This window comes from Nonomuraea composti, from assembly GCF_012034275.1.
Taxonomy (GTDB): domain Bacteria; phylum Actinomycetota; class Actinomycetes; order Streptosporangiales; family Streptosporangiaceae; genus Nonomuraea; species Nonomuraea composti.
Genome location: NZ_JAATEP010000018.1, coordinates 56,920 through 172,262, shown reverse-complemented (window position 1 = coordinate 172,262; position 115,343 = coordinate 56,920). Strand labels below are relative to the sequence as shown.

General features: G+C 71.6%; 104 protein-coding genes (1 of these 104 running past the window's edge). 62 read left to right on the top strand and 42 right to left on the bottom strand.

The features are described from left to right. The 6 genes from HCN51_RS25535 to HCN51_RS25510 form a co-directional block, all read right to left on the bottom strand. Positions 1-268 carry the 5' portion of an ATP-binding protein gene (locus tag HCN51_RS25535; protein WP_206067758.1) on the bottom strand. The gene continues 1,049 nt to the left of window position 1, outside the view, so 268 of the gene's 1,317 nt are visible here — the first part of the coding sequence; its start codon is at positions 266-268; the stop codon falls past the left edge of the window. Further along, positions 265-954, bottom strand: coding sequence for a response regulator (locus HCN51_RS25530; protein ID WP_206067756.1), 690 nt, complete (start codon positions 952-954; stop codon positions 265-267). Before HCN51_RS25530 ends, HCN51_RS25535 begins: the two co-directional genes overlap by 4 nt. 83 nt (positions 955-1,037) lie before the next feature. Beyond that, positions 1,038-2,369, bottom strand: a complete 1,332-nt coding sequence (locus HCN51_RS25525) for a cation:proton antiporter (protein ID WP_168012259.1) — start codon at positions 2,367-2,369, stop codon at positions 1,038-1,040. Next, a complete protein-coding gene (locus HCN51_RS25520; protein WP_168012257.1) occupies positions 2,338-3,708 on the bottom strand; it encodes a cytochrome P450 in 1,371 nt (456 codons plus the stop codon). Before HCN51_RS25520 ends, HCN51_RS25525 begins: the two co-directional genes overlap by 32 nt. Before the next feature lie 25 nt (positions 3,709-3,733). Then, a complete protein-coding gene (locus tag HCN51_RS25515; protein ID WP_168012255.1) occupies positions 3,734-5,293 on the bottom strand; it encodes an NAD(P)-binding domain-containing protein in 1,560 nt (519 codons plus the stop codon). Between the two features lie 72 nt (positions 5,294-5,365). Further along, positions 5,366-6,853 carry a class I adenylate-forming enzyme family protein gene (locus HCN51_RS25510; protein WP_168012253.1) on the bottom strand — a complete coding sequence of 496 codons (1,488 nt, stop codon included), beginning with the start codon at positions 6,851-6,853 and terminating at the stop codon, positions 5,366-5,368. Between the two features lie 149 nt (positions 6,854-7,002). On the opposite strand from HCN51_RS25510, the gene HCN51_RS25505 reads away from it, so the two are divergent. After that, positions 7,003-7,692, top strand: coding sequence for a sulfotransferase (locus HCN51_RS25505; RefSeq protein WP_168012251.1), 690 nt, complete (start codon positions 7,003-7,005; stop codon positions 7,690-7,692). Positions 7,693-7,695: 3 nt separating this feature from the next. Here the strand turns inward: HCN51_RS25505 and HCN51_RS25500 are convergent, their stop codons facing one another. Then, positions 7,696-8,682, bottom strand: a complete 987-nt coding sequence (locus tag HCN51_RS25500; RefSeq protein WP_168012249.1) for a DUF4352 domain-containing protein — start codon at positions 8,680-8,682, stop codon at positions 7,696-7,698. 288 nt (positions 8,683-8,970) lie between these two features. On the opposite strand from HCN51_RS25500, the gene HCN51_RS25495 reads away from it, so the two are divergent. Then, positions 8,971-9,717: an SDR family NAD(P)-dependent oxidoreductase gene (locus HCN51_RS25495; protein ID WP_168012247.1), complete on the top strand. Its 747-nt coding sequence runs from the start codon at positions 8,971-8,973 to the stop codon at positions 9,715-9,717. 71 nt (positions 9,718-9,788) lie between these two features. Then, positions 9,789-10,658, top strand: coding sequence for a hypothetical protein (locus HCN51_RS25490; protein ID WP_168012245.1), 870 nt, complete (start codon positions 9,789-9,791; stop codon positions 10,656-10,658). Between the two features lie 6 nt (positions 10,659-10,664). On the opposite strand, the gene HCN51_RS25485 is transcribed toward HCN51_RS25490, so the two are convergent. The 5 genes from HCN51_RS25485 to HCN51_RS25465 form a co-directional block, all read right to left on the bottom strand. Continuing rightward, on the bottom strand, positions 10,665-11,483 hold the full coding sequence (locus HCN51_RS25485) for a DUF4352 domain-containing protein (protein WP_168012243.1): 819 nt from the start codon (positions 11,481-11,483) through the stop codon (positions 10,665-10,667). A 98-nt stretch (positions 11,484-11,581) separates the two neighbouring features. Next, positions 11,582-13,384: a glycoside hydrolase family 15 protein gene (locus HCN51_RS25480; protein WP_168012241.1), complete on the bottom strand. Its 1,803-nt coding sequence runs from the start codon at positions 13,382-13,384 to the stop codon at positions 11,582-11,584. 72 nt (positions 13,385-13,456) lie between these two features. Continuing rightward, positions 13,457-16,687 (bottom strand): AAA family ATPase, encoded by a 3,231-nt coding sequence (locus HCN51_RS25475; protein ID WP_168012239.1) that lies wholly within the window; start codon positions 16,685-16,687, stop codon positions 13,457-13,459. After that, positions 16,687-17,970 carry an oxygenase MpaB family protein gene (locus tag HCN51_RS25470; RefSeq protein ID WP_168012237.1) on the bottom strand — a complete coding sequence of 428 codons (1,284 nt, stop codon included), beginning with the start codon at positions 17,968-17,970 and terminating at the stop codon, positions 16,687-16,689. The genes HCN51_RS25475 and HCN51_RS25470 overlap by 1 nt, the downstream gene beginning before the upstream one ends. Before the next feature lie 22 nt (positions 17,971-17,992). Then, a complete protein-coding gene (locus HCN51_RS25465; RefSeq protein WP_168012235.1) occupies positions 17,993-18,703 on the bottom strand; it encodes a Crp/Fnr family transcriptional regulator in 711 nt (236 codons plus the stop codon). Between the two features lie 179 nt (positions 18,704-18,882). On the opposite strand from HCN51_RS25465, the gene HCN51_RS25460 reads away from it, so the two are divergent. Next, positions 18,883-19,461, top strand: coding sequence for an RNA polymerase sigma factor (locus HCN51_RS25460; RefSeq protein ID WP_080036909.1), 579 nt, complete (start codon positions 18,883-18,885; stop codon positions 19,459-19,461). 4 nt (positions 19,462-19,465) lie between these two features. On the opposite strand, the gene HCN51_RS25455 is transcribed toward HCN51_RS25460, so the two are convergent. The 6 genes from HCN51_RS25455 to HCN51_RS25430 form a co-directional block, all read right to left on the bottom strand. Beyond that, complete coding sequence (locus HCN51_RS25455) at positions 19,466-20,710, bottom strand: hypothetical protein (RefSeq protein ID WP_168012233.1); 1,245 nt, start codon at positions 20,708-20,710, stop codon at positions 19,466-19,468. A gap of 165 nt (positions 20,711-20,875) precedes the next feature. Further along, on the bottom strand, positions 20,876-21,295 hold the full coding sequence (locus HCN51_RS25450; protein WP_168012230.1) for a hypothetical protein: 420 nt from the start codon (positions 21,293-21,295) through the stop codon (positions 20,876-20,878). A 102-nt stretch (positions 21,296-21,397) separates the two neighbouring features. Further along, positions 21,398-23,359, bottom strand: coding sequence for a beta-galactosidase (locus HCN51_RS25445; RefSeq protein ID WP_168012228.1), 1,962 nt, complete (start codon positions 23,357-23,359; stop codon positions 21,398-21,400). Positions 23,360-23,369: 10 nt separating this feature from the next. After that, positions 23,370-24,203 carry an ABC transporter permease subunit gene (locus tag HCN51_RS61475; protein WP_168012226.1) on the bottom strand — a complete coding sequence of 278 codons (834 nt, stop codon included), beginning with the start codon at positions 24,201-24,203 and terminating at the stop codon, positions 23,370-23,372. Then, positions 24,200-25,135: an ABC transporter permease subunit gene (locus tag HCN51_RS62370; protein WP_168012224.1), complete on the bottom strand. Its 936-nt coding sequence runs from the start codon at positions 25,133-25,135 to the stop codon at positions 24,200-24,202. The genes HCN51_RS61475 and HCN51_RS62370 overlap by 4 nt, the downstream gene beginning before the upstream one ends. Before the next feature lie 25 nt (positions 25,136-25,160). Continuing rightward, positions 25,161-26,372 carry an ABC transporter substrate-binding protein gene (locus HCN51_RS25430; RefSeq protein ID WP_168012222.1) on the bottom strand — a complete coding sequence of 404 codons (1,212 nt, stop codon included), beginning with the start codon at positions 26,370-26,372 and terminating at the stop codon, positions 25,161-25,163. A 144-nt stretch (positions 26,373-26,516) separates the two neighbouring features. On the opposite strand from HCN51_RS25430, the gene HCN51_RS25425 reads away from it, so the two are divergent. Together HCN51_RS25425 and HCN51_RS25420 are read left to right on the top strand one after the other, a co-directional pair. Continuing rightward, entirely contained in the window at positions 26,517-27,701 is a 1,185-nt protein-coding gene (locus tag HCN51_RS25425) for an ROK family protein (RefSeq protein ID WP_168012220.1), read from the top strand. A gap of 95 nt (positions 27,702-27,796) precedes the next feature. Next, the gene (locus HCN51_RS25420; protein ID WP_346433790.1) at positions 27,797-29,935 is read left to right on the top strand and encodes a discoidin domain-containing protein; all 2,139 of its coding nucleotides are present in this window, start codon (positions 27,797-27,799) and stop codon (positions 29,933-29,935) included. Here the strand turns inward: HCN51_RS25420 and HCN51_RS25415 are convergent. Continuing rightward, positions 29,922-31,091, bottom strand: coding sequence for an alpha-hydroxy acid oxidase (locus HCN51_RS25415; protein ID WP_346433789.1), 1,170 nt, complete (start codon positions 31,089-31,091; stop codon positions 29,922-29,924). The genes HCN51_RS25420 and HCN51_RS25415 overlap by 14 nt on opposite strands. Positions 31,092-31,196: 105 nt before the next feature. Between HCN51_RS25415 and HCN51_RS25410 the strand changes: the two genes are divergently transcribed. Continuing rightward, positions 31,197-32,165, top strand: a complete 969-nt coding sequence (locus HCN51_RS25410; RefSeq protein WP_346433788.1) for an HD domain-containing protein — start codon at positions 31,197-31,199, stop codon at positions 32,163-32,165. Here HCN51_RS25410 and HCN51_RS25405 read toward each other — a convergent pair. The 5 genes from HCN51_RS25405 to HCN51_RS25385 all read right to left on the bottom strand — a co-directional run bounded on the left by HCN51_RS25405 (position 32,106) and on the right by HCN51_RS25385 (position 35,320). Then, positions 32,106-32,381, bottom strand: a complete 276-nt coding sequence (locus HCN51_RS25405) for a DUF4031 domain-containing protein (RefSeq protein ID WP_168012218.1) — start codon at positions 32,379-32,381, stop codon at positions 32,106-32,108. The two genes, HCN51_RS25410 and HCN51_RS25405, sit on opposite strands and share 60 nt — an antisense overlap. Then, positions 32,378-33,157 carry an HAD family hydrolase gene (locus tag HCN51_RS25400; protein WP_168012216.1) on the bottom strand — a complete coding sequence of 260 codons (780 nt, stop codon included), beginning with the start codon at positions 33,155-33,157 and terminating at the stop codon, positions 32,378-32,380. Before HCN51_RS25400 ends, HCN51_RS25405 begins: the two co-directional genes overlap by 4 nt. 18 nt (positions 33,158-33,175) lie before the next feature. Further along, positions 33,176-34,360, bottom strand: a complete 1,185-nt coding sequence (locus HCN51_RS25395; RefSeq protein WP_168012214.1) for a cytochrome P450 — start codon at positions 34,358-34,360, stop codon at positions 33,176-33,178. A 144-nt stretch (positions 34,361-34,504) separates the two neighbouring features. After that, positions 34,505-34,780, bottom strand: a complete 276-nt coding sequence (locus tag HCN51_RS25390) for a hypothetical protein (protein ID WP_168012212.1) — start codon at positions 34,778-34,780, stop codon at positions 34,505-34,507. Between the two features lie 138 nt (positions 34,781-34,918). Then, entirely contained in the window at positions 34,919-35,320 is a 402-nt protein-coding gene (locus tag HCN51_RS25385) for a hypothetical protein (protein ID WP_168012210.1), read from the bottom strand. Positions 35,321-35,521: 201 nt separating this feature from the next. On the opposite strand from HCN51_RS25385, the gene HCN51_RS25380 reads away from it, so the two are divergent. Further along, positions 35,522-36,763, top strand: a complete 1,242-nt coding sequence (locus HCN51_RS25380; protein ID WP_168012208.1) for a hypothetical protein — start codon at positions 35,522-35,524, stop codon at positions 36,761-36,763. Between the two features lie 41 nt (positions 36,764-36,804). Next, on the top strand, positions 36,805-37,494 hold the full coding sequence (locus tag HCN51_RS25375) for a DUF2786 domain-containing protein (RefSeq protein ID WP_168012206.1): 690 nt from the start codon (positions 36,805-36,807) through the stop codon (positions 37,492-37,494). A 120-nt stretch (positions 37,495-37,614) separates the two neighbouring features. Here the strand turns inward: HCN51_RS25375 and pgm are convergent, their stop codons facing one another. Beyond that, entirely contained in the window at positions 37,615-39,252 is a 1,638-nt protein-coding gene (pgm, locus tag HCN51_RS25370) for a phosphoglucomutase (alpha-D-glucose-1,6-bisphosphate-dependent) (protein WP_168012204.1), read from the bottom strand. Between the two features lie 98 nt (positions 39,253-39,350). Between pgm and HCN51_RS25365 the strand changes: the two genes are divergently transcribed. The 3 genes from HCN51_RS25365 (at position 39,351) to thrS (ending at position 42,916) form a co-directional block, all read left to right on the top strand. Next, on the top strand, positions 39,351-40,250 hold the full coding sequence (locus HCN51_RS25365; RefSeq protein ID WP_168012202.1) for a TIGR03564 family F420-dependent LLM class oxidoreductase: 900 nt from the start codon (positions 39,351-39,353) through the stop codon (positions 40,248-40,250). Positions 40,251-40,289: 39 nt separating this feature from the next. Continuing rightward, positions 40,290-40,886 (top strand): GH25 family lysozyme, encoded by a 597-nt coding sequence (locus HCN51_RS25360; RefSeq protein ID WP_168012200.1) that lies wholly within the window; start codon positions 40,290-40,292, stop codon positions 40,884-40,886. Positions 40,887-40,951: 65 nt separating this feature from the next. Beyond that, positions 40,952-42,916: a threonine--tRNA ligase gene (gene thrS, locus HCN51_RS25355; protein ID WP_428981549.1), complete on the top strand. Its 1,965-nt coding sequence runs from the start codon at positions 40,952-40,954 to the stop codon at positions 42,914-42,916. Between the two features lie 61 nt (positions 42,917-42,977). Here the strand turns inward: thrS and HCN51_RS25350 are convergent, their stop codons facing one another. Both HCN51_RS25350 and HCN51_RS25345 read right to left on the bottom strand, forming a co-directional pair. Beyond that, a complete protein-coding gene (locus HCN51_RS25350; protein ID WP_168012198.1) occupies positions 42,978-43,181 on the bottom strand; it encodes a TM2 domain-containing protein in 204 nt (67 codons plus the stop codon). Between the two features lie 190 nt (positions 43,182-43,371). Beyond that, positions 43,372-44,097, bottom strand: coding sequence for a PIG-L deacetylase family protein (locus HCN51_RS25345; RefSeq protein WP_168012196.1), 726 nt, complete (start codon positions 44,095-44,097; stop codon positions 43,372-43,374). A 252-nt stretch (positions 44,098-44,349) separates the two neighbouring features. Between HCN51_RS25345 and HCN51_RS25340 the strand changes: the two genes are divergently transcribed. The 3 genes from HCN51_RS25340 to HCN51_RS25330 all read left to right on the top strand — a co-directional run bounded on the left by HCN51_RS25340 (position 44,350) and on the right by HCN51_RS25330 (position 46,474). After that, entirely contained in the window at positions 44,350-45,357 is a 1,008-nt protein-coding gene (locus HCN51_RS25340; protein ID WP_346433787.1) for an RNA polymerase subunit sigma-70, read from the top strand. An 87-nt stretch (positions 45,358-45,444) separates the two neighbouring features. Beyond that, positions 45,445-45,870, top strand: a complete 426-nt coding sequence (locus tag HCN51_RS25335; RefSeq protein ID WP_168012194.1) for a hypothetical protein — start codon at positions 45,445-45,447, stop codon at positions 45,868-45,870. Between the two features lie 73 nt (positions 45,871-45,943). Beyond that, complete coding sequence (locus HCN51_RS25330) at positions 45,944-46,474, top strand: HIT family protein (RefSeq protein WP_240973227.1); 531 nt, start codon at positions 45,944-45,946, stop codon at positions 46,472-46,474. Here the strand turns inward: HCN51_RS25330 and HCN51_RS25325 are convergent. Next, positions 46,430-48,544, bottom strand: coding sequence for a hypothetical protein (locus HCN51_RS25325; protein ID WP_346433786.1), 2,115 nt, complete (start codon positions 48,542-48,544; stop codon positions 46,430-46,432). The two genes, HCN51_RS25330 and HCN51_RS25325, sit on opposite strands and share 45 nt — an antisense overlap. Positions 48,545-48,687: 143 nt before the next feature. Beyond that, a complete protein-coding gene (locus HCN51_RS25320) occupies positions 48,688-49,590 on the bottom strand; it encodes a branched-chain amino acid transaminase (protein WP_346433785.1) in 903 nt (300 codons plus the stop codon). A gap of 89 nt (positions 49,591-49,679) precedes the next feature. Here HCN51_RS25320 and HCN51_RS25315 point away from each other — a divergent pair, with 89 nt between their 5' ends. Then, a complete protein-coding gene (locus HCN51_RS25315) occupies positions 49,680-51,011 on the top strand; it encodes an aminotransferase-like domain-containing protein (RefSeq protein WP_168012187.1) in 1,332 nt (443 codons plus the stop codon). A gap of 34 nt (positions 51,012-51,045) precedes the next feature. Here HCN51_RS25315 and HCN51_RS25310 read toward each other — a convergent pair whose 3' ends face one another. The 3 genes from HCN51_RS25310 to HCN51_RS25300 all read right to left on the bottom strand — a co-directional run bounded on the left by HCN51_RS25310 (position 51,046) and on the right by HCN51_RS25300 (position 56,085). Further along, positions 51,046-52,212 (bottom strand): outer membrane protein assembly factor BamB family protein, encoded by a 1,167-nt coding sequence (locus HCN51_RS25310; protein WP_168012185.1) that lies wholly within the window; start codon positions 52,210-52,212, stop codon positions 51,046-51,048. A gap of 54 nt (positions 52,213-52,266) precedes the next feature. Next, positions 52,267-53,814 (bottom strand): glycoside hydrolase family 10-like protein, encoded by a 1,548-nt coding sequence (locus tag HCN51_RS25305; protein ID WP_168012183.1) that lies wholly within the window; start codon positions 53,812-53,814, stop codon positions 52,267-52,269. A gap of 132 nt (positions 53,815-53,946) precedes the next feature. Next, complete coding sequence (locus HCN51_RS25300) at positions 53,947-56,085, bottom strand: elongation factor G-like protein EF-G2 (protein WP_080036938.1); 2,139 nt, start codon at positions 56,083-56,085, stop codon at positions 53,947-53,949. Positions 56,086-56,230: 145 nt separating this feature from the next. Here HCN51_RS25300 and pgsA point away from each other — a divergent pair, with 145 nt between their 5' ends. The 23 genes from pgsA to HCN51_RS25190 all read left to right on the top strand — a co-directional run bounded on the left by pgsA (position 56,231) and on the right by HCN51_RS25190 (position 80,541). Beyond that, the gene (pgsA, locus tag HCN51_RS25295; RefSeq protein WP_080036939.1) at positions 56,231-56,860 is read left to right on the top strand and encodes a phosphatidylinositol phosphate synthase; all 630 of its coding nucleotides are present in this window, start codon (positions 56,231-56,233) and stop codon (positions 56,858-56,860) included. Continuing rightward, a complete protein-coding gene (locus HCN51_RS25290) occupies positions 56,857-57,768 on the top strand; it encodes a phosphatidylinositol mannoside acyltransferase (protein ID WP_168012181.1) in 912 nt (303 codons plus the stop codon). Before pgsA ends, HCN51_RS25290 begins: the two co-directional genes overlap by 4 nt. Then, on the top strand, positions 57,765-58,895 hold the full coding sequence (locus HCN51_RS25285; protein ID WP_168012179.1) for a glycosyltransferase family 4 protein: 1,131 nt from the start codon (positions 57,765-57,767) through the stop codon (positions 58,893-58,895). Before HCN51_RS25290 ends, HCN51_RS25285 begins: the two co-directional genes overlap by 4 nt. A 101-nt stretch (positions 58,896-58,996) precedes the next feature. Next, positions 58,997-59,539, top strand: coding sequence for a hypothetical protein (locus HCN51_RS25280; RefSeq protein ID WP_168012177.1), 543 nt, complete (start codon positions 58,997-58,999; stop codon positions 59,537-59,539). Positions 59,540-59,602: 63 nt separating this feature from the next. Further along, positions 59,603-60,619 (top strand): DUF3048 domain-containing protein, encoded by a 1,017-nt coding sequence (locus HCN51_RS25275; protein WP_230465996.1) that lies wholly within the window; start codon positions 59,603-59,605, stop codon positions 60,617-60,619. Positions 60,620-60,724: 105 nt separating this feature from the next. Further along, positions 60,725-61,639 carry a pyridoxal 5'-phosphate synthase lyase subunit PdxS gene (gene pdxS, locus HCN51_RS25270; protein WP_080036944.1) on the top strand — a complete coding sequence of 305 codons (915 nt, stop codon included), beginning with the start codon at positions 60,725-60,727 and terminating at the stop codon, positions 61,637-61,639. 241 nt (positions 61,640-61,880) lie between these two features. Further along, a complete protein-coding gene (locus tag HCN51_RS25265; protein WP_168012175.1) occupies positions 61,881-63,560 on the top strand; it encodes an alkaline phosphatase D family protein in 1,680 nt (559 codons plus the stop codon). 374 nt (positions 63,561-63,934) lie between these two features. Further along, positions 63,935-64,429, top strand: coding sequence for a MarR family winged helix-turn-helix transcriptional regulator (locus HCN51_RS25260; RefSeq protein WP_168012173.1), 495 nt, complete (start codon positions 63,935-63,937; stop codon positions 64,427-64,429). A 26-nt stretch (positions 64,430-64,455) separates the two neighbouring features. After that, on the top strand, positions 64,456-65,265 hold the full coding sequence (locus HCN51_RS25255; protein WP_240973226.1) for an MFS transporter: 810 nt from the start codon (positions 64,456-64,458) through the stop codon (positions 65,263-65,265). Further along, the gene (locus HCN51_RS59720; RefSeq protein ID WP_240973225.1) at positions 65,262-65,666 is read left to right on the top strand and encodes an MFS transporter; all 405 of its coding nucleotides are present in this window, start codon (positions 65,262-65,264) and stop codon (positions 65,664-65,666) included. The genes HCN51_RS25255 and HCN51_RS59720 overlap by 4 nt, the downstream gene beginning before the upstream one ends. Positions 65,667-65,680: 14 nt before the next feature. Next, a complete protein-coding gene (locus tag HCN51_RS25250; protein WP_168012171.1) occupies positions 65,681-66,550 on the top strand; it encodes an endonuclease/exonuclease/phosphatase family protein in 870 nt (289 codons plus the stop codon). Between the two features lie 105 nt (positions 66,551-66,655). Continuing rightward, positions 66,656-67,234: a pyridoxal 5'-phosphate synthase glutaminase subunit PdxT gene (gene pdxT, locus HCN51_RS25245; RefSeq protein WP_168012169.1), complete on the top strand. Its 579-nt coding sequence runs from the start codon at positions 66,656-66,658 to the stop codon at positions 67,232-67,234. A gap of 3 nt (positions 67,235-67,237) precedes the next feature. After that, entirely contained in the window at positions 67,238-67,990 is a 753-nt protein-coding gene (locus tag HCN51_RS25240) for a YebC/PmpR family DNA-binding transcriptional regulator (protein WP_080036950.1), read from the top strand. A gap of 305 nt (positions 67,991-68,295) precedes the next feature. After that, on the top strand, positions 68,296-69,924 hold the full coding sequence (locus HCN51_RS25235; RefSeq protein ID WP_168012168.1) for a carbohydrate ABC transporter permease: 1,629 nt from the start codon (positions 68,296-68,298) through the stop codon (positions 69,922-69,924). An 11-nt stretch (positions 69,925-69,935) separates the two neighbouring features. Further along, positions 69,936-71,078: a GNAT family N-acetyltransferase gene (locus HCN51_RS25230; RefSeq protein WP_346433784.1), complete on the top strand. Its 1,143-nt coding sequence runs from the start codon at positions 69,936-69,938 to the stop codon at positions 71,076-71,078. Between the two features lie 104 nt (positions 71,079-71,182). Continuing rightward, the gene (gene ruvC, locus HCN51_RS25225) at positions 71,183-71,713 is read left to right on the top strand and encodes a crossover junction endodeoxyribonuclease RuvC (RefSeq protein ID WP_168012303.1); all 531 of its coding nucleotides are present in this window, start codon (positions 71,183-71,185) and stop codon (positions 71,711-71,713) included. 183 nt (positions 71,714-71,896) lie between these two features. Next, positions 71,897-72,517 (top strand): Holliday junction branch migration protein RuvA, encoded by a 621-nt coding sequence (gene ruvA, locus HCN51_RS25220; RefSeq protein ID WP_168012166.1) that lies wholly within the window; start codon positions 71,897-71,899, stop codon positions 72,515-72,517. 309 nt (positions 72,518-72,826) lie between these two features. Beyond that, a complete protein-coding gene (gene ruvB / locus HCN51_RS25215; RefSeq protein ID WP_080036954.1) occupies positions 72,827-73,861 on the top strand; it encodes a Holliday junction branch migration DNA helicase RuvB in 1,035 nt (344 codons plus the stop codon). Between the two features lie 212 nt (positions 73,862-74,073). Next, positions 74,074-74,466 (top strand): preprotein translocase subunit YajC, encoded by a 393-nt coding sequence (gene yajC, locus HCN51_RS25210; RefSeq protein ID WP_080036955.1) that lies wholly within the window; start codon positions 74,074-74,076, stop codon positions 74,464-74,466. A 91-nt stretch (positions 74,467-74,557) separates the two neighbouring features. Beyond that, the gene (secD, locus tag HCN51_RS25205) at positions 74,558-76,417 is read left to right on the top strand and encodes a protein translocase subunit SecD (RefSeq protein ID WP_168012164.1); all 1,860 of its coding nucleotides are present in this window, start codon (positions 74,558-74,560) and stop codon (positions 76,415-76,417) included. Between the two features lies 1 nt (position 76,418). Next, positions 76,419-77,426, top strand: a complete 1,008-nt coding sequence (secF, locus tag HCN51_RS25200) for a protein translocase subunit SecF (protein WP_168012162.1) — start codon at positions 76,419-76,421, stop codon at positions 77,424-77,426. Positions 77,427-77,625: 199 nt separating this feature from the next. After that, complete coding sequence (locus HCN51_RS25195) at positions 77,626-78,144, top strand: adenine phosphoribosyltransferase (RefSeq protein WP_168012160.1); 519 nt, start codon at positions 77,626-77,628, stop codon at positions 78,142-78,144. A 204-nt stretch (positions 78,145-78,348) separates the two neighbouring features. Beyond that, the gene (locus HCN51_RS25190) at positions 78,349-80,541 is read left to right on the top strand and encodes a RelA/SpoT family protein (protein ID WP_168012158.1); all 2,193 of its coding nucleotides are present in this window, start codon (positions 78,349-78,351) and stop codon (positions 80,539-80,541) included. A 32-nt stretch (positions 80,542-80,573) separates the two neighbouring features. Here HCN51_RS25190 and HCN51_RS59715 read toward each other — a convergent pair whose 3' ends face one another. From HCN51_RS59715 to HCN51_RS25170, 3 genes are all read right to left on the bottom strand, one after another. Next, entirely contained in the window at positions 80,574-81,665 is a 1,092-nt protein-coding gene (locus HCN51_RS59715) for a cupin domain-containing protein (protein ID WP_240973224.1), read from the bottom strand. Positions 81,666-81,772: 107 nt separating this feature from the next. Next, entirely contained in the window at positions 81,773-83,002 is a 1,230-nt protein-coding gene (locus HCN51_RS25175; protein ID WP_080046504.1) for a DUF349 domain-containing protein, read from the bottom strand. Positions 83,003-83,064: 62 nt separating this feature from the next. Next, positions 83,065-83,946, bottom strand: a complete 882-nt coding sequence (locus HCN51_RS25170; RefSeq protein WP_346433783.1) for a peptidylprolyl isomerase — start codon at positions 83,944-83,946, stop codon at positions 83,065-83,067. Between the two features lie 138 nt (positions 83,947-84,084). Between HCN51_RS25170 and HCN51_RS25165 the strand changes: the two genes are divergently transcribed. From HCN51_RS25165 to aspS, 3 genes are read left to right on the top strand one after another with little or no spacing between them, the layout of a single operon-like run. After that, the gene (locus HCN51_RS25165) at positions 84,085-84,765 is read left to right on the top strand and encodes an MBL fold metallo-hydrolase (protein ID WP_080036962.1); all 681 of its coding nucleotides are present in this window, start codon (positions 84,085-84,087) and stop codon (positions 84,763-84,765) included. Beyond that, positions 84,765-86,027 carry a histidine--tRNA ligase gene (hisS, locus tag HCN51_RS25160; protein ID WP_168012154.1) on the top strand — a complete coding sequence of 421 codons (1,263 nt, stop codon included), beginning with the start codon at positions 84,765-84,767 and terminating at the stop codon, positions 86,025-86,027. The genes HCN51_RS25165 and hisS overlap by 1 nt, the downstream gene beginning before the upstream one ends. A 43-nt stretch (positions 86,028-86,070) precedes the next feature. Then, positions 86,071-87,807 (top strand): aspartate--tRNA ligase, encoded by a 1,737-nt coding sequence (gene aspS / locus HCN51_RS25155; RefSeq protein WP_168012152.1) that lies wholly within the window; start codon positions 86,071-86,073, stop codon positions 87,805-87,807. Positions 87,808-87,865: 58 nt separating this feature from the next. On the opposite strand, the gene HCN51_RS25150 is transcribed toward aspS, so the two are convergent. After that, complete coding sequence (locus tag HCN51_RS25150; protein ID WP_168012150.1) at positions 87,866-88,786, bottom strand: peptidylprolyl isomerase; 921 nt, start codon at positions 88,784-88,786, stop codon at positions 87,866-87,868. A 168-nt stretch (positions 88,787-88,954) separates the two neighbouring features. On the opposite strand from HCN51_RS25150, the gene HCN51_RS25145 reads away from it, so the two are divergent. The 10 genes from HCN51_RS25145 to HCN51_RS25100 all read left to right on the top strand — a co-directional run bounded on the left by HCN51_RS25145 (position 88,955) and on the right by HCN51_RS25100 (position 99,720). Beyond that, positions 88,955-89,434, top strand: a complete 480-nt coding sequence (locus tag HCN51_RS25145) for a DUF2231 domain-containing protein (RefSeq protein WP_168012148.1) — start codon at positions 88,955-88,957, stop codon at positions 89,432-89,434. A 156-nt stretch (positions 89,435-89,590) separates the two neighbouring features. Beyond that, a complete protein-coding gene (locus tag HCN51_RS25140; RefSeq protein WP_240973235.1) occupies positions 89,591-90,832 on the top strand; it encodes a replication-associated recombination protein A in 1,242 nt (413 codons plus the stop codon). 277 nt (positions 90,833-91,109) lie between these two features. Then, entirely contained in the window at positions 91,110-91,913 is an 804-nt protein-coding gene (locus HCN51_RS25135) for an oxygenase MpaB family protein (protein ID WP_346433782.1), read from the top strand. An 85-nt stretch (positions 91,914-91,998) separates the two neighbouring features. Beyond that, on the top strand, positions 91,999-92,400 hold the full coding sequence (locus HCN51_RS25130) for a DUF948 domain-containing protein (RefSeq protein ID WP_168012144.1): 402 nt from the start codon (positions 91,999-92,001) through the stop codon (positions 92,398-92,400). Then, positions 92,397-92,630, top strand: coding sequence for a hypothetical protein (locus HCN51_RS25125; protein ID WP_080036971.1), 234 nt, complete (start codon positions 92,397-92,399; stop codon positions 92,628-92,630). Before HCN51_RS25130 ends, HCN51_RS25125 begins: the two co-directional genes overlap by 4 nt. Before the next feature lie 163 nt (positions 92,631-92,793). Continuing rightward, positions 92,794-95,466, top strand: a complete 2,673-nt coding sequence (alaS, locus tag HCN51_RS25120) for an alanine--tRNA ligase (protein WP_080036972.1) — start codon at positions 92,794-92,796, stop codon at positions 95,464-95,466. 1 nt (position 95,467) lies between these two features. Beyond that, positions 95,468-95,947 carry a Holliday junction resolvase RuvX gene (gene ruvX, locus HCN51_RS25115; protein ID WP_168012142.1) on the top strand — a complete coding sequence of 160 codons (480 nt, stop codon included), beginning with the start codon at positions 95,468-95,470 and terminating at the stop codon, positions 95,945-95,947. An 85-nt stretch (positions 95,948-96,032) separates the two neighbouring features. Next, on the top strand, positions 96,033-97,415 hold the full coding sequence (mltG, locus tag HCN51_RS25110; RefSeq protein WP_346433781.1) for an endolytic transglycosylase MltG: 1,383 nt from the start codon (positions 96,033-96,035) through the stop codon (positions 97,413-97,415). A gap of 211 nt (positions 97,416-97,626) precedes the next feature. Beyond that, on the top strand, positions 97,627-98,778 hold the full coding sequence (mltG, locus tag HCN51_RS25105; RefSeq protein ID WP_168012140.1) for an endolytic transglycosylase MltG: 1,152 nt from the start codon (positions 97,627-97,629) through the stop codon (positions 98,776-98,778). An 87-nt stretch (positions 98,779-98,865) separates the two neighbouring features. Further along, the gene (locus HCN51_RS25100; RefSeq protein WP_168012138.1) at positions 98,866-99,720 is read left to right on the top strand and encodes a shikimate dehydrogenase; all 855 of its coding nucleotides are present in this window, start codon (positions 98,866-98,868) and stop codon (positions 99,718-99,720) included. Here HCN51_RS25100 and HCN51_RS25095 read toward each other — a convergent pair. Further along, the gene (locus tag HCN51_RS25095) at positions 99,695-100,117 is read right to left on the bottom strand and encodes a type II toxin-antitoxin system VapC family toxin (RefSeq protein WP_168012136.1); all 423 of its coding nucleotides are present in this window, start codon (positions 100,115-100,117) and stop codon (positions 99,695-99,697) included. The two genes, HCN51_RS25100 and HCN51_RS25095, sit on opposite strands and share 26 nt — an antisense overlap. Further along, positions 100,117-100,392, bottom strand: a complete 276-nt coding sequence (locus HCN51_RS25090; RefSeq protein WP_168012134.1) for a type II toxin-antitoxin system Phd/YefM family antitoxin — start codon at positions 100,390-100,392, stop codon at positions 100,117-100,119. Before HCN51_RS25090 ends, HCN51_RS25095 begins: the two co-directional genes overlap by 1 nt. Positions 100,393-100,673: 281 nt before the next feature. Between HCN51_RS25090 and infC the strand changes: the two genes are divergently transcribed. The 9 genes from infC (at position 100,674) to HCN51_RS25045 (ending at position 109,141) form a co-directional block, all read left to right on the top strand. After that, positions 100,674-101,318 carry a translation initiation factor IF-3 gene (gene infC, locus HCN51_RS25085; RefSeq protein WP_080036978.1) on the top strand — a complete coding sequence of 215 codons (645 nt, stop codon included), beginning with the start codon at positions 100,674-100,676 and terminating at the stop codon, positions 101,316-101,318. Between the two features lie 121 nt (positions 101,319-101,439). After that, on the top strand, positions 101,440-101,634 hold the full coding sequence (gene rpmI, locus HCN51_RS25080) for a 50S ribosomal protein L35 (protein ID WP_043622108.1): 195 nt from the start codon (positions 101,440-101,442) through the stop codon (positions 101,632-101,634). A gap of 27 nt (positions 101,635-101,661) precedes the next feature. After that, a complete protein-coding gene (rplT, locus tag HCN51_RS25075) occupies positions 101,662-102,045 on the top strand; it encodes a 50S ribosomal protein L20 (RefSeq protein WP_043622113.1) in 384 nt (127 codons plus the stop codon). Positions 102,046-102,122: 77 nt separating this feature from the next. Continuing rightward, positions 102,123-102,926, top strand: coding sequence for a TrmH family RNA methyltransferase (locus HCN51_RS25070; protein WP_168012132.1), 804 nt, complete (start codon positions 102,123-102,125; stop codon positions 102,924-102,926). Between the two features lie 50 nt (positions 102,927-102,976). Next, entirely contained in the window at positions 102,977-104,068 is a 1,092-nt protein-coding gene (locus HCN51_RS25065; RefSeq protein WP_080036980.1) for a sensor histidine kinase, read from the top strand. A 131-nt stretch (positions 104,069-104,199) separates the two neighbouring features. Next, positions 104,200-105,240, top strand: coding sequence for a phenylalanine--tRNA ligase subunit alpha (gene pheS, locus HCN51_RS25060; protein WP_240973233.1), 1,041 nt, complete (start codon positions 104,200-104,202; stop codon positions 105,238-105,240). Continuing rightward, positions 105,240-107,792 carry a phenylalanine--tRNA ligase subunit beta gene (locus HCN51_RS25055; RefSeq protein ID WP_168012128.1) on the top strand — a complete coding sequence of 851 codons (2,553 nt, stop codon included), beginning with the start codon at positions 105,240-105,242 and terminating at the stop codon, positions 107,790-107,792. The genes pheS and HCN51_RS25055 overlap by 1 nt, the downstream gene beginning before the upstream one ends. A gap of 248 nt (positions 107,793-108,040) precedes the next feature. Further along, positions 108,041-108,277 (top strand): hypothetical protein, encoded by a 237-nt coding sequence (locus HCN51_RS25050; RefSeq protein WP_206067750.1) that lies wholly within the window; start codon positions 108,041-108,043, stop codon positions 108,275-108,277. 120 nt (positions 108,278-108,397) lie between these two features. Next, a complete protein-coding gene (locus HCN51_RS25045) occupies positions 108,398-109,141 on the top strand; it encodes a metallophosphoesterase family protein (RefSeq protein ID WP_168012126.1) in 744 nt (247 codons plus the stop codon). Between the two features lie 98 nt (positions 109,142-109,239). On the opposite strand, the gene HCN51_RS25040 is transcribed toward HCN51_RS25045, so the two are convergent. The 4 genes from HCN51_RS25040 to HCN51_RS25025 all read right to left on the bottom strand — a co-directional run bounded on the left by HCN51_RS25040 (position 109,240) and on the right by HCN51_RS25025 (position 113,345). Further along, on the bottom strand, positions 109,240-110,529 hold the full coding sequence (locus HCN51_RS25040) for an MFS transporter (RefSeq protein ID WP_346433780.1): 1,290 nt from the start codon (positions 110,527-110,529) through the stop codon (positions 109,240-109,242). Positions 110,530-110,654: 125 nt separating this feature from the next. Beyond that, complete coding sequence (locus HCN51_RS25035) at positions 110,655-111,008, bottom strand: nuclear transport factor 2 family protein (RefSeq protein ID WP_168012122.1); 354 nt, start codon at positions 111,006-111,008, stop codon at positions 110,655-110,657. A gap of 36 nt (positions 111,009-111,044) precedes the next feature. Next, the gene (locus tag HCN51_RS25030; RefSeq protein ID WP_168012120.1) at positions 111,045-111,452 is read right to left on the bottom strand and encodes a hypothetical protein; all 408 of its coding nucleotides are present in this window, start codon (positions 111,450-111,452) and stop codon (positions 111,045-111,047) included. 231 nt (positions 111,453-111,683) lie between these two features. After that, positions 111,684-113,345: a class I adenylate-forming enzyme family protein gene (locus HCN51_RS25025; RefSeq protein ID WP_168012118.1), complete on the bottom strand. Its 1,662-nt coding sequence runs from the start codon at positions 113,343-113,345 to the stop codon at positions 111,684-111,686. 306 nt (positions 113,346-113,651) lie between these two features. Here HCN51_RS25025 and HCN51_RS25020 point away from each other — a divergent pair, with 306 nt between their 5' ends. Further along, positions 113,652-115,265 (top strand): endo-1,4-beta-xylanase, encoded by a 1,614-nt coding sequence (locus HCN51_RS25020; protein WP_240973223.1) that lies wholly within the window; start codon positions 113,652-113,654, stop codon positions 115,263-115,265. Positions 115,266-115,343: the final 78 nt, after the last annotated feature.

Sequence of the window (115,343 nt, the reverse complement as noted above, 5' to 3'; positions counted from 1 at the left end):
ACAGCCACACGCAGGGCGGCGGGTAGGCGAGGGGCGAGCGCTGCGCGGCGACGCCCAGGTCGCGCTCGGCCGCCGTGCCCTGGCCGTGCCCCATGGCGCACCAGACCAGCACGCCGACGAGCGCGAGCACCACGGAGATCGCGCCCGCGACCTGCACGGTGATGCGCCGCCGGGCGCGGACGAGCAGCCGCCGGTCGGGGTCGGGCAGCCGCTCCCGGGCCGGCCGGGGCCCGCCGGCGAGCCGGCGGCCGAACGGCGTGACGCTCACAGCGCACCGAGACGGTAGCCCACGCCCCGCACGGTGCGCACGACGCCGGAGCCCAGCTTGGCGCGCAGGTAGTACACGTACGTGTCCACGATCGACTCCTTGTTGGCACCGTCGAAGACCCGCTGCCGCAGCGACCTGCGGGTGTGCACCTGCCGGGGCCGGGCGGCCAGCGCGCTGAGCAGCCGGCACTCCTGCCCCGACAGCGTCACCTGCTCCCCGCCCGGCAGGCGCACCACGCGGGCCTCGGTGTCGAGCCAGCCCGCGCCGAGCGGCAGCAGGCCGGCCTGGTCGAGGTTGCGCCGGTGCAGGGCGCGCACCCGGGCCAGCAGCTCGTCGATCTCGAACGGCTTGACCAGGTAGTCCTCGGCGCCCGCGTCCAGCCCGGTCACCCGGTCGGCGACCGAGCCGAAGGCGGTGAGCACGAGGACCGGCACGGTGACGCCCTGCCGGCGCAGCCGCCGCACGAGGTCGATCCCGTCGAGGGCGGGCAGGCCGCGGTCGACGATGAGCACGTCGTACCGGCGGGACAGCCCCAGGTGCAGGCCGCGCTGCCCCTCTGGCGCGTGCTCGACGGTGTAGCCCTGTTCGGTGAACAGGCCGACCAGCATGGTGCTCAGCTCGCGGTCGTCCTCGACGAGCAGCAGCCGGCGTGAGGCGGGGCCGGAACTGCTTGATGTCTCAACCACCAGTCCACGTTTGCACCACTGCGGCCGATTTACCAGATCCACTCGGCCATTGGCCCACCGGACCACGCTTCCGCGTGAAACGTTCACGTGGAAGGGGCGCGGGCTTCCACCGGACGGTCCTCGGGCCGCTCCCCGGCCAGGGCGCCGGCCTCCAGCCGGTCGGGCAGGGCCAGCTTGTACAGGGGCAGGGCGCCGGCGGTGGTGATCACCGCCACGAGCACGAGCATGGCGAACAGCTCTGACGTGATCATGCCCTGGGCCAGGCCGATGTTGATGAAGATGAGGATCATCAGGCCGCGCGCGTTCATGAGCGCCCCCACCGCGTACGACTCCCGCCGGCCGAACCCGATGCCCCGCATCGCCCACGAGCACCCGAAGTACTTCCCGGCGAACCCGGCCAGCAGGATCAGCCCGAACGCCCCCAGCATGGCGCCGCCCGCGATGCCGCCGAGCTGGGTGTTCAGCCCCGAGAAGGTGAAGAAGGTGGGCAGCAGCAGCGTCGAGACGACGTCCATCATGCGGCCGTGCAGCGCCCGCCGGAACACGGGGTCGCGCGGCATCGCCAGGCCCGCGAAGAAGCCGCCGAACACCGAGTACACGCCGATCCAGTCCGTCACCCAGCCGGCGGCGAGCGGCACGAGGACGACCACGTACATGGCGGTCGGGCCGAGCTGTCCGGTGCGCGCGACGGACCTGCCCAGCGGGCGTAGCAGCGGGGCCACGACCTTCAGCATCACGACCGCGAACACCGCGGTCAGCACGATCGTGGGCAGCGCGCCGCCGGGGCCGGTGCCCAGGTGCATGGCCGACAGCACGGCCAGCAGGCACCAGGCCAGGGCGTCGTCGATGGAGGCGGCCAGCAGGGTGAGCCGGCCGACGGGCGTGTGCTCCAGGCCCCGCTCGTACAGGATCCTGGCCAGCATGGGGAAGGCGGTCAGCGACAGCGCGCCCCCGAGGAACAGGGCGAACTGCAGCGGCGGCACGTCGGGGCGGGAGAGCAGGTCGTACAGCAGGAAACCGGCGCCGGCGCCCAGCAGCAGCGACGGGGCGATCCCCGACGCGGCCAGCACGCCGGCCTTGCGGACCTCGCCGGGCGTGCTCGCAGAGCCGTGCTCGATGCCGGCGCCGACGAGGAACATGTAGAGGGTCAGGCCGACGGTGCTCAGCACGTACAGGACGGGCCGCACCTCCGGCGGGAACAGCGCCGCCTGCGCCTCGGGGAACAGCCAGCCGAACAGGGTGGGGCCGAGCAGCACGCCGGCGACCATCTCGCCGAGCACGCGCGGCTGCAGCACGAGCTGGGCCAGCCGCCCGCAGACCGCCGCGGCGACGAGCAGCACGACGAGGGCGGGCAGGACCTTCAGCACCAGGGCGAGGTTGGCGTCAGGGGCGGTGACCAGTGCGGTGACGTGCATGGGATCCCTCCGGCTCAGGACCGAACGTTTCAGAGGAGGAGAAATGGCGCTCGCACAGCCGTAGCCGGCGCGCGTCCCAGACCATGTAGGTGCCGAGGACGAGCTGCGCGAGGCTGCGCCAGACGTCCTCACAGCGGTCGCGCACCCGCAGGTACGCCAGCGCCGGCCCGGGCCGGTGCGGCGCGCCGCGCGGGGTGAGCAGGCACGGCCCCCGGTGCGGCATCGCCCTGGTGTGCGAGACGGAGGAGTCGAGGAGGTAGCGGCCCAGCACCTCTCGCGTCACCACCCGCATCACGATCGGCGCCAGCCGCCAGGCGGGGCACGGCCGGTTGGCCGCGACGCCGAACGGGATGTGGTGGAGCCGTTTCGCGCCGGGCCCCGCGAAGCGGTCAGGGTCGAAGCGGTCGGGGTCGGCGCAGCCGGCGTGGTGGAAGGCGGGGTAGTTGAAGCAGAGCACCGAGCCGGCCGGGATCGTGGCGCGCCCGTCGAGCGCGATGTCGCCGGTCGTGACGCGGTGGGCGATGCCGAAGAGCGGGTAGAGCCGCAGCGTCTCGGCCATCACCTGGTCGAGGTAGGCGTCGTCGCCGGTGCGGGCCCGCTCCTGCACCTCCGGATGGCGGGCGAGCACCAGCAGCAGGTGGGCCATGGCCTCCGAGAGCTGCACGACGGCGGTGGTGCAGAAGGCGCCGTGCAGGTAGTACGCCTGCTGGCGCGGCGTCAGCCCCTCGGGCAGCGGCACGCGCACCCGGTGCAGGTTGCGCATCAGGTAGGCGGTCAGGCGGTCGCGGCGGCCCATGTGCCGCAGCCGCGTGCACTGGAGCGCGCCGGCGACGTCCTCGGCGTTCGCGGCGATGAGGTCGCGGGCCTCGCGCGGGCACGGCTCGCCGAACACCAGCTCGTAGGAGAACTCCGCCCACATCGGGATCATCAGGTCCCGCAGCCGCACCAGGCCGCGCACGTCACGCAACGCCCGGCCGGCGCAGCGGCGGGCCAGCTCCTCGGCCTCCGTGCGGCGCACGGCGAGCAGACGGCGCGTGGTACGGGCCACCGCGTCGTACGTGTCACCCGCCTCCAGATGCTCCTGGTGCATCTCGGGGCCGGGCGAGAGCCAGTACCAGAACAGGTCCGACAGCGCCGCCCCCTTGCTGCGGCCGCCGGCGGCCGGGTGCGCGTACACCTCCTCGAACTGCTCGACGCCGACGAGGTCGCCGGGCACCGGGATGCCCTCGTCCCCGTTGATCCGCTCGAACACGCGCACCCGCAGCGCCACGACCCTGGCCGGCAGCCACCACGGCAGGCTGACCAGCCCGGCCAGCCCGACGAGCGCGATGATCAGCATGCCCGTCCCTTCCTCACCCGGGCGCTCATGCCGGGACGGACGCCGTCCGCGCGGCGAGGAAGGCTCGCAGCGGCTCCACGTGCACCTCAGGGGAGTCCCACTCGTTCTCCAGGTTCTCCGTGAGGTGGTGGGCGGCGACGGGCTCGCCCGGCCGGTGGTGCCGCACGACGGGGTGCAGGTAGTGGCCCTCGTGGGCGCGCGCCGAGTCGCTCTGGGCGATCCGCGCCACCTCGATGTCGAACGGGTCCACCTGGTCGTGGCCGGGGCCGTACTCCAAGGTGATCGCGAAGTGGCCGCGGTCGCCGATCGGCGGGCCCTCCATGTCGTACGGCACCTCCTCCAGGTACCGGGCGCCGCCGTCGTCGTCCAGCACGATCACGTCGGCCAGCAGGCCGAACTGCTGCCACAGCGCCGAGGTACGGTTGACCCGCTCGATCACGGCCGCCGCGAGCGCGGCCGGGTCCGCGGGCAGCCTCCTGCCCGGCCACGGCACGCCGTGGTGGCGCGACTCCAGGACGCGGTGCAGGGCGCGCACGCCGTACCGGAAGCCGTGGATGAAGCCGCTGGTGCCCTGCTTGAAGTCACGTGACTGGGTGATGGTGCCGGCGAAGTACAGGTCGGGGACGTTGACCGACTCGTACGCGGGCGTCAGCGCCGGGAACCGGCCGTCGATCACCAGCTCCGGGCGGCAGTCGCCGGCGAAGATCGAGGCGTCGAAGCGGAAGCCGGTGCAGACGATCACCCGGTCGTACGGGATGTCCTTGGTGACCTCGTTGACCCGGGCGAAGGCCACCGTGACCAGGTACGTGCCGTCCGGCTGCCGCTCGATGCGCCGCACGTCGCCGTCGAGCAGCGCGTTCTGCGACTTGAGCTGGTAGGTGTCGAGGAAGCCGTTGTTGATCGCGCGCAGGTGGCCGACGTAGTGGGTGCGCCACGCCATGCGGACGGAGTGCGGGCCCGCCACGTGGATGACCGCCGCCGTCTCCATGAGGTTGTCGGCCGTCTCGAAGGCCGAGTTGCCCTTGCCGAGGATGAGCACCCGTCGCCCCAGGTAGTCGGCCGGGTCGACGGAGGCGGTCTCGTACAGGTCGGCCGTCTCGATGCCCGGGATGGGCGGGACGTTCGGCCGGGAGACGCCGGTCGCCACGACGACCCGCCGCGCCCGGTACGCCCGGCCGTCCTCCAGCGTCACCAGGAACGGGCCCGGCCGCTCCACCCGGGCCACCCGGGCGCCGCAGGCGATCCGCAGCCCGCACGCCCGGGCGTAGTCGCCCAGGTAGCGGACCATGTCGTCGGCCTGCGGGAAGTAGCGGTCGCTGTAGCGGGTGAACAGCAGGTCGGGGTCGTCCGACAGCAGCGAGTTCCAGTCCATCCGCAGGTTCAGCTCGGGATCGTCCCAGCCGGTGTTCTTCTTGTTGATCGAGATGAGCGTGCGGTGGCGCGGGAACGTGCGGAAGAACTGGCCCGGCGCGGGCCCGGCCTCGAGGATCAGGTAGTCGCGGCCCGCCCGGTGCAGATGATGGCCGAGCTGGAGGCCCGCGGGCCCGGCGCCGATCACCAGGTAGTCGAGGGTATTGTCCGGCACTGACAGCCTCCGTCACTGCAAAGTGGTTGAAGCGGTGAACATCAGTGTTGGCGGGCAATTCTCAGAGATTGCTCAGAACAGGTGCGTGAGCAGCGCTCTCTTGTCGGGCTTGCCGCTGGTGGCCACCGGGACGCCCGGCACCACCGTGATCGTCTTGGGCACGCTGTCGGCGCCCAGCTCCGCCCGGACGCGGGCGGCCAGCGCCGCCTGGTCCGGCACCCGGCCCGGCGCCGGCACCACGAACGCGTGCACCGCCTCGCCCGTGCCCTCGTCCGGCGCCCCCACGACGTACGCCTCGTCCACGTCGGGATGGCCGGTCAGCACCCGCTCGATCGGCCCCGCGTACACGACCACCGCGTTGACCATGACCACGTCGCGGGAGCGGCCCTCCAGGTGCAGGAAGCCGGCGGCGTCCACGTGGCCCAGGTCGCGGGTGCGCAGCCAGCCGTCCCGCAGCGTGTCGCGGGTCTCCGCCTCGTCGCCCCAGTACCCGGCCATGATGTACGGGCTGCGCACGAAGATCTCGCCCGTCCGCCCCGGCGGCAGCTCGGCGCCGTCGTCGTCGCGCACGCTCAGCTCGACCCCGGGATGCGGCAGGCCCACCGGGGTCACGACGCCGGCCGCGATGTGCTCGGGGGTGAGCATCGCGACGTTGCCCGCCTCGGTCTGCCCGTACCCCTGGTAGACGACGGGGCCCAGCCGGGCGGCGGCCGCCCGCAGCCGGCGCGGGGCGATCGGCGAGCCCGACACCATCAGCGCCCGCAGGCTCGACACGTCCGCCGAGTCCAGCAGCTCCAGCATCCGGTACAGCCGCGGCACCGTGATGATCGACCCCGTGATGCGGTGACGCTCGATCGCGTACGGGAACAGCGGCCGCCCGTCGTCCTCCGGGATCACCGCCGTGCCGCCGCCGAGCAGGCACGGCGCCAGGAACTCCAGCACCACCATGCTCGCCAGCGTCCCGAACAGCAGGTACCGCTCGAACCCGCGCGCGAACGCCGCCGCCACCGGCGACCACCGGCGCGGCTGCCACGCCCAGTGCTCGCTCAGCGCCCGGTACGTGATCGCGCACCCCTTCGGGCGGCCGGTGCTGCCGCTGGTGAACGTCAGGGCGGCCACGTCGTCCGGCCGGGCGCTCACCTCCAGCGGCCCTTCGTCGCCCGGGTGGGCCAGCAGGTCCGTCGCGCCGGGCACGGGGCCCAGCGAGAGCGTCCGGCCGGTCATGAGCTGCGGCGCGGCCGTGGCCGGGTCCACGAGGACGGCGTCGATGTCCAGGCCGAGCACGTGCGCGAGCTGGGCCGGCGGGTAGCCGGGGCGGACGCCGACGACGCGGCAGCCCAGCGCGTGCGCGGCCATGTGCGCGGCGAACGCCTCGGGCGTCAGCTCCGTGCGGACGGCGACCGCCCGGCCGGGGCCGAGGCCCGCCGCGCGCAGCGCGCCCGCCAGCCGGCGGATCAGCTCCAGGAGCTCGGCCCGGGTGACGGTCCTGCCGGCGTGCTCGAAGGCCGGGGTCGCGGGGGCCCGGCGCAGCGCCTCGATCAGGGGGTGCGGGAAGAGCATGATCGGCTCCTCTGTGCGTTGGCGAACTCCGTCAGGTGGCGGGCTCCGTGCGCAGGCTTCGTCCGTTCCCGGATGCCTGATGCCGTCATATAACGGGATTTGTCGCGACGTTAGGCGGCGCACATCAGAGACGGATCAGAGGTGCGCGGGTGAAAGTGATCGGCGCGGGCTTCGGCCGCACGGGGACCAGGTCCTTACAGGCGGCGCTCGAACGGCTCGGCTTCGGGCCCTGCTACCACATGTCCACCGTAATCGCCGAGCCGTACCGGGTACGGCAGTGGCTCGACGTCGGCGAAGGCCGCTCCCGCGACTGGGACACGCTGTTCGCCGGGTTCGGGTCGGCGGTCGACTGGCCCGCCTCCGCGTACTGGCGGGAGCTGGCCGCGCACTACCCCGACGCCAAGGTCGTGCTCACCGTCCGCGACCCCGCGCGCTGGTACGACAGCGTCAGCGCCACCATCTTCCGCGGCGTGACCGAGCGGAGCGGGCCACTGCCCCTGCGGCGGCGCATGATCCAGTGGCTGGTGGCGCGGCGGGCGCCCGACTTCGCCCTGTTCCCCCAGATGACCAGGGCGACCTTCGTCGACCCGGTCTTCGGAGGCCGCGTCGACGACCGCGACCACGTCATCGAGGTCTTCCAGCGGCACATCACCGAGGTCAAGGCCGAGATCCCGGCCGAGCGGCTGCTCGTGTTCGAGGCGGCGGACGGGTGGGAGCCGCTGTGCGCGTTCCTCGGGGTGCCCGTGCCCGGCGAGCCGTACCCGCGGGCCAACGAGCGGAACGAGTTCCGGCGCAAGCGGCCCCGGCGGCTGGCCCGGCTCATCGTGCGCGGGCGCTGACCGTCAGGACAGCGTCCACTCGCCCTTCTGGCTGGCGAACCCGCTGTTCAGCGCGAACTGGAACTTTGCGGGCTGCGCCGACTGCGGGATCTCGAACACGATCACGCCCTTACGCGAGTCGCCCGCGTTCGCCGTCACGCTGCCGCCGAAGCCCTGCCCCTCGCTGACGTTGGCGATCGCCGAGTTGTACTGCTGGTTCTGCGCGTCGATGAGGACGGCGCCGTTCGTGGGGGAGTCGCTGTAGACGGCCTGGCCCGCGTTGGTGAGCGTGACCTCCACCGCGACGTACTTCTTGCCGGTCTGCGGCTTGAAGAAGTCGGAGGCCGGGGTGGCCGGGTTCACGACCCGGTTCACCGTCACGCTCACCTTGAGGCTCGGATCGGTGCCCTGGAGGGTGAGCGCGCCGCCCACCCTGGCCGTGGTGGGCTGCTGGCCCTGACCCTGGGCTTGCTGGTCCGCCGGATTCGCCAGGTTAGCCGGGTTTGTCGGATCGGCCGGGTTTGTCGGCTGAAGCTGGCCCAGCGTGTCCGCCGACGGCAGGCCCGCAGGATCACCCACGGCGTCACCCGCCGCGTCACCGGCTGCATCATCGGCCGCCGGAGGGTCGCTCGCCAGCGGATCCTGCGTAGGCATGACCATGTTCGGCCCGCCGGTGCCGGTGAGCACCGCCGACTTGCCGGTGTCCGTCAGCACCATCACCACGGCCGCGCACGCGCCCAGGAGCAGCAGCGGGACGCCGATCGCGAGCAGCACGACCAGCGCCCGGTTGTCGCGCGGCGACGGCGGCGGCACGGGCTCCAGGTAGCCGGGATCGGGCCGCGGCGGGTAGGACGGCTGCGCGTATGGAGGCTGCGCGTATGGAGGCTGCGCGTATGGAGGCTGCGCGTATGGAGGCTGCGCGTATGGCGGTTGGGGCCGCGGGCCGTACGTCGGCTGCTGGTACGGAGGCTGAGGTCCGTACGGGCCGGACGGCAGGGGCGGGTATCCCATGGCGCGACTCCTGATAGGGGACGGGACTTATGGGACGTTCCAATCGCGCGGGTGGTTGTCCCGCACCCGTAACAGCTTGATCGGCTTTTCGCCGTCCCGCTAGAGTCGGCGCTCCGAATCCCCGGGAGTGCCTCGTGCGTCGCCGAAGGTGAGCGGCAGGGCGGCCAGCGGCTCCTCATCATGGCCCTCCCCGGGAAGGGCGGCAAGGCCGTCACGTACCGGAAGGCGAAGCGGCAGTGGTGACCCCCGGCTGCGGCCGGGACCGTCCGATCCCCTAATGTGCGGGGGATGAGCGGACGTGCAGTGCTGATCACCGGAGCGTCGAGAGGGATCGGGCGGGCGGTCGCGGCGGCCTTCGCCGCGCAGGGGGACCGGGTCGCGATCCACCACCGCGACTCCGCGAAGGAGGCCGAGAGCCTGCTCGGCGAGCTGCCCGGGCAGGGGCACGCCGTCGTGCGGGCCGACCTGGCCGACCCCGAGGGCGTCAGGAGCATGGTGGACGCCGCGGCGCGGAAGCTGGGCGGCGGGATCGACGTGCTCGTCAACAACGCGGGCGTGTTCCTGCACCACCCCGCCACCGGCACCTCCTACGAGGAGTGGCAGGACGCCTGGCGGCGCACCCTCGACGTGAACCTGCTCGGCGCGGCCAACGTCGTCTGGTGCGCGTTGCGGCACATGTCCGCCGGCGCCCGGATCATCAACGTCTCCTCGCGCGGCGCCTTCCGCGGCGAGCCCGACGCCCCCGCCTACGGTGCCAGCAAGGCGGGCCTGAACGCGCTGAGCCAGTCGCTGGCCATCGCCCTGGCGCCGCACGGCATCGCGGTGGCCGCCGTCGCGCCCGGCTTCGTCGAGACCGACATGACCAACGAGCACCTGAAGGCGCCGCGCGGCGACGCGATCCGGGCGCAGAGCCCGTTCGGCCGGGTGGCGCGGCCCGAGGAGATCGCCGCGGCCGTCCTCTACCTGGCCTCCCCGGACGCCGAGTGGGCCAGCGGCGCGGTGCTCGACCTCAACGGGGCCTCGTACCTGCGCTGACGATCTTCCGAGTGCCCGGGGTTATCGTGACTCTCTAGGGCACTTCGCGAACTCGCGCAGAGGGGGACGGCGTGGCCAAGGGCTGCCTGTACGCGCTGTTATCGGTCGCGTCCACCGCGGCCATCCTGGTGACCTGCCTGGCCGCGTACCTGGTCACCGGGTCGGCCGGCGCGGTGCTCGCCCTCATGGTCGGACTGCTGGGCCTGTGCGCGTTCCTCGTCGCCCGCGACACGGCGCGCCGCCGGGCGTTGACCGCCGAGGAGGCCCGGCGGCTGGCCCGGGAGCGTGACCACGTCAGGCGCACGGTCGACTTCGTCGCCGACCCCGGCCTGACCGAGGAGCAGCGCCTGACGATCATCGACTCGTTCGTCCCGGGGCGGGGCGCCTCGCGGGCCCCGTACCGCGACCGGCTGGTCCTCGTCCCCGAGCTCTCACCGCCCGCCCGCGCCCTGCTGGAGCGGGCCAGGGCGGCCGTGATGTCCGTCTACACCTCGCAGGTCATGCGCCGCCGCCTGCTGGACGGCCTGGCCAACGAGGTGCTGCTGCCCCGCCAGATCTGGGAGATCGCGACGCTGCTGCGGCTCCAGACGAGCCTGCACGAGGAGCAGGAGCGCGCGATGCGCGGCGTCGTCACCCCCGAGCTGATGGCCGTGCTGGAGCCGCAGCAGGAGGCGCTGCGCCGCTCCGTGGCGTCCGTGACGGCCAGGGTGGAGCGGCTCGAACGCTACGCCCGCCGCGTCCAGGAGGCCGACGCCGCCCTGCGCGCCCGCGAGGCCCTGGACAACAACGACAAGTATCGCGACCTGCTCGCCCGCACCGACGACGCCGAGGGCCTGCGCGACCTGGAGGCGCGCGGCGCCGCCCTGGAGGAGACGCTGGCCGAGAGCGTACGCGTGGCCATCGACGCGGGCCGCACCCTCAGCCTCGACCGCCCCTCCTGAAGCCGATCAGCTCAGCGTCCACTCGCCGCGCTGCCGGGCGTACCCGCTGTTGAGCGAGAACTGGAACTTCACCATCTTGGCCGCCTGCGGCACCTCGAACACGACGAGGCCCTTCCGGCTGTCGCCCGGGTTGATCGAGGTGGCCCAGTGGAACTGCTGGCCCTGCTCGACCCGGCTGATCGAGAACTGGTACTCCTGGGAGTCCGCGTCGATCAGCACCGCGCCGTTCATGGGGGCGTCCTTGTAGACCACGCTGCCCTTGTTCGCCAGCGTCAGCTTGACCGCGCAGAGCCGGTAGCCGGGCTTCGGCTGGAGGCTGTCGAGCGTCGGCTGGGCGTCGGCGTAGACCTGGTCGAGCGTCACGGCCACCTTCGAGCCGGCCTCCAGGCCGGTGAGCGTCACCGTGCCGCCGACCTTGCTCGTGAGCCCGCCTCCGCCGTTGTCCTCTTCCTCCTGGGGTGCGGGCTCCTCCTCCGACGCCTGGGCGGCCGGCTCCGACTCCTCCTGGGAGGACGGGAGCGCTTCGGCGGGGGAGGCGGAGGCCGAGGTGACGGTGTCGCGGGCGGGCGCGGCCAGCACGAACCAGGCCGTCGCGAAGCCCCCGAGCAGCAGCAGCGGCAGGCCGATGGACAGGCTCAGGACCAGGGCCAGATTACGGCGCGGCGCGGGCGGGCCCGGCGGCCCGTACCCGTACGGCGGGCCGCCGGGATGGCCGGGACCGGCGGTGTACTGGGGGCCGGAGCCGTACGGCTGCGGCCCCGACCCGTACGGCTGCGGCCCGGATCCGTACGGCGGCGGGCGGTGAGGGTCCGATGGGTATCCCATGGCGCGGCTCCACTGGAGGGAGGAAGGACCGTCCAAGGATGCCCCCGCCCACCAGCCCCGGATGGGCGAAATGCCCGTTCGGTCTGAGGTTGAACCGTTCACCCGCCCCGCTCGGCCCAGTCGTGCAGTTCCTCCGCCACGCCGGACGCGTCGAGGTTCAGTGCCGCCTCGATCAGCGCCAGGTGCGTGAACGCCTGCGGGTAGTTGCCCAGCATGCTGCCGTCGTCCGGCGCCATCTCCTCGGCGAACAGCCCGAGCGGCTCCGCCCGCGCGCACAGCGTCTCGAAACGGTCGCGGGCCTCGGCCGTCCGCCCGGCCAGCACCAGCGCCGACACCATTTCGAACGAGCACAGCAGGAACGCCCCCTCGGGCCCGTCCACCCCGTCGCCGGTGCACTCGGGGTCATAGCGGTGCAGCAGCGCCCCGCCCTCGCCCAGCCGCGACTGCACGTGGTCGAGGGTGCCCAGCACGCGAGGGTCGCGCCCGTCGAGGAAGCCGACCAGCGGCACCCGCAGCAGCGACGCGTCCGCGCAGGTGGAGCCGTACGACTGGACGAACGAGCCGGTCTCCTGCGAGTAGCCGTTCGCCAGCAGGTCCGCGCGCACCGCCTCCCGCTCGTCCCGCCACGCCTCCAGCGGCAGCCCCTTTTCGCCGGTCAGCTCCGCGAGCCGCACCGCCCGGTCGAAGCACACCCAGGCGTACAGCTTGGAGTAGGTCCACAGGCGCGGCTTCCCGCGTACCTCCCAGATGCCGGCGTCGGGCTCGCGCCACTGCTCGCACGCCAGCCACACGACCCGCCACAGCCGGGAGTTGTCGCGGCCGGCCAGCTCGCCGGTGACCTCGTGGTAGGCCAGGGCCGCGTCCATGATGTGGCCGTAGATGTCGAGCTGGTGCTGGGCGGAGGCGTCGTTGCCGACGCGGACCGGCCGCGAGCCGGCGTACCCCTCCAGGTGGCCGAGCACGCTCTCCTCGTCGGCGGGGCGGCCGTCGATGCCCGCCATCGGCGGCACCCGGTCCGCGTCGCCGCCGCACTGCCGCATCAGGCACTCGAGGTAGGCGCCCGCCTCCTCGCGGTGGCCCAGTCGCAGCAGCGCCAGCACGGTCAGGGCGGCGTCGCGGTGCCACACGTAGCGGTAGTCCCAGGTGCGCGGCCCGCCCGGCCACTCGGGCAGGGACGTCGTGGGGGCCGCGAGCAGGCCGCCGCCCTCGTCGTACAGCAGCCCGCGCAGCACGATCGCGCTGTGCCGCACCTCCTTGGCCCCGACGCCCGCGTACCCGGAGCGGGCCGACCACGACCGCCACGACCGCACCGTGTCCTCCAGCAGCCGCGCGGGGTGGCCGTCGGGCGCGGCACCGGTGTAGCCGAGCATGAGCGCCAGCGACTCGCCTTCCCGCAGCACGACGCGGGACTCCGGCTCGGGCGTGCCGGTCAGGACCAGCCCGCACTCCTCCTCCAGCACGCCGTCGCGGGCCGTCCAGCGGGCCTCGCGCACCCCGTAACCGGGCCTGGCCAGCACCCGCGACCTGACCACGGCGCGGCCCCGCTCGCACCGGGCCCACCGCACCAGCAGGTGCGCGGCCGCCATCCCCGCGCCGGCCCTCTCACTGGCGGGCGCCATGGCGAGGAAGTCGTGCACGACCACCACGCCCTGCGCGCCCTCCCAGCGCGTGCGCAGCACCAGCGTCTCGTCCAGGTAGCCCCGCTCGGTCACGAACGCGTCCTCGGCGTGCAGCTCCCACGCCCCGCCCCGCCGCCGGTCGAGCATCCTGGCGAACACGCTGGGCCCGTCGAAGCGCGGCACGCACATCCACTCCACCGCGCCGTCGGGGCCGACCAGCGCCGCCGTGTGGCAGTCGGACAGGAACGCGTACGAACCGATCGGCGGGTAGCCGCTCATCATCACCCGAACGGGCTGCCCGGCCCCTGACCTGCTTAAACGGCCTGCTCAAACGGCCCGCCCGAACGGGCCCGCTCAAGCGGTGGCGCGGCGCTCCAGCAGCAGCGCGCCCCGCCCGGCCAGCAGCGAGCGGCACCACTCGCGCAGGTCGCCCGGCTTGGGGCCGCCCAGGTCGCCGCCGTCGAGCAGGTCCGCCCAGTCGAGCAGGGACTCGGCCAGCATGAGCGGCACCCCGCGCCGCTCGTGCACCTCGGCCGCCGCCTCGAAGTGCTCGCCGGCCCGCACCGGATCGCCCATCGCCACGCACAGGTGCGCCAGGTAGTGGTGCCCGCAGTGGTGGGCGACCGCGCCGTGCCCGAACGTCTCACCGCCGGAGGCCAGCGAGTCGTACAGGCGTGCCGCCAGCTCGGCCCGGCCGAGCCGGGCGGCGGCGACGGCGAGGTTGTCGAGGGCGGAGCGCAGCGCCATGTTGCGCGGCGGCGCGGCGCCGCCGTAGGCGAGGATGCGGTCGAGCAGCGGCCCGGCCTCCTCGTCGCCGAGCTCGCACAGGTAGCGCAGCACCGCGTGCACCGGATCCACGCGCGGCCGCTGCGCGGCGCGGCGCAGCCGCTCGCCCAGCTCCCACAGCCGCCCCTGCAGCCGCCTGATCTCGCGGATCTGCTCGGAGTAGATGGCCATGGCCTCCAGGCGGCGGCCGATCTCGGAGCCGAGCCGCAGCGCCGCCTCCGCCTCCGCCTCGGCCTGCACGAGGTCGCCCTGCATGAGCGTCAGGCCGGCCGTGGAGTAGCCGATCAGCCAGGTGAGGTGCGGCTGCCCGAGCCGGCGCGCCAGCTCGTCGGCCTGCCCGAGGAGCATGGCGACCTTGGTGGTGTCGCCGCCGTCGAGCACCGGGGGCGTGCGCTGCATGTACGCGTGGAACAGCGCCAGGTCGTCGCCCGTGCGGCGGGCCGCCTCCAGCATCTCGTCACCGTCGCGGTGCCGCTGGTGCAGCGGGTCGGCCGGGATGATCGTCAGGCTGCGCATGCCCAGCACGCTCGCCAGCGTGCGCGGGTCGCCGGACTTGCGGGCCAGCGCCACCGCCTCGTCGCTCAGCGCGAAGCGGCGCTCGCCGTCGGGCGCCCAGATGAGCTCCGCGGCGAGCTGCGCGGCCAGCAGCGCCCGGGTGCTGACGTCGGTGGAGTCGACGACCTTGCGGGCCTCGGTCAGCAGCGCGATGCGCTCGCGGTCGGGCGCGGCCGAGATGGCCGAGCCGCGGTCGCCGCCCAGCGCGGCGGTGACGAGCAGGTCGTGCCGCCCGCACTCCCTGGCCAGGTCGGCGGCGTCGAGCAGGGTGCGCCTGGCCTCCGGATGCCCGGCCAGCCACATCGCCCTGCCGCACTCGACCAGCAGCTCGGCGCGCCGCTCCAGCGACGTGCCGGGGAAGTCGCGCAGCAGGTCGAGGACCCGCTGGTACCAGGTGACCGCCTCGCGGTGCGCCAGCCCGGCCAGGGCGTGCTGGGCGGCCTGCACGGCCGCGTCGGCCGCCGCGCTCACCCGGGCCGGGTCGCGGCCCTGCTCGGCGGCGGCCACCAGGTGGGCGGCGACCACGTACGGACGCGCCCGCATGGCCCCCGGGTCCGTCTCGCGCAGGGCGTCGGCCACCCGCCCGTGCAGCAGCGCGGCGCGCGGCGGCGACAGCGTGGAGTAGAGCGCGTCGCGGGTCAGCTCGTGCGAGAAGTGGCAGGACCCGTTGTCCAGCATGGTCACCAGGCCGGTGCCCATGGCCTCCTCCACCGCCGCCACGAACCTGGCCTCGTCGAGGCCCAGCCCGCGGCGCAGCTCGGGCGAGGTCATGCGCTCGCCGACGGCCAGCAGGGTGACCAGGTCGCGCGCGTCGGGGTGCAGCTGCGACAGGCGGGCCGTCACCATGCGGGTGACCGAGTCGGGGACGGCCAGCGCGTCGAGGTCCTTGCCCGCCGCCAGCTCCCTGATCACCTCGCTGACCAGGAACGCGTTGCCGCCCGTGATCCGGTGCAGCCGCTCGGGGTCGCTGCCGGCCCGCGCCTGCGTCAGCGCCGACGACACCTCGTCGAGCCCGAACGAGGGCACCTGCACGACCCGCGCGCCCGCCGTGAGCTTGTGCAGCTCCGGCAGCGTCTGCGGCGGGGCCGACTCGACCAGCACGGGCCGCGAGGTGGCCAGTACGAGCAGCGGCAGCGCGTCGGCGTCCCACATGAGGGCGCTGAGCATCTGCAGCGACTCCAGCGTGGCCCACTGCAGGTCGTCGATGATCAGCAGCACGGGCCGCACGGTGGCCAGCCGCTCGATGAGCGTGCGCGCGGCGGCCATCAGGTGGTAGCGCTCGGAGACGGGCTCGGTGGCTGGCGGCACCTCCAGCGACAGCGGCGGCGCCGCCAGCGACGGCGCCAGCCGGACGAGCTGGCCGCACTGCTGGTCCACGCCCGCCCGCAGCAGCAGCGCGGGCGAGGTGCGGGCCAGCCGCTCCACCGCCCCCGCGATCGGCTCGTACGCCTTGCGCGCCGGATCCGTGCACCGCCCCGCCAGCACCGTGAACTGCCGTTTGAGCGCCTGCCTGGCCACCTCGGAGGCCAGCCGCGTCTTGCCCACCCCGGGCTCGCCCTCCAGGATCACCAGGCCGCTGCCGAACTCGGCCGCCGCCAGCTCCCCCTCCAGCACCCGCAGCTCCTCCTCGCGGCCGACGAAGGGCAGCAGCCCGGCGTCGTCCAGCCACGGTGCCAGGCCGCCGCCGAGGTGGTGGTCGGCGCTCTGCCAGTGCAGCTCGTAGGTGTGCAGCGGCTCGCGCAGCCCCTTGCCGGGCAGCCGCCCGAGGTCCTTGAACTCGTGCCGGCTGCGGCCCTGCGCCAGCCGCCTGACCAGGTCGGTGCACAGCACCTGGCCGCCCTCGGCGACCGCGACCAGGCGGGCCGCCTCCACCGTGGGCAGCCCGCTCACGTCGTCCTGCCCCCAGCAGACGTCGCCGGCGGCCAGCGCGGCCCTGATGGAGATCTTCTCCAGGGCGCGCTCGTTCTCGTCGGCGACGGCCTGCTGCACCGCGATGATCGCGTCGAGGCCGGCCGTCGCCGAGTCGAAGACCGCCATCAGGCCGTCGCCCAGGCTCTTGGTGAAGGAGGAGCCGCTGGCCGTCACCACCGAGTGCAGCAGCTCGTAGAGGCGGCGGAAGACCACGTTGGCCCGCTCCTCGCCGAGCCTGATGCGCAGCGCCGTCGAGCTCACCACGTCGGTGAACAGGATGGTCGCCGTGGTGAGCGTGCCGGGCTCACGTCTGGGCTCATACGGACCGGTCACTAGCGCGGGCCTTTCCGCCCCTGCGCGGGCGCTCGTAGCGTCTTGCGGACGGTGCGGCGGATCGCGCGCGTCTTGACCGCCGGGGCCGACTGCTTGATCCGCCAGGCGCGGGCCAGCTCGTCGGGGATCCTGAACGCCGCCTGCCCGTCGGAGTGGCGGTCGATCATGGCGATCACGATGTGCCGTCCGGCCTTGCGTACCAGCCAGCGAATCACACCGCCCACGGGGCTCGCCAGCCACTTTTGCCGGTGGGCCGAGCGGGCCACGGCGAAGCCGGCGGTGAACCACCAGGCCGGCCGGGGCACGCCGAGCAGGCCGGGCACCCGGTCGGCGCCGTGCGAGGCGTTCTGGAAGATCCAGTGCACCAGGCTGCGCGGCATCTTGCGCCAGCCCAGCGGCATGAACGCCTCCATCTCCCTGAGCAGCATCGCCATCAGCCGGCGGCCCTCCTCGCTGGGCTCCAGCATGCGGCCCAGGCGGGCGCTGACCGGCTCGACGTCGGCGAGCGTGAGGGGGCCGTCGCCGCAGACCTCGACGCCCATGAGGTGGCCGAAGACGCTCCACGTGTAGAGGTTGGCGGTGCGCTCCTCGTCGGTCAGCACCACGCCCATGGTCTCCATCGCCTCCCACGTCACGACGGAGAAGTCGAAGAGCGTGGCCAGCAGCAGCTCCTGGTTGACCGGCGGGCCGTACCGCTCGGTGTCCCAGCGGTCGGCGTACTTCTCCGCGACCAGGGCGCGCACGAACGAGTGCAGGATGCGCAGCCCGATCGCGGTCGTGTGCCCGGGGCTGCCCGGCCGGAGGCTGTCGGCGGCCCTCAGTCCCATCACGTCCACGAGCATCTGCCCGGTCTCCGCGACCCGGCGGGTGAGGCTGTGCGTGGCCAGGTTGGAGACGCCGGCCAGCACCTTGGCGCTGGACACCTCGGCGTAGGCCATCGGCAGGCAGGCGAAGAACAGCGCCGCCGACTGGTACAGCCCGTAGTCGGAGAAGACGGCCTGCCCCCGGGCCAGCAGCTCCGTGTCGTCGCCCCAGTCGGGCAGGTCCTTGGCGAAGTCGATCGCGTCGAAGATCTCGGAGGCCGGCGGCTCGCCCGAGGGGGCCCTGGCCTCCCGCTTGGCCGCCCCCAGCTCCGCGACCACGGACTTCAGCAGGTCGAGGGCGCTCTTGCCGGCGGGCTGCGCCTCGAGGTATTCGGCCACGACCTTGTCGATGTCCGGGTCGGCCTGCTGCCTGAGCTGCCGGAACCGCTCCTCGGGCCAGCGCTCGTCATGCTCGTTCATCAACCCCGTACTCCCCAGTCGGTCAGAGGCCGCCCCTTTTCCGCAGGGCGGCGACATCCAGCAGCGTGATCGTCCGCCCTTGGACGGAGATGAGATTCCTCGACACCAGCGACTGCAGCGCCCGGTTGACCGCCGGCCGCGACGCGCCGATCAGCGCGGCGAGGTCGGACTGGGTCAGCCCGGGCAGGTCCACCACGTCGCCGGACTGGCCGTGCTTGCCCGCCAGCTCCAGCAGCAGCTTGGCCAGCCGCCCGCCCAGGTCGAGGAAGGCCAGGTCGGCGGCCTGGCCGGTGAGCCTGCGCACCATGCGGCCGAGCAGGCGCAGGAACTCGTCGGCCAGGCCCGGGTGCTCCCGCATCAGCTCCAGCAGCCGCGCCCTGGGCAGCGCGAACACCCAGGAGGGCCGCACGGTCACGATCGAGGCGGAGCGCGGCGAGCCGTCGAGCAGCGCCATTTCGCCGAACGTGTCGCCCCGCCGCAGCATGTTCAGGACGATCTCGTCGCCGTGCTCGGTGGTGAAGACCACCTTCACCAGCCCGTCGAGCAGCACGTACAGCGACTCTCCCGGATCCCCCTGATGGAAGATGATCTGCCCGGAGCGGTAGCGGCGCGCCACCCCCGCGCGCGCCGTGCTCCGGATGCCGCTCTCCCCGAGCACGCGGAACAACGGGATCTCCGCCAGCACGGCCGCGACCGGCTCGACGTCGTACGGAACCCCGCTGCGCGCGTTCATGCAAGAACTCTAGGCCGCATTCACGGAGGGGACAGCAGACGAAACCCGATCCCCGGAATGTGACGAGCGCCACACCCGGACTGTTGCCTTCGGAACAGTCTTTTCGGATCAGCCGGCGCACGGTGAGGTAGCCGGCCGGAATTGGCCCCCCGAGAAACCGGACCGGCGGGGAGATCGACATGCAGACCATGGAACGGCTCGACACGCCGCTCGAGACCGCGGACCTCGTGTCCGCCGCCCAGCAGGGTGACGCCTGGGCGTGGGAGCGGCTCGTCGAGGAGTTCAGCCCGATGCTGAAGGCCCGTATCAGGCGCTTCAGGCTCAGCCACGAGGACGCCCAAGACGTCCTGCAGACGACGTGGATGCTCGCCTGGCAGAACCTCGGCAGCGTCGAGGACGGCCAGCGCATGGCGGGCTGGCTGGCCACGATCGCCTTCCGCGAATGCCTCAAGCTGACCAAGCGCACGAGAGAGATCTGCACGCCGGACCTCGACTCGCTGGGCAGCACGGACGACGTGGACAGGGAGCTGGCCAGGATCTGGCTGGCCGGCACGCTCGCGGAGCTGGTCGAGGAGCTGCCGGCCGCGCAGAGGGTGCTGTTCAGAGCGCTCACGGAAACCTCCGAGCCCCACTACGTGGACGTGGCGCGCAGGCTGGGCAGACCGGTCGGGAGCATCGGGCCCACCCGAGCCCGCTGTTTCGCGAAGCTGCGCGGGCTCCTTCAGGCCCGCGAGATCACCCGCGACTTCCTTGATTGATCGGCTACTCCTGCTCCAGCGGGATCGCCTCCAGGAACGGCTCGAAGTCGAAGTGCGCCATCTCGTACGCGTCGGGGTCGGTCTCCGTCGGGAAGGCGTAGAACTTCCTGCCGCGTAGCGCCGGCATGCCGCTGACGGCCTCGGGCACGAGCCCCCGCGCCATCTCCTCGGCGAGCCCGTCGGCGATCTCCTGGTCGAACGGCACCCGGTAGAGCGCGTCCACGGTCTGGTAGACCCGGAAGTAGCTGACGATGAAGCGCATGCGGTCGGGGTAGGACACCCAGTCGGTCACCCCGGCCGTCGACGCCTCCTGGTCCTCGGTGATGAACTCCTCGGCGAGCTTGCGCACCTTCTCGTTCTGGATCGGCACCCACACCTTGGCCAGGTCCACGCCCGCCGGGGCGGTGAGCGGCTTGCCCACTTTGACGTCGCTGAGCGGGGTGGCGACGGCGAACAGGTGGCGGGTGTAGAGCGCCGACCACAGGGATTCCAGCTTGCGGGTCAGCCACGGCTGGTCCGCGTGCGCCGCGGCGTACAGCTTGAACCTGGGGAAGGGCCGGCGCGTGACGAGGGAGCGCAGCGAGCGCCACGACACCCGGGTCAGCCAGCGGACCGGCCGGTAGAGCACCAGCTCCAGCGCCGCCTGCGCGCGGGCCTGCTCGTAGGCCGACAGCGCGATGTTGGCGCCCAGCATCAGCTCCGCCCGCGCCGCCGGGTCCTCGGTGCTGGCCGCCTCCACCATGAGCTGCGCGGCGTCCTTGAGATAGCGCGGGTCGGCCGGCGACAGCAGGTCCGTCAGGAACTCCGGCGGCGTCGGTGTCAGCTCGGACTCGGGGCTCACCTTCAGGTAGCGGTCGGGCTCGTCGTTCCACAGGTTGACCGCGAGGCTGGCCGTCTCCAGGAAGATGGCGCGGTTGGCCAGCGCCAGGCCGAGCTGGTAGCTGGGCCCGAGCAGGGTCAGCAGCGCGGCCCGGAACAGCCGCCTGAAGCGGCGCGGCACCCGCAGGCGGCGGCCGAAGTCATCGATGAACGGAGAATTCGGGCCGAGGTCGAGGCTCTCGCCCACCGCCTTGGAGGTCCAGGTGGCGTAGCAGTACCAGTTGTTGGCCGCCCGGCCCAGGTGCACCGCGAGGTCCGCGGCCACGCGGTGGTAGCTGTAGGCGATGACCATGGCTTCGAGTGCCGCGCTCCGGTCCTTGTAGGCCGCGATGCGCAGCACGTCATCCGCGGTCATCGGAGTGTCGGACATGGAGTCTCCCGTTTGCTGGTCCCGTCGCCTGGCGGAGGGCTCACGGAGTTAAGAGCGCCCCCGTCGGCGTCAGATACAGTCAGGCGGCCCCTGTCTCTCCCCGTGGCCGCGGCAGGAGCCTAGGAGGGCCCGCTTGCGGGGTGCTTGCAGTACGATCACCGCCCCTCACTCCTTGACCGTCACCTTGCTGATCACGACGAATCCGCCGAGCGCCCCCGAGGTGCCCGCGGCCGTCGTCGTGGTGAGGTTGACCACCAGGTCATAGATGCCGGGGGCGAGCTGACCGCGCATGGGGATCGAGGCGGTATATCGGCCGGAGCCAGGGGTGAAGGTCAGCTCCACCGGTGGCGAGGGGTGCCTGGTCTCGCCACCGCCCATCAGGTCGGCGATGATCTCCAACTGCCAGCATCCCGCCAGCCAGTCGACGAGCTCGCCGGTGACCTCCCAGCTCACATCCACGGTCCAACCCTCGTCCCGATGGACCACGTGCGTGGGCTGCGCACCGGGATCGACAACCTGGCCGTGAAGCATGCCGGCCAGCTGCTCGGCCGGCACCTTCATCACCTGGAACTCTCCTGATGCCATCGCGATCTCCTCTCGGGCGGGCGGGTCCCCGTGTGAGGAGCAGAGCGACGACACCGGCGGCGAAATACCCGTCCTTTCTATCGATGTATGTGCTGATTTCGTCTAGACAAGTCGGCCGTTGATCCGGGCGAGATCACCGGGCCCGGACGCGCCGGTGCGCACCCCGTCCAGGCGCACGCCGGCCTCCACCGCGCAGCCGAGATAGGCGTTCAGCCCCCTGATCACGAGGTCGTCCACCTGGCCGTCGGCCAGCCGCAGCACCGCGCCGCCGCCCTGCGCGGCGACCACCTCGACGATCCCGTACGGCGTCCGCAACACGATCGGCCCCTCGTTGCCCGACTGGACGAGCACGACGAGATAGTGCACATCCCGGTCCGGGTGGCTGCGCAGGAACGCGTCGGCCTCGCCGTGCACCACGAGCCCCTCCGCCACCTCCGCGAGGGGAGCCGACGGCGTGATCAGCGCACAGGGTGACAGGTGCTCGTCGAGCGCGGGCAGGGGGCCGTCCACCAGCACCCGCCCGCCCGCGCGCGCGTACGCGGCCAGCAGCTCCTGCACCCGCCGGTGCATGAACGGCCCGCCGGGCACCGTGACCGAGCGGTAGGCGGCCAGCTCCGCGGCCGTCACGCTCTCCAGCTCGACCAGCGCGTAGTCCAGCCCGCGCGCCCGCATGCGCTCGTGGAAGGCGCGCAGCGCCCGCCCGCACCCGGGCCCGTCCGGCTCCCCGGACAGGGCCGCGATCCCGGCATAGGGCAGGTACAGGCCGAACGCGTCCCGCCGCACCGGCTCGCACTCCAGGAACTCCGCGCCGTGCACGGCGAAGAAGCCCGCCAGCGCCCGCACCACCGGCGCCTTGACGGTGGCGGACCCGCCCGCGTCGATGGGCGGGCAGTCCGGGTACGGCCCGGGCACGGCGTCCAGCTCCGGCCCCCAGCCCGAGGTGGCCACGCCCGTGTAGACGTTGAAGCCGGTCGCGCCCGCCGCCAGCGCCAGCAGCGACTGGTGGAAGCTGGTCGCCGCGTCGATGTAGGCGGGGTCGTACAGCTCGGAGAACCCCCAGTTCTCCTCCAGGTTCGGCCCCGGCGCGCGCTTGGCGGCGATGACGTAGCGGGCGTGCGCGTCGCGGTCGGCCGACACGACGCCCATCCAGTTGGTGAACCCGTAGGAGATGCCGCCCCACAGCTCCGGCCTGACCCTGGCCAGCCAGTCGTCCAGCGCGGGCACGGTCGGCGGGTTGAGGTTGACCAGGACCGGCAGGCCGGAGCCGACGGCCTGCGCCCACACGCGGTACACCTCGGCCAGGTACTCGGCGTGGCAGCGCCCCCAGTCGGCCTGGGCCAGCGGGCCCGACGTGGCGTCCGGGGGCTCGGCGTCCGCCCAGTCGCCGTAGGAGGTGCCGTGCACGGCGTTGTACGCCTGCGGCGTCCCGTACCAGGCCCGTAGCCGGTCGCGGTGGAACGCCAGCCCGGAGGGGCTGTAGTCGTAGGCGGTCAGCGGCAGCGCGCCGCTGGTGTAGACGCCCTCGTTCGCGATCTGCAGCGCGATCACCGCCTCGGCGCCGTCCAGCACCTCCTTGCCCACGGCCGACAGCCACTCGGTGGCCCTGGCGAGGAAGGCGGGCGCCAGCGGCGCGGGCAGCGGGCGGCCTTGGGGTGCGGCGGCGTCCGCCCAGCGCGCGGGCGTGCCGGAGGCGTCGAGCAGCGGCTCGAAGGCCGGGTCCGCGTCGGGGCACACCCAGTCGGGCAGCCCGCCGTAGGTGACCTCGGCGTGGATGAACGGGCCGGGCTTGGCGATCACCCGCAGGCCCAGCTCGTGGCAGAGCGCGAGGAAGCCGGTGACGTTCCTGGCCGGGTGGGTCAGGCCGGTGAAGTCCGGGGCCGTGCCCGCCTCCGGCTGGTGGTGCCGCCAGGGCAGGTAGCAGGTGATCACCTCGATCCCGAGCTCGTCCCGCACCGCCCGCAGCCGGTCGCCCCAGACGGCCGGATCGTCGCGGTAGTACGGATAGTCGGCGGTGACGAGCACCCGCGGCACGCCGTCGATGACGGCGACCCCGTCGATCAGCACAGTCGGGTTCCTAACTCTTGAGACCGGTGAAGGCGATGCCCTGGAGGATGCGGCGCTGGAAGACGAGCAGCACGCCGATCACGGGCAGGACGGCGAGCGTGGCGCCCGCCATGATGTAGTACGCGCGCCCGCCGTCCGGGCTGGCGACGAGCTGCTGCAGGGCCAGCGGCAGCGTGTAGAGCTCGGGGTCGTTGGTGACCAGCAGCGGCCACACCAGGTCGTTCCAGTGGAACAGGAAGCTGGTGATGGTGACGACCGCCAGCACGGGCTTCGACAGCGGCAGCACGATCCGCCAGAAGATCTGCATCCGGCCGGCGCCGTCGATGAGCGCGGCCTCCTCCAGCTCGCCGGGCAGCGACAGGAAGAACTGCCGCAGCAGGAAGATGTCGAGGACCGAGGCGATGTTCGGCACGATCAGCCCCCACCCGGAGTCCAACATGCCCAGCGACTGGGTGACGTGGATGCGCGGCACCAGCAGCGTGATCGCGGGCACCATCATGCCGCCCAGCATGATCACGAACAGCTTGTCGCGTCCGGGGAACGGGATGCGCGCGAACGCGTAGGCGGCCAGCGCGTCGATGAGCAGCTTGGCCGGCACGAGGATCGCGCACACCCAGACGCTGTTGACGAAGGCGTCGCCGAGCCCGCCGACGTCGAGCACGTAGGCGTAGTTGTCGAGGGTGGCCGCCCACTCGCCGGTCCGCTTGTCCAGCGGCAGCAGGTTGGGCACCTTGGTGTAGATGTCGGGGCCGTGCTTGAGCGAGGTGGCCAGCATCCACAGGAACGGCACCACCGACACGGCGGCCAGCAGCACCAGCGCGACGTAGATCGAAGCCTTTCTCACGCCGCCTCCTGCTTGACGAACCGGAACTGCAGCGCCGTGACGATCATGATGAAGACGAGCAGGATGAACGACATCGCGCAGGCCGCGCCCATCGCGTCGTAGCGGAAGGCGAACAGGTACAGGTGCAGCACGTACGTCAGCCCCGACTGTTCGGGCCCGCCGGTGACGCTGCGCCCGTTCCCCGAGAAGATCACGTACACCAGGCCGAACACCTGAAGCGCCGCGATCACGCCCGTCACCAGCAGGTAGAACGTGGTCGGCCGGAGCATCGGGAACGTCACCCGCCAGAACCGCTGCCACGGCCCGGCCCCGTCGATGATGGCCGCCTCCTGGATGGAGCCGGGGATGCCCTTCAGCCCCGCCAGATAGATGATCATCGAGATGCCGCACTGCCAGGCCGCGATGAACGCCAGCGCCGGGATGACCAGCTCCGGGGTGTTCAGCCAGTTCTGGCCGGGGATGCCCACCAGGCCGAGCAGCGTGTTGATCAGGCCGTACTGCGGGTCGTAGAGCCAGCGCCAGATCGCGCCCACCGCCGCCTCCGCCGTCACGACCGGCAGGAACAGCAGCAGCCTGAACAGGTTCGCCCCGCGCCTGATCGCGTTCAGCAGCAGCGCCTGCGCCAGCGCGGAGACCAGCGTCAGCGGCACCGCGACGAGCGTGTACTGCAGGGTGACGCCGACCGACTTCCAGAAGTGCGGGTACTTGACGTCGTCGAACAGCAGGTCGGCGTAGTTGGCCAGGCCCACCCAGCTCGCCTCGGTGCGCAGGTTCCAGTCGGTGAAGCTGTAGTAGAGCGCCGACAGGGCCGGGTACAGCAGGAAGACCACGAAGTAGGCCAGCGCCGGGGCGATCAGCAGCCAGCCGGTCAGGTGGTCGCGGCGCCGGGCCCCCGGGCGGCGCCTGGCGCGCCTCCCGGGTCCCGTCGTCACCCGTTCGAGTACGGGAGCGGCCACGTCAGCCGTTCCAGCCGAGCAGGGAGCGGGTCTTGGCCGCCGCGTCGCTCAGCGCCTGCTGCGCGGTGGCCTTGCCGGTCAGCGCCGACTCGATGGCCGGGGCGATGATCTCGTCGTTGACCTGGATCCACTGCGGCACGGCGGGCCGGGCGTGCGCGACCTTGAGCTGCTCCAGGAAGGCCGCCTGCTCGGGGCCGCCCGCGACGACCTGCGCCTTCAGATGGACGGGGAACCCGCCGAACGCGTCCGCGACGGCCCCGTTGTTGGCCGCGTCGGACAGGAACGCCAGCCACTTCCACGCCAGGTCCGGGTTCTTGCTGGTGGAGAAGACGACGGAGTCCTCGCCGCCGATGTTGCCGGCCGGCTCGGTCTTGTACGGCAGCGGCGCCACGCCGAAGTCCAGGTCGGGGAACTGCTCGCGGATCGTCGGCACGTCCCAGGGCCCGGAGATCGTCATGGCCGCCAGGCCGTTCTCGAACGGCTTGTCCGAGTCGGTGATCTTGCGGGGCGACGACTTCTGCAGGTCCACCCAGAGCTGCAGCGCCTCCACGGCCGGCGGCTGGTCGAACAGCACCTTCTTGCCGGCGTCGTCCACCATCTCGCCGCCCGCGCCGTGCACGATGCCGGGGAACATCCAGGCGCCGTAGCCGTCGCCCTTGGGCACGTTCATGCCGGCCACGTTCGCGTCGGCGGCGTGCACCTGGGCGGCGACCTGCTTCAGCTCGTCCCAGGTCTTCGGCGGGTTCGGCACCAGCTTCTTGTTGTAGAAGAGCGCGACCGTGGTCTGGTCCTGGGGCAGGCCGTAGAGCTTGCCGCCGGCGCGGTTGGTGTCGAGCGCGCCCTTGTAGTAGTCGGCCTCCTGGACGAGCCCGGCGGGCACCTCCTTGATCGTGCCGTCGAGGGCGTACTTGGAGACCAGCGGCTGGTCGAGGATGCCCGCGTCGGGGGCGCTCTTGCTGGCCACGGCGCTGCCCAGCTTGGTGTTGTAGTCGTCCTTGGGGATCTTGACGAGCTTGACGGTGACACCGGGGTTGGCCTTCTCGAAGTCCTTGCGGACCTTCTCCATGACCTGGCCCGCCTGCGGGGTGCGGTCCTGGTACATCCAGAACGTCAGCTCCTTGCCGCCGCTCTGGCCACCGGTGCCGCCGCCACACGCGGTCAGCCCGCTCACGAGGGCCGCCACGACGGCGCCTCGCACAAGTCCTCGGCTCATTGCCATCTCCTCATCGGGGGGATGGCCAGACCATAATCTAAGCCTCGAAGAAAGTCAGGAAACGTTTGGGTAACACCGGCCGCGTAGGTTCTTCGGGCCGTGAACTAACATGGCGGCGGACTGCCGAAGGAACGGGGGACGAGCATGAGCACGCCGGGGCGGAAGACCGTACGAGACCTCCGCCGGGGGAACCGGGCGATGCTGCTGCGCGCGCTCTACTTCGGCGGCCCCGCCAGTCGCAACGAGTTGTCCGCCCAGACCGGGCTCAGCGCCGCCACCGTCAGCACGATGACCGGCGACCTGCTGGCCGACAACGTCATCGTCGAGGCGGGCCAGGTCGACTCCGACGGCGGCCGGCCCCGCGTCCTGCTCAAGGTCAACCCCGCCTACGGCTACGCCGTCGGCGTGGACGTGGGGGAGACGCAGGTCAAGGTCGAGCTGTTCGACCTGGAGATGAACGTGCGGGCCAGGGCACACTACGCGGTCCGCTCGGCCAAGCACGACCCCGAGCTCGTCGCCCGCCACATCCTGACCGGCGTGGACGCCGTCATCGCCGAGGGCGAGGTGCCGGCCGGGCAGGTGCTCGGCGTGGGCGTCGGCGTCCCCGGCATCGTCGAGCCCGGAGCCGACGGGCTGGTGCGGGCCAAGACGTTCGGCTGGGAGGCGGTGCCGCTCGGCGCGCTGCTGCGGGCCGGCACCTCGCTGCCGCTGGTCCTCGACAACGGGGCCAAGACCATGGGGCAGGCCGAGCTGTGGTTCGGCTCCGGCAGGGGCACCGGCGACGCGGTCATCCTGCTCGTCGGCTCCGGCGTGGGCGGCACGATCGTCACCGGCGGGCGCATCTACCGGGGGGCGGGCATGGCGGCGGGCGAGGTCGGGCACCTGAAGGTGATCGCCGGCGGGCGGGCGTGCCGGTGCGGGGCGCGCGGCTGCCTGGAGGCGTACCTGGGGGCCGAGGCCATCCTCGAACGCGCCGGCGTCGAGGCCGACTCCGCCGACGAGGAGGCGGCGCTGGCCCGGCTGCTGGAGTCGGGCTCGCCGGTGATCGGGGAGACCGTCGAGCTGCTGGGCGCGGGCCTGTCGTCGCTGGTGCACCTGTTCAACCCCGAGCGCATCGTGATCGGCGGCTGGGCGGGGCTGATGCTGGGCGGGCGGCTCCTCGACGAGATCCGGGCCGCCACCGCCGCCAACACGCAGGCGCAGCCGTTCCAGCCGGAGTCGGTGGTGCTGGGGCGGCTGGGGCCCGACGCGGTGGCGCTGGGGGCGGCGACGCTGGTGATCGAGCCGTTCTTCGGGGACGCCGCGTACCCGGCGCCCGCTATTGCGTAGAAGTTAAATCAAGCATTGACATAAGTCCGGGCCGCAGGCACGCTCTGCTCGATAGAGCGCTCTCTCACCACCCCCTGTTCGTGAGGAGTCCAGCAGTGCACCCCCGCAGAAGCCCCGCCCTCATCCTCACCGCCCTGGCCGCGTTACTCCTGTCGTGCCTGGTCACGGCCCCCGCGCGGGCCGCCCTGGCCTGCGGCACCGCCAACGCCGCGCAGGGCCGCCCCGCCACCGCCTCCTCCACCGAGAACGCCGGCACCCCCGCCTCCGCCGCCGTGGACGGCAACACCGGCACCCGCTGGTCCAGCGCCTTCAGCGACCCCCAGTGGCTCCAGGTGGACCTGGGCTCGTCCCAGGACGTCTGCCAGGTCGTGCTCCAGTGGGAGACTGCCTACGCCACCGCGTTCCGCGTCCAGGTCTCCGCCGACGCCTCCACCTGGACCGACGTCTACGCCACCACCACGAGCACCGGCGGCACCCAGACCCTCGACGTCACCGGCACCGGCCGCTACGTCCGCGTCCACGGCACCGCCCGCGCGACCGGCTGGGGCTACTCCCTGTGGGAGCTGACCGTGCGCACCACCACCACGACCCCGCCCGGTGGCGGCGACCTCGGCCCCAACGTGCACGTCTTCGACCCGTCCATGCCCGCGTCGAGCATCCAGTCCACGCTCGACTCCGTCTTCTCCCAGATGGAGTCCAACCAGTTCGGCACCCAGCGCCACGCCCTGCTGTTCAAGCCCGGCAGCTACAACGTCAACGCCAATATCGGCTTCTACACCTCGATCATGGGCCTCGGCCGCAACCCCGACGACGTCACCATCAACGGCCAGGTCCGGGTGGACGCCGGCTGGTTCGGCGGCAACGCCACCCAGAACTTCTGGCGCTCGGCCGAGAACCTGTCCATCACCCCGCCCGGCGGCACCAACCAGTGGGCCGTCTCGCAGGCCGCGCCGTTCCGCCGCATGCACGTCCGGGGCAACCTCAACCTCGCCCCCACCGGGTACGGCTGGGCCAGCGGCGGCTACATCGCCGACAGCCGGATCGACGGCACCGTGCAGCCGTACTCCCAGCAGCAGTGGTTCACCCGCGACAGCACCATCGGCGGCTGGCTCAACGGCGTGTGGAACATGGTGTTCTCCGGCGTCGAGGGCGCGCCCGCCCAGTCGTTCCCGGAACCGCCGTACACGACGCTCGCCAACAGCCCCGTGACCAGGGAGAAGCCCTACCTGTACGTGGACGCCGCCGGCGCCTACCAGGTCTTCGTCCCCTCCCTGCGGCAGAACACGCGCGGCGCGAGCTGGCCCGGCACCGGCACCTCCGTCCCGCTCACCCAGTTCTACGTCGCCAAGCCCACCGACACCGCCGCCACCATCAACGCCGCCCTCGCCGGCGGCCTGAACCTGCTCTTCACGCCCGGCATCTACCACGTCGGCCAGACCATCAACGTCACCAGGCCGAACACCGTCGTGCTCGGCCTCGGCTACGCCACCATCATCCCCGACAACGGCGTCGTGCCCCTGCGCGTGGCCGACGTGGACGGCGTCCGGGTGGCCGGCCTGCTGTTCGACGCCGGCGGCGTCAACTCGCCCGTCCTCATGGAGGTCGGCCCGCCCGGATCCGCCGCCTCCCACGCCGCCAACCCCATCTCCGTCCAGGACGTGTTCTTCCGCATCGGCGGCGCCCACGCCGGCAAGGCCACGACCAGCCTCGTCGTCAACAGCGACCACACCCTCATCGACCACATCTGGGCCTGGCGCGGCGACCACGGCACCGGCATCGGCTGGACCGTCAACACCGCCGACACCGGCCTGATCGTCAACGGCGACGACGTCACCGCGTACGGGCTGTTCGTCGAGCACTACCAGAAGTACCAGGTCATCTGGAACGGGCAGCGCGGGCGCACCGTCTTCTTCCAGAACGAGATGCCCTACGACCCGCCCGGCCAGGCCGCCTGGATGAACGGCTCCACCCGCGGCTACGCCGCCTACAAGGTCGCCGACTCCGTCACCGCCCACGAGGCGTGGGGGCTGGGCGCCTACTGCTACTTCAACGTCGACCCGAGCATCGTCGCCGAGCGCGGCTTCGAGGCGCCCGTCAACCCGAACGTGCGCTTCCACTCCCTGCTCACCGTCTCACTCGGCGGCAACGGCACCATCAACCACGTCATCAACAACACCGGAGCCGCCGCCCAGGGCACCGCCACCGTCCCCGTGAAGATCGTCAGCTTCCCCTGAGCCGCACCAGATCGGGGGTGAGCCCCTCGACCCCGCCGCTCACCCCCAGCAGCTGCACCGTCCGCACGAGCTCGGCGCGCAACAGCTCCAGCACCCGCGTCACGCCCGGCTCGCCCCCCGCCATCAGCCCGTACAGGTAGGCGCGGCCGACGAAGCACGCCCGGGCGCCCAGCGCGACCGCGGCGGCGACGTCGGCCCCGCTGCGCACACCCCCGTCGAGGAACACCTCCGTCCGGCCGCCGACCGCCGCCACCACCTCCGGCAGCAGCTCCAGCGGGGTGGCGGCGCGGTCGAGCTGCCGCCCGCCGTGGTTCGACACCACCAGCCCGTCCACCCCGACGGCGGCCAGCTCCTTCGCGTCGTCCACCCGCTGCACGCCCTTCACCAGCAGCTTCCCCCGCCACGCCGCCCTGATCCACTCCAGGTCCGCCACCGTCACCGACGGGTCGAACATCAGGTTCGTCAGCCCCGCCATGTCCTCCGGCGCGCCCTCCACCGTCGCGAACCGGAGCGGCTCACCCGTCAGGAAGTCGAACCACCACGCCGGATGCCGCACCGCCTCCAGCGCGCCCCGCCAGCGCAACGACGGCGGGATCGTCAGGCCGTGCCGCACGTCCCGCAGCCGCGCCCCCGCCACCGGCACGTCCACCGTCACCACCAGCACGTCCATGCCCGCCGCTTCGGCCAGCGCCAGCCGCTCCAGGTTCCTTGCCCGGTCGCGCACCACGTACAACTGGAACCAGTTCCACCCGCCGGGCGCCGCCGCGGCCACGTCACCCGCCGTCGTGGTGCCCATCGTCGACAGCGTGTACGGCACCGCCGCCCGCTCCGCCGCCCGCGCCACCGCCCGCTCGCCCCCGCGATGCATCATCCGCGTGAACCCCGTCGGCGCCAGCACCACCGGCATCGCGATCCGCCTGCCCAGCACCTCCACCGACGTCGGCGCCTCCGCCACGTCCCGCAGCACGTGCGGCGCGAACTCCACCCGGTCGAACGCCGCCACCGCCCTGGCCATCGACCGCTCACCCTCGGCCGCGCCGTCCACGTAGTCGAACACCATGCGCGGGGTCCGCCGCCGCGCCAGCCGCCGCAGCTCCGCCACATCGGCCGCCGCCGCCACCCGCGCCGCCCTGGACCAGCGGGGGCGCTCGGGCACGATCCTGCGCAGCTCCCGCCAACGGGGCAGGCGCCGTGGCTCCTTGTCCGCGTTCGTCCCGATGTCTCGGACGATAACATCACGCGGCCCGCGTACGGTGGGATCGTGCTTCCCAACCACCCCGCACCCGCGCCGGGCACCGCGCCCTCGGACGGCGGCCCGTCCGCGCCCGGCTCGCCCGTTCAGGGCCGCGCGCTCCCACGTGATGCTGCGGCCGCGCACGGTGGTGCGCCGGAGCCGGGTGCTGCGCCCGCCCACGACGGCCTGCCCGCGTCCGGGGTGGCACGCGCGCAGGGCGGCGCGCTCCCACACGACCGCACGTGGGGTGGGTTCGGGGCGGGCTGGGTGGCGGTGGCCGGTGGGTCGGCCGCCGCGCTCGCGCTCGGGGCCGAGCTGGTCGCGCGCTGGGCGGAGCCGCACCGGCGCTACCACACGCGCACCCACCTCGCCGCCGTCCTGGCCGCGATCGACGACCTCGCCGACGAGGCGGCCGACCTCGCGGCGGTACGCCTGGCGGCCTGGTTCCACGACGCGGTCTACGACGGCCGCCCCGGCTGGGACGAGGAGCGCAGCGCCCAGCTCGCCCAGGCCCGCCTGCCGGCCTGCGGCGTCCCGGCGCAGCGGGTGGCGGAGGTGGCCAGGCTGGTCCGCCTCACCGCCGCCCACGACACGCTCCGCCCCGGCGACCGCAACGGCGCCGTCCTGTGCGACGCCGACCTGGCCATCCTCGCCGCCCCACCCTCCGGCGACCGCATGCCGACGACCGGCCGGACGTCCGACGACAGCATGCGCGCGATTGGCCCGGTGTCCGGCGACTTCACGCCCGCGACCGCCCTCACCTACGACGGCTACGCGCGCGCGATCCGCCAGGAGTACGCCCACGTCCCCGACGTCGCGTTCGCGGAGGGCCGTTCGGCGGTGCTGCGGCGCCTGCTCGCCGCCCCCGCCCTCTACCGCACGCCCCGCGCCCGCGCCCTGTGGGAGGAGCGCGCCCGCGCCAACATGACGGGCGAGCTAGCGCGGCTGCGGGCGGCGCTTGCGGCGGCGCAGCCCGGCGGCGACGAGACGGCGTAGCAGCTCCTGCGACCCGACCGCCTCGGCCCCCAGGGCGACGGCCCGCGCGTGCACGGTCTCGGGCACGTCGTAGTGGTCGCGGTCGAACGCCCGCTCCGGCACCCCGAGCCGCACCGCGAAGGCGTGCAGCTCCTCCAGCGAGTGGTCGCTGACGAGGTGGGACCACATGAGGCCGCGCGGCCCTGGCCAGTTGGGCGGATCGATGAGAACGGTCACGACGTCAAGGGTAGAACCCGCCCACGCACCTCGATCGCCCCCAGATCGGACACCACGGCAGAAACGCCCTCACCGCTGACGCCATCCGCACCCGGAACACCCTCAGCGCCCGGAGCATCCCCACCGCTCGCGGCGTCCACCGCGATCACCGCCCCGAACCCGCCCTTCCTGCCCGCCTCGATCCCCGGCAGCGCCGACACCACCACCGCGACCTTGGCCGCCGGCAGGCCGAGCCGCCGCGCCGCCTCCAGGAAGAGCGCGGGGTCGGGCGTGCCGGGCAGGTTCAGCAGCGCGGCGTCGTTGCCGTCGACCATCAGGTCGAACAGGTGCATGACCCCCGCGGAGCCGACCAACTTGCGCCCGTGCAGGCTGGCGGACACGGCGGCCGTGCGGGCGCCGCGGTGCCGCAGCTCGTGCAGCAGCGCCACGGTGGCGGGGAAGGCGGCGACGCCGTACTTGTCCACCTGCTCCATGAAGAGGCGGTCCTTGGCCAGGCCCAGCCCGTGCACGGTGGGCGCGCCGGGCTCGTCGTCGGGGGAGCCTTCCGGCAGGGTGATGCCGCGGGTGGCGAGGAACGTGCGGATGCCGTCGAGGCGCGGGCGGCCGTCGACGTGCCGCAGGTAGTCGCCGCGGATGTCGAACGGCGCCGAGCGGCCGCGCAGGAACGCGTCGAAGACGTGTTTCCAGGCGGCCGCGTGCCCGCGGGCGGTGTCGGTGACCACGCCGTCGGTGTCGAGGACGACGGCGCTGATCGCGGTCAGGTCGATGACGGTCACACAGCGAACGTAACCGCTCTACCAGGCGACGGGTAGCTCTTTGACGCCGTACACGATGGCGAGTTCCCTGAACGGCACCTCGCCGGCGACGCGCAGGCCGGGGAAGCGGCGCAGCAGCGCGGGGAAGGCGATGCGCATCTCCATCTGGGCCAGCGGCGCGCCGATGCAGCGGTGGATGCCGTGGCCGAACGCCAGGTGCGAGCCCGCCGTCTCGCGGCCGGGGCGCACCTCGTCCATGTCGGCGCCGAGCGCGGGGTCGCGGTTGGCGCCGGTGAGCGAGCACAGCACCATCTCGCCCTTCTTGATGGGGACGCCGTGCAGCTCCAGGTCGTCGCGGGCGAAGCGCGGGAAGGCGACCTGGACGACGGTCATGTACCGCAGCAGCTCCTCGACCACGTCCACGACGTAGCCGTCGACCTCGCGCACCTTGGCGGCCTGCTCGGGGTTGCGCAGCAGCCACAGCGTGCCGAGCGCGAGCATGCTGGTGCTGGTGTCGTGGCCGCCGGTGAGCAGGCCGTCGGCCATGCTGGCGAGCGTGCGGTCGTCGAGGTCGTCGCCGTGCTCGCGCAGGAGCTGGCCGAGCAGCCCGTCGCCGGGGTTCTGGCGCTCCCTGGCGACGAGGTCCACCAGGTACGTCATCGCGTCGTTGATGGCCTGCAGCGACGCCTCGGGCCCGGCGGTGAAGTCGAAGCGGTCCTTGCTGATCTTGACGAAGTCGGCGCGCTCCTCGTACGGGACGCCGAGCAGCTCGCACACGACCAGCGACGGGATCGGCAGGCAGAACTCCTCCACCAGGTCCACCGGCATCCCGCCGGCCGCGGCCTTGGCCTCGATGCGGTCGAGGTGCTCGGCCACCATGGCCTCGATGCGCGGCTCCAGCCGGCGCAGGCGGCGCATGGTGAACTCGGGCGTGAGGTACTTGCGCAGCCGCGTGTGCTCGGGCGGGTCGCGGAAGCCGAGACCGCCCGGGTCCTCCTGGTTGGAGCCGAGCCCGATCACGCCCGCGAAGTCGTTGCTGAAGCGCTCGTGGTCGCCGAGCACCGCGCGGACGTCCTCCCAGCGGGTGACGAGGTACACGGTCTGGTCGCCCGGGATCTGCATGGGGAAGACCGGGTGCTCGGCCCGGATGCGCGCGAGCTCGCCCACGGGGTCGAACCCGTCGCGCATGAACTGGACGAGCGGGAACTCTTCTGTCTCTGACATCGATATCCGTCCTGGCTGGGATGCATCACACCATGTTGGGATAAATCCCTGCATAGATGGTCCCATCCGGAACCGTGAATGGAGCCCTCCGAAAGGACGAATTTACATCTCACCCTCGCCGCCCTTGCGAACGGCAGGGCAGGCTCACCTTCCGGCTAACGCCCGGGTCACCTCCTCGGGCGGCGGCTCCGTGCGGTCGCGGGCGCGAACCGGCGGCTCGGGCGGCACGGCCTCGGCCGCCAGGGCGGGCGGGGAGGGCTTGGGCCTGCGCGGCTCCCGCACGCCGCCCGTCCCTCCGGGTGGATCCTCGAACGGGGGGTGGTCACGCTCGGTCCAGTGCGGTTCGCCGGGGCCGAAGCCGGGCGGCCACGCGGGCGCGCCACTGGAGAGAGCGCGGCGTCTTCGCGATCGCTTGCTCACATTCCCCTCCTCGCGTCCCATTGTGCGCCCGCCCATCAAGCACGACCAGCGAGAATCGAGGCTGTCACCTGGACGGCAGGAAGCCGGCGCGCCCCCGCCCGCGCCGGGCCCCTGCCCGCGGACCTTCCCGGCCGTCCCTCACGACGAGGGAGGCGCCGCCGTTCCCGGGCCCGCCGCAGCGGCGGTGGCGGGGACCGTGGCCGTGGCGGTCGGGGTGGACTGCTGGCGCACGAGGACGGCGCCCAGCAGGGCGACGAACGCCATGATCGAGGCCGTCTGCTGGTCCGTCAGCGACACCCCGAACACCAGCCCCAGCGTGATGGCCGCCTGCGCGAAGCCCAGGACCGCCGCCTTGATGGTGCGCCCCCCGTCCAGGTTGCGGGTGGCGAACGCCGTCCAGACGCCCAGGCCCGCCGCGGCGATCGAGTTGATGGCCGCCACCTGCGCCGTCGTCAGCGGCAGGAAGAGCGCTGTGAGCATTTGCAGGCCCGCGCTCAGCAGGCCGAGTGCGAGCGCGGGCTCGCGGCCGAAGATCTTCATGGAACCCCCTCCCAGAGTCGGACCCCCTGTGACGGCAGAGGGGCGGGGCGCGGGTCTGATACACGCGCCGTCAAGTCCCCTGATCTGCGGTGAAAGGTGGGCAAAGTGGGGCAGCAGACGGCGTTTGGCGTACAAGATGGCGACATTCTGCGATGATCTCGTCGCATAGAGCCGGAGTTTGAGCCTCACGGATAGTGACTGATGCCGACATTTGAGGAAATAACAGCCTTCATCACCGAGAAGCCGCTCGCCACCGCCGTCATCACGCTGCTGAGCCTGATCGGCCTGGCGCTCGCGGTCCTGGTGCTCAGGGTCGCCTGGCGCGCCGTGTCCTGGTTGTTCAGCAGGTACGTCGCCCCGCGGCCCGTCGAGGACGTGCTGACCATCGTGGCCGCCTCCATCGCCACCGGCGTCTCCGCGCAGGGCATGTGGCGCTTCTCCGGGGACGTGCTGGGCATGAACGGGCCGCTGCGGTTACTGCTGTTCGCGTTCATCGAGGTCGCGATCATCACCTCCGCCGTACGCGCCCGCCGCAACATGCGGGAGAACTTCTCGGCCGGCATCGACGGCATCGCCGTGTGGGCCCTGACCTGCCTGACCGCCGTGCTGTCCTCCATGGACGCGCGCAGCCTGCCCGAAGCCGTCTTCCGCCTGGCCGCCCCGCTGGTGGCCGCCTGGCTGTGGGAGCGCGGCATGGCCATCGAGCGCCACCGCATCCGCGGCACCGGCCGCATCAACTGGCGGCTCACCCCCGAGCGGCTGCTGGTCCGGCTCGGGCTGGCCGAGGTCAGCGACCGTACGGCCAGCGAGGTCGACGCCCACCGCAGGCTCACCCGGGTCGCGCTGGCCGCCAAGCGGGCCAAGGCGCTGCGCGAGGCGGGCGCGTCCGAGCGCAAGATGCGCGCCGCGCTCGCCAAGCTCGACAAGGCCATGGACCAGGCCGTCGAGCACACCGGCCTGGCCGTGGACCCGCAGCGGCAGGAGGCCCTGCTGGCCCAGATCGCCGCCCTCTACAACACCTCCGCGCTCATCGACGCCGACCCCCGCGTCCCCTGGGAGCCCGAGGCCGAGCACCACCCCGTGCCCGCCCGCCCCGCGCTGCCGGCCGCGCTGGCCGAGCTGGTCGAGGAGGAGGACGAGGACGCCGTGGTGTTCGACACGACGCCCCAGGTCGTCAGCACGGCCGAGCGGGCCGCGCGCATGCGGGCCGCCCGCGAGTTCTGGGACCGGCAGATCGCCAAGGGCATCGTGCCGCGCACCGTGGACATCGCCCAGGAGATCGGCATCCCGCTGCCCACCGCGCGCGAGTACCGCGCGCTGTGGAAGCTGGAGCCGCAGGCGCACGCCCTCATCGAGGCGCTGTACCAGCAGCACGGCATCGTCGACACCGGCGCCTTCCCCGCCATCGCCGACGACGGGCGGATCCTGGCCGGCAAGCCGTAGGCTGAGTACCCGCCGGCGGCGACGGAAGCGGGGGAGTGCGGGTGCGGGAGCGGACGCTGGAGCGCGTCAGGAAGCTGCTGGCCAAGGCCGAGCGCACGGACAACGAGCACGAGCGCGCCACGTTCATGGCCGCCGCCTCGGCGCTGATGGCCAAGCACGGCATCGACTCGCTGCCGCCCGCGGGCACCCGGCAGGTCCCCGGCGACCGGATCGTCACCCTGCCCGCCCCGTGGGCCAGGGAGAAGGCCCGCCTGGTGAGCCTCGTGGCGCAGGCGCTGCGCTGCCGCCCGCTGCTGATCGGGCGGGGCGACGGCGGGCAGCGGGTGCACGTGTTCGGCTTCGCGGCCGACCTGGAGCGGGCCGACCTGCTGGCCACCTCGCTGCTGCTGCAGATGGCCTCGGGCCTGGCCCGGGTGGAGCCGCCCGAGGGCGTGCCGGCCGTGCGGGCCTATCGCCGGTCGTGGCTGCTGGGGTTCACCGACGAGGTGTACCGGCTGCTGTGCGCGGCCGAGGCGCGGGCGGAGGCCGAGTCCGCCGGCACGGGCAGCGCGCTCGTCCTGGCCGACCGCAGGGCCGAGGTGGAGCGGGCGGTGGCCGCTCACTACCCCGACATCCGCATGAGCGTGCCCAGGACGAGCGGCACCGGCTACCGCGACGGCGTGGCGGCGGGCCGCAGGGCCGACCTCGGACGCACGGGGATGGGCACCGCGACGGCCCGCGAGCTCACCTGAGCCCCCGCCCGGCAGCCCCGCCCGGCAGCCCCGCCCATCAGCCCCGACCATCAGCCCCGCCCGGCGCGTGCACGGATCCGGCCGCGCACGGGGGCGATCCGGCCGCGCATGTGCGCCCGCTCAGCCCCCGGAAAGGGCGTCCGAGACGAGCGAGCGGGCCTCCTCTTGCACCTTGGCCAGGTGGTCGGGCCCCTTGAAGGACTCGGCGTAGATCTTGTAGACGTCCTCGGTGCCCGACGGCCGGGCCGCGAACCAGGCGCTGGCCGTGGCGACCTTCACCCCGCCCAGCTTGGCGCCGTTGCCGGGCGCCGCCGTCTGCACGGACGCGATCGGCTCGCCCGCCAGCGTGCCGGCGGTGACCTGCTCGGCCGACAGCCTGCCGAGCACGGCCTTCTCCTCGCGGGTGGCGGGCGCGTCGACGCGCGCGTACGCGGGCTCGCCGAACCGCCCGACCAGGTCGCGGTAGCGGGCGCTCGGCGACTCGCCGGTGACGGCCAGGATCTCGGAGGCGAGCAGGGCCAGGATGATGCCGTCCTTGTCGGTGGACCACACGGAGCCGTCGCGCCGCAGGAACGACGCGCCCGCGCTCTCCTCGCCGCCGAACCCGAGCGACCCGTCGAGCAGCCCCGGCACGAACCACTTGAAGCCCACCGGCACCTCGTACAGGCGCCGGCCCAGCGACTCGGCGACCCGGTCGATGATGCCGCTGCTGACCATGGTCTTGCCCACCCCGGCGTCGGACGGCCAGCCGTCGCGGTGGGTGTAGAGGTAGGAGATGGCGACGGCGAGGTAGTGGTTGGGGTTCATCAGGCCGCCGTCGGGGGTGACGACGCCGTGCCGGTCAGAGTCGGCGTCGTTGCCGGTGGCGATGTCGTACTTGTCGCGATTGGCGATGAGCGAGGCCATCGCGTACGGCGACGAGCAGTCCATCCGGATCTTGCCGTCCCAGTCGAGCGTCATGAACCGCCACGTCGGGTCGACCAGCGGGTTGACCACGGTCAGGGCCAGCCCGTGCCGCTCGGCGATCTCGCCCCAGTAGGCCACGCTCGCCCCGCCCAGCGGGTCGGCGCCGATGCGCACGCCGGCCGCGCGGATCGCGTCGAGGTCCACGACCGAGGGCAGGTCGTCCACGTACGTGCCGAGGAAGTCGTAGCGCCCGGCCCGGTCGAGCGCCGACGCGTACGGCACCCGGCGCACGCCCTTGAGCCCGTCCTGCAGCAGCCGGTTGGCGCGGTCCTGGATCCACCCGGTGGCGTCGGTGTCGGCGGGGCCGCCGTGCGGCGGGTTGTACTTGAAGCCGCCGTCGGCGGGCGGGTTGTGCGACGGGGTGACCACGACGCCGTCGGCCAGGCCGCTGGTGCGGCCCGCGTTGTGCCGCAGGATGGCGTGGGAGACCGCGGGCGTGGGGGTGTAGCCGTCGCGGGAGTCGATGAGCACGGCGACGTCGTTGGCCGCGAACACCTCCAGCGCCGACACCCGCGCGGGCTCCGACAGCGCGTGCGTGTCGATGCCGAGGAACAGCGGCCCGTCGGTGCCCTGCGCCTGCCGGTACTCGCAGATGGCCTGGCTCGTGGCCACGATGTGGTCCTCGTTGAACGCCGACTTCAGCGACGACCCCCGGTGCCCCGACGTGCCGAAGGCCACCCGTTGCGCCACCTCGCCGGCGTCGGGGTGCAGCGCGTAGTAGGACGTCACCAGCCTGGCGACGTCGACCAGGTCGGAAGGCCGGGCGGGCTGTCCCGCGCGTTCATGCGTCATGGAGGTCACTTTACAAATCGCCTCCGGCCCGGCGGGTGACCGCACTGCGGTGTGGGGAGATACATTCGCGTCAGTCACCAGAATGGAGTTCTGTTCCGATGCGTTACGGATGTTTCCTCAGCGAGCCCCAAGGACCCGACGCGATCGCCGGCCTGCGCGACCAGATCGCCCAGGCGGTGGCGGACGGCTTCACCTCGGCCTGGCTCTCCAACATCTTCGGCCTCGACGCCATCACCGCCCTGACCGCGGCCGGCGTCCAGGCGCCGCCGATCGAGCTCGGCACCGCCGTCGTGCCCACCTACCCGCGCCACCCTGCCGTGCTCGCGCAGCAGGCCATGACCGCCAACGCCGCGCTCGGCGGCCGCTTCGCGCTGGGCATCGGCCTGTCGCACAAGATGGTCATCGAGAACATGTTCGGCTACAGCTTCGAGCGGCCCGGCCGGCACATGAAGGAGTACCTCGACATCCTGATCCCGGCCTCGCGCGGCGAGCAGGTCGACTACCAGGGCGAGACGCTGAAGGCGAACGTACGGCTCACCGCGCCCGGAGCCGGCTTCCCCGTGCTCGTGGCCGCGCTCGGCCCGCGCATGCTCAAGCTCGCCGGCACCGTCGCCGACGGCACCGTGCTCTGGATGACCGGGCCGAAGACGGTCGCCGAGCACGTCGCGCCCACCATCACGGCCGCCGCGGCCGAAGCGGGCCGCCAGGCGCCCAGGATCGTCTGCGCGCTGCCCATCAGCGTCACCGACGACCCCGCCGCCACCGTCGAGCGCGCCAACGAGATCTTCAAGATCTACGGCCAGCTCCCCTCCTACCGTGCCATGCTCGACAGGGAAGGGGCCGCGGGGCCCGGTGACGTCGCGATCGTCGGCGACGAGGACACCGTGCTGGCCCGGCTGGAGGAGCTGAAGCGGGCGGGGGTGACCGACTTCGTCGGCTCGGTGTTCGCCAACCGGGAACGCACCAGAAGCCTGCTGATCGGCGCGGCGAAGGGTTGATCCGCGTACATCTCCATAAAATCCGGCAAGGTGAAGCGCGTGCTACAAGGCATCGATGTGTCGAACTGGCAGGGCACCGTCGACTGGGCCGGCCATGCGGAGGCGGGCGTGGCCTTCGCGTTCGCCAAGGCGACCGAGGGCGGCGACTACACCGACAAGTGGTTCGGGCGTAACTGGACCGGCATGCGCGAGAGCTGGCTGGTCTGCGGCGCCTACCACTTCGCCCGGCCCAAGGGCGACCCCGTCGAGCAGGCGCGGCACTTCCTGGGCGCGATCAGGTCGGCGGGCGGGCTCCGCCGTGGCGACCTGGTCGCGCTCGACCTGGAGACCAACGACGGCCTGCGCCCCGAGCAGGTCGCCCGCTACGCCCGCCGCTGGTGCCACCACGTCGAGCGGCACGGCGGCGTGCGGCCGTTCATCTACACCTTCCACGCGTTCGCGCGCGGCGGGCACTGCGCGGGGCTGGCCGAATACCCTCTCTGGATCGCCAGCCCCGAGAGCCCGCGCGGCAACCCCCCGGTGCCCAGGCCCTGGCGCGACTGGACCATCCACCAGTACGCCAACAGCCCCATCGACCGCAACGTCTTCCACGGCACCCGGCACGAGCTGACAAAGCTGGGGTTTCACCCGCGATAGCATCGGTGCCTACCGTCGAATCTGCCTCGGTGCCGGGCATCGAGCGCGACCTTCAAGGAGTCACCGTGTCAGCCGAGCTACGCATCACCCTCGCCGGAGCCGAGCGTGTGGTCGCGGCCGGCACGACGGCCGGTGAGGCGCTGGAGGCCGACGGCCGCACCGTCATCGCCGCCAAGGTCAACGGCGAGGCCCGCGACCTGGCCCATCCGCTGGCCGACGGCGACGCCGTCGAGCCCGTCGAGATCTCCAGCGAGGAGGGCCGGGCGATCGTGCGGCACTCCACCGCGCACGTCATGGCGCAGGCGGTGCAGGAGCTGTTCCCCGAGGCCAAGCTGGGCATCGGGCCGCCCGTCGAAAACGGCTTCTACTACGACTTCGACGTGCCGCAGGCGTTCAACCCCGACGACCTCAAGCGCATCGAGAAGCGCATGCGCGAGATCGTCAAGCAGGGGCAGCTCTTCTCCCGCCGGCCGGTCGGCGACGACGAGGCGCGGGCGGAGCTGGCGGCGGAGCCGTACAAGCTGGAGCTGATCGGGCTCAAGGGTGGCGCCGCCGACGAGGAGTCCGTCGAGGTGGGGGCCGGGCAGCTGACCATCTACGACAACCTCGACCCCAAGAGCGGCGAGCTGTGCTGGAAGGACCTGTGCCGGGGCCCGCACGTGCCCTCCACCCGGTCCATCCCGGCGTTCAAGCTCATGCGCTCCGGCGGCGCCTACTGGCGCGGCAGCGAGAAGAACCCGCAGCTCCAGCGCATCTACGGCACCGCGTGGGAGTCCCGCGACAAGCAGGACGAATACCTCAAGCTGCTCGAAGAGGCCGAAAAGCGCGACCACCGCAAGCTGGGCGCCGAGCTCGACCTGTTCAGCTTCCCGCCGGAGCTGGGCAGCGGCCTGCCGATCTTCCATCCCAAGGGCGGGATCATCCGCAAGGAGATGGAAGACTACATGCGCAGGCGGCAGGCCGAGGCGGGCTACGAGTTCGTCAACACGCCGCACCTGACCAAGAGCTCGCTGTTCGAGACCTCCGGCCACCTGCCGTGGTACGCCGACGACATGTTCCCCGCCTTCGAGCTGGAGGGCATCGAGTACCGCGTCAAGCCGATGAACTGCCCGATGCACAACCTCATCTACCGGGCGCGCGGGCGCTCCTACCGCGAGCTGCCGCTGCGGCTGTGCGAGTTCGGCTCGGTCTACCGCTACGAGAAGTCCGGCGTGGTCCACGGGCTCACCCGCGTACGCGGCATGACGCAGGACGACGCGCACATCTACACCACCCGCGAGCAGATGGCCGACGAGATCAAGTCGCTGCTGCGGTTCGTGCTCAGCGTGCTGCGCGACTTCGGCCTGGAGGACTTCTACCTGGAGCTGTCCACCCGCGACGACTCCGAGAAGTTCATCGGCGACCCCGCCGAGTGGGAGGAGGCCACCGACGCGCTGCGCCAGGTGGCCACCGAGTCCGGCCTGACGCTCAAGGACGACCCGGGCGGCGCCGCCTTCTACGGCCCCAAGATCTCGGTGCAGGCCAAAGACGCCATCGGGCGCACCTGGCAGCTGTCCACCATCCAGCTCGACCTCAACCAGCCCAAGCGCTTCGGCCTCGAATACCAGGCGGCCGACGGCTCGCGGCAGACCCCGGTCATGATCCACCGGGCGCTGTTCGGCTCCGTCGAGCGTTTCCTCGGCGTGCTCACCGAGCACTACGCGGGCGCCTTCCCGCCCTGGCTGGCCCCGGTGCAGGTGGTGGGCATCCCGATCGCCGAGGCCCACGTGTCCTACCTGCAAGACGTGGCCAAGCGGCTGCGGGCCGCCGGCATCCGCGTCGAGGTCGACGCCGCCGACGACCGCATGCAGAAGAAGATCCGCAACGCGCAGAAGGCCAAGGTGCCCTTCATGCTGCTGGCCGGTGACGACGACATCGCCAACGGCGCGGTGTCCTTCCGTTACCGCAACGGCGAGCAGAAGAACGGCGTGCCCGTGGAGGAGGCGATCGGCGAGATCGTCAGCGCCGTGGAGCGGCGCGTCCAGGTCTGACCGGCTCCAGCGAGCGGGAGGGGGCCGTGCCGGATGGCACGGCCCCCTCCCGTTTCGCCGCTCACTTGGCCAGCGGCTGACCCTGCTTGTCGGTGAAGCTGCCGATGAGGATCATGATGAAGTCGATGAGCACCCAGACGCCGAGGCCGCCGAGCGTGACGAGCTGGAGCAGGCCCGTCCCGACCTTGCCGACGTAGAAGCGGTGCACGCCGAGGGCGCCGAGGAAGAAGCACAGTAAGACGGCGACGATCCACGATTTCTGCATGGGAAATGCCTTTCGCGTGAGGGGTGGGCCGGGCGCGTGTCTCCGACGCGCCCGACCGGCTTCTGCGGGAAGGATCAACCGCAGGGGACGACACCCTAGCAAGCTCCTCAGGCTCGGCGCAGACGCTTTTTTGAGATGCGTCCAAGATCCTCAATAAGGGGATAATTCCGTTTTATCTGCTTTGTGGTAATCAGCGGCTGAACAGGCGGAAGGTCACCGCGAGACGGCCGCCGAAGCGGGCCGCCTGGTCTCTCGCGATGCCCTCGACGAAGGTGCGGACGTACGTCTCCGGGTCCTCGTCGGTCAGGGCCTCGATGTAGGCGCGGTGCTCCAGGAGCGAGCGCACGCCCCGCTCCAGGCCCGTCGTGACGTCCACGGCGTGGGTGGGGGTGTCGGAGCCGGCGACGGCGATGTAGCGGACGCCGTTCCAGGGCTCGGCCTCGATGTCAGGAAATATCCATCGATTTCCGGCGTCGGCGACCGCGTCCATCACGGCGCGGCCCACCGCGCGGTGGTCGGGCGTGTTCCAGTGCGTGCCGCCGCCCCACGTGTCCTCGTGGTTGAGCGTGATCACCAGCTCGGGGCGGTGCCGGCGGATGGCGGCGGCCATGTCCCTGCGCAGCGCGACGCCGTACTCGATCACGCCGTCCCGGTGGTCGAGGAACTCCACCGCCGTCACCCCGGCCACGGCGGCGCTGGCCCGCTGCTCGCGCTCGCGCACCGGCCCCGCCTTGGCCGGCTCCATCGTGTCGATGCCCGCCTCACCCCGGGTGGCGAGCACGTAGGTGACCTCGCGTCCCGCGGCGGTCCACACGGCCACCGCGGGCGCGCAGCCGTACTCCAGGTCGTCCGGGTGGGCGACGATCGCCAGCGCGCGCCGCCAGTCCTCCGGCATGGGCTCCAACTGATCCGTCATGCCCGCCATCCTGGCAGCGGCCACGGCCCGTCCGCCGTCCGGGGCGCGCTCTTCACGGCGGGCTTCACGGCGGGCGGGCACTCGTGCGAGGCTTGCGCAGCGGCCCGAGGGACGGACGCGAGTTCGGGGGGACGACGCGCCGACGGGGCGACCGCGCGACGACGGGGCGATAGGCGGAGCGACGGGACGACAGGCGGAGCGACAGGGCGACACGGGGCTACGGGGTGTGGCACGTGGGGCCAGGGAGGCGACGTGGGCGACGAGAGCGAGGCCGTCACGGCCGTCAGGCACGGCGGGCCGGCCGCGTTCGGGGAGCTGGTCGAGGAGTACCGGCACGAGCTGCGGGTGCACTGCTACCGGATGCTGGGCTCCTACACCGACGCCGACGACATGGTGCAGGAGACCATGATGCGGGCCTGGCGGCGGCGGGAGACGTTCGAGGGGCGCTCCACGCTGCGGGCCTGGCTGTACCGCATCGCCACCAACGCGTGCCTGGACCTGCTGTCGGGGCCGGCGCGCTCCCGCGAGATCACCGTGGACGTGAACGGCGCGGCGCGCTCGCCGTTCGCGGAGGTGCCGTGGTTGCAGCCGTACCCGGACCGGCTGCTCGACCTGGCCGCGCCGGGGGAGGGGCGGCCGGAGGCGGTGGCGGTGGAGAGGGAGACGATCGAGCTGGCCTACCTGGCCGCGATCCAGCACCTGCCGCCGCGCCAGCGGGCGGTGCTGATCCTGCGGGACGTGGCCGGGTGGCCTGCCGAGGAGACCTCGCAGGCGCTGGAGCTGAGCGTGGCGGCCGTCAAGAGCGCGTTGCAGCGGGCCCGCGCCACGCTGCGCATGCACCTGCCCGCCCGGCGCTCCCAGTGGGGGCCCGCCACGGAGCCGAGCGAGGAGGAGCGGGCGGTGCTGCGCCGCTACATGGAGGCGTCCGTGGACGGCGACCTGTCGGCCCTGGCGGCGCTGCTGCGCGAGGACGCGCGGCAGACGATGCCGCCGGCGTCGCAGGTGTTCGACGGGCGGGCGGCCATCCTCGACATGTGGCGGCCCGTCATGATCGGCCCGCAGGCGTGGGGCGAGTGGCAGGCGCTGCCGACGCGCGCCAACCGGCAGCCCGCCGTCGCCAACTACGTCCGCCGCCCCGGCCACGACCGCTACACGGCCGTCAACATCGACGTCCTGCGCGTCGAGGACGGCCTGATCGCCGAGATCACCACGTTCGGCCCGGAGCTGCACGCCGCCTTCGGCCTGCCCGCCGAACTCTGAGAAAAAATCCCGCCGCGGACCGATTCCTTTCCGGGAGCCGCGCCGTCATATGGCCGTACACCCGCTCACTGAAGGAAGGAACCCGCCATGACCGAGATCAACGACCCCCAGCTGAAGGCCCTCGACCGGCTCGTCGGCACCTGGAAGGTCACCGGCGGCGCCGCCGGCACCGTCACCTACCGCTGGATGGAGGGCGGCCACTTCCTCATCCAGGACGTGGACCTCACCCAGGACGGCGGCTCGGTCAAGGGCACCGAGTTCATCGGCAGGAAGCGGCCGTTCGGCGCGGAGCAGCCGAGCGAGGACGTGCACTCCTGGTACTTCGACAGCGACGGCAGCACCCTGGCCTACGTGTACGAGGTGGAAGGCGACACGCTGACCATCTGGGCGCACAAGCGGGACTCGGGCGCCTACTACCGGGGCACGTTCAGCGCCGACGGGACGAGCGTCACCGGCGCCTGGGTCTACCCCGGGGGCGGCGGCTACGAGTCGAACATGACCCGCGTCGGCTGACGGCCCGGCCACGGCCCCGGCAAGGGGTGCTCCGGGCCACGCCGGGAGCACCCGGGGTCCTATGCTGCTAGTTATGCACGATCAGGCAGGGGCCGGGTCCCCCGACAACTTCGAACGTCTGTGGACCCCGCATCGCATGGCCTACATCAAGGGCGAGAACAAGCCGACCGGCTCGGGCCCCGGCGACGGCTGCCCGTTCGACGCCATCCCGAAGATGAGCGATGAGGACGGCCTGATCGTGAAACGGGGGAAGACGGTCTACACCGTGCTCAACCTCTACCCGTACAACTCGGGCCATCTGATGGTGGTGCCCTACCGGCACGTGTCCGACTACGACGAGCTCGACGAGGCCGAGGTGGCGGAGCTGGGCGCGTTCACCCAGAAGGCGCTGCGCGCGCTGCGCAAGGCCAGCGGCGCGCAGGGCTTTAACGTCGGCATGAACCTCGGCCACGTCGCCGGCGCCGGCATCGCCGCCCACCTGCACCAGCACGTGGTGCCCCGGTGGGGCGGCGACACCAACTTCATGCCGGTCGTCGCCCGCACCAAGGTGCTGCCGCAGCTACTTCGCGACACCCGCCAGCTGCTCGCCGACGCCTGGAGCTGACTCGCCCTCGCGGCGCAGCGCGCCGATGCCGGTGGCCAGCAGCAGCGGCACGGCCAGCGCCAGGGCCATCGACAGCACGGCCGCGCCGGAGTCGTTGACCAGCATGCCGACGACGCCGCTGACGAGCGTGCCGATCAGCCCGGCCCGCAGCGCGGGGGAGTGCTCGAACGCCGCCGGCACGACCCCGGCCGACGCCTGCTCGGGGCGCAGGATCGCGTACACGAGGAACACCACGGCGGCGATCACGATCGGCATCAGGTTGGGGTTGGCCAGCGTGGAGATCATGGCGAGGAACTTGCGCCAGATGACCTCGATGGCCTCCCCGGTCAGCACCTGCCCGACGAACCGGCCCAGGTGCGACTGCTCGGCGGGCGGCCGCAGGTAGTTGAGCCAGGCGAAGCCCATCACGATCACGCCGCCCGCCACGCAGAACGCGCCCAGCTTCCACAGCGAGACCCGCTTGCCCGACAGGATCAGCGCGGTGACGGCGATGCCCGGCACGAACGCGATCACGCCGCCGAAGTCGCTGCCCATGCCGGACCCGCCCAGCACCATCGCGAACGCCCCGAGCACCACGATCGCCGCGATGCCGATCTTGCCGGGCCAGCGGTGCGCGATCACCGTGGTGGCCAGCAGCGTGCCGGTGGCCAGCAGCGCGAACGGGATGTTGCCCAGGCCGAAGTAGCGGGCGCCCTGCTCGGCGCTGTAGCCCATGAAGCTGTTGAGCTGCAGCGTGGTGCCGGTGAGCAGGTCGCCGACGAGCGTGAGCGCGGTGACCGCGGCGACCACGGCCAGCGGGCCGAGCGGCCGGCGCCGCCACGGCCCGGCCAGCGCCAGCGCGGTGATCGCCGCCCACCAGGCCACCATGCCGCCGAACAGCTCCAGGTGGTTGTCCCAAGGCAGGAGGTTGACCAGGAACGAGGTGACCGGCAGGGCCGCGAGCGCCACCGCCGCGCGGCGCACCCAGGGCAGGCCCTTGCGGCGGCGCAGCAGCAGGAACGCCAGGACGTAGAACAGCACCTGGAAGACCGCCAGGGCCGTGAAGTAGGCGGCCTTGGCCGAGCGCATGGTCTGCGCGGTGGCGTCGGCGCTGCGCAGCCGCTCGACCAGCGCCTCGAACGTGGCGGCCCGCTCGCCCAGCCGCAGCGGCGCGCCCACGACCGTGCTCGGCACCGCCACGCCCAGCTCGTCGAGCACGGTGGCGGTCAGGTCGGTGAGGATCGAGATGTCGTCCCTGCGCGTGGAGGCGGCGCCCAGCACCCGGCCCTCGGCGCCCGGCTCGCGCAGCGCCACCACCCTCAGGTGCGGCACGGAGCCGTGGTCGGCCAGGCCCGCCAGCAGCACGGTGGTGCCGGCGGGCAGCACCGACAGCAGCGCGCCGGCCTTGGTGTCGGCCAGCCGCAGCGCGTCGCGGCGCTCGGCGGCGGGCAGCTTCTCGGGCACCTTGGGCAGCCGGTCGGGCTCGCCCGCCAGGTACGGCTGGACGAGGTCGTCCACGTCCATCGCGACCATCGGGCACTGCTCCAGATCGGCCGTCTTCACCTGGAGCGGCGAGGCGTGGTAGCGCGCCACCGCGCCCTGCTGGTCGGCCAGCGCCAGCGCCGCGCCGGGGCCGATCGCGATCGAGCACCGCCCGGCCGCCTTCAGCGTCTCGCCCAGGGTGCCGGCGGTGCGCTGGCCCGCCACGTCGATGAGGTAGCGGTAGTCGGGGATGACGGCGCCCGCGCCGCGCTGCTCCGGCCGTGGCGGCGCGCCGCACGCGTAGCCGGCCGCCGACCGCGTGCCCGCCGACACCGTGAGCCAGCCGTCGTAGGGGCAGGTCACGTTGCCGACGGTGCGGACCGACAGGGAGCCGATCGCGCTGGACCTGGCCAGGGCCCACAGGTTGGGCGTGTCGGACGGGGTCAGGTCGTTCCAGTGCAGGCCGGGCACCCCGAGCAGCGCCACCCGCCCCTCCGCCGCCCCGGCCTCCGCCCGTGCGGACCCCGCCGAGGCGGGGCCGATGAACAGGGCGTGACCCAGTATCGCCTGACCGACCAGCACGGCCAGCACGACCAGCGCGCGCCTCACTCCGATGACCTCCCGTGATCGCAGCGTTCCTGTGGCACGGCCGAGCGGGGTAGTGCTAGGTCATGCTCCGGCGCCACCAGACGCGACTACCCTCTCATGTGCGGAGGGTGCGGGAAGCCGTCTTTCGCCGCCCGGCGGTGCTCTCAGGCGGCCACCGGGGTGAGCCAGTGCTGGTAACGGTCGTCCCGGCCGTGCACGACGGCGTCGTAGGCGTCGCTCAGCCTGGCCGTCACCGGGCCGGGGCCGTCGCCGAGCTCCCGCCGGTCGACCGACGACACGTGCACGATCCCGGCGGCCGTACCGCACAGGAAGACCTCGTCGGCGGCGTACAGGTCGGAGCGCATCAGCTCGCGCCTGACGGCGGGCAGGCCGAGGTCGGCGGCCAGCCGCTCCACGGTGTCCTGCGTGAGGCCGGCCAGCGCGCCCGCGCTGTCGGGCGGCGTGGCGAGCACCCCGTCGCGGACGACGAACAGGTTCGCCCCCGTGCACTCGCTGACGTAGCCCGCCGAGTTCAGCAGCACGGCCTCGTCGTAGCCGGCGTCGAGCGCCTCCTGCTTGGCCAGCACCGAGTTCAGGTACGGGCCGGTGGCCTTGGCGGCGGTGGGCACGACCGTCTGGTCGTTGCGCCGCCAGGAGCTGGTCATCAGCCGCACGCCGGAGCCGAGCAGCGCGCCCCACTCCCAGGTGGCGATGGACACGCTGGTCGGGCAGCCGCGCGCGGCGATGCCCATCTCGCCGTAGCCGCGGTGCGCGAGGTGGCGGATGTAGCAGGACGGCCGGCCGTTCGCGGCGACCGTGCGCAGCGTCGCCTCGCGCAGCTCCTCCACCGGGTACGGCATCGCCAGCCCGATGATCCTGGCGCTGACCACGAGCCGCCGCAGATGGTCGTCGAGCCGGAACACGGCCGGCCCCCGCGCCGTCTCGTACGCCCTGGTGCCCTCGAGGACGGCGGTGCCGTAGTGCAGGGCGTGCGACAGCACGTGCACCCGGGCCTCGCCCCACGGCACGAGCTCGCCGTCCATCCAGATGAACTTGGACTCCTCCACCCGCACTCCTTCCTCCAGTGGCCCGACTCAGCGACATTCGATTGGGCCAATTGCGCGGTAAGTGGCACAGTATCGGGATAATGGTGGCTATGGGAAGGGAAGACACCCTCGTCACGCTCGTCCGCGACCGCCTGCGCCTCCACCAGGGCCCGCCCAGCCGGCGGCTGGCCGGCGCGCTCGCCGACCTCGCCCAGACGGGCCTCATCAGCCCCGGCACCCGCCTGCCGTCCGAGCGCGACCTGGCCCAGGCGGTCGGGGTCAGCAGGGGGACGGTCGCGGCGGCGTTCAACGCCCTGTGCGAGGAGGGGCTGTGCGAGCGGCGGCACGGCAGCGGCACGTACGTGCTCGGCACGCCCTCGTTCGGCGGCCTCCTCCAGGCGGGGGCCGTCGGCGCGGACCTGTCCACCTCCGTGGTCCCCGACCCCTCGCACCTGGTGCTGCCCCCGATCGACCCGGCCGACCTGCTGCGGGCCCCGAGCGGGCACGGGTACGACGCCATGGGCGACCCCCGGCTGCGGGCCCTGCTGGCGACCGGCACCTCGGGGATCGCCGGCCCGGGGCGGATCCTCGTCACCGCCGGGGCGCAGCAGGGCATCGACCTGGCCGCCCGCGTGCTGCTGCGCGCCGGAGACCGCGTCCTGGTGGGCGATCCGGCCTACGGCGGCGCGCTGAGCGCGTTCCGGCGGGCGGGGGCGCACGCGGTGCCCGTGGACCTGACCGTCCCCGCCGCCGTGGAGGAGGCGATCGCCCGGCACCGGCCCGCCGCCGTGTACGCCTCCTGCGTCGACAACCCGACGGGCACCGTGTCGCCGCTGCGGCACGTCGCCGAGCTGGCCAGGGACGCGGACGTGACCGTGGTGGAGGACCGGACGCTGGCGGCCCTGGTGTTCGACGGCGCACCGCCGCCCGGGCCGCTGGCCCTGGCGCACCCGCACGGCACCGTCACCGTCGGCTCCCTGTCGAAGGTGCTGTGGGGCGGGCTGCGGGTGGGCTGGGTGAGCGCGCCGGAGTCGCTGCTGGCCCGCCTGACCGAGGCCAAGGTGGACGCCGACCTCGCCACCAGCGCCGTCGCCCAGCGGCTCGCCGCCGACCTGCTCGAACGCAACCCCGTCGAGCCGTGGCTGGCCGAGCTGGCCCGGCGCAGGGAGTACTGCCTGGCCGCGCTGTCGGCCCACCTGCCCGAGTGGGCGTGGGAGCGGCCGGCGGGCGGCCTGTCGGTGTGGGCGCGGCTGCCCGGCACGGACACCGACCGGTTCGCGGTGGTGGCCCGCGAGCACGGGGTGGCGGTCGCGCCCGGCTCCCTGTTCTCCCCGGACGGCCGCCACCGCGACCGGCTGCGCCTCAGCTTCGCCCTGCCGCCCGACCTCACCGACCAGGCGGTGGCCGCGCTGAGCCGGGCGTGGCGCGCCTACGAACGCTGAAGCAGCGGCCGGTGCGTTCGCGGAGGTGGGGAGATCAGCCGACCACCACGTCGTCGCCGACGCCCACGTTGATGCCCGCCAGGCCGCCCCGCAGCCACTCCAGGGTGATGTCCGCCTCGAAGCGGTGGCGGTCGACGACCCGTCCGGTGCGGGCGTCGAGCTTGAGCAGCGTCGTCGCGTCCTCGGCGACGTAGGTGTACGTGCCGTCCGTCAGCACGGCAGAGTCACCGCCCACCCGGTCGCGCCGCCAGGCGACGGCGCCGTCGGCGATCCGGTAGGCGGTCACCCGCCGGTCCGCGACCACGGTCACGAGCTCGGCCGACACCCCCATGTCCGTCCCGTACGGGTTGTCCTTCAGCCCGGCCGACGGGACGCGCCAGAGGAGCCGCCCGTCGGCGGCCCGGCTGACGTTGAGGCCGCCGGATCGGTCCACCCACGCCAGGCGGCCGGCGCCGAGCGCCCGCGCGTGGTACCACTCCCCGCCGTCGAAGCGCCACCGCGCCCGCCCGTCGCCGGCGTCGAGCATGACGTGGGGCGTCGGCCCGGGGCAGCGCTGGAAGACCATCACGACCTCGCCCTCGCCGCGGGCGCCGTCGAAGCACGCCGCGGACCCGCGCGGCGGGTACGACCACCGGATCGCCCCCGTGCGGCCGTCCACCGCGTCGATCCGCCCCTCGTGCGCCACCACCACGATCGGGACGGAGCCGTCCGCGGCCAGGGACAGTTCCCAGGCCGCGCCCCACTCCTCGTCATAGGCCCGGTTGGCCTCGTGGTAAGGCCCGTCGGGCAGGTCGGCCCGCCAGACGACGCGGCCGTCCGGCACGTCGAGGAGGGTGACCCGGCCGTCGCGCCAGACGGCGGCGATGCGGCGATCGTCCACCCGCACGTGCCCCACGCTGTCGTCGCTCCAGGCGTTCTCGTACCGCCAGACCGGGGACCCGTCGGTGACCCGCGCGGCGGCCAGGCCCACGCGCGGGCCGTACCGGGGGACCACCGCCACGTCGCCGAAGACCTCGGCGGCGAAGGGGACCTTGCCGACGACGTCGATGGCCGGCGTCCCCAGCCCGTCCGGGTGCCAGGGCCAGGAGGGTTTCGCGAGCGTGGTGGTGACGTGCTCGCCCGGGAGGCCGACCCAGGCCAGCAGGAGCACGGTCACGACGGCGGAGGACAGAAGGTGGATCAACCGCATGAGATCCAGCATGGCCCGAAAAATGCCGAAAGGCCGGTCGATCCCGACCGGCCTTTCGGCCGAACGTCAGTCCACCTTCACCTTCACGGCCTTGCTCTCGTGCTGCAGGCGGTCGAGCGAGGTGACCAGGTACGTGCCCGCCGACTTCGCCGTGTAGGACGGCTCGCTCACCACGGCCACCAGGTTGCGGGCGTCGGTGGTGTGGCAGTCCTTGCCGGACTTGGGCACCTGGTACACGGCGTAGGACCGGGCGCCTTCCGACGGCTGCCACGACAGCCGGGACCCGTCGGCCTTGGCGCCGCCGGGCGCGGCCGGGGCCGAGCCGCCGAGCGAGTCGTTCAGCGGCAGCAGTGCCGGACGGCTGTAGTAGCTCTTGCTGACGCGGTCCATCGAGCGGAGCGGGTTGGCCATCAGGTTCTTGGCGCTGAAGTAGACGGCGCCGTCGACCTGCTTGCTGGCGCGGTTGACGCCCACCTGCGCGGCCATCTCGCCGGCCTTGAGCCACGCCTTGTCGTCCTTGGCGCCGACCCGGTAGAGGCCCTGGCCGATGTAGAGCTGCACGTCGCTGCCCTTGACCTCGTCGGACCACCAGCGCACCAGCGTGGTGTAGTCGGCCAGCTTGTGGCCGCGCGGCCAGTAGAGCTGCGGCAGGACGTAGTCGACGGTGCCCGCCTTGATCCAGGCGCGGGCGTCGGCGTAGATCGAGTCGTACGCGGACATGCCCGACGTGCTGGAGCCGGTCGGGTCTTGCGCCTTGTTGCGCCAGATGCCGAACGGGCTGATGCCGAACTTGACGTGCTGCTTGGCCGCGTGGACGGCCTTGTCGACCTGCGCGACGAGCTTGTTGACGTTGCCGCGCCGCCACTGGGCCAGCTTCTCGCCCTTGCCGTACGTGCGGAAGGCGGCGCTGTCGTCGAACTTCGCCCCCGCCACCGGGTAGGGGTAGAAGTAGTCGTCGAAGTGCACGCCGTCGACGTCGTAGCGGTCGACGACGTCGGTGATGACCTTGGTCACGTGCTCGCGCACGGCCGGCAGGCCGGGGTTGTAGTAGAGGCGGCCGCCGTACTTGACGGTCCAGTCGGGGTGCCGGCGGGCCGGGTGGCCGGCCGGCAGCGCGGCGGTGCTGTCGCCGTAGGAGGCGCGGTAGGGGTTGAACCAGGCGTGGAACTCCATGCCGCGCTTGTGCGCCTCGTCGATGAGGAACGGCAGCGGGTCCCAGCCCGGGTCCTTGCCCGCGGTGCCGGTCAGATACTGCGACCAGGGCTCCAGCGAGCTCTTGTAGAGAGCGTCGGAGGCGGGCCTGACCTGGACGAACACCGCGTTGAGATTCCGCTTCGCGGCGCTGTCGAGGATCTTGACGTAGTCGGCCTTCTGCCTGTCGGCGCTCTGCCCCGCCTTGGTGGGCCAGTCGATGTTCTGGGTCGTGGCGATCCACACCCCGCGCAGCTCACGCTTGGGGTAGCGGGCATCGGCCTTGCAGGCCGCGGCGGGGGGCGCGGCGACGGTCGTCTTCTTCTCGCTCGCTGCGGGGCTCTCGGGGCCGAAGACGTAGGCGGCCGTCGTGGTGGCGACGGCCAGAGCGGCAGCGGCCAGGAGTGGGCGTCCAGTTCGCATAGTGCCACCCAGTGTGACACCCGCTCCGGCATGCTCGGGACGAGAAACCGAAATCAAGTCGCAACACTTTTGTTATATATGCGTACAAGTGGGCCGGGAGGGACAAATCCCTCCCGGCTCTTCCACGGGGCCTCAATCCTCGGCCGCCACCTTGCTCGCGAGGTTCGGCGGGAGCGGCTCGTAGCGCAGGAACGTCCTGGTGAACGTGCCCGTGCCGTGTGACATGGACCGCAGGTCGATCGCGTACCGCGTGATCTCCAGCTCCGGCACCTCGGCCTTGACCAGGGTGCGGCCCGTGCCGACCGGCTCGGTGCCCAGCACCCGCCCACGCCGCGACGACAGGTCGGACATCACCGACCCGACGTAGTCGTCGGCCACCAGCACCGACAGCTCGTCCACGGGCTCCAGCAGCAGGGTCGGGACCTTCGAGGCCGCCTCCTTGAGCGCGAGCTGCCCCGCGATCTGGAAGGCCATGTCGGAGGAGTCGACGGAGTGCGCCTTGCCGTCGTACAGGGTGACCCGCACGTCCACCATCGGGTAGCCGGCGACGACGCCCCGCTCCATCTGGGCCCGCACGCCCTTCTCCACCGACGGGATGAACTGCCGCGGCACCACGCCGCCCACGATCTTGTCCACGAACTCGAACCCGCCGCCGGACGGCAGCGGCTCGACCTCCAGGTGGCAGATCGCGTACTGGCCGTGGCCGCCGGTCTGCTTGACGTTGCGGCCCATCGCCTGGCACTTGCCGCCGAACGTCTCGCGCAGCGGCACCCGCAGCTCGATCCGCTCGACCTCCACGCCGTGCCGCTTGGCCAGGCGGTCGAGGAGCACGTCGGTGTGCGCCTCGCCCATGCACCACAGGACGAGCTGGCGGGTCTCGGCGTTGTTCTCCAGCCGCAGCGTCGGGTCCTCGGCCACGAGCCGGCCGAGCGCCTGCGACAGTTTGTCCTCGTCGGCCTTGGACTTGGCCCTGATCGCCACGGGCAGCAGCGGGTCGGGCATCGTCCACGACGTCATCAGCAGCGGGCGCTCCACCTCCGACAGCGTGTCGCCGGTCTCGGCGCGCGACAGCTTGGCCACCGCCACGATGTCGCCCGCGGAGCCCTTGGCGATGTTGCGCTGCTGCTTGCCCAGCGGGCAGGTCAGCGTGCCGATGCGCTCGTCCACGTCGTGGTCCTCGTGCCCGCGCTCGGCCAGGCCGTGCCCCGAGACGTGCACGGTCATGTCGGGGCGCAGGGTGCCGGAGAAGACGCGGACGAGGCTGATGCGGCCCACGTACGGGTCGCTGGTGGTCTTGACGACCTCGGCCACGAGCGGCCCTTCCGGGTCGCACGTGATGCCCTTGACCGGCTTGCCGGACAGGTCGGTGATCTCGGGCATGGGATGTTCGAGCGGGGACGGGAAGCCCTGCGTGATCAGCTCCAGCAGCTCCTGCGCGCCCACCCCGAGGCCGCTGCACAGCACCGGGTAGAAGCTGCCGCGCGCGACGGCCTTCTCCAGGTCGTCGATGAGCACCTTCGTGTCGATCGGCTCGCCCTCGAGGTAGCGCTCCATGAGCGACTCGTCCTCGCTCTCCTGGATGATGCCCTCGATCAGCGTGCCGCGGTGCTCCTCGATCTGCGCCTCGTACTCGGCGCCCGGATCCTTCTCCGTGCGCGCGCCCGTGGCGTAGTTGTAGAACTTCTGCGTCAGCAGCCCGATCAGCCCGTTCACGTGACCATTGGTGATCACCGGGAGATAGAGCGGCGCGACGCCGTCGCCGAAGACGTCCTGGCAGGTGGCGAGCACCTCGTCGAAGTCCGCCCGCTGATGGTCGATCTTGGTGATCACGACCGCGCGCGGCATGCCGACCTGCGCGCACTCCTCCCAGAGCATCCGCGTCAGGCCGTCCACCCCGTCGGAGGCCGACACCACGAACAGCGCCGCGTCCGCCGCGCGCAGCCCCGCGCGCAGGTCGCCCACGAAGTCGGCGTAGCCGGGGGTGTCGAGAAGGTTGATCTTGATGCCGTTGTGCACGAGTGGCGCGACGGCGAGGTTGACCGAGCGTTGCTGCCGGACCTCCACCTCGTCGAAGTCGCTGACCGTGTTGCCGTCCTCCACCCGTCCCGGGCGCTGAATGGTGCCCGTCGCGGCAAGCAGCTGCTCGACGAGGGTCGTCTTACCCGCTCCCGAGTGGCCGACAAGCACGACATTGCGTATCGCATCCGCCCTGTCGGCCGCGGGTGCCCTGCCCGCGGCTCCTACGGCGCCACCAGAGTTTCTTTCCGCCACATCGGCCTCCCGCGTCGTCGGTTGTCGTTCGACGCCGCGCCCGCGCGGAGGGTGCTGTCAACCGCATGGACGCGGTGTGTTCACCAAATACCCGTGTGGCGGATATCACAAGGGGGGCGGGGCAAAGAAAGTTGTCAGGCTCGCCATGGCCTACGATCGGACGGCGATGCTCAAACTCCTGCGCCCGGCCATGACCCGGATACTCACCCCGCTGGGCAGGGCCCTCGTCGGCCGCGGGATCGGCCCGAACGCCGTCACGGCGGTCGGCACCCTCGGCACCGTCGTGTCCGCCCTGCTCTTCTTCCCCCTGGGGCACCTCACCTGGGGGGCACTCGTGATCACTGTCTTCGTGCTGTTCGACCTGCTCGACGGCGTGGTGGCCCGGCTCGGCGGGAAGGGGGGCAGCACCTGGGGGGCCTTCCTCGACTCCACGCTCGACCGGGTCGCCGACGCCGCCATCTTCGCCGGCCTGATCATGTACTTCATCTCCGTCCACGACACCCTGATGGCCGCCGTGACGCTGGTGTGCCTCATCGCGGGCGCCGTGGTCTCCTACGCCAAGGCCAGGGCGGAAGGGCTCGGGCTGACGGCCGACGTCGGGCTGGCCGAACGGCCGGAGCGGCTGGTGGTGGCCCTGGTCGCCGCCTGCTTCTCGGGGCTCGGCGTGCCGTACATCCTGCCCGCGGGCATGTGGCTGCTCGCGGTGGCCAGCCTGATCACCGTCGGCCAGCGCGTGGTGGCCGTGTACCAGCAGACCCAGACGAGGGAGCGATGAGCGAAAAGGTGTCCATCGGTGACCGGGTCGTGGCGGCCGGGTTCGCGGCGGGCTGGACGCTGGTGCCGCTGCTGCCCCAGCGCCCGACGGCGGCGGTCTTCCGCTTCTTGGCCGACCGGGTCTGGAGCCGGCGCGGCAAGTCCGTGCGCAGGCTGGAGTCCAACCTCGCCAGGGTCACGGGGCTGCCCCCCGACAGCGCCGAGCTGCGCGAGCTGAGCAGGGCCGGGATGCGCTCCTACTTCCGCTACTTCCACGAGATCTTCCGGCTGCCGTCCATGGACCGCGGCGAGATCGTCCGCCGCACCCACGTCATCGGGGCCGAGCACATCCACGACAACGTGGCCGCCGGCCGGGGCGTGGTGTTAGCGCTGCCGCACATGGGCAACTGGGACCAGGCGGGGGCCTGGCTGGTGGGCGTGGGCCACCCGTTCACCACCGTCGCCGAGCGGCTCAAGCCCGAGTCGCTGTTCCGCCGGTACGTCGCCTTCCGCGAAGGGCTCGGCATGGAGGTGCTGCCGCTCACCGGCGGCGACGGCCACAACTTCGGCACCCTGGCCGGCCGGGTGCGCAAGGGCGGCGTCGTCTGCCTGCCCGCCGAGCGCGACCTGACCAAGAGCGGCATCGAGGTCACCTTCTTCGGCGCCACCACCAAATACCCCGCCGGGCCGCCGCTGCTCGCCGTCCAGACCGGGGCGGCGCTGCTGCCCGCCACCGTCTACTTCGTCGGCGACGACTGGGGCATCCACATCCACCCCGAGCTGCCCGTCCCCGCCGAGGGCAGCCGGCAGGAGAAGGTCGCCGCCGTGGCGCAGGGCCTGGCCGACGTGTTCGAGAAGGGCATCTCCGAGCACCCCGAAGACTGGCACATGCTGCAGCGGCTCTGGCTCGACGACCTGGAGCCCCGATGAGGGTCGGCATCGTCTGCCCGTACGCGTGGGACGTCCCCGGCGGCGTCAAGCAGCACATCGACGACCTGGCCCAGGCCCTGATCGCGCAGGGCCACGACGTGTCGGTCATCGCGCCCGCGGCCGACGACGAGGAGCTGCCTCCCTACGTGACCGGCGCCGGGCGGGCGATCCCCGTGCCGTACAACGGGTCGGTGGCCCGGATGTCGTTCGGGTTTCTGTCGGCCGCGCGGGTGCGGCGCTGGGTCCGTACGGGCGACTTCGACGTGCTGCACATCCACGAGCCGCTGATCCCGAGCCTGGGCGTGCTGGCCTGCTGGGCGGCCAAGGGGCCGATCGTGGCCACCTTCCACGCCTCGTTCACCCGCTCGCGCGCGATCGCGGTGGCCGAGCCGCTGCTGCGCAGCGCGCTGGAGAAGCTCAGCGGCCGCATCGCGGTCTCCGACGCGGCCCGCAAGAGCCTGGTCGAGCAGTTCGGCGGCGACACCGTGCTCATCCCCAACGGCGTCACCGTCGCCCGCTACACCGAGGCCGAGCCGCTCGACGGGTGGGGCCCCGACGGCTCCACGCTCGGCTTCCTCGGCCGCATGGACGAAGAGCGCAAGGGGCTGCCGATCCTGCTCGACGCCTTCCGCACGCTGGCGGCCGAGCGGCCCGACGTGAAGCTGCTCATCGCCGGGCCCGGCGACGAGAAGGACGTCTACGACAAGGTGCCCAGGGAGTTCCGCGACCGCGTGACGGTGCTGGGCATGGTCAGCGAGGCCGACAAGATCCGCGCCTACCACTCCGTCGACGTGTTCGTGGCGCCCAACACCAGGGGCGAGAGCTTCGGCATCGTGCTGGCCGAGGCGATGGCGTCCGGGGCGACGGTGCTGGCCAGCGACATCCCGGCGTTCCGCAAGGTGCTGGGCGACGGGCAGGCGGGCGCGCTGTTCGCCAACCGCGACCCCGCCTCGCTGGCGCGCGAGGCCGCCGCGCTGCTCGACGCGCCCGAGCGGCGCGCCAAGCTGGCCGCCGAGGCGCTGGTCGCGGTGCGCAAGTACGACTGGTCCACGGTGGCGCGCGACGTCGTGCGCGTCTACGAGACCGTCACCACGAGCGGCGCGGGGCGCGTGGAAGAGGACCTGTGATGAGGCGCGCGGGGCGCGCGGAGGAAGACCTGTGACGCTGGTGGTCCGGCGCGTGGAGGAAGACCTGTGACCTTGGCGGTCCGGCGCGTGGAGGAAGATCTGTGACATCCACCATGATCGTGCTGATCGTGGGCATCGTGGTCGTGCTCACGGCCGTCTACATCTCCTGGCGGGCCGGGCGGCTGGACCGCCTGCACATCCGCCTGGAACTGGCCCAGGAGTCGCTGGACGCGGCGCTGATGCGGCGCCGCGCGGTCGTGCTGGAGCTGGCCGGCTCGCGGCTGCTCGACCCGGCCACGTCCCTGGTGCTGGCCGCGGCGGCGCACGAGGCCAGGTCGGCCGGCCCCGAGGAGCGCGAGCACGCCGAGAGCGACCTGTCGCGCACGCTGCGCGCGGTGGTGGACCAGGACCGGTTCAGGGAGAAGCTGGCGGAGTCGCCCGGCGGCCGTGAGCTGCTGGAGGAGCTCGACGCGGCGGTGGCCAAGGTGGTCTACTCTCGCCGCTTCTTCAACAACGCGGTCGCGGTGACGCGGGCGGCGCAGGACCGCTGGCTCGCCAGGACGCTGCGCCTGGCCGGGCACACCGAATACCCGCAATTCTTCGAGATTGATGACAATCCGCCCGCAGCTATGGCAACTGAATGACCTGATTTGGGGAAGCCAGTAAGCTTCATCCCGTTTTTCGGGCTGAAGCGAGGAGAGTTACACGTGCGGCTACCCCGGATGATCTCGGTCTACCTGGCCGGAGCGGCCGTGCTGCTGCCGGTGGCGGCCTGTTCCTCGGACGATCCCGCGGCCGGCCAGGCGCCCGCGCCGTCCGCCACGGCGGCGCCCAGCGAGGAGCAGGAAGAGGTCAAGGCCCACCCGTTCACCGGCAAGCCGTACGACGCGCTGAAGCCCGTACTGGCCGTCAAGATCGAGAACACCGCGGCCGGCAAGCCCCAGCTGGGGCTCAAGAGCGCCGACATCGTCTACATCGAGCAGGTCGAAGCCGGGCTGACCCGGCTCATGGCGATCTTCTCCTCCAAGCTGCCGCCGAAGGTGGGGCCCGTGCGCAGCGCGCGCATCTCCGACCTGCACATCGCGCCGATGTTCGGCAAGCCCGCCTTCTCGTACTCGGGCGCGCAGACCAAGATGCTGCCGTTCATCGCCCAGGCGTCGCTGTTCGACGTGGGCGACACCCGCAACCCCGGCGCGTACTTCCGCCAGCCCGGCCGCTTCGCCCCCTACAACCTGTTCGCCAACACCAAGCAGCTCCTGGCCAAGGCCCCCAAGGCGACCAAGGCCAAGGACATCGGCTTCACCTTCGGCGACGCCCCGGCCGAGGGCGGGGTGGACAAGAAGTCGTACACCGTCAAGTGGCCCGCCGCCCGCTTCACCTTCGCCTGGTCGGAGGAGAAGAAGCAGTGGCTGATCTGGCAGGACGGCAAGAAGGACATGGCCGCCGAGGGCGGCCAGCTCGGCGCCCCGACCATAGTGGTCCAGTACACCAAGACCGAGCGCTCGGAGTTCCACGACAAGAACCAGAGCTACACGCCGCTGGTCCACACCACCGGCAAGGGCTCGGCGATCGTGCTGCGCGACGGTAAAGCTTTCAAGGCGCGGTGGGAGCGGGAATCGGAGGAGAGCGGCACGACGTTCACCACTGAGAGCGGCGAGCCGATGAACTTCGCCCCCGGCCAGGTCTGGGTCGCCCTCGCCAGCCGCAAGCCTGTCATTCCGTAGAACTCGGTGGCCGAATCCTGACATCTTGGCATGTCGGGGGAGGGGTCCTCCAGGACCTACGATGGGCTTGAAAGACCTACAGAATCGCCGTGAGAGCCCGTGAGGATGACCGTGTCGACCAGCACGCCAGAAAGCACCCCCGTCACCGGAACCGCGCGCGTCAAGCGCGGCATGGCCGAGATGCTCAAGGGCGGCGTCATCATGGACGTCGTCACCCCCGAGCAGGCCAAGATCGCTGAGGACGCCGGAGCGGTGGCCGTCATGGCCCTCGAGCGCGTGCCCGCCGACATCCGCGCCCAGGGCGGCGTGTCCCGCATGAGCGACCCCGACATGATCGACGGCATCATCAACGCCGTCTCGATCCCCGTCATGGCCAAGGCCCGCATCGGCCACTTCGTCGAGGCCAAGGTGCTGCAGTCGCTCGGCGTCGACTACGTCGACGAGTCGGAGGTGCTCACCCCGGCCGACTACGCCAACCACATCGACAAGTGGCAGTTCACCGTGCCGTTCGTGTGCGGCGCCACCAACCTCGGCGAGGCCCTGCGCCGCATCACCGAGGGCGCGGCCATGATCCGCTCCAAGGGCGAGGCCGGCACCGGCGACGTCTCCAACGCCGTCACCCACATGCGCACCATCCGCGCCGAGATCAAGCGGCTCACCTCGCTGCCCGAGGACGAGCTCTACGTCGCCGCCAAGGAGCTGCAGGCCCCGTACGAGCTGGTCGCCGAGGTCGCCAAGACCGGCAAGCTGCCGGTCGTGCTGTTCACCGCGGGCGGCATCGCCACCCCCGCCGACGCCGCGATGATGATGCAGCTCGGCGCCGAGGGCGTGTTCGTGGGCTCGGGCATCTTCAAGTCGGGCGACCCGGCCAAGCGGGCCGCGGCCATCGTCAAGGCCACCACGTTCTACGACGACCCCGACGTCATCGCCAAGGTCTCGCGCGGCCTGGGCGAGGCCATGGTCGGCATCAACGTCGACGAGATCCCGCAGCCGCACCGGCTGGCCGAGCGCGGCTGGTAAACGGGCGCGTCGTTGCAGGTCATCGCGCTGGACGCGTGAGACGATCACCCCTGGCGGGCCGGTAGGGCCCGGCGGGGGCTGACGATGAAAATTGCCAGATAAGGCGGCATCCGCGAAGGATGTCGCCTTTTTGGCGTTGTGTGGAGTTCACCGGGTGGTCATGATGCTCAGTCAAGCTACGGGGCAGCCCTCGTCCCCTGATCTTCCTCCGCTCGCCCCTTGATCGTCCCGGGAGCCACCCGTGTCCAAGCTGAACCGCAGGCACTTCCTCGTCACCGGCTTAACCGCGGGCGCCGCCGCGGCGATCCCCGCGGGTGCCGCGCACGCCGACCCCGGCCCTGTCGAAAGCGCTGACAGCCTCGCCTCGCGCGGCCTGACCACCGACCCGTTCACGCTCGGCGTCGCCTGTGGCGACCCCGACAGCGAGGGCTTCGTCATCTGGACCAGACTGGCCCAGCAGCCCCTCGCCGAGGACGGCTTCGGCGGCATGCCGCAGCGGCCCTTCACCGTGCAGTGGCAGATCTACGCCGACGAACGGGCCCGCCGCGTCGTGCGCGCCGGCGCCACCGTCGCCGCCCCCGAATGGGGACACAGCGTCCACGTCGAGGTGCAGGGACTCGGCTCCGACCGCGAGTACTGGTACCGCTTCCGCGTCGGCCCGTACGTCTCGCCGCTCGGCCGCGCCCGCACCGCGCCGCACCCCCTCTCCTACGGCGGCGGCCTGGCCATGGCCTTCGTCTCCTGCGCCCAGTACGAGCACGGCTACTTCACCTCGTACCGCCGCCTCGCAGAAGAGCACCCCGACCTCGTGCTGCACCTCGGCGACTACCAGTACGAATACACCAAGAACAGCTACACCATCCCCGGCGGCAACGTCCGCCACCACGAAGGCCCCGAGACCGAGACCCTCGCCAACTACCGCCAGCGCCACGCCCAGTACAAGGCCGACCCCGACCTCCAGGCCGCGCACGCCGCCGCCCCCTGGCTCGTCGTGTGGGACGACCACGAGCTCGACAACAACTGGGCCGACGAGGTGCCCGAAAAGCCGGAGATCCCCCAGCCGAACTTCCTCAGCAGGCGCGAGGCCGCCTTCCGCGCCTACTACGAGAACATGCCGCTGCGCCGCACCTCCATCCCGCGCGGCATCGACATGCAGCTCTACCGGCGCATCCGCTGGGGCCGCCTGGCCACCTTCCACATGCTCGACACCCGCCAGTACCGCGACGACCAGGGCTGCGGCGACGGCTACCGCGACTGCCCCGCCGCCGTCGACCCCGCCCGCTCCATCACCGGCGCCGCCCAGGAGGAATGGCTCCTGCACGGCTTCCGCCACTCCCGCGCCCAATGGGACATCCTCGGCCAGCAGGTCTTCTTCGCCCAGCGCGACAACAACGAAGGCCCCGCCAAGGTCACCTCCCAGGACGCCTGGGACGGCTACGTCGCCTCCCGCCGCCGCATCACCCAGGGCTGGATCGACGCGCAGGTCCGCAACCCCGTCGTCCTCACCGGCGACGTCCACGCCCACTGGGCCAGCGACCTCAAACTCGACTACGACGACCCCACCGGGCCCACCGTCGGCTCCGAACTGGTCGCCACGTCGATCTCCACCGGCGGCAACGGCGCCGACTCCGACCCGGCTTCCCACCCGTTCCTGGCCATCAACCCGCACCTGAAGTTCTACAACAACCAGCGCGGGTACGTGCTGACGAAGATCGAGCGCTCGCAGATGTCGGCCGACTTCAAGGTCGTTCCCCAAGTGCAGACGCCCGGGGGAGAGGTGTACACCCGGGCCACGTTCGTCATCGAGGATCGGGTGCCTGGGGTGCAGCAGACCTACCTGAGGCCGTTGGACCCGACGTTGCGCAGCCGGGGGTCCATGACGGTGGAGGAGACGGTGCGGCTGGAGACCGAGCGGCCGTAGGGGTCGTCCGGTTCGTCCACCTTTCCTTCCGCCTTTCCTCCGCATTTCGGCTGCTCGCGGAGGGCGAACCAGCGTGGGCACGCCTCACCTCCTGTGCGTGCCCACGCTTCCCCGCGCCCCGCGCCCCGCGCCCCGCGCCCCGCGCCCCGCGCCCCGCGCCCCGCGCTGCACCCTCCGCCCTGCGCCCCGCTCTGCGTGCTCGCCCTCATGTCCACTGCGCCCCCGTGCCGCGTCCCCGGCGCCCTGTCCCAGGCGTCCCGCCTCCTCCCGCGCTTTTTCCCGCGGTCGACTGCCGGCCTGTCGCGTCGGTGGCGCAGGCTTCCGTGCCTCGGCAAGAGGGGAATATTAGTCAGGCTAAGTTAGTTGGGCTAAGCATGAGGGACGATCCCACTCACCTGGCCGAGCAGGTCTCGGCGGTGCTGCGGCACCTGGTCCTCCTGCTCAGGCGCACCGTCGCCGGCCAGCCCGTCACCAGTCAGCAGTACGGCGTCCTGGGCTCGCTGGAGGCGGGGCCGCGGCGGATGACGGAGCTGGCGGAGGAGCATGCCGTGCAGCTGCCCACCATGACCGTCCAGATCAACCGCCTGGAGGACGCGGGCCTGGTGGCGCGGGGTTCCGACCCGGCCGACGCGCGCGTCAGGACGGTCGAGCTCACCGTCGAGGGCCGTGACCGGCTGCGGGCCGTACGGCAGGCCAGGGTCGCCCATCTCACGCGTGAGCTGGAGGCGCTCACCGAGGACGAGCGCGCCACGCTCGCGGCCGCCCTGCCCGTGCTGGCGAAGCTCGGCCGCTCGCAAGAGCCTGGCCGCTCGCAAGAGCCCGGCCGCTCGCAAGAGCCCGGCCGCGGGGAACAGCTCGGCCGCTCGTAAAGAGAGCCTGTAGGAGAAGGAGCAACATGCAAACCGGCGGCGGAATCCTCCGCCAGCCCGTGTCCGTCTGGGCCACCGCGTTCGCCGCGGTCGTGGCCTTCATGGGCATCGGGCTGGTCGATCCCATCCTCCCGTCCATCGCCCAGGGTCTGAAGGCCACCCCCAGCCAGGTCTCCCTGCTGTTCACCAGCTATTTCCTGGTCACCGCGGTGGCCATGCTGGTCACCGGCTGGGTGTCGAGCCGGATCGGCGGCAAGCGCACGCTCCTGGTGGGGCTGGTGCTGGTCGTCGTGTTCGCGGCGCTGGCCGGCACGTCCGGCAGCGTCGCGGAGCTCGTCGGGTTCCGCGCGGGCTGGGGGCTGGGGAACGCGTTGTTCGTGGCCACCGCCCTGGCGGTCATCGTGGGTGCGGCCAGCGGGGGCGCGGAGTCGGCGATCATCCTGTACGAGGCCGCGCTCGGCCTCGGCATCTCCCTGGGCCCGCTGGTGGGCGCGCTGCTGGGCGACTGGAACTGGCGGGCCCCGTTCTTCGGCACCGCCACGCTCATGGCCGTCGGTTTCGTGTTGATCGCCACGATGCTCAGGGCCACGCCGAAGCCGGCGCGGAAGACCCGCCTGAGCGCCCCCATCAGGGCGCTGGCGCACGGGGGCCTGTCCACGACGGCGTTCACGGCGCTGTTCTACAACTTCGCGTTCTTCACGGTGCTGCGTTCACGCCGTTCATCCTCGGCATGTCCGCGTACGGCATCGGCGCCGTCTTCTTCGGCTGGGGCGTCTGCGTGGCGCTGTCGTCGGTGTTCGCGGCGCCGCCGCTGCAGCGCAGGATCGGCTCGGTGAACGTGCTGCACCTGGCGCTGGCCCTGCTGGCCGTCTTCCAGATCGGCATCGCGTTGTCGGGGCACGCGGGGATCATCGTGTTCACGATCCTGTCCGGCATCCCGATCGGCCTGAACAACACGGTGTTCACCGAGTCGGCCATGGAGGTCTCCGACGCTCCCCGGCCGGTCGCCTCGGCAGGCTACAACTTCGTGCGCTGGATGGGCGGCGCGCTGGCTCCGTTCGTCGCCACGAAGCTGGGCGAGGAGGTGGGGGTGGCGGTGCCGTACGTGCTGGGGGCGCTCTGCTGCGCGGTCGGCATGATCATCCTGTACGCCCGCCGTCACCACCTGCGCAGCCTGTCGCGCGTTGACGCGGATCACGTCGTGCACGACACCGCCCAGGCAGCAGCCACCATGTGACAACATGTCCCACCATGTGGGGACATGTCATGCTGCTCCTGGCGAGCGTGTGCATGCTGCCCGCACCGCAGCAGCCGCACCCGGCCGCCAGGACGACCCTGTCCGTGATGACGTGGAACGTCTGCGCCGGCACCAACTCCGCCTGCCGCCTCTACCGGGCCGGCCCCGTCGAGCTGGCCGAGCAGATCGGCAGGCAGGCGCTCACCCGCCGCACCGACGTGCTCTTCCTCCAGGAGTTCTGCACGGGCGCGGCGGGCACCCTGGAGCTCTGGCTCGAACAGCACACGGGCAGGCCCTGGTCGATCGCCTCCTGGGGCCTGACCACGCACGACGGCAAGCCGTACGCCTGCCACCCCGACCTGCTCGGCCGCCCGCGCGGCGCGCAGAGCGTCGCGGTCGCGGTGGCGGGCGAGCGGGTCGCCTTCGAGGTCCACGAGCTGCCCGCCCCGCCCTGGTACGTCAGGCGCGCCGCCGTCTGCGCGAACCTGCCCGCCAGGAAGGTCCGCGCCTGCGGCACCCATCTGTCCGCGGGCACGGCCTACGACGACCGGCAGCCGGGCGCCCCGTACCGGACGAAACAGCTCGAACGCCTGCTGGAGATCTCCGCCGAGCCCGGCTACCGCAGCGTCGTCGGCGGCGACCTCAACGTCTCGCCCCCCGACAGCGGGTACGGCGGCGCCGCCGGCCGCCGTGCCGTGGCCCCCTTCTACCGCGTGTACGAGGAGTGCGGCCAGCGGGGCGCGCGGCGTACCGGCGGCTGGACCAGGGAGGGCAAGAAGCTCGACTACCTCTTCGCTCCCAAAGGCAGCGTGCGGCGCTGCCACGTGGGCCGCGGCGTCACCCTGTCGGACCACAAACCCGTACACGCCGAGATGACTGTGTAGGACGCCTGCGGCGAACCGGCTGGATACGGTCCCCCGGCCGGAAGATGTCCGGCCATCCTGGTGTTGAATGTTCGGAACCCGTACACCCGGACGAAAGGATCGACTGTGCCCGCGATCGGTGTGCTCGCCCTTCAAGGAGACGTGCGCGAGCATGTGCGCATGCTCCAGGAGGCAGGCGCCACGGCCACCGCCGTGCGCCGCCCCGCCGAGCTGGACGCGGTCGACGCCCTGATCATCCCCGGCGGCGAGTCGACCACGATGTGGAAGCTCGCCGAGACCTTCGACATGCTGCAGCCGCTGCGCCTGCGCGTCAAGGAGGGCATGCCCGCCTACGGCTCGTGCGCCGGCATGATCATGCTGGCCGACCGGATCGAGGACGGCATCGCCGGGCAGCAGACCGTCGGCGGCATCGACATGGTGGTCCGGCGCAACGCGTTCGGCCGCCAGGTCGACTCCTTCGAGTCGGATCTCGACTTCGCCGGGGAGCGGGTGCACGCGGTCTTCATCCGGGCCCCCTGGGTCGAATCCATCGGCGCGGACGTCGACGTGCTGGGCAAGTGCGAGCCTGGGGATAGGATCGTCGCGGTCCGTCAAGGGCCGTTGCTCGCTACGTCGTTCCATCCCGAGCTCACCGGGGACGTACGCGTGCACCGTTACTTCGTAGACATGGTGAGGGAGCTCTAGGTAATGTCCGGCCACTCCAAATGGGCGACGACGAAGCACAAGAAGGCCGCGCTCGACGCCAAGCGCGGCAAGCTGTTCGCCAAGCTCATCAAGAACATCGAAGTGGCGGCCCGGACCGGTGGCCCTGACCCGGACGCCAACCCCACCCTCTTCGACGCCATCTTCAAGGCGAAGAAGAACTCCGTGCCCAACGACAACATCGAGCGGGCGCGCAAGCGTGGCGGTGGCCTGGAGGCGGGCGGCGCCGACTGGCAGACGATCATGTACGAGGGTTACGCGCCCGGCGGTGTCGCGGTGCTCATCGAGTGCCTGACCGACAACCGCAACCGCGCCGCCTCCGAGGTGCGCGTCGCCCTCACCCGCAACGGCGGCTCGCTGGCCGACCCCGGGTCCGTCTCGTACATGTTCAACCGCAAGGGTGTCGTGATCGTGCCCAAGACCGACGGGCTCGACGAGGACACCGTGCTGATGGCCGTGCTCGACGCGGGCGCCGAGGAGGTCAACGACCTGGGCGACACCTTCGAGGTCGTCTCCGAGGCCGGCGACCTGGTGCCGGTGCGCAAGGCGCTGCAGGACGCCGGCATCGACTACGACTCGGCGGAGTCCAGCTTCCTGCCGACGATGAGCGTGCCGCTCGACGAGGAGGGCGCCAAGAAGGTGTTCCGCCTCATCGACGCGCTGGAGGACAGCGACGACGTCCAGAACGTCTTCGCCAACTTCGACGTCTCCGACGAGGTGCTGGCGGCGCTCGACTAGCCCGTACGGACGCGGATCGCGCGAAGGGCCCGGCCGGCGCCGGGCCCTCCGTCGTGCTCGCCCTCTGTGGTGGTGCTCGCCCTCTGTGGTGGTGCTCGCCCTCTGTGGTGGTGCTCGCCCTCTGTGGTGGTGCTCGCCCTCCGTGAAGGGCGCTCATGCCCGTATCGCTGGACCCTCCGTCGTGTTCGCCCTTCGTGAAGGCGCTCATGCCGGCATCGCCGCACATCCGGGCATACGACGGCCACTTCCGCGCAACGCGTTTCGTGGCGTGCGCGAGGGGCCGGGGCAGCGTAGGGTCTGGCGACGTGACTTCCCCCACCCCTCCTCAGGCTTTCGTCGTCCCGCCCGCCCTCGGCTGGCTCCTGGCCGTGCCCGCGCTGCTCGGCGCGCTCATCACCCTGGTGCTGCCGACCGCCCAGACGATCTGGCTCAGCTTCCAGAGCGGCGGCGTCCTGCGGGAGAGCACCTACGTGGGGATGGCGAACTACGGCAAGCTGCTGGGCGAGAGCGGGTTCTGGCAGGCGCTCGGGTTCACGCTCTCGCTCACTGTGATCCCGTTGCTGGTGGCCGTGGTGGTGGGGCCGCTGCTCGCGCTGGCACTCGACCGGGCGGGCACGTGGCCGCGCCGCGCGGGCCGGATCGCGCTCTCCCTGGCCGTGGTCGTCTTCTCACCGGTGGCGGTCGCCGGCGCCTGGCTGCGCGGCCTCATGCCGAACGCGTCGGGCCTGGCCACGCTGGCCGAAGGGCTGACCGAGCCGGGCAGCGCCCCGGGGACGATGCGGCTGATCGTCGCGGCCGGCACGTTCGGGGTGGTGTGCGCGCTGGCCGTGATCGCGTTCCTGCCCGCCCTGCGCGGAGGCACCCCCGGGCCCGCGACGCTGGTCGTCGGGCTGCTCGTCGCGCTGGCCGTGGTCGCCGTGGGGCTCCAGACGTTCTCCCTCGGCCTGGTGCTCACCAAGGGAGGCCCTCAGCGGGCCACAGAGACGCTGGCGGGGCTCCAGTACGACTTCGCCTTCCGGCAGGCCCAGTTCGGGCCTGGGGCGTCCGTGGCGGCCCTCACGGGGGTGATCCTCGGCGTGCTGGGGATCGTCGCCACGGTCGTCGCGGTGACGGCGCGCCTGCGCATCACGCTGACGCCCCGCACCCCGTCCTCGATGCCCGACGGAACCTCATCGGCCCCCGCGCCCGCCCCCGGGAGGGTGGCGGCCGGCGTCGGGGCGCTCGTGGTCGTCATCGCGATCGCCCTCGTCCTCGCCTGGCCCTGGATGGACGGCGTGCTCGCCTCACCCCCCTCCACCCCCGCCGGGAGCTTCACCACCCAGCTCACCACCTGGGCGCCCGCGATCACCGGAGCGGTCGTCTCGGTCGGCGTGGCCTACCTGGCGGCGCTCGGCATCGGCGGCCTGCGCCCGCTCGGCCGCGCCAGCGAGTGGCTGCTGCTGCCGTTCGCCCCCTGGCTGTTCGTCGGCGCGGGCCCGCTGACCGTCGCGAACTGGCAGAACGTGCACAACCTCGGCCTCATCGACTCCTTCCCCGCGCTCATCCCGCCGCTCCTGGTGAGCGTCCCGGCGCTGCTGGTGCTCACACTCCTGTGCAAGGGCCTGGCCGAACGGGCGGGCGGCGACTTCTTCGGCGGCGTGTTCCTGCCGTCCCTGCCCATGGCGGGCATCCTGGCCGGCGCCGTCACCCTCGTGAACGCCCACGACCTGCTCTGGCCGCTGCTGGTCATCCAGAAGCCGGGGATGTTCACCGCGCCGGTGGCCCAGATGCACCAGCTCAGCGGCTACGACGGGGCCGCGCCCGACCTGGGCGCCGCCACGCCGCTGGTCGTGGTCGCCGTCGCGCTGGCCGCTCTCGTGGCCGCGCAGCTCCTCTACCTCGACCGGCTCGCGATCCAGACAAACCGCTCGCACGCCCGCACATCGGCTGCGTAGGGTGACGGCTTGTGGAAATACGCGACCTGACTCCCGAAGATCTCGACGACGTCCTTGACCTGCGTAAGCGCTCGTTCGGCCCGCTGTCGGCCGACGACAGGGAGAGGTGGCGCAAGGCCGTCCTCCCGGCGCTGGGGGAGGGGCGTTACCTGGGGGCGTTCGACGGCACGCGGCTGGCCGCGGCGGCGCGTCTGCGCAGGTTCACGCAGTGGTGGCACGGCAAGCCGCAGCCGATGGCCGGGGTCGCGGGCGTCACCGTGAACCCGGAGGACCGCGGGCTCGGCGTCGGCACCACGATCATGCGCGCGGTCGTCAACCGCGCCGCCGAGCTGGGCGACGCCGTCTCCGCGCTCTTCCCGGCCACCACCGCCATCTACCGCGGGGTCGGCTACGAGCACGCCGGGGCCCAGTACAACGTGCGCCTGCCGGCCGAGTCGCTGCGCGGGATCCGGCCGGCGGCGCCGGTCAAGCTGCGCCGAATGGGGCCGGGCGACGCGGCCGAGCTGATGGCCGTCCTGCACCGCGCGCACGGCGCGGCCCGGTCGAGCGGGGCCATCTCCTGGGACGAGGACACCTGGAACCTGTGGCTCGCCAACGAGGACGACTTCCTCTACCTCGCCGACGACGGCTACGCCGTCTACCGGTGGAAGGGCGACGCCATGGAGGTCGAGAACATCGTCGCCGCCTCCCCCGAGACCCTGCGCGCCCTGTGGTCCCTGGTCGGCAGCGCGTCCACGATCGCCCGCGAGGTCGTCGCCTCCGTGGCGCCGGACGACCCGGTGCTGTGGCTGCTGCGCGAGCGGACGAAGGAGCAGGTCCAGCAGGTGCGCTGGATGTTTCGCGTGCTGGACGTGGCCACCGCCGTGGCCCGGCGCGGCTTCCCCCCGCACGTGACCTGCGAGGCCGTCGTGACCGTGGACGACCCGATCAGGGGCGGGGGCACGTGGCGGCTGGACATCTCCGGCGGATCGGGCACGGCGACGCCCGTCGAGCAGCCCGGCGTCACGCTCTCAGTGAACGGATTCTCCGCCCTCTACGCCGGGATCCCCACCCGCACCCTCCGCCTCGCCGGCCTCATGACCGGACATGACGGATACGACCAGGCACTCGACGCCGCCTTCGCCGCCAGGCCGTACATGCTCGACTACTTCTGACCCCACCGGACGCCCGCCGGATCTTCGCGGCCCGCTGCGCGCCCACCCTCGCCGGAGTAAAGTCTCATGCCGAACAGATGTTCGGCGACGGAAGGGCGGGGCCGGTGCGGGTGATGGGCGTCGATCCAGGGCTGACCCGATGCGGCGTCGGCGCGGTCGAGGGGCGCCCGGGCGCACCACTGAGCCTCGTGGCCGTCGGAGTGGTGCGCACCGGGGCCGACGAGGAGCTCGGGGCCCGGCTCGTCGGCATCGAGGCCGGCATCGAACGCTGGCTCGACGAGGTGCGCCCCGACGCGGTGGCGGTGGAGCGGGTCTTCAGCCAGCACAACGTCCGCACGGTCATGGGCACCGCGCAGGCGGCCGGCATCGCGATCCTCTGCGCGGCCCGCCGCGGCCTGCCCGTGGCCCTGCACACGCCGTCGGAGGTCAAGGCCGCCATCACCGGCAGCGGCACCGCCGACAAGAAACAGGTCGGCACCATGGTCACCCGCCTGCTGCGGCTCGCCGAGATGCCCAAGCCCGCCGACGCCGCCGACGCCCTCGCCCTGGCCATCTGCCACGTGTGGCGCGGCGGCGCCCAGCACCGCCTCTCCCAGGCCCTGTCCCGCGCCACCCGCCGAAACCCCATCCGATGACCTCCCCCGCCTCCTCACCCCACGCGCGCCTGTACGGGTCTCGTGGCCGCGGTCGCGGTGGCGCGGAAGGCGGATCGCGAGGTGCAGCGCGTCGTGAGTGGGCTTCGGGGCGTGGAGTGCGCTATGAACAGGAGCCGGTGATGGAAGCAGGATCGTGGTGGGGCCAGTGACAGGAGGACGGCTGTGATTGCGTCGGTGGCGGGCAAGGTGACGGCGATAGCGCCGGACGGAGCCGTGATCGAGGTGGGCGGCGTCGGCATCCTCACCCACTGCACCCCCGGCACCCTGGCGACGCTGAGGATGGGCGAGGACGCCCGCCTGGCCACGTCGCTGGTGGTGCGCGAGGAGTCACTCACCCTGTACGGCTTCGCCACCGACGACGAGCGCGCCGTCTTCGAGCTCCTGCAGACCGCCAGCGGCGTCGGCCCCAAGCTGGCCCTGGCGATGCTGGCCGTGCACACGCCCAACACGCTCCGGGTCGCGGTGACCTCCGGCGACGTCAAGGCGCTCACGCAGGTGCCGGGGATCGGGCAGAAGGGGGCGCAGCGCATCATCCTGGAGCTGAAGGACCGGCTCGGCACACCGGAGGAGGCCGTCAACGCCGCCCTCCACGGGGATCGGCGGGTGGCGGTGTGGCGGGACCAGGTCCACTCGGGCCTGGTGGGGCTGGGCTACTCCAGCAAGGACGCCGACGAGGCGGTCGCCGCCGTGGAGCCGGACGCCGACGCCGAGCTCGCCGCCGGCCGCCAGCCCCAGGTGGCCGCCCTCCTGAAGGCCGCCCTCCGCTCCTTGAGCGTCCGATGACCCCCGTCCGCCTTGCCCGGCCGCTCACCTGCGCGGACCCCACCGGTCCCCGCCCGCCCTTGGTACGGCGCCATGCCCGCGCTGAGGTGAGGACCGCAGACCACAAGGTGACATCTTCGGATCCCCAGGCTCGAAAGGCCGACGATCCCCAGGCTCGAAAGGCCGACGACGCGACGGCCTCAAGGCGCCGGCGCCTGCCGGTCGCCGCCCACGGGCCGGCGGCCCGGCCCGTACCGGCCGGGGAGCGTGGGGCGGTCGTGCAGCGGCGCCGGGCGTGCCGGATGGCGATCAGCGAGAGGAGGTGCGGGCGTGGGGTTTGAGCGGGAGGAGATTCTTTCGTCCACGGCCGGAGGGGACGAGCTGCAGATCGAGGCCGCGCTCCGGCCCAAGCGGCTCAGCGAGTTCATCGGCCAGGGCCGGGTGCGTGAGCAGCTTTCGCTGGTGCTGGAGAGCGCGCTGCGCCGGCAGAGCCCGCCGGATCATGTGCTGATGAGCGGGGCGCCGGGGCTGGGCAAGACGACGCTGGCGATGATCATCGCGGCGGAGCTGAACGCGCCGCTGCGCATCACCTCGGGGCCGGCGCTGGAGCGGGCCGGTGATCTGGCGGCGATCCTGTCGACGCTGTCCGAGGGTGAGGTGCTGTTCATCGACGAGATCCACCGCATGGCCAGGCCGGCGGAGGAGATGCTGTATCTCGCGATGGAGGACTTCCGGGTCGACATCGTCGTCGGCAAGGGGCCGGGTGCCACCGCGATCCCGCTGGACATCGCGCCGTTCACGCTGGTGGGCGCCACCACGCGGGCGGGGTTGCTGCCGGCGCCGCTGCGTGACCGGTTCGGGTTCACCGCGCACATGGACTTCTACGAGACGGCCGAGCTGGAGCAGGTGCTGCGCCGCTCGTCCGCGCTGCTCGGGGTGGACCTGCCGGACGACGGCGCGCACGAGATCGCCAGGCGTTCGCGGGGCACGCCGCGGATCGCGAACCGGCTGCTCAGGCGGGTGCGGGACTTCGCGGACGTGCGGGCCGACGGGGTGATCAACCGTGACATCGCGGCGGCGGCGCTCAACCTGTACGAGGTGGACGGCGAGGGGCTCGACCGGCTCGACCGGGCGGTGCTGGGCGTGCTGCTGAAGAAGTTCGGCGGGGGCCCGGTCGGCCTGTCGACGCTGGCGGTGGCCGTGGGGGAGGAGCCGGAGACGGTGGAGGTGGTGGCCGAGCCGTTCCTCGTACGGCAGGGGCTGCTGGCCAGAACCCCGCGCGGCCGGGTGGCGACGGCGGCGGCGTGGGTGCACCTGGGCATGACTCCGCCACCAGATGCGTTCGGAGCGTCACTTTTCGAGTGATCACAGATCGGTTGCAACCATTTCAAAATGGGAACTTCCCCGCGCGCCGAAACGCTGCCTCGTTGCCGCGTTTCGCAACAAGCGCCTACACTCCGTGGCTTGGCTGGCTGTGTAGGCTGACGGGCTGAGCGGCGCGGCCCCGACGCAACGCACGGAATTTCCGGCGCGAGGCCGGTGTCAACTTCTTGTACGACAATGGAAGGTCGCCCCTTATGGACATGGGACAACTCAGCAGCATCCTGCCGCTGATTCTGCTGGTGGTGGTGTTCTACTTCCTGCTGATCCGCCCGCAGCGCAAGCGCCAGCAAGAGGCGATCAAGATGCAGAACTCCCTGGCGCCCGGCACCCGGGTCATGACCACGACGGGTCTGTTCGCGAACGTCGTGGCCGTGGACAACGAGGACGTCATCCTCGAGATCGCGCCAGGGATCGAGACCCGCTGGGTGAAGGCCGCGATCGGCCGCGTCGTCACTCCCGGCGACACCCCGGTGAGTGACGACGAGTCGGCCGCTGACCAGGTCGAACTCGGCGAAGAGGGCAAGAGGGAGTCCGAGGCCACCGTAGAGCGCGACGGCGACCAGGGCTCCAGTACCAAGCAGTCCTGACTAAGCTCTGCGACAAACCTCTATCCGAAAGAACTGACGACCAGTGGCCCGACCGACCAGCCGCCACAGCCGACCGGGGCGTACGCTCCTCGTGCTTCTGGCGCTCATCCTCGCCCTGGGCGGGACGATGTTCCTGCAGAAGGCGTTCACGCCGAAGCTGGGCCTCGACCTCGCCGGCGGCACCACGGTGACTCTGTCCCCCGTGACCCAGAACAACGCGTCGCCGCCCGAGGAGATCCTCGACCGCGCGGTCAACATCATCCGCGACCGGGTCAACGGCACCGGAATCTCCGACGCCGAGGTCGCCAAGTCCGGCGACAACATCATCATCTCGATCCCGGGTGTCGGTCAGAACGAGGCCATCAAGCTGGTCGCGACCACCGCGGAGCTGCGCTTCCGCCAGGTGCTCGCCGTGGCCGCCACGCAGGCCCCGCAGAACCTGGCCACCAACGCTCCGACGCCGAGCGGCTCGCCGTCGGGCTCCGCGAGCCCGTCGGCCGGCACCTCCACCTCCCCGACGGCCCAGCCGTCCAAGCAGCCGTCCACCAAGCCGTCCACGCAGCAGTCGATCACGACGCCGAGCGCCAGCCCGACGGGCAAGGCGCTGTCGTCGGCGCTGACCGCCCCGACGCCCGCGGCCTCGACCCCCGCCCAGGACGGCGACGGCAAGCAGCAGACCGGCCAGGACGGCAAGCAGCAGACCGGCCAGGACGGTAAGCAGCAGACCGGCCAGGACGGCAAGAACCAGGAGCAGGGCGGCAAGAAGGGGCAGGAGGCCAAGGCGTCCCCGACGGCCAAGGCCACGCCGAGCGGCCAGCCGAGCACGCCCCCCGCCCAAGACCCCAACGCCGGCATCGACACCACGGGCATCGACCCGGCGGTGCTCCAGCAGTTCAACAAGCTCGACTGCAGCAACCCCGCCAACCGCGGCCAGGGCGTCCAGGACGACCCGAAGAAGCAGTACGCGGCCTGTGAGACCGACGGCAGCTACAAGTACGTCCTCGACGTCGCCAAGGTCGTCGGCACCGACATCGACACGGCCTCGGCGGGCGTGCGCCAGGGCACCACGGAGTGGGTCGTCCAGCTCGACTTCAAGAGCAAGGGCGCCGGCGAGTGGGGCAAGCTCACCACCGCCGCCTACAACTCGCCCGAGCCGCGCAACATGGTCGCGGTCGTGCTCGACGGCGTCGTCATCACCGCTCCGGTCATCCAGGGCCCGATCCCCGGCGGCCGGGCCGAGATCACCGGCGGCTTCGACCAGGTCAGCGCCACCAACCTGGCCGACCAGCTCAAGTACGGCGCGCTGCCGCTGAAGTTCAACCGCAGCTCGGTGGACACCGTGTCCTCGACGCTCGGCCAGGACCAGCTCCAGGGCGGCCTCATCGCCGGCATCATCGGGCTGGGCCTCGTCGTGCTCTACTGCCTGCTCTACTACCGGGGTCTCGGCATCGTGGCGGTGCTGAGCCTCGTGGTGGCGACGATCCTGACGTACACGGCGGTGGTCGTGCTCGGCCACAACGCCGGCTTCCGGCTCTCGCTGCCGCACATCATCGGTTTGGTGGTCTCGATCGGTATCACCGCCGACTCCTTCATCGTGTACTTCGAACGTATTCGTGATGAGATGAAGGAAGGTCGGCGGACGCTTCGCGCGGCCGTCGAGGTGGCCTGGGTCCGTGCCCGGCGCACGATCCTGATCGCCGACGCCGTCATGTTCATCGCCGCGATCGTGCTGTACTTCCTGGCGGTGGGCGGTGTGGCCGGGTTCGCGTTCGCGATGGGCCTGACCACGCTGATCGACATCGTGGTGGTGTTCCTGTTCACCAAGCCGTTCATCGCCCTGCTGGCGAAGCTGAAGTTCTTCGCCAAGGGGCACCCGCTGTCGGGTCTCGATGCCGAGCGCATGAGCGACACGGCGTCGACCGGCCGCACGACCACTCCGCAGGAGGCCTGAGATGGGACTTGCGCGTCGCCTCTATCGCGGCGAGATCGATGTCGACTTCGTCGGCAAGTGGCGCCTGTGGTACAGCCTGTCCGGCCTGCTGCTGGTCGTCTCGCTGGCCGGGCTGCTGATCAACGGGCTCAACCTCGGCGTGGAGTTCAAGGGCGGCACGATCTTCTCGTTCAAGGCGGGCCAGACCTCCGTCCAGGAGGTCCGCCAGTCCGTCCTCGACGAGGGCGTGCACCAGGTGATCGTCCAGCAGGCCGGCACCGACGGCTGGCGGGCGACCACCGAGAGCCTGTCGGAGGACACCCGGGCCCAGGTGCAGAGCGCCATCTCCAAGGACTTCAACGTCCCGGTCGACCAGGTGAGCATCCAGGCCATCGGCCCGTCCTGGGGCGGTGAGGTGTCGCAGAAGGCGTGGATCGGCCTGGGCGTCTTCATGCTGGCGATCATCCTGTACCTGTCGATGGCGTTCGAGCCGAAGATGGCGCTGGCCGCCATCGTCGCGCTCGTGCACGACCTCGTCATCACGGCCGGCATCTACGCCTGGTCGGGCTTCGAGGTCACGCCCGCGACGCTGCTGGGCTTCCTGACCATCCTCGGTTACTCGCTCTACGACGCGGTCGTGGTGTTCGACATGATCAAGGAGGTCACGGCCAAGCTGGGGCACACGTCGAAGCAGACGTACTCGATGGCCGCGAACAACGCGCTCAACCACACGCTGATCCGGTCGCTGAACACCTCGCTGGTCGCGATCCTGCCGGTGGCGGCGATCCTGTTCATCGGCACGACGGTGCTCGGCGCCGGCACGCTGAAGGACCTGTCGCTGTCGCTGTTCGTCGGCATGATCGTCGGTACGTACTCGTCGCTGTGCGTCGCCACGCCGCTGCTGGTGACGCTGAAGGAGCGCGAGCCGAAGTACCAGGCCATCGCCAGGCGGCTGGCCTCCACGGGAGGTGGCGGCAAGGGGTCCAAGGGCTCCAAGGGCTCCAAAAGCGCGGCCGTAGCCAAGGGCTGAGCGCCGCAGGCGTCCGTACGGCGCCCTCGCCCCGCGACGGGGCGGGGGCGCCGTCCCGTTGTCCGGGGTACGCCCGCGAACCGCCTGAAGGGCCCCACGGGCGCGGCCCGAAGCATCGGGCGGCGGTACGAGGGGGTGCCCGGATGCACCATCATGGAGCCCGGCAGACGGCCAGTGGAGAAATGCGAGGGAAACACCCATGACCGAGCTGAGCACGCTGATCCTCGACCGGATCAGGGATGTGCCCGACTACCCCAAGCCCGGGGTCATGTTCAAGGACATCACCCCGCTGCTGGCCGACCCGGTGGCGATGGCGGCCGTGGTGGACGAGCTGGCCGGCCTGCACCAGGTGGACAAGATCGTGGGCATCGAGGCACGTGGCTTCATTCTCGCCGCGCCGGTGGCGTACCGGGCGGCGGCGGGGTTCGTCCCGGTGCGCAAGAAGGGGAAACTGCCCGCCGCGACCCTGGAAGAGTCCTACGATCTGGAGTACGGCTCCGCGACCATCGAGGTGCACCGTGACGCGTTCGCGCCCGGTGACCGGGTGCTCATCGTCGACGACGTGCTGGCCACGGGCGGCACGGCGAAGGCGGCCGTGGAGCTGGTGGAGAGGGCCGGAGCCGAGGTCGTCGGCATCGCCGTGCTGATGGAGCTGGCCTTTCTCAAGGGGCGGGAGCGGTTGACGGGGGTGGAGCTGCACTCCCTGGTGATCGTCTGAGCCCGGCCCGCGGCGGTCCGGGTTCGCCGCCTGGATACACTGGGGGGATCTGGACTCGAAACGTGAGGAGCTTTTGCGTGGGGAGTCGGTGCGGGAGGAGTCTGAGTGCCCCGTGAAGTGGTCGTGCCCGAGGTAGCCGACTCAGGCAATGCCGAGACGCCCGGCGTGCCGGCGGTGCGCCGAAGGCGGTTTGGGGGTGGGGCCATGAACCCGGTGCTGGAGCCGCTGTTCCGCACGGTCAGGGCGACCCATCCGAAGGCGGACCTGCGGCTGATCGAGCGCGCCTACGACGTGGCCGCCTACCATCATCGTGACCAGAAGCGGAAGTCGGGCGACCCGTACATCACGCATCCGCTGGCGGTGGCGACGATCCTGGCCGAGCTGGGCACCGACGACGAGACGTTGTGCGCGGCGCTGCTGCACGACACGGTCGAGGACACCGCCTACAGCCTCGACGAGCTGCGCGCCGACTTCGGCGACACGATCGGCTCCCTGGTCGACGGCGTCACCAAGCTCGACAAGGTCAAGTTCGGCGACGCCGCGCAGGCCGAGACCGTGCGCAAGATGGTCGTGGCCATGTCCCGCGACATCCGCGTACTGATCATCAAGCTGGCCGACCGCCTGCACAACATGCGCACCATGCGGTACCTGCCGGAGCACAAGCGGCACCAGAAGTCGCGCGAGGTGCTGGAGATCTTCGCGCCGCTGGCGCACCGGCTGGGCATGAACACGATCAAGTGGGAGCTGGAGGACCTCGCGTTCGCCATGCTCTACCCCAAGCGGTACGACGAGATCGCCCGCATGGTCTCGGAGCGGGCACCGCGCAGAGACCTGTTCCTCCAGGAGGTCATCGAGAAGGTCCACGGCGACCTGCGCGAGGCGAAGATCCGCGCGGTGGTGAAGGGCCGGCCGAAGCACTACTACTCGGTCTACCAGAAGATGATCGCCAGGGATGTCGCGTTCGACGACATCTACGACCTGGTGGGCATCCGGGTCCTCGTCGACAGCGTGCGCGACTGCTACGCCGCGCTCGGCACCATCCACGCCAGGTGGAACCCGGTGCCGGGCCGCTTCAAGGACTACATCGCGATGCCCAAGTTCAACATGTACCAGTCGCTGCACACCACGGTGATCGGTCCTGAGGGCAAGCCGGTGGAGCTGCAGATCCGCACCCACGCGATGCACCACAGGGCCGAGTACGGCGTGGCCGCGCACTGGAAGTACAAGGAGGAGGTCGGCGCCCCCGGCCCCACGGGCAAGGTCAAGCCGGGCAGCGACATGGCCTGGCTGCGCCAGCTCCTCGACTGGCAGAAGGAGACCTCCGACCCGGGCGAGTTCCTGGAGTCGCTGCGGTTCGACCTGTCGGTCTCCGAGGTGTACGTGTTCACCCCGAAGGGCCAGGTCATCGCCCTGCCCGAGGGGGCCACGCCGGTCGACTTCGCGTACGCGGTGCACACGGAGGTGGGTCACCGCTGCATCGGCGCCCGCGTCAACGGGCGGCTGGTGCCGCTGGAGTCGCGGCTCGGCAACGGCGACACGGTGGAGATCTTCACCTCCAAGTCGCCCGACGCGGGGCCGTCGCGCGACTGGCTGAAGTTCGTCAAGTCGGGCCGGGCCCGCAACAAGATCCGGCAGTGGTTCTCCAAGGAGCGCCGCGAGACCGCGATCGAGGCGGGCAAGGAGGCCATCGGCCGGGCCATGCGCAAGCAGGGCCTGCCGCTGCAGCGGCTGATGTCGGGTGAGGCGCTGCTGGCGCTGGCCCGCGATCTGCGCTATCCCGACGTGTCGGCCCTGTACGCGGCCGTCGGCGAGGGCCACATCGCGGCCCAGGCGGTCGTGCAGAAGCTGGTGGCCTCGATCGGCGGCGTCGACAGCGCCGAGGAGGACATCGCCGAGACCGCGCTGCCGACGCGGCTGCGCGGCCGTCCCCGTGGCGGTGGCGGCGCGGGCGTGGTGGTGGCGGGCGACGCCGACGTGTGGGTACGCCTGTCGAAGTGCTGCACCCCGGTGCCCGGCGACGAGATCGTCGGGTTCGTCACCAGGGGCCACGGCGTGTCGGTGCACCGGGCCGACTGCACGAACGTGCAGCAGCTCAAGTCGCAGCCCGACCGCCTGGTGGAGGTGAGCTGGTCGCCGAGCGACGACAGCGTGTTCCTGGTGGCGATCCAGGTGGAGGCGCTCGACCGGCCGCGGCTGCTGTCCGACGTCACGCGTACGCTGTCGGACCAGCACGTCAACATCCTCAGCGCTTCGGTGACGACGTCGCGCGACCGGGTGGCGATCAGCAAGTTCACCTTCGAGATGGGCGACCCCAAGCATCTGGGCCACGTGCTCAAGGCGGTGCGCAGCATCCAAGGCGTGTTCGACGTCTACCGGGTGAGCGGCGCCGGCAGCTGAGCTCAGTGCCGGCGCAGGCCGGGCAGCTGAGCTCAGTGCTGGCGCAGGTCGGGCAGGTTGACGACGATGGCCTCCTGCGTGCTGCGCGCGATCACCACGACCGCCTCCTGCGAGGGGTCGGGGTTCTCCTCGCGGTGCGGCACGTACGGCGGCACGAACACGTAGTCGCCGGGCCCGGCGTCGACGCGCACCTCCTTGTCGTCCTCCAGGAACACGAACGACGGCCGCCCGCTGACCACGTAGATGGCCGTCTCGGAGGCGCCGTGGTGGTGGTCGGAGGAGCGGGTGGCGGGGGCGACGTGCGTCTGGCCCATCCACAGCCGGGAGGAGCCGGTGGTGGCGCCGCTGATGGCGGCCAGCCGCCGCATCCCACCGCTTTGCGCCGTTTCGCCGGAGAGCGTCCCTGAGGGCACGTGGCGCAGCGGCTGGTGGAAGGGGTCCCCCTGGGCCCGGTAGCCCTCCCAGAGGCGTCCTCCGGCCCGCTCAAGGACGTCCGTGGCCACCGCGGCCAGCCTGGCGGGGTCGTCGGGTGCGGCCAGCAGCTCATCGGCCAGCCGGGCATCGTGGGCGCGCAGCTCGCGCAGCAGCCACTTGCCGCTGCCCTGCCACGCCCGCCCCACGCCGAGCGCCGTCCTGGCGGTCGCCTGGACGACCTCCCAGCCGATGAACGCCCGCTCGCCCGGATCGGCGGCGTCGGCGAGGTCGTCGAGCAGGTCCGACAGCACGTACCTGAACCGCTCGGCCTGTCCCTGGGTGAGGCCGGACGGGCCGGCCGCGAGCCGTTCGGACAAGGTGTTCTGCAGGTCGCTGGCCCGGCCGCCGGTGCGGTCGGTCACCACGGCGCCGTCGGCGCAGATGCGCGGCAGAGCGGGCCGCCGTCGCTCGAAGTCGTGCTCGATGTAGGCGGCCAGGCTGGTCTCGCTGTGCACGAACAGCTCCACCGGCCACTCGCGCCAGCGCAGCGACTCGCGGTACGGCGCCGGCAGGCCGTCGAGCACCACCACGACGTCGAGGCCGCAGGCGCCGGTGCGGCGCCCCGAGAGCACGCTGCCGCCGACGTAGGCGTACAGGGCGCCGGGGAAGAGCTCTTCGACGAAGGCGCGCGCGGCCGTGACGGGATCCATGCCCGTCAGCCTAGGTCCCGGGCCCCGTCGCGCGCCGCCCGATCCGAACGACGGCGACCCGGGGATCGCTCAGCTGAACTCGGTGCCCTCAGCCGAACACGGTGCCCTCAGCTGAACTCGGTGAGGGTGCGCTCGGCCTCCGCCAGCCACGAACGGCGGGCGATCAGGGCCTCCTCGGCCTCCTTGACGTCCTTCGCCCGCCCGGCGGCCTGCGCCTTGGACAGCCGCTTCTCCAGCTGCTCGATCGAGGTGCGCAGCTGGTCCACCGTGCTCTGGGCGCGGGCCCTGGCCTCGGGGTTGGAGCGCTTCCACTCGGCGTCCTCGGCCTTGCGCACGGCCTCGTCGACCTTGCGCAGCCCGCCCTCCAGCCGGTCGCGCTGCTCGCGCGGCACCGGCCCGGCGGCCTCCCAGCGCTCCAGGATGTGCCGCAGCGCGGCCCTGGCCGTGCGGACGTCGGTGACCGGCAGGATCTTCTCGGCCTCGGCCAGCAGCTCCTCCTTGACCTCCGCGTTGGCGGCCAGCGAGGCGTCACGCTCGGCGAACACCGCCGAACGGGCCTGGAAGAACTGGTCCTGGGCGGCCTTGAAGCGCGCCCACAGCTCGTCCTCGGCCTCCCGGGAGGCGCGGCCCGCGTTCTTCCACTGCTGCATCAGCTCGCGGTAGATCGCCGCGGTCTGGCCCCAGTCGGTGGAGTCGGCGATGGCCTCGGCCTCGGCGACGATGCGCTCCTTCTCGGCGCGCACGCCCTCGCGCTGCTCGTCCAGCCCCGCGAAGTACGCCTTGCGCCGCTTGGCGAACGCCGTGCGCGCGGCCGACAGCCGCTTCCACAGCGCGGCCTCGGTGACCCGGTCGATGCGGTCGGCGGCCTTCCACTCCTCGACGAGCTGGCGCAGCCGTTCGCCGCCCGACTTCCAGTGGGTGGTCTCGTCGGCGATGCGCTCGGCCTCGGCGACGATGCGCTCCTTGACCGCCCTGGCCTCGGCCCGCGCCTGCTCGCGGGCCGCCTTGACCTCCTCGCGGCGCTGTGCGACGAGCTCGGTCAGGCCGTCGAGGCGCCGCGTCAGCGCGTCGAGGTCTCCGATGGCGTGCGCTTCGGAGACGGCCTCGCGCAGCTTGGTGATGCTCGCCTCGGCCTGCGCCGGGGCCAGATCGGTGCCCCTGACCCGCTGTTCGAGCAGCTGTACCTGGCCGGCCAGCTCGTCGTACTTGCGATGGAAGTAGGCCAGTGCCTCTTCGGGTTCACCGGCCTGCCAGGAGCCGACGGCCCGCTCTCCCTCAGCCGTACGCACGTAGACGGTGCCGTCGTCGTCTACCCGGCCCCACGGGTCGGTGCTCACCGTGTCCTCCCGCACTATCCATCAGACCCTTCGGGACTACTTCGCCCCTAGTTTGTATTACGTCAGCTCTTGCCGGCGATTGTCACGTCTTTGATTTCGACGGTTTGCTTTGGTGCTCCCGTCCCATCTCCCATGGCGCCAGGGATGTTGCCTGCTTTGTTCACCTTGTCCAGGATGTCGAGCCCCTTGGTGATCGTACCCACCGGCGTGTAATCCGGGGTGAGCCCGATGTCCCCGTAAACGAGGAAGAACTGGCTGCCGGTGCTGCCGGGTGCGTTCGTTTTGGCCATGGCCATCACGCCGCGCTTGTACTGGGCGCCCTGGAGGTTCTCCTCGGCCATCACGTAGCCGGGGCCGCCCTGGCCGTCGGTCTGGTTCTTGCCGTCCGCCTTGGCGGTCGGGTCGCCGCACTGCAGCATCGGGAACTGGTCGCTGCCGAGCCGGTGGCACTTGCTGCCGTCGTAATAGTTCTTCTTCGCCAGGAACTCCAGCGAGTTGGTCGTGCACGGCGCCTTGGCGTTGTTCAGCTCGACCACGATGTCGCCCAGGTTCGTCTTGAACGTCATCGTCTTCGTGGCGGGCTCGGTCTTGACCTTGGTCGGCGGCATCCCGACGTCCTTGACCGTGCCGCCGGAGCTGTCCTTGACGTAGTCGCACGTGCCGGTCTTGGCGTCGTACGGCTTGGGGCCCGTGCTCGCCGACGCCTGGGCGGTGTCGGCCGGCGTCGCCGCGGCCGACGGCGAGGCGGCCGCCTCGGTGCCCGTGTCGTTGCCGCCGAGCAGCGCGACCGCGGCCACGATGCCGCCGACCACGATCACCACGCCCACGGTGGAGCCGATGATCGCCGTGCGCTTGGCCTTCTGCTCGCGCTCGATGCGGCGCTGCATCTGCCGCTCGTAGTGCTCGCGTGCCAGCTGCTTCTGCCGGTCCTTCCCCGTGGCCACCGCTTTGCCTCCCATAGTCAATCAACTGAGGTGGGCGAATCGTATCGGCCAACGGGTAATGATTCGCAGCCCGGCGACCCGCACCGGTACCCTTCGGTTACATTCCCATTGGCTTTTCGACGAGATCACCTGAGGCAGATGCTCATCGCAGGCTTCCCCGCAGGGGCCTTCCAGACCAATTGTTACGTCGTCGCGCCCGCGGCCGGCGAGGAGTGCGTGATCGTCGATCCAGGTCAGGACGCGACCGACGGCGTCGACGAGCTGCTGCGCGAGCACCGCCTCAAGCCCGTCGCGGTCCTGCTCACCCACGGCCACCTCGACCACGTCTGGTCGGTGGCCCCCGTGTGCGGCGCGCGCGACGTGCCCGCGTGGATCCACCCCGACGACCGCCACCTGCTGAGCGACCCCGCCGCGGGCTGGTCCGACACCAGCGCCTCGCTGTTCGGCGGCATCACGCTGAGCGAGCCCGACGACGTGCGCGAGCTGTCCGACGGCGCCGTGCTGCCGCTCGCCGGCCTGGAGTTCGTGGTCGACCACACGCCCGGCCATACCAGGGGGTCGGTGAGCTTCCGGCTGCCCGGCGACGAGATCATGTTCTCGGGCGACCTGCTGTTCGCCGGCTCCATCGGCCGCTCCGACCTTCCCGGCGGCGACTATCCGACGATCCTGCGCAGCCTGGCTACCAAGTGTCTGCCGCTGCCTGACGATACGGTCGTCCTGCCGGGCCACGGACCACAGACCACGATCGGCCGCGAGCGCGCGACCAACCCATACCTGAAGGAAGCAGCGCCGCACGCCGGTCCCACACGAGGGATCTAATGAGCTTCCAAGCACCCAAGGGCACCTTCGACTGGCTGCCGCCCCGCTCCGAGCGGGTCCTCGCCGTGCGCGAGGCCCTGGCCGCGCCGCTGCGCCGGGCGGGCTACGGCTACATCGAGACGCCTGTCTTCGAAGACACGCAACTGTTCGCCAGGGGCGTAGGCGAGTCGACCGACATCGTCTCCAAGGAGATGTACACCTTCCCCGACAAGGCGGGCCGCTCCCTGACCCTGCGCCCCGAGGGCACGGCCTCGGTCGTGCGCGCGGTGCTGCAGCACAACCTGCACAACGGCCAGCTCCCGGTCAAGTTGTGGTATTCCGGCAGCCAGTTCCGCTACGAGCGCTCGCAGAAGGGCCGCTACCGCCACTTCTGGCAGGTCGGGGCCGAGGCGCTCGGCGCCGAGGACCCGGCGCTCGACGCCGAGCTGATCGTGCTGGGCGCCCGCGGGTTCGCCTCGCTCGACCTCAAGCAGGTCCGGCTGCTGCTCAACAGCCTCGGCGACAAGAACTGCAGGCCCGCCTACCGGGCGGCGCTGCAGGAGTTCCTGCGCGGGCTCGACCTCGACGACGACACCCGGGCCCGCATCGAGATCAACCCGCTGCGGGTGCTCGACGACAAGCGGCCCGAGGTGCAGGCGCAGCTCGCAGACGCGCCGCTGGTCGTCGACCACCTGTGCGCGGCCTGCCGGGCCTACCACGAGGAGGTCCGCGCCCTGCTGACGGCCTCAGGGATCACCTTCGAGGACGACCCGCGGCTGGTGCGCGGGCTCGACTACTACACGCGCACCACCTTCGAGTTCGTGCACGACGGGCTCGGCTCCCAGTCGGCCGTGGGCGGCGGCGGGCGCTACGACGGCCTCAGCGAGATGCTCGACGGCCCGCCCCTGCCCAGCGTCGGATGGGCGCTCGGCGTCGACCGCACGTTCCTCGCCATGGAGGCCGAGGGGTTGCTCGGCGACGACACCGCGCCGCGACGTGTCCAGGTGTACGGTGTCCCGCTGGGTGACGACGCGCGCCGCCGCATGTTCCTGCTCGTCGACGAGCTGCGCGAGGCGGGCGTCAGCGCCGACCTGGCCTTCGGCGGCAAGGGGCTCAAGGGGGCGATGAAGGGGGCCGACCGTTCCGGCGCCCGCTTCGCGCTGATCCTGGGCGAGCGCGACCTCGCGGCCGAGGCCGTACAAGTGAAGGACCTGGCCACCGCCGAGCAGACCGAGGTGCCGCTGGCCCAGGTCGTCGACGTCTTGAAGGAGAAGGTGCAGTGACCGGCTCCCCCTCCTTCGCCTATCCGTACGAAGGGATTGTGCAGTGATCCGCACGCATACCGCCGGGTCGCTCCGTGAGGAGCACGCCGGGCAGCAGGTGACGCTCGCAGGATGGGTGGCCCGCCGCCGTGACCACGGCGGCGTCGTCTTCATCGACCTGCGTGACGCCTCCGGCTCGGCGCAGGTGGTCTTCCGCGAGGAGGACCACGCCCACGACCTGCGCGCCGAATACTGCGTGCAGGTCGTCGGCCAGGTCAGGGTGCGGCCCGAGGGCAACGAGAACCCCGACCTGCCGACGGGCGCGATCGAGGTGGTGGCCGAGCGGGTCGAGGTGCTGAGCGAGTCCGCGCCGCTGCCGTTCCCGATCGAGGGCAACGTGGGCGTCTCGGAGGAGGCGCGGCTGAAGTACCGCTACCTCGACATCCGCCGCCAGCAGGTCGCCAACGCGATGCGCACCCGCTCCAAGGCCACCTACCTGGCCAACGAGGTGATGCACGAGCTCGGCTTTGTCTACGTCGAGACGCCGACACTGACCCGCTCCACGCCCGAGGGCGCCCGCGACTTCCTGGTGCCGGTGCGCCTGCAGCCCGGCAACTGGTACGCGCTGCCGCAGTCGCCGCAGCTGTTCAAGCAGCTGCTCCAGGTGGCCGGGCTGGAGCGCTACTACCAGCTCGCCAAGTGCTACCGCGACGAGGACCTGCGGGCCGACCGGCAGCCGGAGTTCACCCAGATCGACGTCGAGATGTCCTTCGTGGACCAGGAGGACGTCATCGCGGTCGGCGAGAAGCTGATCGGCCGGCTGTGGAAGGAGATCGTCGGCTACGAGCTGCCGACCCCGCTGCCGCGCATGACCTACGCCGACGCGATGGCCCGCTACGGCTCCGACAAGCCCGACCTGCGCTTCGGCCAGGAGCTCGTCGAGATGACCGAATACTTCTCCAGCACCTCGTTCCGGGTCTTCCAGGCCGACTACGTGGGCGCCGTCGTCATGCCCGGCGGGGCCTCGCAGACCCGCAAGGAGCTCGACGGCTGGCAGGAGTGGGCGCGCTCGCGCGGCGCCAAGGGCCTGGCGTACGTGCTGGTGCAGGAGGACGGCACCCTGGGCGGCCCCGTCGCCAAGAACCTGTCGGAGCAGGAGCTGTCCGGGCTGGCCGAGAAGGTCGGCGCAAAGCCGGGCGACGCGATCTTCTTCGCCGCCGGCGCCCGCAACGCCTCCCGCGACCTGCTCGGCGCGGCCCGCCTGGAGATCGGGCGCCGCTGCGGCCTCATCGACGAGTCGCAGTGGTCGTTCCTGTGGGTGGTCGACGCCCCCATGTTCGAGGAGGACGGCGAGGGCGGCTGGACGGCCGTGCACCACCCGTTCACCGGCCCGAAGCCGGAGTGGGCCGACACCTTCCAGGACCACCCGGGCGAGGCGCTGGCCTACGCCTACGACATGGTCTGCAACGGCATGGAGATCGGCGGCGGCTCCATCCGTATCCACCGGGCCGAGATGCAGCAGCGCGTCTTCGACGTGCTCGGCATCTCCAAGGAGGAGGCGGAGAGCAAGTTCGGCTTCCTGCTGGAGGCGTTCAAGTACGGCCCGCCCCCGCACGGCGGCATCGCCTACGGCTGGGACCGGATCTGCATGCTGCTGTCCGGCGGTGACTCGATCCGCGACGTGATCGCGTTCCCGAAGACGGCCTCCGGCTTCGACCCGCTCACGGGCGCGCCGACGCCGATCACGGCCGACCAGCGCAAGGAGGCGGGCGTCGACGCCCAGCCGAAGACCGAGGCGTAACGGTCACGAAGGAAAGGGCCGGGGCGGTGACCGCCCCGGCCCTTTCGCGTGAGGTCCCCTACTTCAGGATGACCTTCTTGATGATGACCGGGATCTTCGGCGCGGTGGAGCCGCCGTCGCCCGTGATGTCGTCGGGGTTGACGATGACGCCGCCCTCGGCCACCTTGTCGATGATCTCCAGGCCGGACTTCACCACGCCCAGCACCGAGTACACCTGCTCCAGCTGGGTGTTCTCGTCCGACAGGGAGATGGCGAACTGGCTGCTGTTCTGCCCGGCCGCGTCGAGCGGCTGGGTCAGGAAGACCACGCCCCTGCTGTACGGCATGACGTCCACGGCCTCGTCCGCGAAGACGTAGCCGGCGTTGCCCTGGCCGTCGGTCTTGTTCTTGCCGTCGGCCTTGGCCTGCGGGTCACCGCACTGCAGCAGGTACAGGCCCGAGGTCTCCGGCTTGGCCAGGCGGTGGCACTTGTTGCCCTCGTAGAAGCCCTTCTTGGCGAGGAAGGCCATCGAGTTGACCGAGCACGGGGTGGCGTTCGGGTCCACGTCGATGACGATGTCACCGTGATTGGTCTTGATCGTCATCGTCGAGAGCTTCATGTTGGGCTTCTTCGGCGGCAGCCCCACGAACTTGTGCGGGACCGAGTTGTCCCGCTTGTACGTGCAGGTGATGTCGCTCGCCTTCCGGGGCGTGGAGCTCGGCAGCGCCGTCGGCAGGACGGGCGTGCCGGAGGGCGAGGCCGAGGCCGAGGCGGAGGCCGACGGCTGAGCCGCCGCGTTGCTCGCGCCGTCGTTGCCCACCAGCGTGGTGGCGGCGAAGATGCCGCCCGCCACCACCACGACCGCCACGGCCGCGCCGATGAAGGTGTTCCGCCTTGCCTTGGCGCTCTGCTCGGCCGCGCGCTTCGCCTGCCGCTCCTTGTGCTCCCGCGCCAGCTCTTTCTGGCGGTCCTCTTCGTTCTGGCGGTCGTCGCCGCTCACCGCTATGTCCTCTCGTCTTTGCCAAGGAATGACCAAACAACTCCGCGAATGCTACCGGCCTCCGATATGTGACGGACGTAAGTGGCGAAAGCCGCACCTGCGACTGCTGGGGTCGCGAACCTTATGGTGGCCGCGGACGTAGTTGAAATGAGCACCAAGGAGGCCACCATGTTCGACCAGATCCTGGGCCTGCCGGCCCATCCACTGATCATTCACTTCGCCGTGGTGCTGACCCCGCTGCTCGTCGTGGTCGCGGTGGCGTACGCGCTGCTGCCGCGCGTGCGCCCGTACGTGGCGTGGGCGGTCGTGCTGCTGGCCCTGGCGGCTCCCGCGGCGGTCTTCGCGGCCAAGGAGAGCGGCGAGAGCCTCAAGGAGGCCCGCTTCGGCACCGCCGAGGGCGAGATGGCGGCCCGGATCTCCGCGCACGAGAGCTTCGCCACCCCGCTGCTGACGTCGGCGCTGGGGCTGGGGGCGGTGGCCCTGCTGCTCGTGTACGCCACCCACCCGGCCCGCGACTCCGTCGGCCGCGACCGCTTCGGCCGGCCCGTCACGATGGTCCTCGCCGTGCTGACGGTGGCGCTGGCGGCCGTCTGCGCCTCCTACGTCTTCCAGTCCGGCGACTCGGGCGCCAGGGCCGTGTGGTCGTGAGCGGGCCTCCGGGCCGGCGACCCCGGGTCTCCGGGCGGGCGGCCCCGTGTGGCTCGACGGGACCGGTGGGTGCGTTCCAGCGTGTAATCTCGCTTTGTGGATAGCCTGTTCGACTCGGCGGCTGAGGAGGCCACCCCGCAGCCCCTCGCGGTGCGCATGCGCCCCCGCACGCTCGACGAGGTGATCGGCCAGCGGCACCTGCTCGGCCCGGGCACCCCGCTGCGGCGCCTGGTCGAGAGCGAGGCTCCCATGTCGCTGTTCCTGTGGGGGCCGCCCGGCACGGGCAAGACCACGCTCGCCTACGTCGTCTCCAACGTCACCCAGCGCCGCTTCGTCGAGATCTCCGCCGTCTCCGCCGGCGTCAAGGACGTGCGCGCCGCGATCGACAACGCGCGCCGCGAGCTCGGCATGACCGGCCGCCAGACCGTGCTGTTCGTCGACGAGGTGCACCGCTTCAACAAGGCCCAGCAGGACGCCCTGCTGCCCGCCGTGGAGAACCGCTGGGTCACCTTCATCGGCGCCACCACCGAAAACCCGTTCTTCTCCGTCATCTCGCCGCTGCTGTCGCGCTCGCTGCTGCTCACGCTGGAGTCCCTGTCCGAAGACGACGTGCGCGCCGTCCTGCGGCGCGCGGTGTCCGACCCGCGCGGCCTCGGCGGCCGGGCCACGCTCGCCCCCGAGGCCCTGGAGCATCTCGTACGCCTCGCGGGCGGCGACGCGCGCCGGTCGCTGACCTACCTGGAGGCGGCGGCGCTGCTGGCCGACGACATCACGGTGGAGGTCGTGGAGAAGGCCGTGGACAAGGCGGCCGTCCGCTACGACCGGCAGGGCGACCAGCACTACGACGTGATCAGCGCGTTCATCAAGTCGATGCGCGGCTCCGACGCCGACGCCGCGCTGCACTACCTCGCCCGCATGATCGAGGCCGGCGAAGACCCGCGCTTCATCGCCCGCCGCATCGTCATCTTCGCCTCCGAGGACGTCGGCATGGCCGACCCCACCTGCCTGCAGACGGCGGTGGCCGCGGCGCAGGCGGTGCAGCTCATCGGGCTGCCCGAGGGGCAGATCAACCTCGCGCACGCCGTGATCCACTGCGCGATGGCCCCCAAGTCCAACGCCGTGGTCAAGGCCATCGGCGCGGCCGTCGGCGACGTCCGCAAGGGGCTGATCGGGCAGGTGCCCGGGCACCTGCGCGACGCCCACTACTCCGGGGCGGCCAAGCTCGGCCACGGCGACGGATACAAGTATCCGCACGACTTCGAGCACGGGCTGGTGCGCCAGGAGTACGCGCCCGAGCAGGTGCGCGATCGGCGCTACTACGAGCCGACCCGGCACGGGGCCGAGGCGCCGGTGGCGGAGCGGTGGGCGAAGATCCGCGACTTCCTCCGCAAGTCCTGACCGCCGGGCGCGGTAGGTTGATCGCCTCATGACCGACTACCGCGCCTCCTTCGACGCCGGCATCGTCTTCAGCAACGGCGGCGACCTCACCGTCCACGGGTTCCGGGTGGACCGCGCCCGCCTCCCGGTCGCGGAACCCTCGTACTCGTCGGTAACGTTTCGCCGTCGGATCGTGCAAAGTCGTACTAAGTCGGCGATCGCGGGGCATCACCACCGTGTGAAGGCAACGGTTACCCCCCGCGGCGGCCTTTTCGGCCCCCGGTCGATCACCTGGCGAGTGCACACCGAGACGCCCGGCTGGCCGGCCGCCGTACGCGCCTTCCAGCTCCAGTCCCTGCACCCCCGCACCATCCGCGGCATCAGCCAGAACTGCCTGCTCGACGACCCCGAGGTGGCCCGCGCCCGGCTGCGGCGCCAGCTCGACTACCTGGCCGTGCGCACGTTCGGCACCCGCGAGCAGGCCGAGCACGCGGCCGAGCGGGCCAGGCGGGTGCACGCGCGCCTCATCGGGCTCGACACCGACACCGGCACCCTGTTCCGGGTGAACGAGGAGGAGAACCTGCGCTGGGTGCACTGCGTGGAGGTCGCCTCGTACCTGGAGGTCGCCCGGCGCTCCGGCGTGCCGCTGAGCGCGGCCGAGCGCGACGCGTACGTGGCCGAGCAGCGCCGCAGCGCCACCCTCGTCGGCCTCGGCGACGTCCCGGGCGACACGGGGGAGCTGGACGACTACCTGGCCGGCATGCGCCCCTACCTGGCCGCCACCGACGAGGCGCGCGACGCGCTGCGCCGCAGCCTCAGCCCGCAGCTCTCGCTCAGGCTGGCCTTCACCGCGCCGCCGCTCGCGCTCGGCTCGCTGCCCGCCGTGGGCGCGCTGGCGTTCGCGACACTGCCCGCGTGGGCCAGGCAGATGTACGGCTGCCGCGGCCACCGCGCGGCCGAGTTCGCGGCCGACGCGGCGCTCAAGGCGCTGCGCTCGGCGGCCATGGCGATGCCGGAACGGCTGGTGGCGCCCGAGATCAGGGCGGCACGCGGGCTCATGCGCGCGGTCACGGAAGTGCCAGGCGCCGACGTGGCGGCCTGATCGAGGTCCGGTTCGCCACTAACGTTGTCACTCGAACGCGATAGGGTCTTGCCGTTCCGGCCCAGCGTACGAGGGAGATGAGCGGATGCTTACCGCTGGAGAGGTCGCCGGGCTGATCGCGGCCACGGGATGGGTGGTCCTGGTCTGCGTCATGGCCATGGTGCTCGTCAAGCTCGCGAGGCTGCTCACCGAGACCACCAAGGCGGTCTCCGACCTGAACAACCGCCTCGCGCCGCTGCTCGACGACCTGAGCGTCACGGTCAACGAGACCAACCGGCAGCTCGTCGCCGTCGAAGCCATCGCCAAGGACGTCAAGCAGGTCAGCGGGCACGCCGCCAAGCTGAGCGGGGTCACGCAGACCATCTTCACCGGCCCGCTGATCAAGGTGTCCTCGCTCGGCTACGGCGTGCGCCGCGCCATCGAGGCCCGCCGCGTCAACCGGCCCCGGCCCCGCGCGAGACAGTCAGGGCAGGGGCGAGTGCGATGATAAGAAGGCTGTTCTACCTGTCGCTCGGCGCGTTCCTCGCCTTCTGGGTGATGCGCAGGCTGCAGGCGTTGCACCCCGACCACCTCGCCCGCAGGACGGCCGACGGCGCGGCGGGGATGCTCCGGAGAGTGAGAGACTTTACTTCCGACGCACTCGGCGAGGCCGCGGAGCGCGAAACGGAGTTGCGAGCACGCTTCGAGCTCGACAACGCTGAAGACGGCAACCGCTGACAGCGCTTGCTGGCGGCGAACTGCTGGCGGCGACTGCTGACAGCGGCTGCCGTCCATGGCGACCGCTGACGACGGCGGCCCGCTGATCGGCGGCGATCGCCGGCGCCAGAAGCAGGCGATCGCCAACGCTAGAAACAACTGACTACAGCAAAGGATGGCCACAATGGAGTCGGCAGAGATCGCGCGCCGCTTCCTGCGCTTCTTCGAGGAGCGTGGGCACAAGGTAGTGCCCTCGGCCAGCCTGATCGCTGAGGACCCGACGCTTCTCCTGGTCAACGCGGGTATGGCACCGTTCAAGCCGTACTTCCTGGGGCAGCGAAAGCCTCCGGCGCCACGGCTGGCCACCGCTCAGAAGTGCGTGCGCACCCCCGACATCGACGAGGTCGGCAAGACCACCCGGCACGCGACGTTCTTCCAGATGCTGGGCAACTTCTCGATCGGCGACTACTTCAAGGCCGAAGTGATCCCGTTCGCCTGGGACCTGCTCACCAAGTCCGAGTCCGACGGCGGCTTCGGCTTCCCCGAAGACAAGCTGTGGGCGACGGTCTACCTCGAGGACGACGAGGCGTTCGAGATCTGGCGCGACAAGGTCGGCCTGCCGGAGAGCCGCATCCAGCGCCGCGGCCTTGAGGACAACTACTGGCACATGGGCGTGCCCGGCCCCGGCGGCCCCTGCTCCGAGATCTACTACGACCGCGGCCCCGAGTACGGCAAGGAGGGCGGCCCCGTCGCCGACGAGGACCGCTACCTCGAGGTCTGGAACCTCGTGTTCATGCAGTACCAGCTCAGCGAGGTCCGCTCCAAGGTCGACTTCGACGTGGCGGGCGAGCTGCCGAGCCGCAACATCGACACCGGCATGGGCCTGGAGCGCATGGCGGCGATCCTCCAGGGCGTCGACAACATCTACGAGATCGACACCACGTACAAGATCCTCGACAGGGCGGCGGAGCTCACCAAGACCCGCTACGGCCGCGACCACCGCTCCGACGTGAGCCTGCGCGTGATCGCCGACCACGTCCGCACCGGCACCATGCTGGTCGCCGACGGCGTGCTGCCCAGCAACGAGGGCCGCGGCTACGTGCTGCGCCGCATCCTGCGCCGCTCGATCCGCAACCTGCGGCTGCTCGGCTCCGGCGACGAGCGCTACATGCACGAGCTGACCGACGTCGCGATCAACGTCATGGGCGAGCAGTACCCCGAGCTGAAGACCGACGCGCCGCAGATCCACTCGGTCATCGACGCCGAGGAGGCGAGCTTCCTCGGCACGCTGCGCACCGGCACCGCGATCTTCGACGTCGCGGTCGAGGAGACCAAGCGCAAGTCCGGCACCACGATCTCCGGCGACCAGGCGTTCCAGCTCCACGACACCTACGGCTTCCCGATCGACCTGACCCTCGAGATGGCGGCCGAGCAGGGGCTCAAGGTCGACGAGGAGGGCTTCCGCCGCCTCATGAAGGAGCAGCGGCAGCGCGCCAAGGCCGACGCGAAGGCGAAGAAGACCGGCAACGCCGACATCTCCGTCTTCGGGCAGCTCCTGGAGTCGGCGGGGCGGGTCGAGTTCCTCGGCTACGACCAGACCGAGGCCGACACCAGCGTGGTGGGCATCCTCGTCGACGGCGTGCCCGTCCCGGCGGCGGGCGCGGGCACCACGGTCGAGGTCGTGCTGCAGCGCACCCCGTTTTACGCCGAGGGCGGCGGCCAGCTCGCCGACCAGGGCGTGATCCGCACCAGCGGCGCCGAGGTCGAGGTCGTCGACGTGCAGTCGCCGCTCGCGGGCCTCGTCGTGCACCGCGGCAAGATCCGCAGCGGCGAGCTGAAGGTCGGCGACGAGGCGCAGGCGGAGATCGACATCGAGCGCCGCCGCGCGATCTCGCGCAGCCACAGCGCCACCCACCTCGTCCACCGCGGCTTCAAGAACGCGCTCGGCGAGACGGCCGCGCAGGCCGGCTCGGAGAACTCTCCCGGCCGCTTCCGCTTCGACTTCACCTCCGCGGGCGCGGTGCCGCCGAGCGTGCTGCGTGACGTCGAGGACGAGGTCAACGCCGTGCTCATCAACGACCTCAAGGTCAACGCGTTCTACACCTCGCAGGCGGAGGCCAGGGCGATGGGCGCGCTGGCGATGTTCGGCGAGAAGTACGGCGACGAGGTCCGCGTCGTCGAGATCGGCGACTACTCGCGCGAGCTGTGCGGCGGCACCCACGTCCACAGCTCCGGCCAGCTCGGCCTGGTCAAGGTGCTGGGCGAGCAGTCGGTCGGCGCGGGCGTGCGCCGCGTCGAGGCGCTGGTCGGCCTCGACGCCTTCCGCTTCCTGGCGCGCGAGAGCGTGCTGGTCGCGCAGCTCACCGAGCAGCTCAAGGCGCGCCGCGAGGAGCTGCCCGAGCGCATCGAGGGCATCGTCACCCGGCTGCGCACCGCCGAGAAGGAGCTGGAGCGGCTCCGCTCGGCCCAGGTGCTCCAGGTGGCGGGCGAGCTGGTGTCCCAGGCACGCGACACGCAGGGTGTCTCCGTGGTGACACACCGCGCGCCTGATGGCACCGGCGCCGATGACCTGCGTAAGCTCGCGCTGGATGTGCGTGGCAGGTTCCCGGCCGACAGGCCGGCGGTCGTCGTGATCGCCGGCGCCCCCTCCGACCGGCCGGTGGTGGTTGCCACGGTCAACGAGGCGGGGCGCGAGCGGGGGCTCAAGGCCGGACAGCTGGTCGGCGTCGCCGCCAAGGCTCTTGGGGGTGGCGGTGGCGGCAAGGACGATGTCGCACAGGGCGGTGGCACGCGGCCGGAGGCGATCGGCGACGCGCTGCGCCTGGTCGAAGAGGCGATTTCCGGGCAGCTCGGCTGACATGAGGTTCGGTTCACGGATCGGCGTGGACGTCGGCTCCGTACGCATCGGCGTGGCCCGCAGCGACCCCAGCGGGCTGCTGGCCACGCCGGTCGAGACGGTCAGGCGTGGCAAGGGCGACCTCGCCCGCATCGCGGCGATCGTCGAGGAGCACGAGGCCATCGAGGTCGTGGTGGGGCTGCCCACCTCGCTGTCGGGGCGCGAGGGGCAGGCCGCGGGGCTGGCGCGCGAGTTCGCCGCCAAGCTGGCCGCCAGGCTCGCGCCCACGCCCGTACGGCTGTTCGACGAGCGGCTCACCACGGTCGCGGCCCAGCACGGGCTGCGGGCCAGCGGCGTACGCGCCAGGAAGCAGCGCGGCGTCGTCGACCAGGCGGCGGCCGTCGTGCTGCTGCAGGACGCGCTCGACTCCGAGCGCGCCACGGAAAGACCACCAGGCAGGCCCGTCGAACCGCCACCGGCGGCCGACGGACCTGCCTCATGAGCGGGCGGACGACGGGGGTCCGTCCCACTGGGACGCGCCGGGCGGCTGAGGCGGGGCATGCGCTCGCCGCCGGTGAGGTGATCTCGTGAACGGGACACCTGAGGACGAGGACGACGTCGGCGACGTGATCCCGTTCCGCACCTCCTCCTCGGAGGACCGCTCCACGCAGGAACGGGACCCGGAGGGCGGCTCTCAGGAGGGCCACTCTCCGGAGGGACGTTCGCCGGAAGGTCACTCACCAGAGGGCCGCTCCTCGGAGGGGCCCTCACGAGAGGGCCGCCTTCCGGAGGGCCACTCTCCGGAGGAAGGCGGCCTGCGGGGGAAGGCGTTCGGCGAAGGAGCCCGTCAGGGCCCGCCGGAGGCCGGGGCACCGGACGAGCCGGGAGCGGAGCCCGGGGCGGAGGCGGAGGTCATCCCGCTGCCCGCCGCACACCGCCGGCGGGCCGTGCGCAAGGTTGGCCTGCTCACCGCGGGCCTGCTGGCCGGGGTGCTGGCCCTGGGCGCGGGCGCCATCGTGGTGCTCAGGCCGTACCTGAGCCCCGACGACTTCGACGGGCCGGGCACCGGCACGGTGACCGTGCGGATCGCGCCCGGCTCCAGCGCGGAGGCGATCGGCTCGGTGCTGGCCGACGCCGGGGTGGTGGCGAGCGTCGGCTCGTTCGTGAACGTCGCGGAGGACCGTGCGGTCAGCGACCGGCTGCGGCCCGGCCACTACCGGCTGCGCAAGGGCATGGCGGCGGGCGCGGCGCTCGACCTGCTGCTGAGCCCGGCGGCGCGGATCGTGCGCAGGGTGACGGTGCCCGAGGGCCTGCGGGTGACGGAGGTGTTCGACCGCCTGGCCAAGCAGGCCGGGCTGACGCTCCAGGCGCTCAAGAGCGTGGACCAGGCCCTCGTCGGCCTGCCCGAGTACGCCAAGGGCCTGGAGGGCTTCCTGTTCCCGGCCACGTACGAGATCGAGCCCGGCGACACGGCCGTGGACGTGCTGGCGGCCATGGCCGAGCGCTTCGCCGCCGCGGCGCGCCAGGTGGGCCTGGAGGAGCAGGCGCCGCGCCTGAACCTGACGCCGCTGCAGGTCGTCACGCTGGCCAGCATGATCCAGGCCGAGGGCGGCACCGACGAGGACTATCCGAAGATCTCACGGGTGATCTACAACCGGCTGGCCAAGGACATGCCGCTGGAGATCGACAGCACGGTCCTGTACGCACAGAACCGGAGGACACTACGGGTCACGGAGCGTGACACCAAGGTGAACTCCCCTTACAACACCTATCGCCACAAAGGACTGCCTCCCGGACCCATCGCCAATCCTGGCGAGAAGGCGCTGATGGCGGCCCTGAACCCTGCCGAAGGTGATTGGCAGTGGTTTGTGACGACGGATCCACGGCATAGAATCACCAAATTCACCAGCAAAGAGAGCGAGTTCGTGAGATACCGGGAAGAGTTGAACAAGAACCTCGGGGCGAGCTGATGTTCGACGGGACCCCCTTCGTTCCCGCACAAAGGTCCCAAAGTGGGGCGTGTGTCCTCTTTCCGTCCCCTAGCATGGCTACTCAGAGTGATCTCCGCCGTTCGGTGCAGAGCGTACGGCGGATCCCCCAGTTCCGCTCGGTGACACCAGCCGGTTGGGCAGTTCCGCTTGACGTCCGGCCGGCGGTACCGGGAGATTGGCCAGCGCACCTATGAACGATCTCGATCTGAACACCCTGCTCGGCGCCGAGGACGACGAAGGCTCGCCACGGCGCCGCTCCCGCTCCGGCAAGCGCGGCGGGCGCAGGCGGCGCCGCAACCGCAACCGCGGCCGGTTCCTCGCGCCGCTGCTGGCGTTCGTCGTCCTGGCCGGCATCATCGGCGGCGGCGGCTACTACGGCTACCTGTGGCTCAGCGACGCGCTCGTGCCCGACGACTACACCGGTCAGGGCACCGGCGAGGTCGTCATCGAGATCAAGCAGGGCCAGAGCGCCTCCGAGGTGGCACAGGAGCTGGAGCAGCAGGGGGTCGTCGCCAGCGCCAAAGCGTTCATCAACGCCATCTCCAACGCCAACATGAGCGCCTCTCTGCAGCCGGGCTCGTACAAGCTGCGCAAGAAGATGTCGGCCGCCAGTGCCGCCGCGGCGCTCGTCCCCGCCAACCGGCTGCTCGCCACCGTGCAGCTCAAGGAGGGCCTGCGGCTCTCCCAGACCTTCGCCGAGCTGGCCAGGCAGACCGGCAAGCCGGCCAAGGAGTTCGCCGCCGCGGCCAAGGACGTCGACGCCCTCGACCTGCCGCCGTACGCCAAGGGCAAGCTGGAGGGGTACGTCTTCCCCGCCACCTACGAGTTCCAGCCGAAGACCACGCCCAAGGAGATGCTGGCGGAGATGGTCGACCGGTTCAAGCAGGCGGCCGAGCAGGCCGACCTCGAAGCCGGGGCCAAGGCGCTCGGTCACACGCCGCACGAGATCATCGTCATCGCCAGCATCGTGCAGGCGGAGGCCGGCCGTACCGAGGACATGGCGAAGATCGCCCGCGTCATCTACAACCGGCTCGACCGCAAGCCGCCGATGAAACTGCAGATGGACAGCACGACGATGTACGCGCTGGGCAAGTACGGCACCGCCGCCACCAACGCCGAGACCAAGACGCGGCACCCGTACAACACCTACTACGTCGACGGCCTGCCGCCCGGCGCCATCACCAACCCGGGCGACCACGCCATCCAGGCCGCACTCGCCCCGGCCAAGGGTGACTGGCTCTACTTCGTCGCCACCGACCCCAAGAGCAACGTCACCAAGTTCGCCACCACCGAGGCGGAGTTCAACCAGCTGCTGAACGAGTACCGCGCGAACGGCGGCTGACCAGGAGCCTCACGTGACGCGGCCGCCCGGACCTCCGGGCGGCCGCTCGCTGTAAGGTCGTCTTCGTTCGTTCGGAAGGAGTGGGGGATGCGGGCTGCGGTGATGGGGTCGCCCATCGGCCATTCGCTCTCGCCCTACCTGCACCGGGCCGCCTACCAAGCGATGCGGCTCGACGGGTGGAGCTACGAGGCGTTCGAGTGCGACGAGGCGCGGCTGCCGGGGCTGCTGGCGCGGCTGCGGCCCGTACGCGGGCAGGCGGGCGCCGGCGAGGACGCCTGGGCGGGCCTGTCGCTCACCATGCCGCTCAAGCGGGCCGTGCTGCCCCTGCTCGACACCGTCTCCGACCTGGCCGTCGAGGTAGGCGGCGCCAACACGGTCGTCTTCCGCGACGGGCGCGCCCACGGCGACAACACCGACGTCTACGGCATCGAACGGGCCCTGGCCGAGGCGGGGGTGCCCGCGCCCCGCTCCGCCACCGTGCTCGGCGGCGGCGCCACGGCCGCCTCCGCGCTGGCCGCGCTGCGCAACCTCGGCCTGTTCACGGCCACCCTCCTCGTCCGCGACCCAGCGCGGGCAGGGGAGACGGTGGCGGTGGCCGAGCGCCTCGGGGTGGCGCTGGCAGTGGAGACGTTCGACAAGCTCGACGCGTTCACGGGCGTGGACCTGGTGGTCTCCACGCTGCCGGGCGGAGCGGCGGACGCCTTCGCGGGACGGCTGGCCCGGGTCCCGGCCCTCTTCGACGTGGTCTACACGCCCTGGCCCACCGAAGCGGCCGCCGCCGTCACGGCCGGGGGCGGCATCGTGGTCGGGGGCTTCTCGATGCTGCTGCACCAGGCGGTGCGCCAGGTCCAGCTGATGACCGGCGTGACGGAGGTGCCGGTGGAGGCGATGCGCGCGGCCGGCGAGGCGGAGATCCTCAGGCGAGCAGTTCGAACGGGTTGACCACGGTCACTCCGGTGTCCGCGAAGTCCTTCACGTTGCGGGTGACCACGCTCCAGCCGTGCACCTTGGCCGTGGCGGCGATCAGCATGTCGGAGCTGCCTCGCGGCCGCTCGTTGCCGAGGCGCCCCCATTCCTCGCCGATGTCGGCGGTCACGGGAATGATCCGGCTTCCGAAGGACGCGTAGAGGCGTGCCAGCCAGCGTTCGAGGATCAACGCCTGCTGGGGATCGCGGCGCCTGCGCTGTTCGATGCCCCAGCGGATCTCGCCGATCGACATGGCGCTGAGATACAGCGTCGGCCCGAGGGAGGCCGCCACCCACTCCTTGACGTCGGAGTTGCCGTGCGGCTTGCGCACCTCCGAGATGATGTTGGTGTCGAGGACATAGCCGACGCTCATCAGCTGAAGTCCACCTCTCGGGGAAGGCCCGTGCTGCGCGGGATCTCCAGGTCGTCCGGCCAGTCCGGCGCGCTGAGCAGGAACTCCTTGAAGTCCGGCTCCGGTTCCTGGCCGGTGAGCCGGCGGTACTCCTCCATGTCGAGGATCACCGCGACATCCTGCCCGTGCTCGACGAGTTGCGGTCCCTCGTCGTGGGACCTCTTGAGAACCTCTCTGAAGTGCCGCTCGGCCTCCTGAACCTGCCAGGTGGTCGATTCGGCATGTTCTGCGGTCATATACCCTCCTGCTGGTTGACGTCCTGGTCAGAAGCCTAGTGAGGGAGCTCCGGGCGGCGGGATGATTCGAGGGAGCTTCAGCGTTGTGGTAATGTAGCTCTCTGATCGGTCCGGCATGCCTTGCTGGACGCGCAAGCGGAGGTCTCCCTCCCACCTGAGTCGCCGAAAGGCGGCCGGGTCCAGGATCACGCCGGACTACTCCGGGGAGCTCGAGGCCACGAAAGCCACAGAGCTCAGTGGCCCCGCATGCGCGACGTGCGGGGCTTTTCGCATTCGGGGGAATGCGTCAAGCTCCGGACGACGAGCACGTAGGGATCGCAAACCTAGGAGGCCCCATCAGCACTGAGCCCCGCATCAACGAGCGTATCCGAGTTCCCGAGGTTCGCCTCGTGGGCCCGAACGGCGAGCAGGTCGGCATCGTCTCGATTCACGACGCCCTCAAGCTCGCCCAGGAGGCCGACCTCGACCTGGTCGAGGTCGCGGCCACGGCTCGACCGCCCGTGTGCAAGCTCATGGACTACGGCAAGTTCAAGTACGAGTCCGCGATGAAGGCGCGCGAGGCGCGCAAGAATCAGGCGCACACGATCATCAAGGAGATCAAGCTCCGGCCGAAGATCGACCCGCACGACTACGAGACCAAGAAGGGTCACGTGGTGCGGTTCCTCAAGGCGGGGGACAAGGTCAAAGTCACGATCATGTTCCGCGGACGCGAGCAGTCCCGGCCGGAGCTCGGCTTCCGGCTGCTGCAGCGGCTGGCGGACGACGTCCAGGAGCTCGGCTTCGTGGAGTCCCACGCCAAGCAGGACGGCCGTAACATGATCATGGTGATCGGTCCGCACAAGAAGAAGGCCGAGGCGAAGGCGGAAAAGGCCGCAGCCAAGGCCCAGCGTGGCGGCGAGGAGCCTTCCGAACCGACGGAAGCGTGACCCGCGACTGGGGTTAGCCTTACAGCACCCCAGCAGCCACCGGCAGACGTAAGACGCCGCGACCGGGCCGGCCAGCACCGGCCCGGCCACCGGCACGACCGAAACGAGGAGAGACGGCGACATGCCGAAGATGAAGACGCACAGCGGTGCGAAGAAGCGGTTCCGGCTCACCGGCACCGGCAAGATCAAGCGTCGCCGTGCCAACCGCGCGCACTACAACGAGTGGAAGTCGTCCACGCTGACGCGCCGTCTCAAGAACGAGGTCGTCCTTTCCGACGCCGATTCCAAGAAGATCAAGAAGCTGCTCGCCAAGTAGCGCGAACTTTCCCCGGGGAGAAGAAACATGGCACGCGTGAAGCGGGCGCTCAACGCCAAGAAGAAGCGCAGGGTCGTCCTCGAGAGGGCGAGCGGTTACCGTGGCCAGCGGTCGCGGCTCTACCGCAAGGCCAAGGAGCAGATGCTCCACTCGATGACGTACGCCTACCGCGACCGTAAGGACCGCAAGGGCGCCTTCCGTCGTCTGTGGATCCAGCGCATCAACGCCGCCGCTCGTCAGAACGGCATGACGTACAACCGCCTGATCCAGGGTCTGCGGCTGGCCAACATCGAGGTCGACAGGAAGATTCTCGCCGACCTCGCGGTCAACGACAGCCAGACCTTCGCCACGCTCGTCGAGGCCGCCAAGAAGGCGCTGCCGGCGAACGTGAACGCTCCGGCCGCGAGCTGAAGCGGTCGATCCAACCGGAGGGCCCACCGAGCGACGGTGGGCCCTTTGTTGCTGTTTGTACGAGGTGAGGGGAAGTTGTGGCCGGGTCCGAGCTGACCAACGTCAGGTCGCCGCGCGTGAAGGCCGCCAGGCGGCTCACCAAGCGGGCCTTCCGCGAGCAGGACAGGAAGTTCCTGGCCGAGGGGCCGCAGGCGGTGCGCGAGGCGCTCAAGCTGGACGACGTGACGCTGGAGCTGTTCACCACGGCCGAGGCCGAGCTGCGCCACCCCGAGATCGTCGACGAGGCGGCCGGCCAGGGCGTCCCCGTGCACCGGGCCAGCGGCGAGGTCATGTCCGAGCTCTCCCAGACCGTGACCCCGCAAGGGCTGGTGGCCGTCTGCCGGCTCGTGCACGTGCCGCTGGAGGAGTCGCTGGCCGGCGATCCGCGGCTGGTGGCGGTGCTGGCGCACGTACGCGACCCGGGCAACGCGGGCACCGTGATGCGGGCGGCCGACGCCGCGGGCGCCGACTCCGTCATCTTCACCGACGCCTCGGTGGACCCGTACAACGGCAAGTGCGTGCGCGCCAGCGTCGGCAGCCTGTTCCATCTTCCCGTGACCATCGGTGCACCGGTGGGCGCCGCCGTGCGTCAACTGAGGGAGCGGGGCCTGCGCGTGCTGGCGGCCGACGGCGCGGGCAAGCACACGCTCGATGACGTCGATCTTTCCGGTCCCACCGCGTGGATCTTCGGCAACGAGGCCTGGGGGTTGCCCGAGGAGATACTCGCCGAGGCGGACGATGTGGTCAGAGTGCCCATCTACGGACAGGCTGAAAGCCTGAACCTGGCCACCGCCGCGGCGGTATGCCTTTACTCCTCGGCCAGGGCGCAGCGAGTGCCCTAGGGGGCCGGAAACCCGCTATTGTCGGCGTTGTAGGCGGAGGAGGCGAGGTCGTGCACGGCGCAGACACCGACGGGCGAGTAGTGGCCGCCGCGTGCACGATAGCCATCGACGATCTTCCCGACGGCCTCATCGTGACCGACCGATATGGGTGCGTCCTGGCCGTCAACCGCGCGGCCGCGCGGCTCACCGGCGTCGCCATGGAGCGCGCCGTCGGCCGGCACATGAACGACGTGTTCCCGTTCCGCGACCACGACGGCCGCGACTGGTGGAAGGCGCTCGACCCCGAGGGCGGGCTGCGCACCAGGGTCCGGGCCCCCGAGCGGCCGCTGCACCTGCCCGGCGGGCAGGAGCTCTACGTCGCGGCCAGGCTCGTCCGCGAGCCCGAGCGGGGCGGCGAGGTCGAGCGGGTCACCATCACCCTGCGCGACGGCGGCGCCCGCGCCCGGCTGGAGCGCAGCCGCGCCGACCTGGTCTCCACCGTGGCCCACGAGCTGCGCTCGCCGCTGACCAGCGTCAAGGGGTTCACCGCGACGCTGCTGGCCAAGTGGACCCGCTTCACCGACGAGCAGAAGCGCGTCATGCTCGAAACGGTCAACAACGACGCCGACCGCGTCACCCGCCTCATCACCGAGCTGCTCGACGTCTCGCGCATCGAGTCGGGGCGGCTGGAGGTGCGCCGCCAGGTCGTCGACCTCCCCGCCAGGGCGCGCCGGCTCATCGCGGGCCGGGTCGCGGCGGGCGAGCCGGAAGACCGCTTCCGGCTGATCGTCGGCGACGACCTGCCCGAGATGTGGCTCGACCAGGACAAGATCGACCAGATCCTGGGTAACCTGGTGGAAAACGCGCTGCGCCATGGGCGCGGCACCGTGACAATAGAGATCGAGTCCGTCGGATGGGGAGTTGCCGTGTCGGTGCGCGATGAGGGCGAGGGCATCGAGCCCGAGCTGGCCCCGCGCGTCTTCAGGCAGTTCTGGCGGGGCGGCAACAGCCGCCGCCGCGGCGGCACCGGCCTGGGCCTGTTCATCGTCAAGGGCCTGGTCGAGGCACACGGCGGCACGATCACGGTGCAGCGCGCGCCCGAGGGCGGGGCGGAGTTCCGATTTACCGTGCCCACCGGCACGCCCGACTTCGCCAGCGTCTAGTTGCCGAATGCGGGCCCGGTGGGCGGGCCCCACTAGACTCTTTTCCGCTCAAGCCCTGGATACGGAGCCCACTCTTGTCTGACTACGATCCCGTCGAGGTGACACCGTTGCATGCCGACGAGGTGTCCCGCATGGAGGCCGACGCCATCGCGGCGATCAAGGCGGCCGGCGACCTCGACGCACTCAAGCAGGCCAGGCTGGCGCACGCGGGTGACCGCTCGCCCATCGCCCTGGCCAACCGCGAGATCGGGGCACTGCCCCCGGCCGCCCGCGCCGAGGCGGGCAAGCGGGTCGGCGGCGCCCGCAAGGCGATCAACGAGGCGCTGGCCGCGCGCCAGGCCGAGCTGGAGGCCGAGCGCGACGCGCGGGTGCTCGTCGAGGAGACCGTCGACGTCACCCTGCCGTGGGACCGCCGCCCGCGCGGCGCCCGCCACCCGCTGACCACCCTTCAGGAGCGCATCGCCGACGCGTTCGTCGCCATGGGCTACGAAGTGGCCGAGGGGCCCGAGCTCGAAGGCGAATGGTTCAACTTCGACGCGCTCAACATCGCCAAGGACCACCCGGCCCGCTCCGACCACGACACGTTCTTCGTCGGCTCCACCGACTCCGGCATGGTCCTGCGCACCCAGACCTCGCCGGTGCAGGTGCGCGCGCTGCTGCAGCGCGAGCTGCCGGTGTACGTGATCTCGCCGGGCAAGACGTTCCGCACCGACGAGCTCGACGCCACCCACACCCCGGTCTTCCACCAGACCGAGGGCCTGGCCGTCGACGAGGGCCTGACCATGGCCCACCTCAAGGGCACGCTCGACCGCTTCGCCGAGGTGATGTTCGGCAAGGGCATCACGACCCGGTTCCGGCCCAACTACTTCCCGTTCACCGAGCCGTCCGCCGAGATGGACCTCAAGTGCTTCGTCTGCCGGGGCGCCTCCGCCGTGCCCGGCAACCCGCCCTGCCGCACCTGCAAGTCGGAGGGCTGGATCGAGTGGGGCGGCTGCGGCATGGTCAACCCGCGCGTGCTCATCGCGTGCGGCGTCGACCCCTCCCGTTACTCCGGCTTCGCGTTCGGCGTGGGCATCGAGCGGACGCTGATGTTCCGCCACAACGCCGAGGACATGCGTGACATGGTCGAGGGCGACATCCGCTTCACCCTCCCGTTCGGAATGGAGATCTGATGAAGGTCCCGCTCTCCTGGCTGCGGGAGTACGTCGATCTCCCGGCGGCCACCGCGCACGAGGTGGCCGACAAGCTGACCGCGGCCGGGCTCAAGCTCGAGTCCATCACCTCCCACGGCCACGACGTCAAGAACGTCGTGGTCGGCGAGGTGCTCGACTTCGAGGAGCTGTCCGGCTTCAAGAAGCCGATCAGGCACTGCAAGGTCGAGGTGGGCGAGGCGACGCCGCGCGAGATCATCTGCGGCGCCACCAACTTCTCCGCCGGCGACCGCGTGCCCGTCGTCCTGCCCGGCGGGGTGCTGCCCGGCGGGTTCGAGGTCGGGGCGCGCAAGACGTACGGGCGCATGTCCGAGGGCATGATCTGCTCCGAGCGCGAGCTCGGCCTCGGCGACGACCACAACGGCATCATGGTGCTGCCCGCCGGCACGCCGATCGGCACCGACGTGGTCGAGCTGCTCGGCCTGCGCGACGACGTGATCGAGCTGGAGATCACGCCCGACATCGGCTACGCCCTGTCGATCCGCGGTGTGGCCCGCGAGGTCGCCACCGCGTTCGGGGTGGCCTTCCGCGACCCCGCCGACGTCGAGCTGCCCGCCGAGACCGCGCCCGCGTGGCCGGCCTCGATCGCCGACCCGACCGCGTGCGACCGGTTCGTGCTGCGCGAGGTCAGCGGCTTCGACCCGGCCGCGCAGAGCCCGCTGTGGATGCGCGTACGCCTCACGCGGGCCGGCATGCGCCCCGTGTCGCTGGCCGTCGACATCACCAACTACCTGATGCTGGAGCTGGGGCAGCCGCTGCACGCGTTCGACCGGGCCAAGCTGCGCGGCGAGATCGTCGTGCGCCGGGCCGCGGCCGGCGAGCGGCTGGAGACCCTCGACCACGTCGTCCGCGAGCTCGACCCCGACGACATCCTCATCACCGACGAGTCGGGCCCGATCTCGATGGCCGGCACGATGGGCGGCCTGGAGACCGAGATCTCCGACGCCTCCACCGACATCGTCATCGAGGCCGCGCACTTCTCCGCCACCGGCATCTCCCGCGAGTCCCGCCGGCACGGGCTCGTGTCCGAGGCGTCCAAGCGGTTCGAGCGCGGCGTCGACCGTGAGCTGCCGCTCGTCGCCTCCTGGCGGGCCGTGCAGCTGCTGGCCGAGCTGGGCGGCGCCACCATCCGGCCCGGCGTCACGCACGCCGAGGTCGAGGTCGAGCCGGCCCGCATCGCCATCCCGGCCGGCTACCCCGGCCGCGTCGCCGGGGTCCACTACTCCAAGGACACCGTGGTCGCGCGGCTGGAGCAGGTCGGCTGCGTGGTCGTCGACGGCGACGACCCCGCCGTGCGCAAGGGCGGCGTGGCCCCCACCGGCGTCGTGACCGGCGGCGCGCTGGCCGCCAAGCTGGCCGTCACCGGCGACGACATGATCACCGTGACGCCGCCGTCCTGGCGTCCCGACCTCACCGACCCCAACGACCTGGCCGAGGAGGTCATCCGGCTGGAGGGCTACGAGAGCCTCCCGTCCGTGCTGCCCTCCGCCCCGGCGGGCGCCGGCCTCACCGAGGGCCAGCGGCTGCGCAGGCGGGTCGGCAGGGCGCTGGCCGAGGGCGGCTACGTCGAGGTGCTCAGCTACCCGTTCATCAGCCCCGATGACTTCGACCGGCTGCTGCTGCCCGCCGACGACGCGCGCCGCGCCGCCGCCCGGCTGGCCAACCCGCTGTCCGAGGACGAGCCGCTCATGCGCACGACGCTGCTGCCCGGGCTGCTCAAGACCCTCGTCCGCAACGTCGGGCGCGGCCACACCGACGTGGCGATCTTCGAGACGGGCTCCGTCTACCGGCCCCGCCCGAACGCGCCCGAGGTGGCGCCCGTGCTCGGCGTCGAACGCCGGCCCACCGCCGAAGAGGTCGCCACCATCGAGGCGGCCCTGCCCGACCAGCCGCTGCGCGTCGCCGTGGTGCTGGCCGGCGAGTTCGAGCGGTCCGGCTGGTGGGGCGGCGGGCGCGCCGCCTCCTGGGCCGACGCCGTCCAGGCCGCCCGGCTCGTCGCCGCCGAGGCGCGGGTGGAGCTGTCCATCAGCGCCGACCAGCACGAGCCCTGGCACCCGGGCCGGTGCGCCGCCCTCTACGTGGGCGACACGCTCGTCGGACACGCCGGGGAGCTGCACCCGAGGGTCGTCGAGGCGTACGGGCTGCCCCCGCGCACGGCGGCGATGGAGCTGGAGCTGTCGCGGCTCGAGTCCGCCATGCCCGGCCCCGTCCAGACGCCCGCGGTGTCCGCCTACCCGGTGGCCACGCAGGACGTCGCCCTGATCGTGCCCGACTTCACGCCGGTCGCCGACGTGGAGGCCGCGCTGCGCGACGGGGCCGGGGAGCTGCTGGAGTCGATCCGGCTGTTCGACGTGTACGCCGGTGCGCAGGTGGGCGAGGGGAACAAGTCGCTCGCCTACTCGATGCGCTTCCGCGCCGCCGACCGCACCCTGACCGCCGAGGAGACCACGGCGGCACGGGACGCGGCGGTGGCGATGGCGGCCGACCGCGTGGGGGCCCAGCTCCGCGGCTGATGATGGAGGCCGGCACGTCGGGTGCCGGCCCTTCCGCGTTCACATGCGGGCGATCGCGGTGAGGCCGAGGTCCACGGCGCCGGCCTCGGCGTAGAGCAGGGGTTTGCGTCTCGTGTCCCGTGGCCGGCTGTCCTCGCCGACTGCCTCGGCGACCAGGACGATGTCTTCCCCTCGGTAGAGGGTGCGGTGCGGCGTCGGCCCCGCGGGGGCGGCCTGAGCCAGAGGGGCCTCCGGGAGAAGGTGATGCTATGACGCAGTTGCTCGTGTTCGGTGAGAGAGACGACGCCGAAGAGGTCGCCGAGACGCTGGGGGAGTGGTTCCCGGAGCTGAGCGTGCCGCGGGTGGTGCGGGAGACGCTGGCCGGGGAGGACGACGCCGAGGACGCGCAGTGGCTGGTCGTGCTCGAAGGGCTGCACGATGATGATGCTCTGCGCAAGGTGGATGAGCTGGTCGAGCGGTACGACGGGTGGCGTGAGGCGGGCTGATTCACCGGGTGGGCTGGAGGTTGCCGAGGAGCACGCCGGGGTGGCTTGAAGTCGGCTGAGGAGTTCGTCGGGTAGCGAACATGAGCCTGGGGAGGGGTTCGGGCGCGGGAGAGTGGGGGCATGCGAGTTGCCGTTCTCTCCGATGTTCATGGTGTGCTGCCCGCGCTGGAGGCCGTGCTGGCCGAGCCCGACGTGGCCGGGGCCGATCTGATCGTGCTGACCGGTGACGTGGCCGCGGGGCCGATGCCGGTGGAGACGCTTGATCTGCTGGTCTCGGTGGGGGAGCGGGCATTGTGGGTGAGCGGGAACGCCGATCGGGAGCTCGTGGAGGTCGTTCAGGGGAAGGACTGCCCGTACGCGATCTCGCGGTGGGCGGCCGGGCGGCTGCGGGGCGAGCAGGTGGAGCTGCTGGCGGGGCTGCCGGCGCGGCAGGTGCTGGAGCTGGGGTTGCTGGGGACGACCCTGTTCGTGCACGCGACCCCGCGCAGCGACGAGGAGGTGATCCTGGTCGACAGCTCGCTGGAGCGGTGGAGCGAGGTGCTGGCGGGGCAGAGCGCCGCGACCGTGGTGGTGGGCAACACGCACATGCCGTTCGTGCGGCTGGCCGATCGGGTGCGCGTGGTCAATCCGGGCTCCGTCGGGATGCCGTACGGGACGTACGGGGCGCACTGGGCGTTGCTCGACGGGGAGAGCGGCGCGGTGACGTTGCGGTGCACGCCGCTCGACGCCCGGACGGTGGGGGAGCGGCTCAAGGCCGAGAGCGGGTTCGAGGAGATCGAGGAGTGGGTGCGGGAGTACGTGAGCAGCGTGTACTCCGACGCCGAGGCGTTGCGGGCGTTCGCCCAGGCCGAGGGGAGGGCCTGAGCGACGCCCTCAGGGTCAGCGACGTCCTCAGGGTCAGGCGGTGGCCTGCGCGGGGCTGCGGCGCCTCCTTGGCCTCAGGGTCAGCGACGTCCTCAGGGTCAGGCCGTGGCCTCCGCGGCTGCGGCGGCCTCGCGGCGGGCCTTTTCGGCGAGCGCGTGCTCGTCCGTCCTGGCGTCGTAATGCAGGAACTTCGGCAGGGCGGTGGCCAGGCCGAGGACGGCGGCGACGCACAGGATGCCGCCGGCGGAGAGGGAGAAGCGGGTGCCGCCGAAGTTGGCCATGAGGCTGGCCCGGGCGTTGCCGAGCATCGGGCCGCTGGCGTACGACAGGAGCTCGATGCCGGCCAGGCGGCCTCGGTACTCGGGCGGGATCGTCTGGTTCCACATCGTCATCCGGAAGATGCCGCTGATCATGTCGGCGGCGCCGGCGAGGGCGATGCAGACGAAGACGAGCCAGACGTTCGGGGCGAGGCCGGTGAGGGCGACCGCGGCGCCCCAGAGGATGGCGGCGACGATCACGCCGAGCCCCTGGCGCTGCACCCGCGCCGTCCAGCGGCCGGTGAGCGAGGCGATCAGGGCGCCGACGGCGGCGGCCGAGTAGAGCAGGCCGAGCGCCTGCGGGGCGCGCAGCTCGTCGGCGAGGAACGGGTACAGCGAGGTGGCCATGGCGAACACCATGGCGGCGATGTCGACGAGGTAGGTGCCCATGAGGTCCTTGCGGCTGACCGCGTACCGCACGCCTTCGAGCAGCGAGCGCAGCGAGGCGGGCGCGGCGTCCTCGGCGGGCGGGATCGAGCGGACGCGCCAGAGGAACACCAGCGACAGGACGAACGTGAGCGTGTCCACGGCGTAGGCGGAGGCGGTGCTCCAGGTGACGAGCAGGCCGCCGAGCGCGGGGGCGACGATGGCGCCGAAGTTCCAGCGCAGGCTCGACAGTACGGCGGCCGACGCCTGCTGGTCGTGCTTGACGACCTGCTGGATGACGGCCTCCAGGCTCGGGCGTTGCAGGGAGGCGAGGCCGGTGGACAGGGCGCCGACCGCGTACAGGACCCAGACCTGCGGGCTGGGCAGCAGCGCGTTGACGAGCAGGGCGGCGGACGTGACCAGCAGGCCGAGCTCGCTCCAGACGATGATGGTGCGGCGGTCGAGCGCGTCGGCGATGGCGCCGCCCCACAGGCCGCACACCACCATCGGCACGAACTCCGCCAGGCTCACCAGGCCGACCGCCAGGTAGGAGTCCGTCAGCTCCTTCATCTGGTACGGCACCGCGACCATCGTGATCATGGTGCCGAACATCGTGATGACGCCGGAGCCGAAGAGCAGCCGGTAGTCGCGGGAGTCGCGCAACGGGCTCAAGTCCAGCGAAAGGTGACGGATCAGGCGTTTCACGGCAGGTAGCACGATGTGCAATTGTCGGACACCCGTGCACCTACGGGCAACTCGTTTTCGCAGGGCACGGGGCATGCGAACGGCCCTCCGGCGGGGTGCGGGAGGGCCGTGGCGAGGAGGGGGCTTCAGGCGGTGGGGACCTTGTCGAGGAAGCCGAGGACCTTGCGGATCCTGCCGTCCTCGGCCAGCTCGACCACGTCGAACCCGACCGCGACCGGCTCCCCGCCCTCGGGGCCCAGGTGCCAGGTGAAGCGGGCGATGTGGTGGTGGGCGTCGTACAGGTCGCCGGGGGTGAAGACCAGGCCGGGGAACATGCCCTGCGCGCCCTCGATCACGGCGGCGATGCCGGCGTGGCCGGCGACGTCGGCCAGCGGGTCGGTGTAGGTGCCGTCCTCGGTCCACAGCTCGGCCACGGCCTTCGCGCGGGCCTCGGGGTCGGTCTCGTTCCAGCAGGCGATGTAGCGGTCGATGAGGTTCATGGCTTTTGCTCCGCGTCTTAGAGAGAGGGGTGAGTGTCAGTTCGTACGGGTCTTGCGCAGGCCGGTGATCTGCAGCTCGGCGAAGACGGCGACCACCAGCGCCTGGGCGATGGCCCAGATCGCGCCGACCGTGGTGAAGGCGGCGGCGCCGGTGACGACGGCGGCGACGCTGGCCAGCGTCCAGATGATGTTCAGGGCGATGACGGCCTTGGTGCCGGCGGGGCTGATGGCGCGGCGGGCGGCCAGGAGGCCGACGGCGATGCCGTACACCAGGAGGAAGGCGCCGATGCCGCGCAGCAGGCCGGCGTCCGGGCCGAGCAGGGTGCCGACGGGGCCGGCGAAGGCGAGGTAGATCAGCCCGTTGCCGCCCGTGATGACGGCGTCGGCGGCCAGCGCGAGGCGCAGGAACTTCATCCGGTCGGCGGTGACGGTCAAGGCGGTCATGTCGGGCTCCTTCGGGATGGCCTCGTTCGTGCGGACACCTGAAAGATGTCAGGCCAGGGGTAGGAGCCGCGATTACGCGCCAGGTAATGCGCGGGGGTGATCAGCGTTCGGGACGCGGGCCGAGCAGGGGAAACGCGGGCACTGTGAGGACCGTCACAAGACGGAACAGCTCCTGGGGGACGACCCCCAGGAGCTGTCGGACACGGCGCGGCGGGCCCCGGAAGGTGCCGGTCAGAGGCCGAGGACCTCGCGGCGCAGATGCGTCTTGAGGATCTTGCCGCCGGGGTTGCGGGGCAGCTCGCCCTCGCGGAACCAGACGTGCACCGGGATCTTGAACTTGGCGATCCGCTCCGCCAGGAAGCCCTGCAGCTCCTCGGTGGTGACCGTCTGGCCGGGCGCCAGCCGGACGACCGCGCCGACCTCCTCGCCCAGCTCGTCGTGCGGCACGCCGATGACGGCGGCGTCGTCCACGGCCGGGTGCTCGAACAGGGCCGCCTCGACCTCGGCGCAGTAGACGTTCTCGCCGCCCCTGATCACCATGTCCTTGGCGCGGTCGACGATGTAGACGAAGCCCTCGTCGTCGATCCTGGCCAGGTCGCCGGTGTGCAGCCAGCCGTCGACGAACGTCTGCGCGGTGGCCTCCGGCTTGTTCCAGTAGCCGAGGATGACGTTGGGGCCGCGCACGCACAGCTCGCCCACCTCGCCCGGCGGCAGCTCGGCGCCCATCGGGTCGACGACGCGCACGTCCACGACGGCGGAGGGCAGGCCGATGCTGTCGGGCTTGGCGTGGTAGTCGGCGCCGCCGTTGCCGATGGCCAGGGCCGAGGTCTCGGTCATGCCGTAGCCGTTGGAGGGGGCGCGGTTGGGCAGGTTGGTGGTGATGCGCTCCAGCAGCTTGGGCGGGGCGGGGGCGCCGCCGTAGCCGAGCGTGGACAGGGACGACAGGTCGTACTTGCCGAAGTCGGGGTGGGACATGAGCTGCCAGGCGTTCGTCGGCACGCCGATCATGGCGGTGACCCGTTCCCGCTCGATGAGGCGCAGGGCCTGCTCCGGGTCCCACTTGTACATGAGCACCAGGCCGCCGCCGCTGAACATCGTGGTGGTCATGGCCGAGAAGCAGCCGGTGACGTGGAAGAGCGGGACGGTCAGCAGCGTGATCCGGCGGGCGCCGGCCGCCGCGCCGACGTCCTTGCCGGCCATGGCGACCGCCTTCATCATGCCGTAGGCGACGGTCATGGGCGCCTGGCCGATGTTGCGGTGGCTGCCGAGCGCGCCCTTGGGGCTGCCGGTCGTGCCGGAGGTGTAGAAGATGGTGGCCGGGTCGTCGGGGGCGAGCTCGACGTCCGGAAGCTTCACGTCCGCGACGACCTCGCCCATGACCTCGTCGAACGCGCGCGCCCCGGCCGGCACCTCGCCCCTGGTGACGATCAGCGGCACGCCCGTCGGCGCGAGGCGGACGGCGCGCTCGCCGTCGGCGATCAGCACCTTGGCCCCGGAGTCGCGCACGCCGTAGGCCAGCTCGGCCTCCGTCCACCAGGCGTTGAGCGGGACGGCGATGGCTCCCGCCGCCAGCGCGGCCGAGAACGCGACCACCCATTCGGGGTAGTTGCGCATCGCCACGGCCACCCGGTCGCCCTTGGCCACGCCGTACTCCTCGACCAGCCTGCCCGCGAGGGTGGCGGCGCGGCGGAAGTGCTCCTCGAACGTGATGTGCTCGTCCTCGTAGACGAGGAACACCTTGTCCCCGTGGAACCTGCTCATCTCCAGCAGGGCGCGGAAATGGGCGGGAGCGTGCTTCCACGTGCGTACGCCGGTGTCGCCGATCTCTTCCATCTCGAAGAGCTGGCCGGGGGCGGTGAGCTGGGCCTGGACCTGGGCGTGCGAAAGAGACATACGCAGAACTCCCGCAGTGGACGATTATTCCGGAGATTTCACAGTACCGACCGGTAGGTACGTCGCGCTAGACAGTCATAAAGAGACGCGGTGGATGTGAAAGTTTCATTGATCTACCGATAGTTTCTGGCTTCCAACTGCTGGTTTAACGCCGTGATGAGCCTGCCATTGACCGCTCACGCGCATGTCAATACCGTCTGCCATGCGGTCTGGAACAGACCGAAACTTTCGGAATCGAGTGCCTGCCTCCGGAGGTAGATGTCCGTGCATTCGTCCTCGCTCCTACGACTCCTCACGTTAGTGGGGATGCTCGCAGCCTTCCTCCTGCCCGCCACCTCGGCCGAGGCGTCCGCGCCGCTGCGCACGCACGCCGCCGCCAGGGGCAAGTTCATCGGCGCGGCGCTCGCCACCAGCCCGCTGGCCAACGAGACCTCCTACCGCACCATCGCGGCCACCGAGTTCAGCCAGGTGACCGCCGAGAACGCGATGAAGTGGGAGTCGACGGAGCCCAACCAGGGCCAGTTCACCTTCTCCGGCGCCGACACCATCGTCAACTTCGCCACCCAGAACAACCAGCAGGTCCACGGCCACACGCTCATCTGGCACCAGCAGACGCCCGGCTGGGTGCAGGGCCTCAGCGCTTCCGCCATGCGCACCGCCATCCAGAACCACATCAGCCAGGTCGTCGGCCGCTACGCCGACAACCCGGCCGTCACGTCGTGGGACGTCGTCAACGAGGTGTTCGACGACAACGGCGGCTGGCGCACCTCGTTCTGGTACAATACGCTCGGCCAGAGCTTCGTCGCCGACGCCTTCCGCGCCGCCCGCGCCGCCGACCCCGACGCCCGGCTGTGCATCAACGACTACAACGTCGAAGGCATCAACGCCAAGAGCACCGCCATGTACAACCTGGTCTCGTCGCTGCGCCAGCAGGGCGTGCCCGTGGACTGCGTGGGCTTCCAGGGCCACCTCGCCATCCAGTACGGCTTCCCCAGCGACATCCAGCAGAACATGCAGCGCTTCGCCGACCTCGGCGTCCAGGTGCGCGTCACCGAGCTGGACATCCGCATGCAGATGCCCCGCGACTCCAGCAAGGACACCACCCAGGCCACCTACTACCGCAACGTCATCAACGCCTGCAACGCCGTCACCGCCTGCGCCGGAGTGACGATCTGGGGCTTCACCGACAAGTACTCCTGGGTGCCCGACACGTTCTCCGGCCAGGGCGCCGCACTGATCTACGACGAGAACTACCAGCAGAAGCCCGCCTACACCGCCGTGCACGACGCCCTCGCGGGCGGCACCAGCACCGACACCACCCCGCCGACCGCGCCCGGCACGCCCACGTCCAGCAACGTGACCTCCAACTCCGCCACCCTCACCTGGACCGCCTCCACCGACAGCGGCGGCAGCGGCCTGGCCGGCTACAACGTCTACCGCGAGCAGGGGACGACGGACACGCAGCTCGGGCAGAGCACCACCAACTCGATCAACCTCACCGGGCTCACCCCCAACACCCAGTACCAGGTGTACGTCCGCGCCCGCGACGGCGCCGGCAACCTGTCGTCCAACTCGGCGCTCGCCACGTTCACCACCCAGTCGGGGCCGTCGGGCGGCGGATGCACCGCCACCGGCACCGTCCAGACCCAGTGGAACAACGGCTACGTCGTCCAGCCCGTCACCGTCACCAACACCGGATCCTCGGCGATCACCGGCTGGACCGTCACCTTCACCCTGCCCGCCGGCCACACGCTCGCCGGCTCGTGGAACGCCTCCGTGACCGTCAGCGGCCAGACCGTCACCGCCAAGAACGCCGCCTACAACGGCAACCTGGCGGCCAACGCCAGCACCAGCTTCGGCTTCCAGGTCACCCGGCCCAGCGGCAACACGCAGACGCCCTCGGGCTACACCTGCGCCTGATCAGGGCCCCTGATCGAGGATCCCCTGGGGCCTGCCCTCCTGCCCGCCCGGCATCGGCACCAGCCCCAGGGGATTCTC

Coding starts and splice junctions, on each gene's coding strand:
- HCN51_RS25525 (WP_168012259.1), bottom strand. CDS start 2,369: ATGCACGTCACCGCACTGGTCACCGCCCCTGACGCCAACCTCGCCCTG.
- HCN51_RS25520 (WP_168012257.1), bottom strand. CDS start 3,708: ATGCTGATCATCGCGCTCGTCGGGCTGGCCGGGCTGGTCAGCCTGCCG.
- HCN51_RS25510 (WP_168012253.1), bottom strand. CDS start 6,853: ATGCTCTTCCCGCACCCCCTGATCGAGGCGCTGCGCCGGGCCCCCGCG.
- HCN51_RS25500 (WP_168012249.1), bottom strand. CDS start 8,682: ATGGGATACCCGCCCCTGCCGTCCGGCCCGTACGGACCTCAGCCTCCG.
- HCN51_RS25495 (WP_168012247.1), top strand. CDS start 8,971: ATGAGCGGACGTGCAGTGCTGATCACCGGAGCGTCGAGAGGGATCGGG.
- HCN51_RS25485 (WP_168012243.1), bottom strand. CDS start 11,483: ATGGGATACCCATCGGACCCTCACCGCCCGCCGCCGTACGGATCCGGG.
- HCN51_RS25480 (WP_168012241.1), bottom strand. CDS start 13,384: ATGATGAGCGGCTACCCGCCGATCGGTTCGTACGCGTTCCTGTCCGAC.
- HCN51_RS25470 (WP_168012237.1), bottom strand. CDS start 17,970: ATGAACGAGCATGACGAGCGCTGGCCCGAGGAGCGGTTCCGGCAGCTC.
- HCN51_RS25465 (WP_168012235.1), bottom strand. CDS start 18,703: ATGAACGCGCGCAGCGGGGTTCCGTACGACGTCGAGCCGGTCGCGGCC.
- HCN51_RS25460 (WP_080036909.1), top strand. CDS start 18,883: ATGCAGACCATGGAACGGCTCGACACGCCGCTCGAGACCGCGGACCTC.
- HCN51_RS25455 (WP_168012233.1), bottom strand. CDS start 20,710: ATGTCCGACACTCCGATGACCGCGGATGACGTGCTGCGCATCGCGGCC.
- HCN51_RS25450 (WP_168012230.1), bottom strand. CDS start 21,295: ATGGCATCAGGAGAGTTCCAGGTGATGAAGGTGCCGGCCGAGCAGCTG.
- HCN51_RS25430 (WP_168012222.1), bottom strand. CDS start 26,372: ATGAGCCGAGGACTTGTGCGAGGCGCCGTCGTGGCGGCCCTCGTGAGC.
- HCN51_RS25425 (WP_168012220.1), top strand. CDS start 26,517: ATGAGCACGCCGGGGCGGAAGACCGTACGAGACCTCCGCCGGGGGAAC.
- HCN51_RS25395 (WP_168012214.1), bottom strand. CDS start 34,360: ATGTCAGAGACAGAAGAGTTCCCGCTCGTCCAGTTCATGCGCGACGGG.
- HCN51_RS25385 (WP_168012210.1), bottom strand. CDS start 35,320: ATGAAGATCTTCGGCCGCGAGCCCGCGCTCGCACTCGGCCTGCTGAGC.
- HCN51_RS25380 (WP_168012208.1), top strand. CDS start 35,522: ATGCCGACATTTGAGGAAATAACAGCCTTCATCACCGAGAAGCCGCTC.
- pgm (WP_168012204.1), bottom strand. CDS start 39,252: ATGACGCATGAACGCGCGGGACAGCCCGCCCGGCCTTCCGACCTGGTC.
- HCN51_RS25365 (WP_168012202.1), top strand. CDS start 39,351: ATGCGTTACGGATGTTTCCTCAGCGAGCCCCAAGGACCCGACGCGATC.
- HCN51_RS25350 (WP_168012198.1), bottom strand. CDS start 43,181: ATGCAGAAATCGTGGATCGTCGCCGTCTTACTGTGCTTCTTCCTCGGC.
- HCN51_RS25345 (WP_168012196.1), bottom strand. CDS start 44,097: ATGACGGATCAGTTGGAGCCCATGCCGGAGGACTGGCGGCGCGCGCTG.
- HCN51_RS25335 (WP_168012194.1), top strand. CDS start 45,445: ATGACCGAGATCAACGACCCCCAGCTGAAGGCCCTCGACCGGCTCGTC.
- HCN51_RS25330 (WP_240973227.1), top strand. CDS start 45,944: ATGCACGATCAGGCAGGGGCCGGGTCCCCCGACAACTTCGAACGTCTG.
- HCN51_RS25315 (WP_168012187.1), top strand. CDS start 49,680: ATGGGAAGGGAAGACACCCTCGTCACGCTCGTCCGCGACCGCCTGCGC.
- HCN51_RS25310 (WP_168012185.1), bottom strand. CDS start 52,212: ATGCTGGATCTCATGCGGTTGATCCACCTTCTGTCCTCCGCCGTCGTG.
- HCN51_RS25305 (WP_168012183.1), bottom strand. CDS start 53,814: ATGCGAACTGGACGCCCACTCCTGGCCGCTGCCGCTCTGGCCGTCGCC.
- pgsA (WP_080036939.1), top strand. CDS start 56,231: ATGGCCTACGATCGGACGGCGATGCTCAAACTCCTGCGCCCGGCCATG.
- HCN51_RS25290 (WP_168012181.1), top strand. CDS start 56,857: ATGAGCGAAAAGGTGTCCATCGGTGACCGGGTCGTGGCGGCCGGGTTC.
- HCN51_RS25285 (WP_168012179.1), top strand. CDS start 57,765: ATGAGGGTCGGCATCGTCTGCCCGTACGCGTGGGACGTCCCCGGCGGC.
- pdxS (WP_080036944.1), top strand. CDS start 60,725: ATGACCGTGTCGACCAGCACGCCAGAAAGCACCCCCGTCACCGGAACC.
- HCN51_RS25260 (WP_168012173.1), top strand. CDS start 63,935: ATGAGGGACGATCCCACTCACCTGGCCGAGCAGGTCTCGGCGGTGCTG.
- HCN51_RS25255 (WP_240973226.1), top strand. CDS start 64,456: ATGCAAACCGGCGGCGGAATCCTCCGCCAGCCCGTGTCCGTCTGGGCC.
- HCN51_RS25250 (WP_168012171.1), top strand. CDS start 65,681: ATGTGGGGACATGTCATGCTGCTCCTGGCGAGCGTGTGCATGCTGCCC.
- HCN51_RS25240 (WP_080036950.1), top strand. CDS start 67,238: ATGTCCGGCCACTCCAAATGGGCGACGACGAAGCACAAGAAGGCCGCG.
- yajC (WP_080036955.1), top strand. CDS start 74,074: ATGGACATGGGACAACTCAGCAGCATCCTGCCGCTGATTCTGCTGGTG.
- secF (WP_168012162.1), top strand. CDS start 76,419: ATGGGACTTGCGCGTCGCCTCTATCGCGGCGAGATCGATGTCGACTTC.
- HCN51_RS25195 (WP_168012160.1), top strand. CDS start 77,626: ATGACCGAGCTGAGCACGCTGATCCTCGACCGGATCAGGGATGTGCCC.
- HCN51_RS25190 (WP_168012158.1), top strand. CDS start 78,349: ATGAACCCGGTGCTGGAGCCGCTGTTCCGCACGGTCAGGGCGACCCAT.
- HCN51_RS59715 (WP_240973224.1), bottom strand. CDS start 81,665: ATGGATCCCGTCACGGCCGCGCGCGCCTTCGTCGAAGAGCTCTTCCCC.
- HCN51_RS25165 (WP_080036962.1), top strand. CDS start 84,085: ATGCTCATCGCAGGCTTCCCCGCAGGGGCCTTCCAGACCAATTGTTAC.
- hisS (WP_168012154.1), top strand. CDS start 84,765: ATGAGCTTCCAAGCACCCAAGGGCACCTTCGACTGGCTGCCGCCCCGC.
- HCN51_RS25145 (WP_168012148.1), top strand. CDS start 88,955: ATGTTCGACCAGATCCTGGGCCTGCCGGCCCATCCACTGATCATTCAC.
- HCN51_RS25140 (WP_240973235.1), top strand. CDS start 89,591: ATGCGCCCCCGCACGCTCGACGAGGTGATCGGCCAGCGGCACCTGCTC.
- HCN51_RS25130 (WP_168012144.1), top strand. CDS start 91,999: ATGCTTACCGCTGGAGAGGTCGCCGGGCTGATCGCGGCCACGGGATGG.
- HCN51_RS25125 (WP_080036971.1), top strand. CDS start 92,397: ATGATAAGAAGGCTGTTCTACCTGTCGCTCGGCGCGTTCCTCGCCTTC.
- alaS (WP_080036972.1), top strand. CDS start 92,794: ATGGAGTCGGCAGAGATCGCGCGCCGCTTCCTGCGCTTCTTCGAGGAG.
- ruvX (WP_168012142.1), top strand. CDS start 95,468: ATGAGGTTCGGTTCACGGATCGGCGTGGACGTCGGCTCCGTACGCATC.
- mltG (WP_168012140.1), top strand. CDS start 97,627: ATGAACGATCTCGATCTGAACACCCTGCTCGGCGCCGAGGACGACGAA.
- HCN51_RS25100 (WP_168012138.1), top strand. CDS start 98,866: ATGCGGGCTGCGGTGATGGGGTCGCCCATCGGCCATTCGCTCTCGCCC.
- HCN51_RS25095 (WP_168012136.1), bottom strand. CDS start 100,117: ATGAGCGTCGGCTATGTCCTCGACACCAACATCATCTCGGAGGTGCGC.
- HCN51_RS25090 (WP_168012134.1), bottom strand. CDS start 100,392: ATGACCGCAGAACATGCCGAATCGACCACCTGGCAGGTTCAGGAGGCC.
- infC (WP_080036978.1), top strand. CDS start 100,674: ATGCGTCAAGCTCCGGACGACGAGCACGTAGGGATCGCAAACCTAGGA.
- rpmI (WP_043622108.1), top strand. CDS start 101,440: ATGCCGAAGATGAAGACGCACAGCGGTGCGAAGAAGCGGTTCCGGCTC.
- rplT (WP_043622113.1), top strand. CDS start 101,662: ATGGCACGCGTGAAGCGGGCGCTCAACGCCAAGAAGAAGCGCAGGGTC.
- pheS (WP_240973233.1), top strand. CDS start 104,200: ATGGAGGCCGACGCCATCGCGGCGATCAAGGCGGCCGGCGACCTCGAC.
- HCN51_RS25055 (WP_168012128.1), top strand. CDS start 105,240: ATGAAGGTCCCGCTCTCCTGGCTGCGGGAGTACGTCGATCTCCCGGCG.
- HCN51_RS25050 (WP_206067750.1), top strand. CDS start 108,041: ATGACGCAGTTGCTCGTGTTCGGTGAGAGAGACGACGCCGAAGAGGTC.
- HCN51_RS25045 (WP_168012126.1), top strand. CDS start 108,398: ATGCGAGTTGCCGTTCTCTCCGATGTTCATGGTGTGCTGCCCGCGCTG.
- HCN51_RS25035 (WP_168012122.1), bottom strand. CDS start 111,008: ATGAACCTCATCGACCGCTACATCGCCTGCTGGAACGAGACCGACCCC.
- HCN51_RS25030 (WP_168012120.1), bottom strand. CDS start 111,452: ATGACCGCCTTGACCGTCACCGCCGACCGGATGAAGTTCCTGCGCCTC.
- HCN51_RS25025 (WP_168012118.1), bottom strand. CDS start 113,345: ATGTCTCTTTCGCACGCCCAGGTCCAGGCCCAGCTCACCGCCCCCGGC.
- HCN51_RS25020 (WP_240973223.1), top strand. CDS start 113,652: ATGCTCGCAGCCTTCCTCCTGCCCGCCACCTCGGCCGAGGCGTCCGCG.